Source organism: Sphingomonas sp. 22176 (assembly GCF_052045505.1).
Taxonomy (GTDB): domain Bacteria; phylum Pseudomonadota; class Alphaproteobacteria; order Sphingomonadales; family Sphingomonadaceae; genus Sphingomonas.
In genome coordinates this window covers 169,810-278,352 of the sequence record NZ_JBQEPL010000004.1, presented here as the reverse complement: position 1 = coordinate 278,352, position 108,543 = coordinate 169,810, and the positions used below count along the sequence as shown (strand labels likewise).

The window sequence follows — 108,543 nt, the reverse complement described above, 5'->3', positions numbered from 1 at the left end:
TTGGCCCAGACCTTCGCGCTGCGCTATCCGCTGGTCGACGGGCAGGGCAATTTCGGCAATATCGACGGCGATAACGCGGCGGCCTATCGCTACACCGAGGCGCGGCTGACGCAGGTCGCGATCGACCTGATGGACGGACTCGACGAGAACGCCGTCGATTTCCGCCCGACCTATAATGGCGAGGACGAGGAGCCGGAGCTGTTCCCCGGCCTGTTCCCGAACCTGCTCGCCAATGGCGCGGCGGGCATCGCGGTGGGCATGGCGACCAGCATTCCGCCGCACAATGCTGCCGAGCTGATGCAGGCCGGGGTCGCGCTGATCGACAATCCTGCGGCCAATGTGCTCGACTTCGTCAAGGGCCCCGACTTCCCGACCGGCGGCATCGCGGTCGACAGCCCCTCCGCGATCGCGGAGGCCTATACCACCGGCCGCGGCAGCTTCCGCGTGCGCGCCAAGATCGAGAAGGTGACCGAGAAGGGCGGGGGCTGGCACCTGATCGTCAGCGAGATCCCCTACGGCGTGCAGAAGGGCAAGCTGATCGAGGGCATCGCCGCCTTGGTCAACGACAAGAAGCTGCCGATCCTGGGCGACGTTCGCGACGAATCGGCGGAGGACATCCGCATCGTCCTCGAGCCGCGCAGCCGTACCGTCGATGCCGACACGCTGATGGACAGCCTCTACCGCCTGTCCGATCTCGAAGTGCGCGTGCCGCTCAACCTCAACGTGCTCGACAAGAACCGCACGCCGCGAGTGATGAGCCTGGGCGAGGCGCTCGCCGGCTGGCTGGAACACCAGTTCGTGGTCCTCCAGCGCAAATCACAGCACCGGCTGGCGAAGATCGCCGACCGGCTGGAGCTGCTGCGCGGCTACATCACCGCCTATCTCAACCTCGACCGGGTGATCGAGATCATCCGCACCGAGGACGAGCCCAAGCCGATCATGATGGCCGAGTTCGCGCTGACCGATCGCCAGGCCGAAGCCATCCTCAACATGCGCCTGCGCTCCCTGCGCAAGCTGGAGGAGATGGAACTCCGCCGCGAGCAGGAGAAGCTGGAGAAGGAACAGGCCGAGCTGGAGACGCTGCTCGGCTCGGAAGGCCGCCAGCGCACCTGGATGAAGCGCGCCCTGGGCAAGATGATCACGCGCTACGGCCTGGAGACGCCGCTGGGCGCCCGCCGCACCGCGATCATCGAGATGGCGCCGGCGCGCGAGATCCCGCTGGAGGCGATGATCGAGCGCGAGCCGATCACCGTCATCCTCTCGCAGCGTGGCTGGATCCGCGCGATGAAGGGGCATGTCGAGGATCTCGGCGGGGAGGCGCTGAAGTTCAAGGAAGGCGACGGGCCCTTCCTGGCCTTCCACGCCCAGACCACCGACAAGCTGCTGCTCGCCGCCGACAATGGCCGCTTCTACACGCTGGGTGCGGACAAGCTGCCCGGCGGTCGCGGCTTTGGCGAGCCGGTGCGGCTGCTGGTCGACCTGGAAGCGGAGCGGCACATCGTCACGCTGTTGCCCGCCAGCGCTGCGCCGAAGCTGCTGGTCGCGGCGAGCGACGGGCGCGGCTTCATCGTGAGCAGCCAGGAAGTCGTCGCCGAGACCCGCAAGGGCAAGCAGGTGGTGACGCCAAGGCCCGGCGCGCACCTCAAGCTGGTTCGCCCGGTCGGGCCCGAGGACGATTTCGTCGCGGCCATCGGCGACAATCGTAAGATGCTGGTCTTCCCGCTCTCCGAAGTGGCGGAGATGACGCGCGGGCAGGGGGTGCAGCTCCAGCGCTATCGCGACGGCGGCCTGTCCGACGTGATCACCTTCAAATTCGCCGACGGCCTGCGCTGGCGGATGGGGGGCGAGCAGGAGCGCTATCGCTCCGAACCCGACGTGATGCCGTGGCGCGCCGCACGCGGCGCAGCGGGGCGGATGCCGCCCACCGGTTTCCCGCGTGATAACAAATTTTGATTGATAAAACCTGCGGATGCGCCCGCGTCCTTCAGGCCGCTTTAACTAGTTTGCGGCTATGCCGAGGGGGATGGCGTTTCGAAGGGTCCGGGCTCTGAGTATGCGTACCGCGGAGCCTGCTCCGCGGGTCGAGGACCCGTCTTCGGCGCTGCCGGCGGGGACCGACGCACTGCTCGAACTGATGCCGATCCCGGCTGCCGTGCTGGAAATCCAGAACGGTCGCTACGTCTTTACGGCGGTCAATGGTCCCTTCCGTGTCGCAGGGCTCGGCTGCACTGCGCAGGAGTCGCCGGTGGTGCAACTGCTCGGCGCGAGGATCGGCCAGTTCCTTGCCTCCGATCTGCAGCAGGAGGAAATCGCCTGGCGCTTCGGCGGCGAGGTCGACAGCCGCCATTTCCGCGTGGTGCTCGCCCGCCGCGACCCGGCCGAGCCGCGCTGCCTGATCACGCTGATCGACCAGACCTCCGAACTCCGCACCGAGCAGAGCCTGCGCCGCGAAATGGCGACCGACAGCCTCACCGGCCTGCCGAATCGCGCCGGCTTCTCGGACGAGCTTGAAACGCGGCTCGGCGAAGCTGGGGCGACCGCGCATGCCGTGCTGGTGATCAACCTCGATCGCTTCAGCCGGGTCAACGCCTGCATGGGCGCGCTGGCGGGGGACGAGCTGCTGATCTCGGTTGCGCGCCGCATCAAGGGTGCGCTGCGCGGGCGCGACGTGCTGGCGCGGATCGGTGGCGACGAATTCGGCGTGCTGATGACGCTCGACGACGGGCCCGATGACGCCGCGCAGGTTGCCAAGCGCGTCCATGCGGCCTTCACCAATCCCTTCCGCCTTTCGAATTTCGAGATCCGGGTCGACTGCTCGATCGGTATCGCGCTCGGCTGTGATATCGATACCGATCCCGAGGATCTGGTGCGCAACGCCCAGCTGGCGGTGCGGCGCGCAAAGAAGAGCGGCCATACCGAATTCTACCACACCCGCGCCTTCGACCTGGCACGCGAGCAGTTCGCGATCGAGACCGAACTGCGCCGCGCCATCGAAAATGGCTGCATGACGCTCAACTTCCAGCCGATCTGCGACCTCGGCACCGGCCGGATCACCTCGTTCGAAGCGCTCGCCCGCTGGACCAATGACGATGGCGTGCTGATCTCGCCCAACGCCTTCATCCCCGTCGCGGAGGAGTCGGGCCTGATCGTCCCGCTCGGGCGCTGGGCGATGGAAGAGGCTGCGCGGACGCTCGCCGAATGGGACGTGCGCGCGGGCGGCAATTGCGGCGTGAAGATCGCGGTCAATCTCTCGGCGATCCAGCTGCAGCGCGACCAGATCGGCGCGATGGTCAAGAACGCGCTCGATCGCCACAAGATGCCCGGCTCGCGGTTCACGCTGGAGCTGACCGAAAGCGCGATCGTCAGCGATCCCGATCGCATCGCCCAGACCATGACCGCGCTGAAGGACCTCGGCACCACGCTGGCAATGGACGATTTCGGCACCGGCTATTCGAACCTCGCCTATCTGCAGAAGCTGCCGATCGACGTGCTCAAGATCGACCGCAGCTTCGTCACCGGCATGCTCGCCGATCGCGACAAGGTGGCGATCATCCGCGCGATCCTCAGCCTCGCCTATGCGCTGGGCATGCAGACGACCGCCGAGGGCATCGAGACGCCGGAGCTCGCCCAGACCCTAGGCGCGCTGGGCTGCACCTACGGTCAGGGCTATCATTATTCCCGGCCGGTCCCCGGCGACGCTGCCTTCGCGCTGATCGAGGCGTTCAAGGCCTGAGCCACCACGGCGTCGGCGATCGCGTCGACTCGCCCCGCATCGGGGAAGGCCTCCGCAATCCACTGATCTTCGATCGCACGCAGCGCGCGGGCGACGTCCGGGCCCTTGGCGAGGCCGCGTTCGACCAAGGCGCCGCCGGTGAGCGGCAGGCGCGGAATTTCCCACCCGGTGAGTGATGCCCAACCCTTGGCGGCTTCCGCATCGTCAGCCGCGAGCAGCAGGCGATCCTCGGCGGCCTCGCGGTCGATCCGATAGGCGAGGGCACGGGCGTCGTCGGTGCCGCCGTCGGTCAGCGCGAGCACCAGCCGCTTGCGCTGGGCATTGGAGAGCTTGAGCCGCGCACCGATCAGATCGCCCGCAGCCGGGTCGCGCGGCAGCAGCGCGGCGAGGCGACGGATCGGGTCGGGCGTAGCCCCGAGCTGGGCTTCGCGATCGGCTAGTTCGGCCAGCTTGGCGGTGGTGGTGATCTCCGGCACGACCGGTTCGAGGATTCCACGCTCCAGCATCAGCGCGGTCACGCCCACGGCGTCGCGGGCGACCAGCAGCTTGAGCAGCTCGTCGCGGATGCGTTCGCGGCTGAGCGCCATCAGGTCGCGGGCGCGGGCGGTGCAGGCGTCGAGCCCTTCGGGATCCGGCGTGTGGCCGAAGCGGGCGAGGAAGCGGAAGAAGCGCAGGATGCGCAAATGATCCTCGGCGATGCGCCGCAGCGGATCGCCGATGAAGCGTACGCGCCGGGCTTCCAGATCGGCCAGCCCGTCGAAATAGTCGAACAGCGCGCCGGTGTTGGGATCGGCATAGAGCGCGTTGATGGTGAAGTCGCGGCGTGCTGCGTCCTCACGCCAGTCGTCGGTGAAGGCCACGGTGGCGTGGCGGCCGTCGGTGGAGACGTCGCGGCGCAGCGTCGTCACCTCAACCGGGCCGCTGTCCAGCACCGCCGTGATCGTGCCGTGTTCGAGGCCGGTCGGCACCGCGCGGATACCGGCGGCGCGCAGCCGCGAGAGCACGTCATCCGGGGAGAGCGCTGTGGCCAGGTCGAGATCAGCGACGGGAATGTCCAGCAGCGCATCGCGCACCGCGCCGCCGACGAAGCGGCACAGCCCCTCGCCCGCACCCAGCACCTTGGTCAGCGCGTCGAGGCCGGGCCGGGTGCGCCAGTCGGTCTCCGGCAGCGTCAACGCGGCCATGCCATTCGCCGCGACAGGTTGACCAGCATCGCCGCGGTGGCGCCCCAGATTCGATAGTCGTTCCACATTATCTCGTAATAATGGCGCTCATGCCCTTGGTAGAGCGCGCTTTTCTTTTGATGGTTGGCGTCGTCGAGGAGGAAGTCGAGCGGCACTTCGAACACCTCGGCCACCTCGGCTTCGGACGGCACGAGCGTAAGGTCCGGCGGGACCACGCCGATCACCGGCGTTACCTGGTAGCCGGTGACGGTACGATATTGCTCGACCGTGCCGACCACCTCGACCAGCCGGCGGGGCAGGGCGATTTCCTCCTCGGCCTCGCGCAGCGCGGCGTCGACCGGATCCTTGTCCTCCGGATCGATGCGGCCGCCGGGAAAGGCGATCTGCCCGGCATGACGGCGCATATTGGCGTTACGGCGGGTGAGAAGGACGCCGGGTGCATCGCGATCGGTCACCGCAAGCAATACGGCGGCGGCGCTGGTCACCTGGGCGGGATCGAAAAAGGCGTGGTCGCCGGGGAGCAGGGTGGTCGCCTGGGCCGGCCCGCTCTCCAGCGCGCGCCGGAGCTGGTCGGCAAGCCTCATGCCTCTGGCTCGAGCGGGAAGAACACGCCCTGGCTCCACACACCTGGCGGTTTGCCGTCCTGGGTGAGCGCCAGTTGGGCGAGTTCGTAATAGACGTTGCGGCCGACCAGCGCGTCGAGCCCGCCGCGCACCGTCAGATAGGGGTGCGGGCCATCTTCGCGCGCTTCGATCCGCAGCGGATGCTCGGGCCCGGCGACGACGACATCCCCGGTGTTCAGCCGGAAGGCCAGGCGCGTCGCCTTGCCTTCGCCCTCGATCTTGAGTTCGACCGCGACGAAGGGCGCGTCCTCCACAACGATGTCGAGCTTTTCGACGGGCGTCACCAGCACGAAGCCCCCGTGGGGCTCGCGCCGGAGGATCGTGGAGAAGAGCCGCACCATCGCCGGTCGGCTGATCGGGCTGCCTTGGTGGAACCAGGTGCCGTCGCGGGCGATGCGCATCTCGCTGTCGCCGCAATGCGCCGGGTTCCAGCTTTCGACCGGCGGCAGGCGGTGCTCTTCCGCCAGGCGGGCGATCTCGGCGAGCGACAGGCTGGCGAAATCGGGGGGCGGCGTGTTGGGCATGGCTTCCCTTAGCGCGCCGCGCGGCTTTGTCGAACCCTTGCGCGCGCAGGTGCGCGCTCAGGCGACCTTGCGCAGGCGCGGCACGAGCATGCCAGAGCAGTTGGGCACCGCGGCGCCGCGCGCAAGCAGCCGGCGCGGCTCGAACGGACCGGGCAGGCGCCAACGGGCGGTGCGGTTCGCATCGAATCCGAAGAAGCGACCATAATATTCCGGATCGCCGATGAGCATCAGTGCCTCGGCGCCGGGGAGGGCACTCACATCGGCGGCATCCAGCATCTCCTGCATCAGCCTGCGGCCAATGCCGCCCTGCTGCAGATCCGGATCCACCGCTACCGGGCCGACCATGACGAGCGGCACCATCGGCCCCGAATCGCTCGCCAGCGCCACCGGCCAGCTCTGGATCGTGCCGGCGAGCTTGCCATCTTCGCTTAATGCGGCAAAACTGAAGGGGCGAATCGGCAGGGTGCCCTGCCGCACGCGATAGGCGGTACGCAGATGCCGCTCCGGCCCGAAGGCACGGTCGAGCAGCACCTCGACGGCGTGCGGATCGACCGCATCGAGCGCAACTATTTGAACCACGGCCTATCCTTCCCCGCCTCGGACCCGATGCCGAAAGGCGCGCGCCTTAGCGTCCTCGTGGCCGAGCGCAAGCGCGCAATTTTACCGATGTGCATGCAGAATCTGCACGGGAAGTGCCCGGGCTTTCGGATGCGGCACGATCTGCTATGGCGCGCGCCTGTTTCGCCCAGGAAAGGCCGCTCGATTGCCCGATTCATTGCAGCTTCAGGTCATGGACCTCGAGGTGGAGGTGCTCACCGGAGTCTATTCCGAGGAGACGCACCTGCCGCAGCCGCTGCGCATCTCCGTCATCGCCGATCTCGATCTGCCCGAGCGCTTCCTGCCGGACACGCCGCTCAGCGCCTCGAAAAGCTATATCGACCTGAAGCACGCTGCGACCGACGCGCTGCCAAAGGACGTGCACTTCACGCTGATCGAAGCAGTGGCCGACCATATCTGCGAGACGCTGTTCGTATCCGATTCGCGCGTGCGCCGCGTTGAGGTGCGGATCGTGAAGCTGGCGATCGCCGAGGCAGACGAATCGATCGGCATCACCCTGGTCCGCCACCGGCGCTGAGCGCCGGCGGCGGAGAGGGGGTTCAGGTGCAGGGCCCCAGATCACGCAGCACGACTTGGTAATCCTCGCGCGCTGCCTGCGCATTGTCGGGCGTCTCGGCGCTGACCGCTGCGTCCGGCAGGCTTTTGGGCAGTCCGCAGGCGAGCCGGAACCAGGCCAGCGTATCCGGCTTCGGCGCACCGGCATTGGGGTCGACGATATCGCCCAGCGACACGCCCCAGCGCGGCTTTTCGCCGGGACGGCGCAGGATCTGCAGCGAAATCGGCGCGCCGTTCGCGGTCTTCACGAATACCTGGGTCTCGCCTTCGCCGGGCAGCGCGCCGGGCACATGGAAGGCGTTGCCGATGCCGGTCACAGCCGGTGGCGCGTCGCTCGCCAGTACTTCACGAGTTATGCCGCGCACCCGCGCGTCAAGCTCGGGACTCCACAGATATTGACTGTCGACACCGGTCAGCTGGACCTCGCCGGGCTTGTTGCCGACGGCGCGCGCGAAGAGCAGCACGCGCTGCTTCTTCAATTTGGGTAGCTTGCCACGAGAATCGAGCGGCACGTCGGCAAGGTAGGAAATCTGGGTCGGTAGCGCGCTGCTACCGCGAATCAGTGCCAGCACGTCGGCGGTGACGTAGAGGCGGGCCCGTCCCGATGCGAGACCGGGCGCTGCATTTTCCTTGATCCGTATCATGTCGCTGATCCGCGCGTCGATCACCAGGGGTGCGTTGACAATCGCGGTAGCGACGGTGGCGTAACTGGGTAAGCCACTTTGCGCTTCTTGGCGGATTTGCGCGGTTTGCGGAGCGGGTTGCGCAAGCGCAGGAAATGCCGCAGCGCAACAAAACAGCAGGGGTAGAGCGGTTTTCATGTCGCTGCCGGTACCGGATTGTGCCGATCTTATACAGAAATAATTCTGCCATGGGCGCATTGTACGACCAATTCGTCCGACAAAGAGTTTGCGTCGTCGGAAGGCCCACGATACAGACTCGGTGCTCTCGCCATCAGGGGCGCAGTGTGACCCGAGGCGAGCGGACTTGTGCGCGGCTGCCAGCCGGCCAGGGTCGCAAGCAGGATTAGAGGGAGTGACGTTGCCGAATGGCTTACGCTGACCGGAATGTAAGTGGCAGTCGTGTGGTAGCGATCGTAATCGTCGCTATCATCGTGGCTGGCATGGGTTATGCCTTCGTCACAGGTCTGGCATACCAATATATCAAGAAGAAGGCGGAAGAGCTGAAGACCTTCGAGGTCGAAGAGCCGCCGCCCCCGCCGGAGGAGATTCCGCCGCCGCCGCCGCCGCCGGACACGCCGGTGCCGCCGCCCCCGACCCAGGTCGTGGTGCCGCCGGCCATCGTGCAGTCGGTGTCGCCTGCGCCGCCGGTCGCCACCACCAACATCATCCCGCCCCCGCCGCCGATCACGCCGCCTGCGCCTCCCGCGCCGACGGCTCCTCCGGCACCGCCGGCTCCGCCGAAGGTGGCCAAGGCGCTCCGGCCGCGTTCGTCGCCGGGTTCCTGGGTGACGAACGACGATTATCCGTCGGAGTCACAGCGCGCGGGTGAAGAAGGTGTCACGGGCTTCCGCCTCGACGTCGATGCGTCGGGTCGGGTGGTGTCGTGCACGATCACGTCGTCGAGCGGCTCGAGCCGTCTGGATACCCAGGCGTGCAACCTGCTCAAGCGCCGCGCTCGTTTCGATCCCGCCGAGGATGCGAACGGCAACAAGATTCCGGCTCCGTACGTGAACCGGTTCAGGTGGCAGATCCAGAAGTAACTCTCCGGTTTCCGGTCCGCCGGGCAAGGCGGACCGGCTTGCGCAAGAAGCTATCTTTTAGAGGAAAGACCCAAAATGCTCACGACCATTCTCGCTGCCGGTGCCGCCGCAGCCAAGGGAGACAACCCCTACGGCCTGATTCCGGCGCTGAAGGAAGGCGGCCTGATCTCGCAGTCGGTGTTCACCATCCTGGTGCTCATGCTCTTCGTGTCGCTGTACATCCTCTTCACCAAGCTGTTCGAGCAGCAGAAGATCATCAACCAGTCGAAGCGCGTCCGCGCTAGCTTCTGGAGCTCGTCGAGCCTGCGCGAAGGCGCTGCCAAGCTCGAGAAGAACTCGGCCTATCGCCAGATCGTCGACGACGGCCTGGAAGCGCAGGAGCAGTACAAGCTTCTGACCGATCCGGTCGAAGCACATGACTGGCTGCACGGCTCGCTGGCCCGTTCGGAAGGTTCGATCAACTCGGCGCTGGGCGGCGGTCTCGCCTTCCTCGCGACCGTCGGTGCGACCTCGCCGTTCATCGGTCTGTTCGGTACCGTTATCGGCATCTACCGCGCGCTCATCAAGATCGGTTCGGCCGGTCAGGCTTCGATCGACGCCGTTGCCGGCCCGGTCGGTGAAGCGCTCATCATGACCGCACTCGGCCTCGTCGTCGCCGTGCCGGCCGTGCTCGCCTTCAACTTCCTGCAGCGCCGCAACAAGGCGATCGCCGAGAACCTGAACGCGTTCTCGAACGACGTGCTCGGCTACCTGGCATCGGACGGCCGCGTGAAGCCGGCTACTGCCGCTGCACCGAAGAAGCCGGCCGTTGCCGCCGCTGCGAAGCCGGCGACCACGACCGCTGGCCAGACCGGCGGCACCCCGACCCGCCCGTAAGACCAAGGTCGCAGGGCTGCGCATGTCGCGTAGCCCTGCCGCCGGATCGCGATCCGGCGCACAAGAGGATAGGATAGCGCCCAATGGCGATTAGCACAGGCAGCGGCGGCGACGACGTACCGATGTCGGACATCAACACCACGCCCCTCGTGGACGTGATGCTGGTTCTTCTGATCATCTTCCTCATCGCCGTTCCCGTTGTGGTCCAGACGATCGACCTCGCGTTGCCGAAGGTGCAGTTCGAGCCGACCACGACCAAGCCCGAGAACGTCTCGCTCTCGGTCAAGGGTGGCCCCGACGGTTGCGAGATCTTCTGGGGTCTGACCCGGGTCAATCACACCGAGCTGCTCGACCGCGCGGTCGCCAAGCTGAAGGCTGAGATCGACCGTCAGGGTGGCCCGAACGCCGCAGGTCTTGAACTTCCCGAAGTTCATATCCGCGGTGACGTCAACACGCCCTATCGCTGCATCGGCGGCACCATCTACACGATGCAGATGGCGGGTTTCGTGAAGGTCGGCTTCATCTCGGAACCGGAGCCCGGTTCGAATACCGCCCGGCTCTGAACGGCCTCGCTTAAGGAGTTACGACAATGGCAATGAGCGCAGGCCGTGATGACGGCGAGCCGATGATGGACATGAACACGACGCCGTTGATCGACGTCATGCTCGTGCTCCTCATCATGTTCATCATCACCATTCCGGTCCAGACGCACGCGGTGAAGGTCGACCTGCCGCAGCCGAGCAACAACGCCTCGCAGCCCGTCGAGCCGGACAAGAACAAGGTCTATATCGACGCGCAGGGCCAGGTGTTCTGGAACAGCATGCCGATCAACGACGTGATGCTGCGCCAGTATCTGGACGCATCGCTGCAGCGTTCGCCGGAGCCCGAGCTGCACTTCCAGCCGGATCCGCAGGCGCGGTACGAAGTGGTCGATCGCGTTCTGGCGATCATCAAGCGGGCGAACGTCACGAAGCTCGGCTTCGTCGGCAACGAGCAGTACCGCAACGATTTCTGATCCGCGGCGCGGTCAGAGTATTTTGGGAAGGCGGCCCTTCGGGGCCGCCTTTTTTTGTGCCTGACGGAGTGGGGCCGCCCGCGGCGGGAGAGGGCCCTCGCGGGTGTGCCGCGACGTTCTTCGGTCCGCTGCACCCGCCACGAAGACGGCCTACCCTTAGGCACAAATGCGGGGTTGCAGGGATGTCGCGAACGTGTCACCTTTCAGTCATCCAAGTGTCACAAAAGTGCAACCTGGATGTAATGATGAGAGGAGGGCGTTATGTCGATCAAACTTGTCGCAGCGGCCGCGGTGTCCCTGCTGAGCCTGGCCTCGCCGGCGATCGCACAGGATAGAAACCTCGCGGCCCAGGAAATCATGACGGGTTCCTATGCCACGGCCGAGCAGAAGCTCCTCAACCAGATGCGCCTCGATCAGCGCCCTGAGTTGCAGCTGAACCTTGCGGCCATCTATTATGCCACCGGCCGGGTCGACGAAGCGCGCGCGCTGTATCAGGACGTGCTGCAGAAAGACGACGTGCTGATGACGGTGACGACCGACCGGGTCGCCGGATCGCACGCGATTGCGGAAACCGGATTGCGTTATCTGAGCCAGCGCCAGCACATCGCGTCGCGCTGATCGGGCCAGTCAGCGGGTGGCAACGTCGATCCGCGCTCGCCCTCGGGTAAAAAGGTGAAAGCGCGTCAGGCTCTGCCGGCGCGCTTTTCCTTTGATGGGCGATGGGGCGCTTAGAAGCTCGCCCAGTCGTCACCATCCGCCATGGCCTGAACCGGAACGGCGCGGGTGCCGCACGATGCCTTGGCCCCAGTCGACTGCGACGGCAGCACCGGACGGCGCAGCGGGGCCTGATGCGCACCGGTCTGGAAGGTGGCGGCATGGGCGTCGAGCCGGGCGACCTGCTCGGTGAGCTGGCGCGCAGCCGCCGAGGTTTCCTCGACCATCGCGGCATTCTGCTGGGTGGCGCGATCCATGTCGCCGATCGCGCTGCTGATCTCGCGGATCGCGGTCGACTGAGCGCGATTGTCCGCCGCGATGCCGCCGAGCAGCTGGTGGACCTCACCGACGGTGTCGACGATCGCCGCAAGGGCGTTATCCACGCGCTCGACCGCGCTGCGCGCGACCACGACTTCGGACTGGGTGACGGTGAGCTGGTCCCGCGCTCGCTTGGCCTCTTCCTCGGCGCGCATGGCGAGCGCGGAGACGAGGTCGGCAACGACCGCGAAGCCGCGGCCCGCTTCACCGGCACGTCCGGCCTCCACCGCTGCGTTCATCGCAAGCACCCGGGTCTGGAAGGCGATCTTGTCGAGGCCCTCGATGACGCTGTCGATGCCCTTGGCGCTGTCCGACACCCGCGTCATCGCCTGCACCGCCTCGTCGGCCGTGGCGCGGCCCGACCCGACCACGCCGATCGCCTGGTCGGCGCGCTCCACCGTCACGCCGGCGGCCGCGGCGGTCGCATCGATCCGCTGGTTCATCTGGGTGATCGCGGCGGCGGTCTGCTCAAGGCTGGCGGCATTGCCCTCGGTGCGGCGCGCGAGATCCTCGGACGCGCTGGCGATCTCGTTCGAGCCGGTGCGGATCGAGGCGGTGCCTTCGAGCACGGTGCCGATCAGTTCGCGGAGGCTGCCGATCGCCGAGCGGAAATGGTCGGCGAGTTTGGCATAGCCCGCCGGGAAGTCGTGGCCGATATCGGCGGTCAGGTCACCCCCGGCGATCTTGGCCAGTGCCTGGCCGAGCGCGTCCATGGCATGCTCGCGCGCCGCCTCGGCCTCGCGGTCGCGGCTTTCGGCCTGCTGGCGGGCGATCTCGGAAGCGCGGAAATGCTGGAGCGCTTCGGCCATCGCACCGATCTCGTCGGCGGCGGCATGGGCCGGGATGGCGATGTCGACCTTGCCGGCGGCGAGCGCACGCATGGCGGCGGTCATCTGCACCAGCGGCGAGAACATACGCCGTCCGAAATACCAGGCGGTGCCCGCGACCAGCAGCGAGATCAGCGCGGCCGACAGCGCCAGCGTCCAGCGCGCGCCGCCGATCGCGCCCATTACGTCGCTTTCGGGGATGCCGACGAACAGGATGCCGATCGTCTTGCCCGAGGAGTCCTTGATCGGATCATAGCCGGTGAAGAAGGGCTTGCCGAGGATGTCGGCCTTGCCGCGATAGGGCTGGCCCTTGTCGAGCACCGTCTCATAGGCGGCGTTGCGCGCGAGCGGGGTGCCCACGGCGCGGGTGCCGTCTTCCTTCAGGACGTTGGTCGCGACCCGCATGTCGCCGCGGAAGATCGTCGCGGTGCCGCCGACGAGGCGCTTCACTTCGTCGACCGGCGCGTCCCAGTTGTTGAGCTTGTGGCTACCGACATAGAGGTCGTCACCCTCGACGCGGAAGTCCGCACCATAGCCCTTGAGCACGCTCCAAGCGACGCGCATGTTCACTTCCTGGCGCTCGGCGGCGGTCCGCGCGGCCTGCTGCGTCAGCGCGTGATCCGCGACGAAGAAGGTCGCGATGGCGAGCAGGAGCATGCCGCCAACGGCGAGGACTGTCGTTTTGGACGCGAGCGAGAGGTTGTGAAAGCGCTTGAGCATGTTGATCCCGTCAAAATAGCCCGCGGTGCGTAATTCGCGCTCAATGCGGTAATCTCCGTATTCATTATAGTGCAGGGCGAAAGCCGGCGGTTTCAGCGCGACTTAAGGGCAAGTACGGAAAGTAGGGCGTAGGGGACTCGGATCTTGCATGAGGAGAGACGGAATGGCTGAAGAAGTCACCGGCGGGTGTCAGTGCGGCCGAATCCGCTACTGCGCGCGGATCGACAATGACGATGCCTATCTCTGCCATTGCCGGATGTGCCAGCGCGCGACCGGCGGCGTCTCGATCGCGTTCAAGGGGGTGGCCAAGGCGGACGTTAGCTGGGAGCGGGAGCCGGATCGCTACCGCTCCTCGCCGATCGCGGAGCGGGGCTTCTGCCGCGAATGCGGCACGCCGCTGACGTTCGAATTCCTCGACGGCGAGAATATGGACCTGACGATCGGCAGCTTCGACGCGCCGGGCCGCTTCCAGCCGCGCCACAACTATGCGGTGGAGAGCATGCACGAACAGTGGCTCGACACGACCGCGCTGCCCCGATACCGGACCGAGGACAACCCGAACGTCGTCAAACGATGGATGGACAGCATTGGCCGACTACCCGACTGAAACGCACCGCTTCGCCAGCTTCGATGGGCAGGAGATCGCCTGGACCGAGATGGGGGAGGGGCGGCCCGTGGTGCTGATCCACGGCTATTTCTCCACCGCCGAGGTCAACTGGATCAAATACGGCCATGCCGCCAAGCTCGCCGCGCGCGGCCGCCGGGTGATCATGCCCGATCTGCGCGCGCACGGGCACAGCGCCAAGCCGCATGATCCCGCTGCCTATCCGCCCGACGTGCTGATGCGCGACAATTTCGCGCTCATCGCGCATCTCGGCCTGACCGACTATGACCTGGGCGGCTATTCGCTCGGCGCGCGTACCGTGGTGCGAATGCTCGCCAATGGCGCCACGCCGGACAAGGTGGTGCTCTCGGGCATGGGGCTGGACGGGCTGGTCGCGACCAAGGGGCGGGGGGCCTATTTCCACCGGGTTCTGACCAATCTCGGCAGCTTCCAGCGCGGCAGCTCCGAATGGCTGACCGAGGCGTTCCTCAAGACCACCAAGGGCGACCCCGTCGCGCTGCTCCGCATCCTCGACACCTTCGTCGATACGCCGCGCGACGAGATCGCGGCGATCGCTCAGCCCACCGCGGTGATCTCGGGCGCGGACGATTACGACAATGGATCGGCCAAGGAAGTGGCGGACCTGTTGCCCTACGGCCTGTTCATCGAAATCCCGGGTAATCACATGAGCGCGGTCACCCGGCCGGAGCTCGGCGATGCGCTGGTGGAGTTCCTCGCTGGTTGACGGGGCAGGGGTGGCGCGGCAGGGTCCGCGCCATTCATGTTTTCCGGGGACTTAGCATCATGATCCGTACCGGCCTTTCGCTCGCGGCGCTCGCCGCGATGCTCGCCGCGCCCGCCCAGTCGCAGACCAGCACGACGCCTGCCGCGGCGCCGACCGCGTCCGAAGCCGCTGCGTTCCTGACCCGCGCACAGCAGGAAATGGCGGCGTTCACGCTGACCTCGTCGCGCGTCGCCTGGGTCAACGCGACCTACATCACCGACGATACAGATGCGCTTGCCGCCGATTACGGCGCCAAGGGCACCGAAATGGCGGTCCGCTTCGCGCTCGACGCCGCGCGCCTGCAAAAGGCACCGGGCCTCACCCCCGAACAGCAGCGCCAGCTGACCATGCTCCGCGCCGCGCTGGTGCTCCCTGCGCCGACCACGCCGGGCGCCGCCCAGCAGCTCAGCGACATCTCGACCAAGCTCGGCTCCTTCTACGCCAAGGGCAAGGGCACGCGCGGCGGCAAGCCGATCAACGGCAGCGACATCGAAGCCGCGATGGGCACCAGCCGCGATCCCAACGAGCTCAAGGAGATGTGGGTCAGCTGGAACGACGCGGTCGGCGCGCCGATGCGCCCCGATTACACCAAGCTGGTCGGCATCGCGAACCAGGGCTCGAAGGAGCTGGGCTTCGCCGACACCGGCGCGCTGTGGCGCTCGGGCTATGACATGCCGCCCGCCGAATTCGCGGCGATGACCGACAAATTGTGGGACGAGGTGAAGCCGCTCTACGTCGCGCTCCACACCTATGTCCGCCGCAAGCTCAACGAGAAGTACGGCGATGCGGTGCAGGCCAAGACCGGCCCGATCCGTGCCGATCTGCTCGGCAACATGTGGGCGCAGGAATGGGGCAACATCTACGACGTGGTCGCGCCCAAGGGCGCCGGCGACCTCGGCTATGACGTGGGCGACCTGCTCAAGGCGAAGCAGTACGACTGGAAGAAGATGGTCCAGACCGGCGAGGGCTTCTACTCGTCGCTCGGCTTCGCGGCGCTGCCCGGCACCTTCTGGGAGCGCTCGCTGTTCGTGAAGCCCGCCGATCGCGAAGTGCTGTGCCACGCCTCGGCCTGGGACATCGATGAGAAGAACGACGTCCGCATCAAGATGTGCATCAAGGTGAATTCGGACGACTTCGTCACGATACACCACGAGCTCGGCCATAACTATTACCAGCGCGCCTATCAGGCGCAGCCGGCACTCTACCGCAACGGCGCGAACGACGGCTTCCACGAGGCGATCGGCGATTTCGTCGCACTTTCGATCACGCCCGAATATCTGGTCCAGATCGGCCTGCTCGATCGCGCCCAGGTGCCGACCGCCGACAAGGATATCGGCCTGCTGCTCCGTCAGGCGATGGACAAGGTCGCGTTCCTGCCGTTCGGCCTGCTGGTCGACAAGTACCGCTGGCAGATCTTCGACGGCACCATCCCCACCAACCAGTACGAGGCGGGCTGGAACAAGCTGCGCCTCCAGTACCAGGGCATCGTGCCGCCGGTGGCGCGTGACGAAACCAAGTTCGACGCGGGCGCCAAGTATCACGTGGCGGGCAGCGTGCCCTATACGCGCTACTTCCTCGCCCGGCTGCTCCAGTTCCAGTTCTACAAGGCGGCGTGCGACCAGTCGGGCTGGAAGGGCCCGCTGCATCGCTGCTCCTTCTACGGCAACAAGGAGGTCGGCGCGCGGCTGAACAAGATGCTCGAGATGGGCGCCTCCAAGCCCTGGCCCGACGCGCTGCAGACCTTCACCGGCAGCCGCGAGATTTCCGGCAAGGCGATGGTCGAATATTTCGCGCCGCTCAAGAAGTGGCTCGACGAACAGAACAAGGGCCAGCCGCAGGGCTGGTAAACTTCTGCAAGACTTTCTCCTCTGATTTGTGCAGATACCCGCGCAAATCGGAGGAGAAGTTGATGCGTACCAAGAGCTTCGTTCTGGCACTGGCCCTCATCGCCCCTGGCGTGGCGAGCGCCCAGCGTTCCGGCCAGCCGGTCATGCTGGAAATCGTCGGCAATGGCGGGACCGATGTGAAACCGGGCAAGGTGACCCTCGAGGTCGGCTATATCGGCAAGGGCAAAACCGAGGCCGAGGCGAAGCGCGACAGCGCTGCGCTGCTTGCCAAGATCGAAGGTGTGCTGAAGGCGCAGGGGCTTTCGGCAGCGGCGATCAGCGACGCCCCGCTCGATAGCGTCATCAAGGCACAGGCCGACCAGGTGCAGAGCGAAGACGCCGACAGCGCCAGCGATGCGGCGCCGACCGTCACCGATCCCCATGCCCGTATCCTTACCTTCCGCACGACGGCGCAGGCCGAAGCGGTGCGGGACGATCTGCTCGTCAACGACTTCAAGATCGGCACGCTTCGTGCCGAGCCCGATGTGGCCGAGGTCGATGCCGCGTACAGGCAGGTGAAGGCGATGGCGCTGCGCAATGCGCGCACCGATGCCGAGATCTACGCCAAGGAAATGGGTATGCGCGTCGCCCGGGTTGTGCGGATCAGCGAAACCGGCAGCGGACCCATAACGCCGGGCCTGCAGACCAAGATCGAGCTGGCGATGAGCCAGGGGCCGCAGGCGGCGTTCCGCAACTTCAAACGGGCGGACGGCGCCACGCACGTCGAGAAGGCGCTGGTCGTCACCTTCGAGCTGCAGTGAGTGATGCTTAATTCTCCCCCGCGAGGGGGAGGTGGGCCGCGTTAGCGGCTCGGAGGGGGAGGATGCCGATACGATAGCTGTCGTGCTTTCTCCCCCTCCGTCGCCTACGGCGCCACCTCCCCCTGATGGGGGAGGATCAAGGGGTCAGTCCTCGGGATCCTTATCCGGAATCATGTTCTCGTCGGCAATCTCGGCGTTCCATTCTGCCGAGCTGTCGGTGCCGTCGGGCTGGTGCGCGGTGCCGGGCTGGTTGTCGGGCGTCTCGCGGGTCGGTTCGGGGTTCATGGCGCTCTCCTTGTCCCAAGGAAACGCGCCCGCCGCGACCCGGTTCAGTCTGGCATGCGGAACAGGAAGAAGGCGCCCGCTGCGATCAACGCGATGGCCCGGCTGGTGAGGATCACCAGCAGCAGCGGCGCACTCTTGAACTTCAGATGGCTATACTAGGCGAAGGTCATGAAGAGGTTGGAGACGAACAGCAGCCCGACCGGCAGCACGCAATCCAGCATCGGCATCCGAGATTAGCCTGAATAGGCGCCGCGCAGCAGATCCATCGATTCGTGGTGGGTAAGATCGAGATGCAGCGGCGTGACGGTGACGAACCCCGCCTCGATCGCATCGAGATCGGTATCGGGCGCCGCCTGGTGCGGCATCCGGCCCATCGCCAGCCAGTAATAGGGGAAGCCGCGGGGATCGAGCCGCTTGTCGAGCGTGACGCGGCCATAGTCGCGGAAGCCCTGCGACACGACCTTGATGCCCTGCACGGCGTCGGCTGCGATCGGCGGGAAGTTGATGTTGACCAGCGTGCGTGGTTCCATGTCGATGTCGAGCAGCGGCCGCAGCACGCGCTCGCCCCAGGCCTCGGCGGTGTCGAACGGCACCGCATCGCCCATGCCGCTGCGCGCATAGCGCTGGCTCAGCGCAATCGAGCGGATGCCCGCCAGCGCGCCTTCCATCGCCGCCGAGACGGTGCCGGAGTAGCTTACATCCTCGGCGAGGTTGCCGCCGCGGTTGACGCCGGAGAGGATTAGGTCGGGCTTCGCATCGGCCATCACTTCGCCGAGCGCGAACATCACGCAGTCGGTCGGCGTGCCCTTCACCGCATAGCGACCCTCGCCGTGGCGGCGGACGCGGAACGGCTCGGTGAGGGTCAGCGAGCGCCCCTTGCCCGATTGCTCCTCCGCCGGCGCGACGACGGTGATGTCGTCGGACAGCGTCCGCGCGATCCGCTCCAGCACGGCCAGGCCGCGGGCGTGATAGCCGTCGTCGTTGGTGAGGAGGATCCGCATCAGCCGCGCGGTTCAAGCCGGTTGAGGCCGCCCAGATAGCGCTGGAGCACGGTCGGCACCGCCACCGATCCGTCTTCCTGCTGGTAGTTCTCCAGCACCGCAACGAGCGTGCGGCCCACCGCCAGGCCCGAGCCGTTGAGCGTGTGGACGAAGCGCGTGCCCTTCTCGCCTTCGGGGCGGTAGCGCGCGTTCATCCGGCGCGCCTGGAAGTCGGCGCAGGTCGAGCAGGACGAGATCTCGCGATAGCGGTCCTGGCCCGGCAGCCACACTTCGAGGTCGTAGGTGCGCGCGGCAGTGAAGCCCATGTCGCCGCTGCACAGCTTCATCCGGCGGAAGGCGAGGCCGAGCTTGGTCAGCACGTCCTCGGCGGCGTCGGTCATCCGCTCATGCTCGGCTTCGGACTGGTCGGGGGTGGTGATCGACACCATCTCGACCTTCTCGAACTGGTGCTGGCGGATGAAGCCGCGCGTGTCGCGGCCCGCAGCACCGGCCTCGGAACGGAAGCAGGCGGTGAGGGCGGTGAGGCGGAGCGGCAGTTCCTCTTCGCTCAGAATCTTCTCTCGCACCGCGTTGGTGAGGCTCACCTCGGCGGTGGGGATCAGCCAGCGGCCGTCGGTGGTCTGGAACAGGTCCTCGGCGAACTTGGGCAGCTGGCCGGTGCCGAACAGCGCCTCGTCGCGCACCAGCAGCGGCGGCACGCATTCCTCATAGCCATAGCTGCCCGTCAGCGTGTCGAGCATGAACTGGCCGAGCGCGCGGTGCAGCCGGGCAGCGGCCCCGCGGACGAAGGTGAAGCGCGCGCCGGACATCGCCGCGCCGGTCTCGAAGTCGAGCCCGAGCGCCGGGCCGATCGCGTCATGCTCCTTCGGCGCGAATGCAAAGGCGGGAACGGTGCCGCGCTCGTGCACGAACACATTGTCGTTCTCGTCCGAACCGAACGCCACATCGGGATAGGGCAGGTTGGGGAGGGCGGCGAGCCGGCCTTCCAGTTCCTCGCCCACCGCCTTTTCCTCGGCCTCCAGCGCCGGCATCCGCTCCTTGAGCGCCGCCACTTCCGCCATCAGCGCGGCGGCGGCTTCCTCGTCCTTCTTCGCCTTGGCGGCGCCGATCGCCTTCGAGGCTTCGTTGCGGCGGGCCTGGCCGGCCTGCAGCTCGGTCACCAGCGCGCGGCGACGCTCGTCGAGCGCCAGCAGCGCCTCCGACTGCGGCTCCAGGCCGCGCTTGGCCAGACCCTGGTCGAAGGCTTCGGGATGTTCGCGGAGGAAGCGGATATCGTGCATGGCGCGAACCTATGGCCGGGGCCCGTTCCCCACGCAACCCCGCCGCCGCCCACCCGTTGGTTGCTCCTTACGTGAACAGCCAAAAGGAGAGCGCGATGCTGGTTCCTCATGATGCGATGGTGGTGGTGGCCGATGGCCGCAAGCTGCTGATGCTGCGCAACCAGGGCGACGCCGAATATCTGAACCTCGAAGTGGTGCGGAAGGAACTGCACCCGAACCCGAAGGACTCGGATCAGAAGACCGATTCGTCGGGCGCGGCCGCCTCGACACGCGGCGGCGGGCAGTTCGCGTCGTCGGGCGGGACGATGGGGGAAACCGACTTCCACCAACTGGAAGAAGATCGCTTCGCCGCCGAAGTCGCGGGCATGTTGAAGGAAGAGGCCCTGCGCAACAGCTTCGAATCGCTGATCATTGTCGCCCCGCCGAAGACGCTGGGCGAACTTCGCAAGCATTACCATGTCAGCGTCAGCGAACGGCTGAAGGGCGAATTGGCCAAGGATCTGACCGATCACCCCGTGCCGGACATCGAAAAGGCGCTCCAGTCCGCCTGAAGCCTCGTGGCGGGGGCGGCACGAGCCGCGTCCGCCACGGCCCTCTGATTTGTTACGCCGAAGGCTCGCCCTTGTTCGAATTCAAGACAAGACCCCTCGGTGGGAGGGCGTTCGTCCCGCCCAGAAACCGGAAAAGTGCAAGTCGTTCAGGCGATGCTAATTTCTACCAAGCTATAGGGAGTTCCCGCCAAAAAGCTTTCGCGGCATTGGCTTGTTAATGGCTGCTTGCGAAAGTATAGCGCCTGCGGGCAATGCAGTCTCTAGAGCGGCACGCCACCGGGGACTGGTGTGGAGAGTGGGAATGGCAACTGTTTTGGGCCGTTTTGACGAGCACGATAAAAGCGTTCCTCCGGCCGCGAATGACGGCGACGACGGGTATCGGCCGAGCGACGACGAACCCTTCATGAACCCGCGGCAGCAGGAATATTTCCGCAACAAGCTGAATGGCTGGAAGGACGCGATCTATCGCGAGGCCGCCGGCACGCTGAACCAGCTCCAGTCCGAGCCGCTGCGAGAGGCGGATCTCACCGATCGCGCGTCGAGCGAGACCGACTGGTCGATCGAACTGCGCACCCGCGACCGTCAGCGCAAGCTGATCGCCAAGATCGACGCGGCGCTGCGCCGCATCGAAGAGGGCGAATATGGCTATTGCGAAGTGACGGGCGAGCCGATCCCGCTGGGTCGCCTAGAAGCTCGTCCCACGGCGACGATGACCGTCGAGGCGCAGGAGCGGCACGAACGCAACGAGAAGATCAGCCGGGACGAGTGAAATCTACGTTGGAATCCGCTCCGGCAAAATACCGGGGCGGATTTCGGTTAATCCTTTCGTTAAGAGTTGTTGGTCTACTCCCTGCGGGTGCGAATCCGCCATTGAGAGCCAATCATGGACCAGCAGTCTTACATCCCCGCCACCACGCTTTCCGCCGATGACTTTGCGGGCAAGCGGAGCGGTGTCCGCGACAGCCTGTTGCTGACCGCGCAATTCCGCGTCGACGGCGAGGATGTCGGCACGGTGCGGGTGCGCAATCTTTCGGCGGGCGGGCTGATGGCCGAATATACGGGTCCGGTAGGCCTGCGGACGCCCGTGGAGATCGAAGTCCGCGGCGTCGGTTGGGTGAAGGGGAAGATCGCCTGGGCTGCCGAAGGTCGGGTGGGCGTCGCGTTCGACAACGAGATCGATCCGAAGCTTGCGCGCAAGCCGGTTGGCGGGGGCACCCAGACGCCTGCGTATGTGAAGCCCATTTTCACGCGCCGCTAAGCGCCGGCGGACCCCTTTCTCCGAAAAATCCCGCTCGTCACCTGCATGGCTCTAACGATCGGAATGTATGTCCCTGGCTCGCGCGGCAAGTGTCTGCCGCGCGAATCCAAGGTTTCGGTAAATAGTCCGTGAATGGGACGGCTATCGCTGCATCTCTTCCTTGACCCGCAGCTTCTCTTTCTTCAGTTGCGCTAGCAATATGTGATCGGGGAGGGGGCGCTGCGTTTCGGTGGCGATTCGCTGGTCGAGCTGCGAATGTTTGGCGTTAAGTGCCGAAAGATGCCCGGTGTGCATGAAGCAGTCCTCCTTCAATGACTCTGAGGGGAGCCAACTACATCATGTTTTGCGCCGCTTGTCGCGTGCAGAATCAACACTGATCGACAGACCGCGGAAAAGCCGCGATGGTTCGCATGCCGGGCAACGAACCGGTGAGTCGGGCGCACTGGGGGCACAGAATGGACGAAAGCGAGATCCGGCGGCGGTTGGAACCTCTGCGTGCCGAGCATCGCGACCTGGACGCCGCGATCGCCGCGTTGGCGGATACCGGCACCGGAGACCAGCTGCAGATCGCACGGCTCAAGAAGCGAAAGCTCAAGCTCCGCGACGAGATTTCGTTGCTCGAGGATCAGCTGATCCCGGATATCATTGCATGATTGTTCCATTTTGCTGCGATGCGGCAAAATTGGTGCGTTCCGCTCGGCGCGATCCTGTGGCAGCTAGACGGGCATGAAGCGCCCGGACGCCCTTGCCTTGCATCGCCGACTGGTCGACTCGCTTTATGTCGAGGCGATGGTGCTGGCGGATGAGGCGCGCGGCTATTTCGACCAGCTCGGCCGCGACGAGCGCGACGCGCTGGCGGCGCTCAGCCGGGTGGCGTTCTCCTGCGAGTCGCTCAAGGTTACGACCCGGTTGATGCACGTCATCGCCTGGCTGCTTACCCAGCGCGCTGTGGATGCGGGCGAGCTCCAGCTCGCCGATGCGCGCGCGCCCGGGCGGCGGCTGGGACCTGCGCCCGAAACCGACGCCGCGCTGCTCGAGGACATGCCGCTCCAGGCGGTGACGATCGTGCGCGCGAGCATGGACCTGTACCGCCGCGTCGCCCGGCTGGACTCGGCCTTCGACATGCCGACGGTGGCGGTGCCGAGCCCCGCGCGGCGGATGCTCGACCGGCTCGCCGGCGCCTTCTAAGCGACTAGAGCGCCAGCCGCGCCCGCGCGGCGGCATATTCCGTCCGCAGGCGCTCGATCCGTGCGCCCGCCGGCTCGATCGCGTGGACCGCGCCGATTCCCTGGCCCGAACCCCAGATATCCTTCCACGCCTTGGCGCCACCGAAGTTCATTGCGCTAGGATCGCTTTCGGGCAGATGCTCCGGATCGAGCCCGGCATTGACGATCGAGGCGCGCAGATAATTGCCGTGCACCCCGGTGAACAGATTCGAATAGACGATGTCCTCGGCGCGGCCGTCGACGATCGCCTGCTTATAGGCATGGACGGCGTTGGCCTCCTCGGTGGCGATGAAGGGCGAACCGATATAGGCCAGGTCGGCGCCCATCGCCTGGGCTGCCAGGACCGCCCCGCCGGTGGCGATCGAGCCCGAGAGCGCGACAGGCCCGTCGAACCACTCGCGCACTTCCTGGACGAGCGCGAAGGGGCTCAGCCGCCCGGCATGGCCCCCGGCGCCCGCGGCGACCAGGATCAGGCCGTCGGCGCCCTTCTCGACGGCTTTGTGCGCAAAGCGGTCATCGATCACGTCGTGGAGCGTGATGCCGCCCCAGCCATGCACTGCGTCGTTAAGCTCGGGGCGGGCGCCGAGCGAGGTGATCACCATCGGCACCTTCCACTTGGCGCAGCTCGCCACGTCCTCCTCCAGCCGCGGATTGGAGCGGTGGACGATCTGGTTGACCGCGAAGGGTGCGGCGGGTGTCTCGGGATGGTCGCGGTCCCAGGCCGCCAGTTCCTCAGTGATCTGGTGCAGCCACTCGTCGAGCTGGCTCTGCGGCCGCGCATTGAGTGCCGGGAACGAGCCGACGATCCCGGCCTTGCACTGGGCGATGACCAGTTCGGGGCAGGAGATGATGAACAGCGGCGAGCCGATGACGGGAAGCCGCAGACGATCGAAGAGAGCCGGTAACGCCATGCCCGAGTGATACCGCAGCTACGAAGCCTGTCTAGGCGGAGAGCTGCGACGCTACGGCATGGCTGCCCGGCGAAGGCGGCCGGGTGCGACCCAATGCCGGAAAGTGCGCGAATCAGTCGATTCGGGTGAGGCCCGTCGCATATTCGCGCTGCTTGGCGGCATAGAGCGCGGCACTCGCGCGCAGCATCGCGCGCTGGGCCTCGTCGAGCGGGCGCACGGCGCGGGCGGGGCTGCCCAGGATCAGATGGCCCGCGGGAAATTCCTTGCCCTCGGTGACCAGCGCGCCGGCGCCGACCAGGCATTCGGCGCCGATCACCGCCCGGTTGAGGAGGATCGCCCCCATGCCGATCAGCGTCCCGTCGCCGATCGTGCACCCGTGGAGCACTGCGTGATGGCCCACCGTGACGTCCTCGCCGATGGTCAGCGGCGCACCCGGATCCGAATGGAGCAGCGCGCCTTCCTGGATGTTGCTGCGGGTGCCGATGACGATCGGTGTGTTGTCGGCGCGGATCACCGCGCCGAACCAGATGCTGGCGCCGCTCGCCACCTGCACGTCGGCGATTAACTCGGCGCTCGGTGCGACCCAAGCATCCGCGGCGACCTGCGGCGCCTTGCCCCCAAAGGCGTACAGCGGCATGCGGCTTACAGCGCGAAGCTCTCGAAACCGGCGGGCAGCGGCATGTGCATGCCGAGTGCGAGTGCCAGCGCGACCGCGCCGAGCAGCAGCGCCAGCGTGGAGGAGAGCGAGAACAGGCCCCAGCCGACCAGAGTCACGATCGGTGCATCGGCGCGCTGTTCGCGGCGGTTGCGCTGCATCGTCAGCAGCACGAAGCCAGCGGCCATTGCGTACATGAACACGAAGAATTCAGCCATTGCATCCACCCGATCTCTGCTCGCTTTCAGGGCTAACCCGTTCAGCTTTCAGCATCAATCCAGGGGAATTGCGGATCGCCGCGATGCAGCATGCATCCGCCGCATTTTCTCGGGAACAAATCGCCCCTCAGAGCGTAACGCCGCGCTTCCAAATCGCGATCTCCCGCTCGCCATTGCGTTCCGCCGCGGTGGGCGTGCCCGAGGCGATCGCGACGATTCGCTGGAGCAGGGCGCTGCCCGCCGCCGCCATGTCCTCGGCGAGGACCTGGCCCGCATCGAAATCGATCCAGCCGGGTTTGCGCGCGGCAAGGTCGCTGTTCGAGGCGATCTTGATCGTCGGCACGGGGAAGCCGAGCGGGGTGCCGCGGCCGGTGGTGAACAGAATGACCGTCGCGCCGGCCGCGGCGAGAGCCGTGGACGACACCGCGTCATTGCCCGGGGCCTCGAGCAGAGCGAGGCCTTTGCGCTGGACGCGCTCCCCATAGCCCAGAACGTCGGTGACGATCGCGTGCCCGGCTTTCTGCACCGCGCCGAGCGACTTTTCCTCGAGCGTGGTGATGCCGCCGGCGAGATTGCCCGGGGAGGGGTTTTCCGACACCGGCTCGCCGTGGCGGGTGAAATAGGCTTTGAAGCCATTCACCAGCCCGACGATCTTGTCGAACACCGGCGCGCTTTCCGCCCGCGCCATCAGCAATTGCTCGGCCCCGAAGATTTCGGGAATTTCGGTGAGGATCGCGGTGCCGCCCGCGGCGGTGACCGCGTCGCTCATGCGGCCGACAAGGGGGTTGGCGGTTAGGCCCGAAAACCCGTCCGAGCCGCCGCATTTGACGCCCAGCACGAGCGATTCGAGCGGCGCCTCAGTCCGCACGGCGCGCTCCGCCTGATCGATGAGCTCACCGACCAGCGCGACACCTTCCTCAACCTCGTCCTCCGCTGCCTGCGCGCCGATCGTGCGCAGATTGGGCTGAGAAATACCCTCCAACATGCCGCGCATCTGATTGGATTCGCAGCCAAGCCCTACGAGCAGCACGCCGCCGGCATTGGGATGGTTGGCAAGCGCCGAAAGGATCGCCCGCGTGCCCGCCAGATCGTCACCCAGCTGCGAGCAGCCAAAGGGGTGCGCGAAGGCATGGATGCCGTCGACCCGGCCCTCGAAGCGCTTGGCAGCGCGCTCGGCGATCTTCTCGGCGGTGCGGCCGACGCAGCCCACCGTCGGCAGGATCCAGATTTCGTTGCGCGTGCCCACCCGGCCGTCAGCGCGCCGATAGCCGAGGAACGTCGGCCCCGCCTCGGCCGGGGCGGCTTCGAAGGCGGGCTGGTAGGCATAGCTGCCGCTCGCCGCCAGCGCGGTCGCGACATTGTGGGTGTGGACATGCTCGCCCACAGCGATCGCCTGCGTCGCGCGGCCGATCGGAAAGCCGAACTTGTGCACTGCTGCCCCGGCCTCGATCGGGCGCAGCGCAACCTTGTGGCCTTGGGGAATGTCGGCGGTGACGGTTATGCCCAGCGCGGTTTCGCCCGCTCGGAGCGGGCGCAGGGCGGTGGCGACGGGATCACGCGGGTCGATCTGGAACAGGGCTGCAGTCATCCACTCGGAGTATAGGGAGGGAAGGTCCGCCCGAATAGAGGCGCCGTGGCATCCTTGTTGTGGATTGCGACGACGTGCCTGCCCAATTCCGCATTCGTAGTTTCCCTGAGCGGTAAGTTCCATTCGCCTGTGTTTCGGGGCCGTTAAGCCATTGGGCTGTAAGGGGGGTATCAACGCCGTGGGGGAGTTGGATCGCGTGAAGGCACCACCGCCGCAATCGGCCCTGATCCGGGCGATGATGCGCAGTTTCCGTTGGACGATGCGGCTGAGCCGTCTGCAGGCGTGGATCGTGGTCTGCATGGCGATGATCGTCACGGTTTTCGCCGATTGGGCCAGCGGACCGGTGGTCTCGATGACGCTCGGCTATCTGTTCGTCGACATTCTTGCAGCGTGGACGCTGCGCGAGCGCGCCGGCATCCTGGTAGCGGTGGTCTCGATCGTGCTCGGATCCGCCTTGAACGGGTTCGGATCGCTGCCTTTTGCCGACCTGCAGGCGCTGTCTGCCCCGGTCCTCATCTGGAATACGGGGACGCGTGCCGCAGGCGCGATCATGATCGTGCTGATGGTGGCGACGCTGCGCCACACGCTCGACGGCGAGTTGTGGCGCGCCTCCACCGATTATCTCACCCGCTCGCTCAACGGGGGCGCGTTTCGCAGCCAGCTGGAGCGGGTGGCGCAGATCGGCCGCCGTCGCGGTTCCACGCTGCTGCTGCTCTACATGGATCTGGACGGCTTCAAGGCGGTCAATGACCGCTATGGGCATGCCGCGGGCGACGTGGTGCTGCGCCGCTTCGCCGACGAAGCGCGGGCGCGGATGCGGCCCGACGACCTGTTCGCCCGCTTGGGCGGCGACGAGTTCTGCGCCTTTTTCGCAATTGAGCGCGGGGTGCCCCCCGAGCAGGTCGCCGAAAGCCTGCATGCGCGGCTGAGTGACGCGCTGCGCTCCACCGGGCACGCGGTGACCTGCAGCATGGGTGCGGTGGTGATCGACGCGGGAGCGACGGAGGATACCGAACGGATGATCGGATTGGCGGACGAGGCGATGCTGGAAGTGAAACGCAACGGCAAGAACGCGATCCGCATCGCGTTCGATACGCCCGGTACAGTGAGGCAGGCGGCGTGACGCTCCATTTCTTCTCCGCCGCCTTCCGGCCCCAGGACGAGGGGAGTCGCCAGGGCGCGGTCGATTCCCTGCGGCCGATCCTTCCCGACGATTCCGTGCTGCACGAATTGCTGGGCGAGACCTGCAGGGTGGTGCGGACACCGATCGCGATGGTCACGGTCACCGACGGCGACGTGCAGCGCATGATCTGCGCGGTGGGGATCGAGCCGGTGGTACTGCCGCGTTCGATCGCATTCTGCTCGCATACCGTCGCCGCCCCGGACGGGTTGCTGAGCGTGCCCGACCTCCTGGCCGATCCGCGTTTCCGCGCCAATCCGCTGGTCACCGGTGGCCCAGCCGTGCGCTACTATACCGGCGCGGTGGTGCGGAGCGGGCCGTTTCCGATCGGCGCGTTGTGCGGGCTCGATCGTCGCCCGCATGGCCCTGCTTCCTTCCGGCAGCGCGCCGAGCTGCGCCGCCTCGCGGATGCCGTCGCCGAGCGGATCGGCGCCCAGCCACGGCGCTGCTGAACCCGCCGCTCGCCCGGCTGGGCGTCCGCTCTCCTTGGAATGGCGGGACATTGCCGCTAGGTCGCAGGCGTACCGTAACGGGAGAACGCCATGATCCGCACCGGCCTTATCGGCTTCGGCCTAGGCGGCACCGCCTTCCACGCACCGCTGATCGAGGCGGTCGACGGGTTCGAACTGGCGGCTGTCGGGTCCTCGCGGGCTGATGCGGTAGCAAAGGCCTATCCGGGGGTGCCGGCCGTCAGTCCGGAAGCGCTGATCGCCGATCCCGCGATCGAGCTGGTGGTCGTTTCGACGCCGAATGCCACGCATTTTCCGCTCGCCAAGGCGGCGCTGGAGGCGGGCAAGCACGTCGTGATCGACAAGCCGCTGACGCCGACGGCGGCCGAGGCCGAGGCGCTGATCGCGCTGGCCGAGGCGCAGGGCAGATTGCTGGTGCCGTTCCACAACCGCCGCTGGGACAGCGACTTCCTCGCGGTGCAGGCGCTGGTGGCGAGCGACCGGCTTGGCGAGATCCTGCTGTTCGAGGCGCATTGGGACCGCTTCCGTCCCGAATTGTCGCAGGCCTGGAAGGAAGCCGAGGGCGGCGGGCAGCTGCTCGACCTGGGGCCGCACATGCTCGACCAGGCACTGGTGCTGTTCGGCATGCCGGAGGCGGTGCAGGGTGATGTCGCCCGGCAGCGCGGCAACAGCCCGGTCGACGATTATTTCACCGTGACTCTGTTCTACGGCACGCGGCGGGTGGTGCTGGCGAGCTCGCGGATGATCGCGGCAGCGCGACCGCGCTTTGCGCTGCACGGGCGCGGCGGCAGCTTCGTGAAATACGGGCTCGATCCGCAGGAGGCAGCGATGCGGTCTGGGGGCTCGGTGTGCGATCCGAACCACGGTCTGGAGGACCCAGCACACTATGGCGTGCTGACGCTGCCCGACGGGTCTACCGAGACGATCGCGTCCGAGCGCGGCGACTATCGGGGCTTCTATGCTGGCGTGGCGGCGGCGATCCGCGAGGGCGCAGCGCCGCCGGTTGCTGCCAAGGATGCGCTTGCCGGGCTCCAGCTGATCGAACTTGCCCGCCAGAGCGCCGACGAGGGGCGGCGTATCGCTATCGGTTGAACGGCCGGCCCCGCACGCCGTTCGCAGCGCGCGGGGCCGAGCCGATCAGGGGTGCCAGCTCACCGGCAGGGTGCGCGCGGGCACAGTGACGGTCGTGGTGGCGACGATGTCTTCCGCCGACTGGCCGAGCAGCACCTTGTAGCTGCCGCCGGCGATCTTCCACTGGTGCGCCGCGCCGTCGAACACGGCGAGCAGGCGGGGATCGACGGTGACCGAGACGGTCTTGGAGGCGCCCGGCGCCAGCGCCACCTTCTGGAACGCGCCCAGCCGCTTCGGTGCTTCCCAGCCCGCACCCGAGACATAGACCTGCGCCACGTCCGCGCCGGCGCGGGTGCCGGTGTTGCGGAGCGTGAAGGTCACGGTCAGCTGGCCCTTGGGGGCGGTCGCCTTCAGGCCGGAATAGGCGAAGCGGGTGTAGGACAGGCCGTGGCCGAACGCGAATTGCGGCTTGTCGCCCTTCGCATCGTACCATTTGTAGCCGACCGCAGCGCCTTCGGCGTAGCGGGTCTCGCCGTCGTTCGGCACGCTCGGCTTGGGCAGCTGCGAGACGCTGCGCGGAAAGCTGGCGGGCAGGTGGCCCGAAGGGTTCACCTTGCCGGTCAGTACATTGGCGATCGCTTCGCCGCCCGCGGTGCCGGGATACCAGGCTTCGAGAATCGCGGCGGTCTTGTCGGCCCAGGGGGTGAGCACCGGCCCGCCGGTTTCCAGCACCACCACCGTCTTGGCATTGGCTCCAGCGACTGCTTCGATCAGCGCGTCCTGGTTATCGGTCAGCCCGAGCGAGACGTCGAACGACTCGCCGGCCCATTGCGTCGCGAATACCACCGCCACATCGGCCTGCTTGGCCGCCGCTGCGGCTGCCGCGGCGTCGGTGCCGTCGACATAGCTGATCTGTGCGCCCGGCAACTGGCGGCGCAGCGCCTCCAGCGGCGAGGACGGGTGGTACATCACCGGACCCGGCCAGACCTTCGGCTCGAGCCCCGGCACCGCATTGCCGCCCACCGGATAGACCAAAGACGAGCCGCCGCCCGCCAGCACGCCCTTGTCGGCATGGCCGCCGATCACGACGATGCGCTTGGCGCTGCCCACCAGCGGCAGCACATCGCCCTTGTTCTGGAGGAGAACGATCGCCGCCTCGGCATCGGCGCGGGTCACGTCTGCGTGCGCCTTGAGCATCGCCGGGGCGAGATCGAGCGGCGCGCTGGTAATCGGATGATCGAACAGGCCGTGCGCGAACATCGAGCGGAGGATGCGGTGCGCCATCTCGTCGAGGCGCGCCTTGCTCACCTCGCCCTTGGCGATCGCGGCCTTAAGCGGCTCGCGGAAATAGGGCTGCTCGTCGAACGGCCAACCGGATTCCTGCTCCAGGCCCGCGTTGGCGGCAGCGACCGTGGTGTGGGTGGCGCCCCAATCCGACATCACGAAGCCCTTCCAGCCCCAGTCGCGGCGCAGAACGTCGGTCAGCAGCCAAGGCTGTTCGCACGCCCACAGCCCGTCGACCTTGTTGTAGCTGCACATCACCGAGCCGGGCGTGCCCTTCTCGATCGCGAAGTTGAAGGCCAGCAGGTCGCTCATCCGCGCGGCGGTGCGATCGAGCACCGCGTTCATCTGGTTGCGGTCGGTCTCCTGGTCGTTGATCGCATAATGCTTCACGGTGGAGATGATGTGGTTCGACTGGATGCCGGCGATCTGCGCGCCGACGATCGTGCCGGCAAGCAGCGGATCTTCCCCGCCATATTCGAAGTTGCGGCCGTTGCGCGGCTCGCGCAGCAGGTTCACGCCGCCGGCGAGCATCACGTTGAAGCCCGAAGCGCGCGCCTCCGCGCCGATCATCGCGCCGCCCTTGAAGGCGAGAGCGGGGTCCCAGGTCGCGGCGGTGGCGATGCCCGACGGGAGCGAGGTGCGGCCGCGCTTGTTGACCGCGCTGCCCTGCGTGGCGACGCCCACGCCGGCGTCCGTCTGCCACTGCGCGGGAATGCCCAGACGCGGAATGCCGGGAATATAGCCGGCGGAGCCCGGGCGGGCTTCGGCCGGGGTCTTGAAGTTCTTGGGTGCGAAATCGGTGCCGAACAGGCCGAACACCAGGGTCAGCTTCTCGTCCTCGGTCATCTGCGCGAGGATCGCCTTGGCGCGCGCGTCGGGCGAGAGCTTGGCGTTGGTCCAGGGGCGCGAGGTCTGCTGCTGGGCCAGCGCGGGCGCGGTGAATGCCGTAGTGGCGGCAAGCGCGAGCAGCGGGGCTGCAAGCTTCAGGGTGCGTCGCTTCATGTCGTCCTCTCCTCCGAGATCGTTTGTCAACGTTGTCCGCTGCCTAGCATAAGAACGGCTGCCGACAAGAGCCGGCGGCCGATCCTTGGTGGCGAATGATGTCAGGCGCGGATGCGCACCGGCACCGACTTCGCCGCCGGCGTTTTCGAGGCGCCGTCGTGGTGGCGGAGTGCGATCAGCGGGTTGAGCTCGGGATAATAGCCGGCGACGCAGCCTTCGGGCAGGTTGAAGGGCAGCACCTCCAGCCCCTCGACCACGCGATCGACGCCGTCCGAATCGTCGCCGACCAGCGCCACGCGCTGGCCTTCCTTGAGCCCGGCGCGCGCCATCTCCTTGGGGCTGATCAGCAGCACGTCACGCTTGCCCTCGATGCCGCGCAGGCGGTCCGAATAGCCATAGACCGTGGTGTTGAACTGGTCGTTCGAGCGGAGCGTCATCAGCCGGTACACGCCGTCCTCGTCCGCGAAGCCCGCCGCGTTGAGGTGCTCCGGCACGGTGAACTCCGCCTTGCCGCTCTTGGTCTCCCAATCGCGCTCGCGCGCGCTGTTGCCCTTGAAGAAGCCGCCGGGCGTGAACAGCCGCTGGTTGAAGTCCTTGAACTTGTCCGGATAGGTCTTCTCGATCGCGTCGCGGACCAGCGCATAGTCGTTCGACCACGCCTCCCAAGGGACGTTGGGATTGGGATCGAGCGTTGCCTCGGCGATGCCGGCGACGATCGCCAGCTCGGGCTGCAAGTGCGGGCTGGCCGGCTTTGCCTCCCCGATCGAGCCGTGGATGCAGCTGAGGCTGTCCTCCATCGTCACCACCTGCGGGGTGCCGTCGCGCACGTCACGCTCGGAGCGGACGAGGGTGGGGAGCAGATAGGCGGTCTCGCCGCAGAACAGATGGCCGCGATTGAGCTTGGTGGCGATCTGGACGGTGAGCCCCATGCCGGTCCAGGCATCCTCCATCACTCGGTGATCGGGGATGGCGCGGAGGAAATTGCCGCCCAGGCCAAGAAAGGCGTTGATCTTGCCCGCGGCGATCGCCTCGCAGCCGGTGATGGTGGTGTAGCCTTCGTCCCGCGGCGGCTGGAAGCCATACTGTTCGGAAAGCTGATCGAGTGGCACCAGCTCGGGCTTTTCGGAGATGCCGACGGTGCGCTGACCCTGCACGTTGGAATGGCCCCGCACCGGCGATACGCCCGCGCCGAGCCGGCCGATATTCCCCCGCAGCAGCATCAGGTTCACCACGCCGGCGACATTGTCATAGCCGCCGACATGCTGGGTGAGCCCCATGCCCCAGATGCCGATCGCGCTTTCCGCCTGGATGTAGACTTCGGCGGCCTCGATCAGGTCGGCGCGGGGCAGGCCGGTTTCGGCCTCGATGGTCTCCCAGCTGGTGCTGCGGACCTTCTCGGCGAACTCCTCGAAGCCATGCGTGTGCTCGGCGATGAAGGCGCGATCGAGCACGCCGCCGCGGCGATCCTCCTCGGCCAGCACATGCTTGGCGATGCCGAGCATGGCCGAGATGTCGCTGCCGGGTTTGAGCTGATAATATTGGTGGGAGATTTTGGTCTTGCCGCCGGTGACCATCTGGATGCTTTGCGGGTCGCGGAACTCCAGCAGGCCCTTTTCGCGGATCGGGTTGAACGTCACGATCTTGGCGCCGCGCTTGCGGGCGGCGGTCAGCGTGTGGATGAATCGCGGGCTGTTGGTGCCGGTGTTCTGGCCGAAGAAGAAGATCGCGTCGCAATGCTCGAAATCCTCGAGCACGCAGGTACCGACCGGCGCCCCGATCGTCGACTTGAGCGCGACCGAGGTGGTCTCGTGGCACATGTTCGAGCTGTCGGGCAGGTTGTTGTGGCCATAGAGGCGGGCGAACAGCGCCCAGGCATAGCTCGTCTCCAGGCTCGCCTTGCCCGAGGCGTAGAAGATCGTGCTCTTGGGATCATAGCCACGCAGCTTCTTGCCGATCGCCTGATAGGCTTCTTCCCAGGTGCAGGGGAGATATTTGTCGGTGGCGCGGTTGTAGCGCATCGGGTTAGTCAGGCGGCCGGCCTGTTCGAGTTCATAATCGCTCCAGCCCTTCAGCTCGGTGAGGGTGTGCTGGGCGAAGAACTCGGGCGTCGCGCGGCGGGTGGTGAGATCCCACAGCGTTGCCTTGGCGCCGTTCTCGCAGAATTCGAACATGTGCGGCTTGGCGGGCTTGGTCCAGGCGCAGGAGGTGCACATCATGCCCCCGGGCTTGTTCTGCTTGGCGAGCGTCTTCAGCGCATCGGCGCTCGGGCGCTCGGCGCCGGCCACCAGCGCCATGCCGCGCATCGAGCCCCAACCGCCTTCGGCGCCCGAATAGTGAATCGTTCCGTCTTTCGCCCGGGCCATCGCCACGCTCCTTCAAACCTGTCTTTGCTCTATCCCCACCGGAGCCGCCCGCCTATCCTGAACCGATGGATATGTGGTTCGATCGCGTGACGCCCGACGGGTCGGAGACCCGGCTCCAACGCAGCTTGATCCCCGAAGTGCCGGTCGCGATCGAAATCAATGGGCTGGGCTATGCCGTGATGATGGCGACGCCCACCGATCTGGAGGATTTCGCCACCGGCTTCGTCGCGGCCGAGCGTCTTGGTGCGGCCGTGGAGGTGGAAAGCCACCAGGCCGAACAGGGTGTGGTGCTGCGCGTGACGCTCGCCGATCCCTCGACGGTGATCGAGCGCGTGCGGCATCGGACCACCGATTCGAGCTGCGGGCTGTGCGGGATCGACAATCTCGAAGCAGCGCTGCGCCCGCTGCCGAAGATCGAGGACGATAGCGCGGCGACGTCGGCTGCAATCTTCCGCGCGGCGGAGGCTCTGCGCGATCATCAGCCGCTCAACCGCGAGACCGGCGCTGCCCACGCTGCCGCGCTCTGCTCGGCCGAGGGCGAGATCCGGCTCGTCCGGGAGGATGTCGGCCGGCACAATGCGTTCGACAAGCTGGTCGGCGCGATGGCCCGGCAGGGGCTGGGCTGGGACGGGGGCTTTGCGCTGATCAGCGCGCGCTGCTCGTTCGAGCTGGTCGAGAAGGCGGTGCTGGCGGGTTGTCCGCTGCTCGCGGCGATCTCCGCGCCGACCGCTCTGGCCGCGGAACGCGCCCGCGAGGCCGGGTTGCGCCTCGCCGCGCTGGTACGGCCGGATGCGATGCTCCGGCTGGTGCCATGAAGCCGCTGGGTGCGATCCTGGCGGGCGGCCAGGCGCGGCGCTTCGGATCGGACAAGGCGCTGGCGGCGCTCGACGGGCGTGCATTGATCGACCATGTCGCCGGCGCGCTGGCTCCCCTTTGCGATGGCGTGATCCTGTGCGGTCGGGCAGGCGAGGGCGGTGTCCCCGATCGTCCGGCGCCGGGGCTGGGGCCCTTGGGCGGCCTCAACGCCGCGCTGCATGCCGCAGCCGAGCGCGGCGCGGCGCGGGTGCTCGTCGCGCCGTGCGACACGCCGCTGCTGCCGGCGTTGCTGCTGGAAGCGCTGGTCGCCCGAACCGGATCGAGCTTCGTCGCGCAGCTGCCGGTGCTCGGCATCTGGGACGCTGCGCTCGCGCCCTTGTGCGACGCCTATCTTGCCTCCGGCGCGCGGCCTTCGATGAAGGCCTGGGCGGCCCATGCCGGTGCCGTCGCAATCGATTGGGGGGCACCCATTCTCAACATCAACTCCTGCGACGATCTTTCGAACGTCACCGGGTTTTTTCCTTAGTTCCGCTTCTCATTCGCATGCGCTACGTCGTGCGCAATTTTCTGTCGGCGACGGCCGGCGGCAGGGGGATGGATGGAAAGCGTGTTTGCAGCCTTCTGGAGCGGCAACTACTCGCCCCACGGCTATTGCCTGTTCTGGCAGCCGCAGTTGCTGTGGACCCATATCGTCGCTGACACGCTGATAGCGCTGTCATATTTCTCTATTCCGATCGCGCTCGTGGCGCTGGTGCGCAGCCGCAAGGATCTGGCGTTCGGCTGGGTGTTCTGGTGCTTCGCGATCTTCATTCTCGCCTGCGGCATGACCCATGTGATGGGCGTGGTGACGCTGTTCAGCCCGCTCTACGGGCTTGAGGCGCTGATCAAGCTGGTGACGGCGGCCGCATCGGTGACCACCGCGATCCTGCTTTGGCCGCTGCTGCCGACGCTGACCAGGCTACCTTCGTCGGAAAAGCTGAAGGAAGCCAATGCCCGGCTCGCCGCGATGGTGGAGCAGCGTGACGCCGCACTCGCCGAGGTGAAGAGCGAAGTCGCCCAGCGCGAGAGTGTCGAGGCGGCGTTGCTTCAGGCGCAGAAGCTGGAGGCGGTGGGCCAGCTGACCGGCGGTATCGCGCATGATTTCAACAATCTGCTACAGGCGATCGCCGGCAATCTGGAACTGATTGCGCGCAAGCCCGACGATGCTGATCGCGTGATCCGCTGGACCTCGAGCGCGCTCGACGCGGTGGAGCGCGGCCGCCAGCTCACCGGGCAGTTGCTTGCTTTCTCCAGCAAACAGCGGCTCGACGTGAAGTCGGTGCGGCTGGCCGAGCTGGTCGGCGGCATGGCCGGGCTGGTCGAGCGCGCCGTAGCGCCGCTCGGGCGGGTGCGGATCGAACGGATCGATCCCGTGTGGAACGTGCAGACCGACGCGCTGCAGCTCGAACTCGCGATACTCAACCTCGCCTTCAACGCGCGCGATGCCATGCCCGAAGGCGGCGCGCTGACGATCTCGGCGGAACTGCGCAGCGGCAAGGTGGCACCCGATGTGCCCGCGGGCGACTATGTCGCGCTGCACATCGCCGATACCGGCATGGGCATGCCGCCGGAGGTGGTGGCGCGCGCGGTGGAGCCGTTCTTCTCGACCAAGGGTGTCGGCAAAGGTACCGGCATGGGCCTGTCGATGGCGTTCGGCGTGCTGCGCCAGTCGGGGGGAACGCTGCTGATCGACAGCAAGCTGGGGCAGGGCACCACCGTCACGCTGCTGTTGCCGCTCGCGACCGTCGAGCCACGCCGCGACGTGCAGGACGATTCCGCCCGCGACGAGCGGATCAGCCTGACGGGCATGAGGATCGCGCTGGTCGACGACGACGCGCATGTGCGTGCCTCGCTTGCCGAGATGCTGCGCTCGGCGGGCGCGGTGGTGGAGGAGGCGGCCGATGGCGCCGCAGGGGTGGCGCTGGTGCAGAACCGCCGCTTCGGTGCGCTCGTGGTTGATTTCGCGATGCCCGAGCTGAGCGGCAGCGAAGTCGCCACGCAGGTGGCTGCCAGTGATCCCGAGCTGCCGGTGATCCTGATCACCGGCTTCGCGGATTCGAACAAGCTCGACGCGATCGCCTCGCCCAACGTCACCATCCTGCGCAAGCCGTTCGATTCGCTCGAACTGCTGCGCAAGATCCGCGCGGTCGCCCGCGGCTGAGGCTGCTCAGGGCAGGGCGGCGCGCAGTTCCTCGATCCAGGCGGTTGCGACGCTGTCCGAGGGCGCGCGCCAGTCCCCGCGCGGGCTGAGCGCGGCGGCGCCCGAGACCTTCGGTCCGTTGGGCAGCGCCGAACGCTTGAACTGGCTGATCTGGAAGAAGCGGAACAGGAAGTTTTCCAGCCACTTGGCGATCGTCGCCAGGTCATACTGGTTGCGACCTTCGGCCGGGAAGCCGATCGGCCACAGGCCTGCCTCGGCATCCTTCCAGGCATGCCAGGCGAGGAACGCGACCTTGGACGGCTTCAGCCCGAAGCGCGCAATATGGTGCAGGAAGAAGTCGTGCAGCTCATAGGGGCCGATCCGGTCCTGCGTGCTTTGCATCTTGCCATCGGCATCGGCGGGCACGAGCTCGGGCGAGATCTCGGTATCGAGGATCGAGAGCAGCACGGTCGCCGCCTCGCCGACGAACTGGCCGCTCTCGACGCTCCAGCGGATCAGATACTGGATCAGCGTCTTGGGCACGCCGGCATTGACGCCATAATGGCTCATCTGATCGCCGACGCCATAGGTGGACCAGCCCAGCGCCAGTTCGGACAGGTCGCCGGTGCCGAGCACGAAGCCGCTGTTGCGGTTGGCGAGGCGGAACAGATAGTCGGTGCGCAGCCCTGCCTGGACGTTCTCGAAAGTTACGTCATACACGGGCTCGCCCTGCGCGAAGGGGTGGCCGATATCGGCGAGCATCTGACGCGCGGTGGGGCGAATGTCGATCTCGGCCGCGGTGACCCCGATCGCGCGCATCAGCGCCCAGGCGTTCGACTTGGTGCCTTCGCTCGTCGCGAAACCCGGCATGGTATAGCCGAGAATGTCGGTGCGCGGGCGCCCCAGCCGGTCCATCGCCTTGGCGGCGACGATCAGCGCATGGGTGGAATCGAGCCCGCCCGAAATGCCGATGATCAGCGACTTGCTCTTGGTCGAGGCGAGCCGCTGGCGCAAGCCCTCCACCTGGATGTTGAATGCCTCGTAGCAATCCTCCTCCAGCGCCGCGGGCGTGTTGGGCACGAAGGGAAAGCGGCGGGTCGGGCGGAGCAGCCCGCGGTCGGCAAAGTCGGGCTGGTGCGCGAAGGCGATGCGGCGGAAGCGGGTTTCGGGCATGCAGGCGTTGCGGGCATTGTCGTTGAACGTGCCGTCGCGCATCCGCTCCAGCCGCAGCCGCTCCAGGTCGAGATCGGCGTAGGTGATCGCATCGGCCAGTTCGAAGCGCTGCGAGGCGGCGAGCTTCTCGCCGAATTCATAGATCAGCCCCTGGCCGTCCCAGGCTAGGTCGGTGGTGCTCTCGCCGGGACCCGAGGCGGAGTAGAGATAGGCCGAGATCGTGCGCGAGCTCTGCGAGGCGCAGAGCAGCTCGCGTTCGCGGCCCTTGCCGATCACGATGTTGGAGGCGGAGAGGTTGCACAGCACCAGCGCGCCGGCCATCGCACCTTCGGTGGAAGGGGGCTGGGGTGCCCAATAATCCTCGCAGATCTCGATATGGAAGATGAAGTCGGCTAGATCTTCCGCCGCGAACAGCAGGTCGGGGCCGAACGGCACGGTCTGGCCGGCAACCGTGATCTCCAGGTCGCGCAGCCCCGAGCCCGAGGCGAACCAGCGCTTCTCGTAATATTCGCGGTAATTGGGCAGGTAAGTCTTGGGCACCACGCCCAGGATGCGGCCGCGGGCGATGGCGACCGCGCAATTGTAGAGCCGCCCGTTCCGCGCCAGCGCAGCGCCGACCAGCAATACCGGCTTCAGCGTGCGGCTTGCCTCGACGATCGCGGCGATGCCCGCCTGCGTGGAGGCGAGGATCGTGTCCTGCAGGTGCAGGTCGTCGATCGCATAGCTGGTGACGTTGAGTTCGGGGAAAACGAGGATGTCCGCGCCCGCGGCGTCACCCGCTTGCGCCAGCGCGATGGTCGCGCGGGCATTGGCGGACGGATCTGCGACGGTGCCGACGGGCGTGCAGACGCCCGCGCGGATCATGCCGTGACGGTGGAGCGCGAAGAACGGATGCGGATCGGCCATGCGTGTGTCCTATGCTGGGGACCATGGCCTGCCAACCCCGCGAGGGCGGGATGTATCCGCATACCCTACTCAAGCCCCTTCCTCGGAGGAGGGGCTAAGGGGCACTTACGCCTTGGCGGCGTAGATCATGCGGCCAGGCCCGAGGCGCTCGAACACTTTGGCCAGCTGGCGCTCGCCGACCGCGAAGCAGCCTTGGCTGCGGCCGAGCTTGCCGTGCTTCGGGACCATGTCCGGGTTCGCATACCAGGCCGAGTGGACGACGATCGCCCGCGCCAGCGCGTTGTTGTTGGTCGGGTCGAGCCCGATCAGCCGCTGCGAATCCCCATGCTTGCCGACATAATAATCGGCGGTGAGGAACGCGCCCTCGCAGGTCGCTTCCGAATTGATCTGGTTGGAGAAGCGCTGGAGCACGCCGGTATGGCCGGGATCGGAACCGATCCCGTGCGCGACCAGCAGCGGCTCCACTTCGCCGGTGCCCATGTTGACCAGGAAGAAGCGCGGCTGCGACGAAGGCAGCGAGAAGTCGGCGACGGCAATCCGATCATGGGTGTCGACGTGCATCGAGTGCCGATCGAGCGCAGCGGTTGCGCGCCTGAACAGATCGGGACGGATGCCGGCGGGGACGATCCGCGCCTGGGCGGCAACCTTTGGCGCCGGGTTCAACGAGGCGACCGGCGCCGGGTGGATGCGCGGCGGCGGTGCGGCAGCGGCCATCGTCGTGCCGATCGTGCGCGAGGCGCAGGCCGAAACCGCTGCGCCGCTCGCCATTACCAGTGCCGATTTGAGCAAAGCCCGACGGGTTTGTACCGAAGCGTTCGAATCCATGATGTTTGTTCTGCGCCCGCAAATTTCTGTCATGCCCTGGCAACCGTATAGCAGAAGCATCGTTAATGATGGTCCCGCTAATGCCCGTTTGTGGCGCGTTTCGGCGCACCTGCTACCCGGTTCACCGAGCCGTCATGTCGTTTCGGGACGGTGGATGTTTACGATTTGCCGAATCGCGCCGCATCGAACTGGCATCGTTGATCTGTTCCCAAAGCGAAAAATTCTGTGTCGCGCCGCGCGCGCGAAGCGCTAGAGGCGCGGCATGACCATGTCCTATGAACAGGCCATCGCGGCGCTGATCGAGGCCGGCAGGCGGCTCGATGCGCGCGGCTGGGCGCCGGCGACCTCGGGCAACTACTCGGCCCGGCTGGACGACGGCAGCATCGCGCTGACCGTTTCGGGCCGCCACAAGGGCCGGCTGACCACCGACGGGATCATGCGCGTGGATCTGGACGGCAATCCGCTGACCGAGGGCAAGCCCTCGGCGGAAACGGATCTGCATCTCGCCCTCTATCGGCTATTCCCGGAGGCCGGCGCCGTGTTGCACGGCCATTCGCCGCAGGCGGTGGGGCTCAGCCGCGCAACCGATGCCGGGGGCATCACGCTGGCGGGTCATGAAATGCTAAAGGCTTATCCCGGGCACACCACGCACGCGGCCGAGGTGCGGCTGCCCATCGTCGACAACAGCCAGGAGATGGCCGTGATCGAGGCGGCGATCCGCCCGGCGCTGCTGGCGCCAGGCGCCATTCCGGCGTATCTCATTCGCAGCCATGGGCTCTATGCCTGGGGCAAGGACGTGGACGAGGCCGAACGCGTGCTGGAGGCGACCGAATGGATGGTCGCTGCCGAGCTCGCCGAGGCCAGCTTCAGACGGACATGGGCACGATGAGCCGACTTCGTATCTTTTCGGACACCGATGGGGCGTCGCTCCTCGACACGCAGGATCCGATGACGATCGCTGAGGAACTGGCGATCCGCGGCGTGCGGTTCGAACGCTGGCCCTCGCGGGCGATCGCGGCGGATGCGGACCAGGACGCGGTGCTCGCCGCCTTCGCGCCCGAGGTCGATCGGCTGAAGGCCGAGCAAGGCTATCGCTCGGTCGACGTGATCCGGATGGTGCCGAACAATCCCGAAAAGGATACGCTCCGCACCAAGTTTCTGTCCGAGCATCGCCACGCCGAGGACGAAGTGCGCTTCTTCGTAGAAGGGGAGGGGCTCTTCACACTGCATATGAGCAATCGGGTCTATGCCGTTCTCTGCACGGAGGGGGATCTGATCTCGGTGCCGGCAGGCACGCCGCATTGGTTTGACATGGGGCCGAGCCCGCGCTTCACCGCGATCCGCCTGTTCATCAACCCCGATGGCTGGATCGCGCAGTTCACCGGCGACGCGATCGCCGACCGCTTCCCGCGCCACGAGCCCATCGCCGCCTGACGCGCGGCGCAGCGAGTATCTCCATGACCCAGACCAAGGCCGTCCTGCTCGACATCGAGGGGAGCACGAGCAGTATCGCCTTCGTGGCGGAGGTGCTTTTTCCCTACGCAGCCAAGCATTTGGCTACTTTTGTAGAAGCGCATTCTGAGGAAGTGGCGCCGATCCTCGCCGACGTTCCCGGTGAGGATAAGGTGGCAACCCTGCTCGGCTGGATCGCCGAGGATCGCAAGGCCACGCCGCTCAAGACGCTGCAGGGGCTGATCTGGGCGCAGGGCTATGCCGACGGCACGCTGCAGGGGCATGTCTATCCCGATACCCCGGAGGCGCTGCATCGCTGGTATACCGCCGGCATGTCGATCTACATCTACTCCTCGGGATCGACCGCCGCGCAGAAGCTGATCTTCGGCCATTCGATCGCCGGCGACCTCACGCCGATGCTTTCGGGTTATTTCGACACGACCACCGGACCGAAGCGCGAAGCTGAGAGCTATACGAAGATCGTGACTGCAACCGGCTTCGACGCAACGGAAATCCTGTTCGTATCAGACGTGCAGCCCGAGGTTGATGCCGCGCGCGCGGCGGGGTTGGGCGCGCTGCTGATCGATCGCGCCGGCGGCCCCGCCGACATTCACTCGCTCGCGGAGATTCGCCTGTGATCCTGGAAGGCACGCATACCCGATCGATCGCGCGTACCGCCGATGGGAAGGGCATTCGCATCCTCGACCAGCGCCAGCTCCCCTGGGAGATCCGCTGGGTGGAACTGCGCGGCCTCGACGCCGCGGCAGTGGCGATCCGCGAGATGTGGACGCGCGGGGCGCCGATGATCGGGGCGACGGCCGCCTATGGCCTTGCCATGGCGCTGGCGGTGGATGCCAGCGACGCAGGGCTCGACGCCGCCTATGCGACGCTGGTCGAAACGCGGCCCACCGCGATCAACCTGCGCTGGGCGCTCGATCAGGTCCGCAGGGCGGTAGAGGGGCTGCCCAAAACGGAGCGCGCCGCCGCCGCCTATGCGCGCGCCGACGCGATCTGCGATGAGGATGCCGAGCTCTGCCGCGCGATCGGCGAACATGGGCTGGACCTGCTTCGTGAACTCCACGCCAGGCACCCGGACCGCCCGCTGAACATCCTCACCCACTGCAATGCCGGGTGGCTGGCGACGGTGGACTATGGCACCGCCACGGCGCCGATCTATCTCGCCCACGACGCGGGGATCCCGGTGCATGTCTGGGTTGACGAGACCCGCCCGCGCAACCAGGGAGCGCTGCTCACCGCTTTCGAACTGCGCAATCACGGCGTGCCGCACACCGTGATCGCCGACAATGCGGGTGGCCTGCTGATGATGCAGGGGCAGGTCGACGCGGTGATCGTCGGGACAGACCGGGTGACTGCCAATGGCGATGTCTGCAACAAGATCGGCACCTATCTGAAGGCGCTCGCGGCGCACGACAATGGCGTGCCCTTCTATGTGGCGCTGCCCTACACGACCTTCGACCCGGCAACCGCCAGCGGTGCCGACATCCCGATCGAGGCGCGCTCGCCCGAGGAAGTCACCCGCCTCACCGGCCCCGACGAAGCGGGCCGGATCGCGACGATCCGGGTGACGGATTCTCCGGCACTGAACCCCGCGTTCGATATAACTCCGTCGCGGCTGGTGACCGGCTACATCACCGAACGCGGGGTGCTCGACCGGATCTGAACCCTCAGCTCAGCGTGGCGCGCCACGCCTTCACCCGCGTGAGGGCGTCGTCCAGCACCGCATCTTCCTTGACGAAGCAGAAGCGGACGACATTGGTCACCGGATCCTCGGCATAGAAGGCCGAGACCGGGATCGTCGCGACCTTGGCCTCGTCGACTAGCCGTTCGCTGAAGGTCACGTCGTCCATAGCCAGTCCGGAGGCGGTGAGGTCGACCGAGAGGAAATAGGTCGCAGCACTCGGCAGCACCGCGAACCCGGCGTCGCGCAACCCCTTGGCCAGCCGGTCGCGCCCGGCCTGGAAGCTATGGCGGGCGTCCTGTACCCAGTCGTCCTGCGTCGCCAGCCCCTCGGCCACCGCCCATTGCAGGTTGGGTGGGGTGGTGAAGGTGAGGAACTGGTGCGCCTTGGCCAGCACCCGGGCGAGGGGCGGGGCGGCGCACATCCAGCCGACCTTGAAGCCGGTCAGCGCGAAGATCTTGCCCGCGCTGCCGATCTTCACCGTCCGCTCGCGCATGCCGGGAAAGCCGATCAGCGGCAGGTGGCGCGCGCCGTCGAAAGTGACGTGCTCCCACACCTCGTCGCAGATCGCGGTGAGATCATGCGCGACGCAGAAATCGGCGAGCATCGCCAGATCCTCGGCGCCGGTCATCGTTGCGGCGGGGTTGAGCGGGTTGTTGAGCAGGATCAGCCGGGTCTTCGGCGTCACCGTGGCTTCCAGCGCCGCGCGATCGATCCGCCATTCGGGCGGGCTGAGGCGGACGAAGCGCGCCACGCCGCCGGCGCGGCGGATCAGCGGCACATAGGCGTCGTAGAGCGGCTGGAAGCAGAGCACTTCGTCGCCGGGCTCGATCAGCGCCAACAGTGCTGCGGCCAGCGCCTCGGTTGCGCCCGAGGTGACGATCACTTCCTCCGCCGCCAGGTTCAGCGCCTGGTGGCGGGCATAATGATCCGCCACCGCCTGGCGCAGTTCGGGCAGTCCTGCCATCGGCGGATATTGGTTCGATTTCTCCAGCACGGCGCGCGCGGCGGCGTCGAGCACCGCCTCTGGCCCTCGGCCGTCGGCAAAGCCCTGGCCGAGATTGATCGCGCCGTTCGCGCGGGCGCGGGCGGACATGGCTTCGAAGATGGTCGTGCCCATCGAGGAATAGATCGGGTTCATCGCAGACCGCTATGGCGGAGTGCGGTTGCGCCTTGCAAGCCGGGGCGGAACCGCCGCATGAAGAAGGCGGTTGATGACCGCGTGTGTCGAAGGAAGATGATGACCAAGAAACCGCCCGTGCCCGCCGAATCGCAGTCGCCCTATCCCAAGACCGAGGCGCCGCATGCCGGGGAAGGGGAGGCGCTCGCCGCCGCCAAGGAAATGGCGGAGGCTGCCAAGCGCCGGATGCCGAGCTCGCGCCAGATCGGCATGGGCGCCGCGATCGGCGTCGGCTCGGCCGCGATCGTCGCGGGCCTTCTGTACTGGAAGGGCGGGCGCAAGGAGCGCAAGTAACACCGCGACCTGTTGGCTGCGGCGGGGCGGGGTGGCGAGCCAGCCCGATCCCCCCGCAAGCGCAAAACGCGCCAATCAAGGCGCCGCGTGGTATTCCTGCACATCTGCGTACTATAACGTAGATCATGCCGGACCGCGTTTTCCTATCCGGGTTTTCCGAACCGGACCAGCGCCTTCCAAACGCTATTTCCGATGTTCCCTCCGAGCGTTCTACGCGATTCGACGGAGGTTGTTTCTGCGCGCGGTGACCGATCGGTAAGAGATCGTTCCTATAATGCGATAAACCACAGACCGGGGAACGGGATTGGTATGCGCGTGCAGGTTCGGTTTCTAGCCATTGGAGATGCTCGGGTCGCCCCTGCGGCCGTTTGCTGTCCGCCATTGGCGCCATGCGCCGAGCGCACATGACCACGCCCGCTTTCCCCACTTCGGCGATCGGCTCGGCCCAAGCGCAGGCCGCGATCGACAACAGCACGTTCGGGCGCGCCAGAAACTATCGGAAAGACCAGAAATGATTGCATCGATGAAGATTCCGAGGAAGCTCGCACTGTCGTTCCTGCTGATCTGCGCATCGGCAGCGATCGTCATGATCGTGTTCTTCATGAACATTTCGATGATTCGTTCGGTCACCGACCAGAACAATCTTAGCCAGCAGATCCATTCGAAGACGCTGACGCTGGAAACCGCGCTGCTGCGCCAGAACAGCCAGTTGCGCGGCTTCCTGGTTACCGCCGACCCGACGTACCTGAAGTCATATGACGAGGGCCGCGCGGAATATGACGAAACCTCGGCGGAGCTGGAAAAGCTGCTCACCGATCCGGCGCTGCTCGAAGGGCTGCGCAAGTCGCGGACCGAAACGCTGTCGTGGCGCGAAAAGTGGGGCGACCGGCTGATCCGTGAAGTGAAGGCCGGCAAGCGCGAAGAGGCGCAGGCCGAAGTCCGCGGCGCCGGCAAGGCCGTGCTGGTCTCGGCCGCGGTGCTGCCGCTGCGGGCGATCAAGGACGCGCAGGCCGAAGCGATCGAAAAGAACGGCGCGCGCCAGGAAGGCGCGATCAGCACCGCGACGACCGTGTTGATCATCGGCGCGATCGCGCTGATCGGCATCGCTATCGGTCTGGCGGTCATGCTCAGCAGCATCATCGCGCGCCCGATCAGCCAGCTTACCCGCACCATGGCGGATCTCGCCGCCGGCCGGAACCATGTCGAAGTGCCTGCCACCGCACGGGGCGACGAACTCGGCGACATGGCGCGCGCAGTGCTGGTGTTCCGCGATGCCGCGCTCGCCAAGGAAGCGTCGGATGCCGCCAGCGCGAAGGCCGAGGCGACGCAGAAGATGGTCGTCGAGACCGTCTCCTCGCACCTCGCCGAGCTGGCTCAGGGCAATCTGACCGCGCAGATCAACGTCGAATTCCCCGGCGAATACAGCGTGGTGAAGACCAACTTCAACAACGCCCTGTCGAGCCTGCGCGAGCTGATCGCATCGGTGATCGAGGCGACCACGTCGATCCGCACCGGCTCGAACGAGATCGCCCAGGCCAGCGAAGACCTCGCGCGGCGCACCGAAGCCAATGCCGCCAGCCTGGAAGAGACCGCTGCTGCCGTCACCCAGATGGACCAGCGCCTGAAGGCCACTGCTGCCTCCGCCGGCCGCACCGTGGAACGTGCCGACGGGACGATGGCGACGGTCGACAACGGCCGCAGCACCGCCGACGAAGCGGTGCAGGCAATGACCCGCGTGTCGGATAGCGCCAAGGGCATCGACAGCGTCATCGAGGGCCTCGACAAGATCGCCTTCCAGACCCGCGTTCTCGCGATGAACGCTGCGGTCGAAGCCGGCCGCGCCGGTGAGGCAGGCCGCGGCTTCGCGGTCGTCGCCGACCTCGTCTCTGCATTGGCGATGCGCGCCGAAGAGGAAGCCGGCCGCGCCCGCGACCAGCTGACCGCGACGCAGAGCGACATCGTCACCGCCGTGCAGGCGGTGCAGCGTGTCGACGGCGCGCTGGCCGACATCTCCAGCGGCGTGGGCGAAGTCCACCAGCTGCTCGGCAACATGGCCTCGGACAACCATGCGCAGTCGAGCGCGGTGACCGAGATCAGCGCCGCGTTGGGCGAGATGGACCAGTCGACCCAGCAGAACGCCGCGATGGTGGAGGAAACCTCGGCCGCCGCGCGTAACCTGGCGAGCGAAGTCAGCGTGCTTTCTGAACAGGCCAGCCGCTTCAAGGTGGGCAATGGCGCAGCCACGCAGATGGCAAGCTCGCGCGTTTCCCCGAGCCGGTTCAACGGCGGCAGCGTCAAGCCACTGCCTGCGGCCGCGGTCTCGGCGCTCGTCCGCAGCAACGGCGCGGACGACGACTGGCAGAGCTTCTGATCGTCGGAAGCACGTGATGACCCGGGCATGGCCGTTCGATCCGGTTGCGAATCGGACGGCCCCCGGCGACAAGATCCGACGCGGCTTCTGCCCGGGAAAATGGTAATGAACATGATCGCTCCCCGGACGGGTATTGTGGAGATCGCGCGCATGGCGCGGGTCGCCACCGAGCTAGGCTCGCCGTTCATCGGCGAAGTGCTGGCGGCAGGCCTGCGTCAGCTGGGCCGCGGCCCGCACAGCCAGGCGGTGATCACGCACTGGGACGGTGATCCCGCCGCAGCCGCACTCGCGATGCGCTTCAACGCGGCGCTGCACTTTCTCGCCCGCCGCGGCAATCCGCCGGCGCTGGCCGCGCTCTACCGACACGAACATGACGATTTCGACGGTGCGGTCGGCGAGGCGCTGTCGCACGAGGACAATCTGATCGCCGGCTTCCTGCGCCGTACCCCGCAGACCAACGAAGTCGGCCGGTCCGGCGCGATCGTCGCCGCGCTGATGCAGGTGCGTCACCGTTTCGGCCTGCCGTTCGAGCTGCTGGAAATCGGCTCGAGCTGTGGCCTGAACCTCAACCTGGGCCGCTATGGCTTCGATCTCGGCGGCGCACTCGCCGGCGACCGTCATTCACCCGTGCAGGTCGCCCCCGACTGGCACGGTCCCGCGCCGCAACCTGCGCCGCTGGAGGTCGTTTCGGCACGCGGTGTCGACCTCAACCCACTCAGTGCCGCCGACCCGGCGACCTGCGAGCGGCTGATGGCCTATATCTTCGCCGACCAGCCGCTGCGGCTGCACCGGCTGGAAGAGGCGCTCGGCATGGCGCGTCGCCACCCGCCCGAGATCGAGAAGGGTGACGCCTCCGAATGGCTCGCGCGCCAGCTCGCGGAGCCGCAGGCCGCGGGTGTCTGCCGCGTCGTCATGCACTCGATGGTGCTGCAATATCTGCCGCCGCGCGACCGCGCTGCGGTGGTCGCGATGATCCAAGACGCCGGGCGGTACGCCACGCCGGAGCGGCCGCTCGCCTGGGTCGGCTTCGAGTGGACCGAGACGCGCAGCGAAGTGCGGCTCTCGCTCAGCTGGTTCCCCGGCGGAGAGGAACGCCGCGTGCTCGCAACGTGCCACCCCTATGGCAACTCGGTCGACTGGCGCGGCTAGACCTGCACCAGCTGTTCGGTACGCCCGGCGCTGCCGAACACCTTCAGGTAGCGCTCGATCTCGGCAGGCTCGCCGGTCGCCTTGGCGGGATTGTCCGACAGCTTGACCGCGGGACGCCCGTTCGCCGCCACCACCTTGCATACCAGCGAGATCGGCTCGAGCCCGGCCGAGCCGTCGGGATCGCAGCCGCGGAAGTCGTTGGTGAGGTTGGTACCCCAGCCGAAGCTCATCCGCACACGCCCGTTGAAGTGGCGATAGGTCGCCTCGATCGATTCGACATCCATGCCGTCGGAGAAGATCAGCAGCTTCTCGCGCGGATCGCGACCATGTTCCTGCCACCAGCGGATGATCTGCTCGCCACCCGGGATCGGCGGAGCGCTGTCCGGGCGGAAGCCGGTCCAATCGCCCACCCAATCGGGCGCGCGGGCGAGGAACGAGGTGGTGCCGAACGCGTCGGGCAGTGCTATCAGCAGGTTGCCGCCATAATGGGCGCGCCACTTCTCGAGCACGCGGTAGGGCGCGTCGGCGAGGCTGGCATCATCGGGTGACAGCGCGGCCTCGACCATCGGCAGCTCGTGCGCATTGGTGCCGATCGCTTCCAGGTCCGCGTCCATCGCCAGCAACACGTTGGAGGTGCCGATGAAACGGTGGCCCAGGCCTTCCTTGAGCGCCTCGACGCACCAGCGCTGCCACAGGAAGCCGTGGCGCCGCCGCGTGCCGAAGTCCGACAGCACGAGATCGGGCAGCGTGCGCAGCCGCTCGACCTTGTCCCACAGCTTGGCCTTGGCGCGGGCATAGAGCACGTCGAGCGCGAACCGGTCGCGCCCGCGCATCGCCGCGCGCGAACGGAGCTCGTTGACGATGGTCAGCGCCGGGATCTCCCACATGGTCGTGTGAGTCCAGGGGCCGTGGAAATGCAGCACGAACTGGCCGTCTCGGCGCTCCAGTTCATATTCCGGCAGCTGGAACTCGGCGAGCCAGGCAATGAAGTCCGGCGCGAACATCTGGGTCTTGCCGTAGAAGCTGTTGCCCGCGAGCCAGATCAGCTCTTTCTTGGCGAAGCGCAGCGTCCGCGCATGATCGAGCTGGGCGCGCAATTCGGCCTCGTCGATCACCTCGGCCAGCCGCACCGACTTGGTGCGGTTGATCAGCGAGAAGGTGACTTGCGTCTCGGGATGGAGACGCCGGATCATCTGCAGCATCAGCAGCTTGTAGAAATCGGTGTCGAGCAGGCTGCGGACGATCGGGTCGAGCCGGAAATTATGGTTGTAGGTCCGGCTCGCAATATCGGTGAAGGTCATGAGCCGGTCTTATTCCCAGCCGCCGCCAAGGGCTAGGAAGATTGCGATCTGGTCGTCGGGCAATTTTGCCTGTGCCGTGGCATAGCTCGCTTCGGCCTGGGCAAGGTTGCTCTGCGCCTGCAGCAGCGCGAGGAAGTCGCTCCGGCCGAAACGGAACAGCCGGCCGGCCTGATCCGCCGCCGTTGCCGCGCTGTTGCGTGCTTGGCGGAGCGCTTCGGCTTGGTCGCGGTCGCGGGCATAGGTCTCCAGCGCCGTTTCGGTATCGCGCAGCGCGCTGAGCACGGTGGAGTCGAAGCGGGCAATGTCGGCATCGACCTGCGCGCCCGCCGCATCGATCCGCGCGCGGACAGCGGGGCGGTTGGGGAAGCTCCAGCTAATCAGGGGTCCCAGGCTGAACCCGAAGGATGTCGGGCCGCCGGCGCGATCGACCAGCCCGCTGAGTCCGGCCGAGCCAGCGAGGTTGATCTGCGGATAGAGATCCGCGGTGGCGACGCCGATCCGCGCGGTGTCGCCGGCGATGGTCCGCTCGGCCTGCCGGATGTCGGGGCGGCGGCGGAGCATGGCCGCACCGTCGCCAACCGGCATCGGCCGGGGCAGGGCAGGGAGCGCGGCGCAGCTTTCCACGTCGCGCGGATAGTCTGCCGCCAGGCGGCCGAGCAGCGCCGCAAGCGTGTAGAGGCCCGCGCGTCGCTGGGCGGCGAAGATCGGGAGGTTGGCTTCGCTGGTCTGCACCGCAGCCTGGGCGCGGGTCACGTCGAACGCCGTGCCGCGGCCGGCGCGTTGCAGCCGCTGGGTCGCGCCGAACGTCTGGCGCTGCAGGGTGACGATGCGCTGGGTCGTTGCCAGCCGGAAATTGGCCGCGCAGACATCGGCATAGGCGCGGGCAGTCGCAGCCGCGACGCTGATCCGCACCGCGTCGCGCGCAGCGGCGACCACATCGCGATCGGCGAGGCTGGCTTCAATGGCGCGCGCGATCTTGCCGCGCACGTCGAGCGGATAGCCGACCGAAATGCCGAGATTATAGCCAAGCGTTCCCGGCAGGGCGGCGCCGGTGCCGGAAGGGCGGGCAAGGGTCGTGCCGCCGGAAAGATCGGTGGTCAGCTGGCGCGAGGCATCGGTCTGGCGAACCACTGCTTCGGCACGGCGGAGATTGGCATCGGCGGCGCGCAGGTCGGCATTGGCGGCGAGCGCCTGCTCGACCAGCGCGTCCAGCCGGGGATCGGCGTAGAGCCGCCACCAGTGATCGGGCAGCGGTTCGTCGGCGAAGGCCTTGTCCTGCGCGGAGAGGAACTTGCCGGTCGCGGCCGGATCATTGGCAGGGCCCGCGACCGGCGGATGATAGTCGGGCCCGGCGCGGGTGCAGCCGGCGACCAGCGCGAGCGCGGCGAGCAGGGGAAGACGGCGCATGGTCACTGCGCCCTCGGGGTTGCGGATGGCGTCGGCGTGGGCGTCGGCGTAGGCGCGGGACGCATCGGCGCGGGCTGCGCAGCGGCGGCCGGCTGGATGGTCACCGTTGCGGTCCGCCCGGTAATCAACCGCACGTCGGTCGGGACCTGGGTCAGCTTCACTCGCACCGGAATACGCTGTGCCAGCCGGACCCAGGTGAAGGTGGGGTCGACGCTCGGCAGCAGGTTGCCGGCATTGCTGCGGGTTGTGTCGTTGATACCGGCCGAAATGCTTTCGACCACACCGTGGAGCAGCCGCGGCTCGCCCATCAGCTCCACCGTCACCGGGGCGCCGATGCGGATGCTGGGCAGCTTGGTTTCCTCGAAATAGCCTTCGACGCGCAGGCTGTCGGCATCGACCAGCGCCATCGCCTGCTGGCCCGCCGCGACATAGTCGCCCGGGTGGAGATCGAGATTGGTCACCGTGCCGTTGACCGACGCCTTCACCTGGGTACGCGAGACGTTGAGCTCGGCGCTCTGCACCGAGGTCAGCGCCTGGGCGAGCGCGGCTTGGGCGGTGGCGACGCGGGCGACGTTCTGCTCGTGAGTCTCGGCGGCAACGAGGTTGCCAAGGGCGAGGTCGCGCCGGGCCTCACGCTGCGCCTGGTTGAGCGTCGCGCGGGCGCTCTCGACACTGGCGCGAGCCTGGGCGAGTGCGAGCGAATAGCGCGGCTGGTCGATCACGAAGAGCAGGTCGCCCGCCTTGACTTGCTGGTTGTCGTGCACCGCCACTGCGGTCACCAGCCCGGCGATGTCCGGCGTCACCCGCACCACGTCCGCCCGCACGCGCCCGTCGCGCGTCCAGGGGCTGCGCGCATAATGCTGCCACAACCACAGCGCGACGAAGGCGGCGGCGACCACGATCAGGATCGTCGCGGCGCTGCGGCCGAGGGCGGGGAGGTAGCGTTTCATGGGCGGAATCCGATCGAGGGGGTGGCCCAGGCGAGCAGGCCGAGCAGGAGGATGAACAGGCACAGGTCGACGAGCGCGCGGTAGGCGACGAAGCGATACAGGCCCAAGGCGTTGAACAGGCGCGCGAGCACCATGGTCAGCACCATGGCGATGACGCCGAGCAGCAGAAGCGTCGGCACGAACACGCCGTCGATGGAGATTTCACCGGTCACAATTTGGCCTCCGGCATCGGGTCTGCATCGGGGAAGAGGTTGCGGCGCAGGGCCAGCAGGCCGAGCGCGGCAGTGCGGCGGACGGCAGCGTCGCTATCGTGCGCGATGGCGTGGAACGCGGTGTCGATATGGGCAAGCAAGCCGGGATCCTCGGGCTTTTCAACTTCCGGTTCGAGACGGCGATAATAGTCGCCGACGTCGCGGAGGACGTCGGTGAGCGGCGCCGAACGTTCGGGGGGTAGTTCGAGCCGCAGCGCGCGCAATTCCGCAATCGCCACACCGGTACGCAGGTCGCGCAGCGCGTCATAGAGCGGCTTGCCCGGTGATCGGCCGCTCAGCGCCAGCCGGGGTGCGAGCAGCGCGATGCGATCGAGCATGCGGTTGATCCAGCCGCGGATGTCGGGCGGCGTCATCAGGTTGCTGCGCTCGGCGATGTCGGCCCAGCCGGCGCGCAGCGTCCGCCGGATCGCCTGCTCGATACCCGCCGATTGCAGCAGCCGCGCCATCAGGATCGCGAAAGCCACGCCCATCAGCTGCGCGATCGCGCCGTTGACGAAGCTGGCAAAGGCGCTGGTGTACTTCGCCGAAATGAGCAGCGGACTGCCGAGGCCGAGCAGAGTCGGCAGTGCCAGCCCCATCCATTTGGGCGAATGCATCATCGCGCCGAGGATCAGCAGCGGCGGCGCCATCGCCGCGGCGAGCTGCACGAAACCGTCGAGCCGCGGCATGATCGCATAGCCATAGATCGCGCCGAGGATCGTCGCGACCAGCGTGCCCCAGAAGAAGGTGCGCAGCGGCAGCAGCGGATCGGGCGCGGCGGCGAACAGCGCCAGGAACACACCGGCGAGCATCACCGCGGTCGACCCATCCGACCAGCCGCTCGCGATCCAGATCGCCGAGCCGACGGCCAGAGTGAGGAAGGCGCCGAGCGCACCGCGCGCCGCGCCGATCCAGTCGATATGCAGCTCGCGGCCGCGGCGGCCTTCGAGCAGTTCGGCGACGCGCGGGCTCACCGGCCGGCGATCGAGCGTGGCGAGCTGCTCGGCGAGTTCCCGGCAGTCGCGATGCGCGGCGATCAGTGCCGCAAGGCGGGAGAGCAGGCTGAGCAGCAGCAGGTCGTGCCACGTACTGCCCGGATGCACTTCGGGTTCGAGGGCGGCGCAGCGCGCCTCCAGGATCGCGGCCTCGGCGGCGCGTTCGTCGCGGTCGCGATCGAGCGTGTCGAGCCAGTACTGGGTGTCGACGAGCAAGGCGGCGACCGGCTGCGGCAGCCCGCCATGCGCGAGCAGCTGCACCGTCCGGTCGTCCACTGCCGCACCCAGCGGCATCAGCAGCGACAGCTGGTCCTGCAACGCGCGCACGGTGCGTACCCGCGGGGTTGTCCGCGCCGTCTCATAGGGGAGGTGGATCGAGAGCTGGTGCAGTTCGGTGATGTCGGCTGCGAGCCGGCGGCGCTCGGCGTCTACTCCGGCAATCGGCTCCAGGGCGATCGAATCGCGCGACCAGCGCTCGGCGTCGTGGAGGATGGCCGAAACGCGGCTCAGCAGGAAGGCGGTGACCGAGCGGGGGAAGACTACGGCGTGCACCAGGCTGCCGCAGACGATGCCGAGCGTGATCTCCTGCACCCGCAGGCTGGCGACGGTGAAGATGGTGCCCGGTGCGTCGACGCTCGGCAGCACGATCAGCACGGCGGAATAGCCCGCCAGCACGAACATGTAGGAGCGCGGGGTCCGGTCGAGCAGCGAGACGAACACGCATAGCGCCAACCAGCTCGAAATGGCGAGCACCAGGAGCTCGGGCGTATTGATCAGCGGCGGCACCATCGCCACGGCCGCCGCAGCGCCGACGATCGTGCCGATGATCCGGAACAGCGCCTTGGAGAGCACCGCGCCCGCGAGCGGCTGCGCGACGATATAAGCGGTGAGGAACGACCAATAGGGACGGTCGAGCCCGATCGACAGCGCCAAATAGATGGCGAGCATCGCCGCCGCATAGGATTTGAGCGAGAAGACGGCGGCGTCGATGCCCCAGCGATCGGTCATGGCAGCGGCCGCCGTTCGGCGAGGCGCGCCGTCAGATGATCGAGTACCGCCAAGGTCGTCTCCAGCGCTTCGTCACTCACCCCATCGAGCAACTCGCTGCGCAACGCAGCCAGCCGCGCGTCGATCCGTGACGCAAGCGAAACGCCGGAATTTGTTAACCGAAGCTTGTTGGCGCGACGGTCGCGGGGATCGGAAACGCGCTCGACGAGGCCGGCGTCCTCCAGCGCGTGGAGCGTGCGGACCAGCGAGGCTTCGGTTACACCGACCGCGCGGGCAAGGTCCGCCTGCCGCGTATCCTCGCCGAGCCGCTGCAGATAGACGAGCGTCCATCCGGTCGAGCTCGAGATGCCGAGCGATGCCAGCGCGGCATCGCCAAGCCGCTGCCAAGCGCGGGACGCGGGGTTCATTCGCGTCGCAAGCGCGCGTTCCAAGGTGTGCCGATCGGCCATGAGGGCCATTAGTTAGGACGCTAACTAATCACGTCAAGCTCTCCGCTGATATAGGCAGGGCGTTTTTTATCCGGGGTGAGCCGCCGCCCAGTCCTCCGCGGCCTGCAGCACGCGTAGCGCATTGCCGCTCCAGATCTTCTCGATGTTGGCGTCGCCGTAGCCCGCCTTGCGCAGCCGGGCGGTGATGCGGGGGAGGGCGGTGATGTCTTCCATGCCGCGCACGCCGCCGCCGCCGTCCCAGTCCGCGCCGATGCCGACATGGTCCACACCCATCACCTCGATCGCGTGGAGCAGGCTGCGCATGAACAGCTCGAAATCGGCGGTGCCGCCGATCGGCCCCAGCGCAGCAATGTCCGCGACCAGCTTGCGCTGCTCGGCCGGAGGCAGCACCCACCAGCGCCGCTGCCGCTCGCCAATCGATTCGCCGCCGGGTACCGAAACCGAGGGCGCGAGATAGACGCTGTTGACCTGCAGCACGCCGCCCGCGGCCGCCAGCCTACGCATCCGTGCGTCGTCGAGGTTGCGGGGATGATTGAAGATCGCCTTCGGCCCCGAATGCGAGGCGAGGATCGGGGTCTTCGACAGCGCCAGCGCCTGGTCGAACACCTCGTCCGAGGCGTGGCTGACGTCGATCACCATGCCCAGCCGGTTCATTTCCGCCACCCATTGCCGTCCGAGCGGGCTGAAGCCGTGCCATTTCGGCTTGTCCGTGGCGCTGTCGGCGAACTGGTTTTTGCGGAAATGTACGGGGCCGGCGAGCCGGACGCCGAGATCGTGGAAATGGGCGAGCAGGCTCAGGTCTTCGCCCAGCGGGTAGCTGTTCTCGATGCTCTGGAAGACGACACGCTTGCCGCTGGCGGCGATGCGGCGGGCATCAGCAGGCGTGGTCGCCAGTTCGAGCTTGTCGGGGTGCGCGGCGACGACGCGCTGGATCCAGGTGGCCCGGGTGAGTGCGGCGTTGCGCGCGGCGGCGTAGCCGGCTGGGGTCAGCGGCCCCTGCGGCGTGTAGATGACGAAGAACCCGCCATCGAGCCCGCCCTGCTCCATGCGGGGAATGTCGACCTGGCTGCCGTCGAACGCGCGATCGTGCCAGCGAGCGAAGTCCCAGCCGGGATGTTCGAACAGCTCGGGTGTGTCGAGATGGGTGTCGAGTACCAGCATCTGGTCGTGCGCGAGGCGATCCACGGGCGTCACATCCTCTTCCGGCGCAAGCGCGAGCAGCAAGGGCAGGGCGAGGATCGACTTCATCGGCGAGGCTCTCGGAAGCGTAAGGGAGCGCCAGCGTCGTGCGCTGCCGCCGATCCGTCAACTCTCGCCTATTTCAGTCGCAGCGGAAGTCCGGCGGCAATGAACTGCACCTCGTCGGCCGTGGCGGCGATTGCCTGGTTGATGCGCCCGGCGGCGTCGCGGAAGCGGCGGGCAAGCGCGTTGTCCGGCACGATGCCCAGGCCGACTTCGTTGGCGACGAGGATCACCGGACCACCCGCCTGCGCTACGGCGGTGGCGAGCGCCTCCGTCTCTGCTTCGAGGTCGCGCTCGGCGAACATCAGATTCGAGGTCCACAGCGTCAAGCAGTCGACCAGCAGCACGTGGCTTGGCGCCGCGTTGGCGAGGATCGCGGCGGGCAGATCGAGCGGCACGTCCAGCGTCGACCAGCGGGGACCGCGATCCGCGACGTGCCGTGCGATGCGGTCCGCCATCTCCTCGTCGAACGCCTGCGCGGTGGCGATATAGAGCAGGTCACCTGGAAGGGACTCGGCACGCGCTTGGGCATAGCGGCTCTTGCCCGAGCGGGCGCCGCCGAGGGCAAACAGGCTGGTCATGCGGATGCTTCCTGGGCGAGCGCGATCAGCGCGGGAATGTCGACATGGGTTTCGAGCTCAGCGGCGATTGCATCGAGCGCGGTCTCGACGGAGGCGGCATAATCCATTCCGCTTGAGGCGATGCCGATCCGCGCGAGCAGCGAGCGGCGAAGCTCGGTGCTGGCGAAAAGGCCATGGAGGTAGGTGCCGAACACGCTGCCATCCGGGGCGATGGCGCCGTCGAGCCCGCTATCGAGCATTGCGAAAGGCTTGGCGGTGTCCGGACCCGTGGTGACGCCCATGTGCATCTCGTACCCGCGGATCTCGGCACCGAGCGCGGTACCCTGCGCGGGGCGCAGCGCCTTGTCGCGGGTAAGTTCGGTTTCCACGTCGAGCAGGCCGAGCCCAAGCGCGCTGCCGACGGGTCCTTCGATCCCGTGGGGATCGGCGATCGTGCGCCCGAGCATCTGGTAGCCGCCGCAGATGCCGAGGATCGCACCGCCGCGCCGGTGGTGCGCCATCAGGTCGATGTCCCAGCCTTGTTCGCGCAGCGCCGCGAGATCGGCGATCGTCGCCTTGGAGCCGGGCAGGATCACCAGTGCCGCGTCGCCCGGCAGCGGCTTGCCCGGCGGGATCATCGCCAGCGTTATGCCGGGTTCGAGCTTGAGCGGATCGAGATCGTCGAAATTGGCGATGCGGGGCAGCATCGGGCAGGCGATCACCATGCATCCGCCCTCGGCCTTCGCGCCGCCCTCGAGCACCACCGCGTCCTCGCTCGGCAGCCGCGACGCGTCGCGCAGCCACGGGATCAGGCCGTAGCCGCGCCAGCCGGAGCGTTGTTCGATCTGCGCATAGCCATCAGAGAAAAGCGCAGGATCGCCGCGGAACTTGTTGATCATAAAGCCACGGATCATCGCGGCATCCTCGGGATCGAGCACCGCGCGGGTGCCGACCACCGCCGCGATCACCCCGCCGCGATCGATGTCGCCAACCAGGATCACGGGCACGTTCGCGGCGCGGGCGAAGCCCATATTGGCGATGTCGCCGGCGCGCAGGTTGATCTCGGCGGGCGAGCCCGCGCCTTCCACCAGCACCAGGTCGCATGCGGCGGCGAGGCTGCGATAGCTGGTCAGCACCTCGCCGAGCAGCGCCTTGCGCGCCTCGCGGTAATTGCCCGCGTGGAGCGTGCCGCGCACTTTGCCGTGCACGACCAGCTGCGAGGTGCGATCGGCCTGGGGCTTGAGCAGCACCGGGTTCATGTCGGTATGCGGCGCCACCCGGCAGGCGAGTGCCTGCAGCGCCTGGGCGCGGCCGATCTCGCCGCCATCCTCGGTCACCGCGGCGTTGTTCGACATGTTCTGCGGCTTGAACGGGCGGACGCGGAGGCCGCGGTTGCTCAGCGCGCGGCACAGGCCGGCGACCAGCACCGATTTGCCGACGTCCGACCCAGTACCCTGCAGCATCAGCGCAGCCATGCGATCCCTCCGGCGACGATCCATAGCAGCCCGCAGGCGCGGATATAGAGGGCGAGCGCGCGGCGGATGTCATGCGCGGTCGCCTCGGTGCGGCCGTCTCCGATCCACGGCTTGTCGGCCACCACGCCGTCATAGGCGATCGGTCCCGCCAGCCGCAGGTCGAGCGCACCGGCCATCGCCGCTTCGGGCCAGCCGGCATTGGGCGAGGCATGCTTGCGGGCATCGCGCCACAAGGTCAGCCAGCCGCGTCCGCCTGCGATGCAGAGGATTGCGCCCGATAGCCGCGCAGGCACTAGGTTGAGCAGATCGTCGGTACGCGCTGCCGCCCAGCCGAAAGCACGCCAGCGCGGCTCGCGGTGACCAATCAGGCTGTCGGCGGTGTTGATGGCCTTGTACGCCCACAAGCCCGGCACGCCAGCGACAAGCAGCCAAAAGAGCGGCGCGACGATGCCGTCGCAGAAGCTTTCGGCAAGGCTTTCGATCGCGGCACGCGCGACACCGGGAGCATCGAGCCGCGCGGTGTCGCGCCCGACGATGTAGCCGACCGCGATGCGGGCTGCGGTTAAGTCGCCGCGGGCGAGCGCTGCAGCTACCGGCCGAACGTGGACATAGAGGCTGTGCTGGGCGAGGCCCGGAAAGGCCGCGACGACGAGTACCAGCCAGCCGAAGGAGGAATGCGCCGCCACGGATTCTATTGCGAGGCCGGCAACGATCGCGACCAGGAGGAGAAGGAATACCGTCGCGATACCGAGCAGGCGGCGGCGCCGTTCGGGGGCCTCGGGCCGGTTCCAGCGGTGCTCACAGGCAGCGATCAGCCGCGCGAAGCCGCCGACCGGGTGGCCGATCCGCGCGTAGAGCCAAGCCGGCCAGCCGACCGCCGCTTCCAGCGCCAGCGCAGTGAGCGCGACCGGCTCAGCCATGGCGGAGCGCCCGGTCGACACGGTACAGCGACGCCGCGTCGGACGGCACGCCGAAGCGCAGCCAGTGCGGCGCATAGTCGAACGGCCGAACGAGGATGTGTGCTCGGGCCAATTGCTCGAAGAGTGCCGCGGCGTTGGGGTGAGACACCAGTCGGAACAGCGGCGACTTCCCCTCCGGGCGCAAGCCATGCGCATCGAGCAGGCGGTCGAAGGCCGCCGCTCGGTCTGCAAGCGAGGTCCGCGCCGCGTCGATCCACGCCAGGTCGCGATAGGCGCGGGTGCCGATCGCCAAGGCCGAGGCGTCGATCGGCCAGTCGCCGAGCAGTGCGCGGTAGCGGGCGAGGATGGGGCGGGGCGCCAGGACGAAGCCGAGCCGCAGCCCGGCCAGCCCGAAGAATTTGCCGAACGAGCGGAAGACGATCAGCCTGCGCGTGTCGTCGACGAGCGGTGCGATGCTTGCCTCGGGGTGCGCATCGGCAAAGGCTTCGTCGACGACCAGCCAGCCACCTGCGGCGGTGCGCTCTTCCAGCATCCCCTCCAGGGGCGCTCGGTCGCGCAGCGTGCCGCAGGGGTTGTTCGGGTTGGCGAGGAGCAGCGCCGCGTCGCCGGGCACCGGCGTGTCGGCGGCGAGCGGCACGCTATCGGGGAACGCTGCACCATGCGTGCGGTAGCCCGGCACATGATGGCAGGCGCGCCCGCCCAGCAGCGGGCCCAGCAGCCGCAGCCCCATTTCGCTCCCGGGAAGCCCGCAGACATGTTCGGGCGCAACACCGAAATGGGCTGCTGCCGCAGCCTCGAGATCGGCCAGCAGCGACGGATCCGGCAAAGGGCCCAGGTCGATATCCAGATCGGCAGGCACCGGCCACGGCATCGGGTTGATCCCGGTGGAAAGATCGAGCCACGGCCCGTCGCCGTACCGCGCGCGGGCGGCCGCGAGGTTGCCGCCATGGTGGAGCAGCGGGTCGCTCATCCCAGATGCGGCGCGATCACCAGTGCCAACAGCAGGCCGGTCTCGACCAGCTCGATGCCCGCGCCATGTCCGTCGCCCGAGATGCCGCCGAGGAGGCGCTGCACCCGCCAGCCCCAAGCGGCGATCAGCACCGGTGCTGCAAGCAGGGCGGGCGCGGCGAGCGCGGCGGCGAAGGCCAGCAGCACCAGCCATACGATCAGGTCTGCCGGGCGCACGGCGCTGCGGAAGCGGCTGGCCAGCCCGTCGTGCAGCGGCGGCAGCCAGCGGGTCCACACCAGCGGGCCAAAGCGGGCGGCGGCGGGCACGAACAGGATGGTCCACCAGCCGGCGCTCGCCAGCAGTGCGTGGAGCAGCACCAGCTTGGCGACCAGTTGCAGCCCGATCGCGACCACGCCGAAGCTGCCGACATGCGGGTCGGCCAGCACCTCGCGCAACCGCTCGCGCCCCTTGTGCAGCGCGCCGCTCGCATCGGCGAGGTCCGCAAGCCCATCGAGGTGCAGCGCGCCGCTGACGCCGACCCACGCCGCCAGCCCGAACAATGCGCCCGTCCAGGGATCGAGCAAATTGCCCAGCCACAGGCCGATCAGCAGCACCAGCCCGACGACTAGCCCGGCTGCGGGGAACCAGCGCATCGAGCGGACGAAGGTAGCGCCGTCGGCCCTGATGGCAGGCAGCGGCAGGCGCGTCAGGAACTGGAGGGCGAGAACGAATTCTTTCATGTCACAAGTCCGATGATCTGGCCGACGCGCGGGGTGCCGGGCCAGACGCGCAGGCTCAGCAGCGCGGCATGGGGCAAAGCGATGTTCCAGAGTTGGGGAAAGTCGAGGGCGCACAGGGTGGCGAGCGCCGCGCGCATCGCGCCGCCATGGGTGACGACCAGGGTCGGGCGATTGATCGTGCCAAGCGCATCGCTGACGCGCGCGACGAGCGCCGACCAGGCTTCGCCGTCTGGGGGTGCATGATGGGCTGGGTCGGACTGGAACGCGGCGAGCGCCTCGGCGTCGATCGTATCGAAGGAAAGTCCTTCCCACGCGCCGAAATCGAGTTCGCGCCAGCGGGCGTCTTCGCAGGCTTCGAGGGACATCACGGCGGCAATCTGTCGGGCGGGCACCGAACTACGGGTGCGATCCGAGTGCACCACCGCTGCTACCGCCAGCCCCGCGGCACGCGACACGCACGCCTGCACCCCCGCGGCGAGCGGCTGCGCGTCGGTGCGGCCGATCAGCCGGCCCTCGGCATCGGTGATGCCGTGGCGGAGCAGGTGGAGCAAGATACCGCTCATGCGCCGTCGGCAACGCCCGCTTCGGCGAAGGTCGCCATGCTGTTATGCGCCGCCAGTGCCGAGCGCAGCACCGCCGCCGCGACCGCCGCACCGCTGCCTTCGCCCAGCCGCATGTCGAGCCGCAGCAGCGGCTCCAGCCCCAGCCGCGCGAGCAGCCGCGCATGGCCCGGCTCGGCCGAGCAATGGCCGGCGATGCAATGGTCGAGAATGGCGGGCGCCGCGGCGGCCAAAGGCGCGAGCGACGCGCAGCAGATGAAGCCGTCGAGCAGCACCGGTACGCCCGCATGGCGCGCGGCGAGTGCCGCCCCCGCGATCGCCGCCAACTCGCGCCCGCCCAGCCGCCGCAGCGTCTCGAACGGAGTGTGCGGCGCCTCGGCATGGACCTCGATCGCCCGGGCGATCACCGCACCCTTGCGGCCGACGCCGTGCGCGTCGAGCCCGGTGCCGGGACCGGTCCAGTCGGCCGGCGTGCCCCCGAAGCTGCGCAGGCACAAAGCTGCCGCCGCGGTCGAGTTGGCGATGCCCATCTCGCCCAGCAGCAGCAGATCGGTGTCGGGCGTCACCACCGCGGCACCTTGCTGGAGCGCGGACAGGCACTCGGCCTCGTCCATCGCCGGGCCGGTGGTGAAGTCGCGGGTGGGGCGGTCGAGCTCGAGCGCGACCACGTCCAGCCGCATCCCGATTGCGCCGGTCAGCGCGTTGATCGCCGCTCCGCCCGCCGCGAAATTGGCGACCATCTGCGCGGTCACTTCTGCGGGGAAGGCGCTGACGCCCTGCGCGGCGACCCCGTGGTTGCCGGCGAAGATCACCGCGCGCGCGGCGTCCATCGACGGGCGTTCGCGGCCCTGCCAGCCGGCGAGGAAGATGGCGAGGTCCTCCAACCGCCCCAGCGAGCCCGGCGGCTTGGTGAGCTGCTGCTGGCGTTCCAGCGCGGCATCTGCGACGAGCGCGTCCGCATCGGGTAGCGAGACAAGCGCGCGGTCAAAGGCGGCGACGCTCGAAAGATCGATCATGCCGCGCCTGCGCCGCTGCGGAGGGAAGAAAGGATGTGCACGTTGGTCGTCCCGTTCCAGCAATGACAATCGACCGGCCGCACGAACGTGCGCCGGCTTATTCTCGTCGCTCGAACGGAGGATTCCGCGCCGCGGCCGCACCCTGGACCAGGCGTGAGCGACCCCGTGCCGGCAGGTCTCCTGGCTTGCGGGTCACCGCGGTTCGGGCGCCTTCTCGGGATCACTCCCAATGGCCATTGCCCGCCCGCTCGCCGCATACAGTTGCAGGGGCAGCTGCGGCCTTGGGCGCCGAGGCGCCCGCACCGCATTCCCTTCTCGCCCGCAAGCGGGCACCGGCATGGGTTCGAAGGTAGAACCTTCGTGGACCCTCTAGCCGCGCAATCGGCGAGATGCCAGCGCCGCGGACGCTTATTGGTAGAGCTGGGCGGTGCGCGGCAGCAGCTGGTCGATGCGCACGATCAGGTCGAACAGCGGCTGGATCGCGTCGGCGCCTTCGCCCAGTTCCTGCACGGCGCGCAGCCGATAGGTGGCGGCGACGACCGCGCGGGTGGTGCCGGCGAGATCGGGCGCGCGGGCGATCACGGCTTCGCTGCGGTTCACGCGAACCAGCAGCCAGGCCAGCTTGTGCGCGGCGTCGATCAGCTGGATCCGCTCGGCGGTGAGGAAGGCCCAGCTTCCGGTCGCCTCGATCACGGCCGCCGAAAGGCCGTCGAGCGCGGCGAGAAGGTGGCGCGGCCCGAACGCCGAATCATCCGGTGCCGGGGACAGGTCTTGGCTCATGGTGTCGAGCTGGAGGACTGCCAGGGTGCCGCGATTCGCTCGGGTGCGACCGGGTAGGACGGAACGATGGAGGCGCGGCATCTGCATGATAATTTCCCCACGATACGGGACCTTGTATCGCTGTCGAAACGCGCCGCCCGTGACTCCCGTCACGCTGCGATGCGGCGGGGCGCCGTTGACCCTCCGGGTCGCCGTCCCTAGGTTTCTGCGCGATGTATGCAGGTGAACCCCCACTGAGCCTTCCCACGATCGTGCTGGTCGAGGACGATCCCCAGCTGCGCACGCTGACCGCCCGCGCGCTCCAGGAAAACGGTTATACGGTACGGCCCGCCTCCTCCGCGCCGGAGATGTGGCTGGCGCTGGAGCAGGGGCCGGTGGATCTGGTGCTGCTCGACGTGATGTTGCCCGGCACCAGCGGCATCGATCTGTGCCGTGCCATCCGCCAGAAGAGCTCGGTGCCGATCATCTTCATCTCGGCCAAGGGCAGCGAGACCGATCGCGTCGTCGGGCTCGAACTCGGCGCCGATGACTATCTGCCCAAGCCGTTCGGCACGCGTGAGCTGGTCGCGCGGGTGCGTGCGGTGCTCCGTCGGGGCGCGGGCGAGCGCGACACCGCAGAGCGGCCCAAGGGCGAGATCCAGTTCGACGGCTGGACGGTCAATCTGCCGCGGCGCGAGCTGCTCTCGCCGACTGGTGCGGTGGTCGACCTGACCGGTGCCGAGTTCGACTTGCTGGTCACCCTGTGCGACCATTCGGGCCGCGTGATCTCGCGCGAAAGGCTGATCGAATTGTCGCGCACGCGGCTTGGGGACAGCTCGGATCGCAGCATCGACGTGCTGGTCAGCCGGCTGCGGCGCAAGCTTTCCGATGCCGGCCACCAGGCACCGATCGTGACGGTGCGCGGCATCGGCTATACGCTCAACGTACCCGTGACGCGCAGTTGAGGGCGTTTCTCAAGCGTCCCTCCGGGCTGATCGGGCAGGTCTTCGCGATCCTGCTGCTGACCATCCTGATCGAATTCGCCGTATCGACCATGCTCTACGAGCGCGCCAGCCAGTTCGCGGTGCGGGACGACGAAGCGCGGCGGCTCGCCGAGCATCTGGTAATCGCGCGCAAGCTGCTGGCCGAGCAGCCCCCCGTGCGGCGGGAGAAGCTGGCGCTCGAATTCACCACCTCGCGCTACGAAGTGCGCTGGATGCCGCAGCTGCCCAACGGACTGCGTGAACAGCCCGATCTCGACCGACTTTACGAGCAGGTGGTGCTGTGGGAGCCGACGCTCGCCTCCGACGGCCTGCGGCTGCGGCTCACCTCGCAGGGCAGCAAGGCGCTGATCGTCGGTGCGGTGCCGATGCCCGACGGCAGCTGGATGTATTTCCGCACACGTGAGCACGTCCATGCCGCCGACCTTGGCCTGTCGCGCATATTGCTGGCGCTGGCACCGGCGCTGGCGCTGATCCTGATCAGCGGCATCCTGCTAAGGCGGATGCTGCTGCCGATGCGGCGGCTGGCGATGGCGGCCGATCGCTTCGGCACCGGCACCGTCCTCGAAGTCGAGGAGGCGGGGCCCAAGGAACTGCGCCGCGTAATCAGCGCGTTCAACCGGATGCAGGAGCGTATCCAGCGGCTGATCGCCGATCGCACCCAGGCGCTCGCCGCCGTCGGTCATGACATGCGCACGCCTCTGGCCCGGCTGCGGCTGCGCGCCGATGCGATCGCCGATCGGGACGTGCACGCGGCGGTCGAGACCGACATTACCGAGATGGAGGCGATGATTTCGTCGCTGCTCGCGTTCCTCGGCGGCGAAGGTGACAAGGAGACGCCCGCGCGCGTCGACCTTGCGGTACTGTGCGCGACGATCGCCGACGACAATGCCGATCACGGCCGCGACGTCGACTATGACGGGCCGGACCATTTCGAGCATGTCGTGCGCCCGCTGATGCTGAAGCGCGCGCTCAACAACCTCGTCGACAATGCGGTCCATTATGCCGGCCAGTGCTGCATCCGCCTGGTACCGGCCGAGGGCGCGGTGGCGATCCGCGTGGAGGACAAGGGCCCCGGCATCCCCGAGGAGGATCTCCAGCGCGTGATGCAGCCTTTCGTTCGGCTCGATGCGGCGCGGTCCCGCGACACCGTCGGCTTTGGACTCGGCCTGTCGATCGTCGCGCGCGCGGCGGAGGCAGAGGGCGGCAGCTTCCGCCTCGCCAATCGCGAAGGCGGAGGGCTTTGCGCCGAAATCCTCCTGCCGCGCGGAGGTCCAACGGCTTAGCAACGTTTTCTTACGAACGCGCCGCGATGCAGCAAATGGCGGCCAGTAGCTTGCATTCTTGAAGAGATGCCCGCGCCGCGGGTCTGTTACAGGAGCAAGCCGTGAACGAAGTGATCGGACGCGTCGTCGATTTCGAGAAGCAGGTCTTCCCGAACCAGCACGCCCTCTATTCCAAGCTCGCCACCCACGGGCAGAGCCCGAAGGCGCTGATGATCTCCTGCGCCGACTCGCGTGTCGTGCCGGAGCAGATCATCCAAGCGAACCCGGGCGACCTGTTCGTATGCCGCAACGCCGGCAACATCGTGCCGCCCTTCGCCACCCAGAATGGCGGCGTGTCCTCGACCGTGGAATATGCGGTCGCGGCGCTCGGCGTGCGCGACATCATCGTCTGCGGCCATTCGGACTGCGGCGCGATGAAGGCCCTGATGAACCCCGAAATGCTGGAAGGCATGCCGAACGTCACCGCATGGCTGCGCCACAGCCATGCCGCCAAGTGTGTCGTCGACGGCGGCTATGACAATCTGAAAGGCGCCGATGCGGTCCGCACCGCCGCGCTGGAGAATGTCGTGGTCCAGCTCGCCCATCTGCGCACGCACCCGTCGGTCGCGGCCGGTATCGCGCGCGGCGAGATCGCGCTGCACGGCTGGTTCGTCGATATCAGCGCCGGCATGGTGCTCGGGCTCGACGGCGAAGGCGGCCGCTTCGTGCCGATCCGTGAGGATCGCCCGATGCCGGTGGCGCTGCCGGCCGGCCAGCGGCTGGCGCGTGACATCGCCTATGCGGAGGCCGCTGAATGAGCACGGTCGCGGAAGCACCGAAGCCCAGGAGCTTCGTGCGCGACTTCACGGCGTCCATCGTCGTGTTCCTCGTGGCGATGCCGCTCTGCATGGGCATCGCCATCGCCTCGGGCGTCCCACCTGAAAAAGGCCTGGTCACCGGCATCATCGGTGGCCTGGTCGTCGGCTTCCTCGCCGGTTCGCCGCTCCAGGTGAGCGGACCGGCGGCGGGCCTTGCCGTTATCGTGTTCGAGCTGGTGCGCGAGCAGGGCCTGTCCGCGCTCGGGCCGATCCTGATCCTCGCCGGCGCCATCCAGGTGGTCGCGGGCGTGCTGCGCGTCGGCGGCTGGTTCCGCGCAATCTCGCCGGCCGTGGTGCACGGCATGCTGGCCGGCATCGGCATCCTGATCGTCGTCGGCCAGTATCACGTGCTGTTCGACGCCAAGCCGCTGTCGAGCGGCCTTGCCAACGTCGCGGCCATGCCGGGGCGCCTGCTCGGCCTTTCGACCGATCTCGCCGCCGCGGAAATGGCGCTGGGGCTGGGCCTGCTGACGATCGTGACGATGCTCGGCTGGGACAAGTTCAAGCCCGCCGCGGTCAAGCTCGTTCCCGGTGCGCTGGTCGGCGTGGTCGCCGCGACCCTGGTGGCGTTCAGCTTCGGCTTCGACGTGACGCGCGTCAGCGTGCCCTCGAACATCGTCTCGGCGATCGCGCTGCCGGAGAACGGCTTCTTCGCCAAGTGGATGGACCCGAGTGTGATCACCGCCGCGATCGCGCTCGCCTTCATCGCCAGCGCCGAGACGCTGCTCTCGGCCGCTGCGGTCGACCGCATGCACGACGGTGTGCGTACCAACTACAACAAGGAACTGCGCGCGCAGGGCATCGGCAACCTGCTGTGCGGCGTCGCCGGCGCGCTGCCGATGACGGGCGTGATCGTCCGCAGCTCGGCCAACGTCCAGGCCGGTGCGCAGACGCGACTGTCGGCGATCCTGCACGGCGCCTGGATTCTCGGGTTCGTCGCGCTGCTGCCCTGGCTGCTGCGCGAGATCCCGATGGCGGCGCTGGGTGCGGTGCTGGTTGTGACGGGTGCCAAGCTGGTCAACCTCAAGCATGTCCGCCACCTGCTCGCGCATTACGGCGTGCTGCCGGCGGCGATCTGGGCAGTGACCTGCGCGCTCGTCGTGACCCAGGACCTGCTGACCGGCGTGCTGGTGGGTATCGCGCTGTCGCTGCTCGAACTGGTGCCGAACCTCCGTCGCCTCGGCCTCAAGGTCGACCAGCAGGAGGAAGCGGGCGAACACCGGATCGCGCTGGCGGGTTCGGCGACCTTCATCACGCTGCCCAAGCTTTCGGACCAGCTGGAGTCGGTGCCCGGCGGCAAGTCGGTGCTGCTCGACGTGTCGCGGCTAGACGCGGTCGATCACAGCTGCGCCGAGCTGCTCAAGGACTGGCTGCAGCGCCGCCGTGCGGGCGGATCGCCGGTCGACGTGCAGGGGGCCAGCGGCAAGACCGCGGTTCTCGCCGGCTAAGAAGAGGCACACCCCGAAGAACTGGGGCGGCTTCCACTGTGGAAGCCGCCCCATTTTTTTGCTCAGATTTCCAGCTGGCTGCCGAGTTCGACCACGCGATTGGTCGGAAGCTTGAAGAACTCCATCGCGCTTTCGGCATTGCGCACCATCCAGGCGAAGAGCTTCTCGCGCCAGATCGCCATGCCGGGGCGCGAGGACGGGAGCAGCGTCTGCCGGGCGAGGAAGTAGCTGGTCTCCATGGGCCGGAACGGCGCGCCGCAATCCTGGATCGCGGCAAGCGCCAGCGGCACGTCCACCTCGTCCATGAAGCCGTAATGGAGGACGACGCGGAAGAAGCCGTCGCCCAGCGGCTCCATCGTCGTGCACTCGGCGCCGCGGACGTGCGGCACCGGCTCGATCGCGACGGTAAGCAGCACGATCCGCTCGTGCAGCACCTTGTTGTGCTTGAGGTTGTGGAGCAGGGCGGGAGGGATGCTGTCGGGCGTCGAGGTGAGGAACACCGCGGTGCCCTTCACCCGCGTGGCGGTCTGCGCTGCCGAGCGGATGAACAGCGCGATCGGCATGGCGCCTTCCTGCAGCCGCGCGAGCACCAGCCTACGCCCGCGCGACCAGGTTGTCAGGATCAGGAACGCCACCGCGGCGACGAGCAGCGGGAACCAGCCGCCATCGGGGATCTTGGTGATGTTCGAGGCGAAGTAGGCGCCGTCGATCAGCAGGAAGCTGCCCGTCACCAGGCCTGCGAGCAGCTTGTTCCACTTCCAAACCGCGAAGGTCAGCACGCCCAGCATGCAGGCGGTGATGAACATCGTGCCGGTCACCGCGATGCCGTAGGCCGAGGCGAGGTTGCTCGAACTGCGAAAGCCGAGCGCCAGCAGCACCACCATCACCAGCAGGCCCCAATTGACCAGCGGGATGTAGATCTGTCCCGCCGCCTTGGCGCTGGTGTGGAGGATGCGCAGCCGCGGCAGGAAGCCGAGCTGCACCGCCTGTTGCGAGACCGAGAAGGCGCCCGAGATCACCGCCTGGCTGGCGATCACCGTCGCCATGGTGGCGAGGATGACCAGCGGCAGGCGCGCCCAGTCCGGCGCCATCAGGAAGAAGGGGTTCTCGATCATCGCCGGGTTGCGCAGGATCAGCGCCGACTGGCCCAGATAGTTGAGCATCAGGCACGGAAAGGCGACGTAGAGCCACGACACCATGATCGCGCGGCGACCGAAATGGCCCATGTCCGCATAGAGCGCCTCGGCGCCGGTTACCGCCAGCACCACCGAGCCCAGCGCCAGAAAGGCGAGGCTGGGGTCGAGTGCGAAGAACTTGACGGCGTACCAGGGGTTGAGCGCCCACAGGATCTCGGGTGCCTGGACGATGCCGGAGATACCCAGCACCGCGATCACCGCGAAATAGACGATCATCACCGGACCAAACAGCTTGCCGACGGCGGCGGTGCCGCGCGCCTGGATCGCGAACAGCGCGACCAAGATCGCCACCGTCACCGGCAGCACCAGCGGGGTGAACCCGGCCTCGACCGTGGTGAGGCCCTCGACCGCCGACAGCACCGAGATGGCGGGGGTGATGATCGCGTCGCCATAGAAGAGCGCGGTGGCGATCACGCCGGTCATGACGATCGCGACGCGCCAGCGGGTGTCGCCCATCTTCCGGGTGATCAGCGCGAGCAGCGCCAGGCTGCCGCCTTCGCCCTTGTTGTCCGCGCGCAGGATCAGCGCGACGTACTTGATCGTGACGATCGAAGTCATCGTCCAGAAGATCAGCGACAGCACCCCGTAGATGTGCGCCGGATCCAGGGCCAGCTTGTGGTGGCCGATGAAACTTTCCTTGAGCGAATAGAGCGGCGACGTCCCGATGTCGCCGAACACCACGCCGATCGCCCCGATGGCCAACGCGGTGAACTTTTCCTGATGCGGATGCGCGGGGGCATCCCCGTCGCTCGCCAACTGCTCCACTGCAGGTCTCCGTGCCCCGACTGATTCGGGGTGCCACGCGGTACGCCTGCCGATTTTCGTACACTAGCGGAATCGAGGGGAGGCCAGGTCGGTTTCCGGCGGATTTCAGGACAGGTGTGGCACGTTTCCCCGTGCTCCAAAAGGAAAGGGCCGCACCGATCGCTCGGTACGGCCCTTTGCCTTGTTGGTAGAGTCGCTAGACTCAGCCCTGCGCTTCTTCTTCAGCAGCGGGGGCCTCGGTCGCGATCTCGCCCGGCTCGGCGTTGGGATCATAGTCCTCGGTGAAGCCGGTCTCGTCACGCTCGAACATCGCCGAGGTGACGTCGACGCCCTGCGCCTGCATCTCGGCTTCTTCCGGCGAACGTGCGACGTTGACCTTGACGGTCACCGCGACTTCCGGGTGCAGCGCGACGCGGACTTCGTACACGCCGATCGCCTTGATAGGACGGTCGAGCACGATCTGCGCCTTGTTGACCTTGTGGCCTTCGGCGGTCAGCACGTCGACCAGATCGCGAACCGCGACCGAGCCGTACAGCTGGCCGACGTTCGACGCCTGGCGGATCAGGGTCACCGAAACGCCCTCGAGCGTCTTGGATTCCTTCTCGGCCTCGACGCGACGGGTCGCGTTCTCGGCTTCGATGCGCTCACGGTTGGCTTCGAAGACCTTGCGGTTGGCTTCATTGGCGCGCAGCGCCTTCTTGCGCGGCAGGAGGAAGTTACGGGCAAAGCCGTCCTTCACCTTCACCACGTCGCCGATGTGGCCGAGCTTCTCAACGCGCTCCAGCAGAATGACGTCCATGGATCCGCTCCTTACTTAACGATGTAGGGCAGCAGGCCCAGGTGACGAGCGCGCTTGATGGCCTGGGCCAGCTCGCGCTGCTTCTTCGCGCTCACCGAAGTGATGCGCGAGGGGACGATCTTGCCGCGCTCGGAGACGAAGCCCTGCAGCAGGCGGACGTCCTTATAGTCGATCCGGGGCGCATCCTTCGCGGAGAAGGGGCAGCTCTTGCGGCGGCGGAAAAAGGGTCGTGCCATGGTCTATACGCTCCTTATTCGCCTTCGAAGTTGCCATCGCGGTCACGACGGCCGCGACGCTCGCGGTCGCCCTTGCGCATCATCACCGAGGGACCTGCCTCGTGGCCGTCAACCTTGACGGTCATGTAGCGGATCACGTCTTCGTTGATCTGCGTCTGGCGCTCCAGCTCGGCGACCACGCCGGCCGGCGCGTCGATCTCGAGCATCACGTAATGCGCCTTGCGGTTCTTGGCGATACGATAGGCGAGGCTGCGAAGACCCCAAGTCTCGGTCTTGACGACCTTGCCGTTGTTGTCTTCGATGATCTTGGTGGCGGTTTCCGCCAGCGCGTCCACTTGCGCCTGTGCCAGATCCTGGCGCGCAAGGAACACATGCTCGTACAGAGCCATTAGGTTCTCTTCCTGTTGGCCGATCGCTGACGCCGCCCCATGCGGTCGCCCCTCCGGCTGTCGTCTCGATAAAGCAAACGGAGCGGACGCATTGCTGCTCCGCTCCGATCGGTCGCCCTTACGCAAATGCGCGGGCGGTTGCAAGCGCAATCAGGCGGCGGCGACGCGCAGCTGCTGGCGGGCGCGGCGACGGCGCAGGGCACCCCCGGCCATGCCGACGCCGGCGATCATCATGCCCCAGGTCGCCGGCTCGGGCACGCCGGCCACGGCCTCGGAGCCGAAGAACACGATGTGCGACAGGTCCTTGGCATTCTTGCCGTGCGGAATGTCCATCGTGCTCCAGCTGCCGCTGCTCAGATCGGCGACCTTGTAGAGCGAGAAATAATTGCCGGCCTTCACTGCCATATAGTCGATCACATAGCCCGGCGTCGACCAGGTGCCCGACGAGGTGCTGGCGCCGGTGATCAGGCCCGAGGTGCTGTTGGAGTCGAACAGATAGTTGAGCGTGATGTTCGGGCGGGCGCTCGGCACGAAATTATTGTAGACGTTGTAGACCAGCTCGGCCTGCTTGTAGCTGTTCGGATTGAAGATGTTGTCGTTGCCGTTGATGTTGCCCAGGAACAGGCAGCCGCTCGACGAGGCGACGGAGCTGCAATTGAAGGGGACGATGATCGAAGCATTTGCGGCGCATGGCGCTGCCGCCATCAGGAAGGTCGCTCCGGCCAGAATGGTCTTCATCTTCATCTGAAATCCTCCCGCTATTGCATCAATGAACTTGGGAGGGTGGTATGGCTGACGCAGAAGTGTAACAACGATAACGATTCAGGTTAATTGTGCCAAAAGCAGCCATGTGACCCATATCGCTACAGATGCTGGGTCGGTCGCACCGAGGGCCGACTTGTCGGATGGATGGCGCGCGGCATCGGCTTTGTGACGGGTGTCGCCGAGCGGCAGGCTTGCGTCGGCCCCATGTCTCGCCGTAACGCGCTCGCCCATTCACGGCGCTTCCGCAGGAGATACAGTTATGCGCGCGTTTCTTTTCCCCGGCCAGGGCAGCCAGGCCGTCGGCATGGGCAAGGCCTTGGCCGAAGCGAGCCCCGCCGCGCGCGAAGTGTTCCAGGAAGTCGACGAGGCGCTGGGGCAGCACCTGTTCAAGCTGATGAGCGAGGGCCCCGAAAGCGACCTGACGCTCACCGCCAATGCCCAGCCGGCGATCATGGCTAACGCCATCGCGGTGCTGCGCGTGCTGGAGAAGGAAGGCGGCATCCGTTTGGCCGACAAGGCCGATTTCGTCGCGGGCCACTCGCTCGGCGAATATACCGCTCTGTGCGCCGCGGGGGCGCTGGACCTGTCCACCACGGCGAAGCTGCTGCGCAAACGCGGCGATGCGATGCAGTCGGCGGTGCCGGTGGGCGAGGGGGCAATGGCGGCGCTTCTTGGTGCCGATCTCGTCAAGGCGCAGGCGATCGCGGACGCCGCGGCCGAGGGCGAGGTCTGCACGGTCGCCAACGACAATGATCCCACCCAGGTGGTGATTTCGGGCGCCCGCGCCGCGATCGAGCGCGCGGTGGCGATCGCCAAGGAGCATGGCGCCAAGCGCGCGCTGCTGCTGCCCGTCTCGGCACCTTTCCACTGCCCGCTGATGCAGCCCGCCGCTGACGCGATGGCCGCCGCGCTTGCCGACGTTGCGATCCAGGCACCGCTGGTGCCGGTCTATGCCAATGTGACGGCAGCGCCGGTCGCGGACCCGGCGACGATCCGCACCCTGCTTATCGAACAGGTGACCGGCATGGTCCGCTGGCGCGAATCGGTGTCGGCGATGTTCGATGCCAGCGTGCATGATTTCGTCGAGCTGGGCGGCAAGGTGCTCGGCGGCATGGTCAAGCGCATCACCCCCGATGCGACGGTGACCAGCGTGGTGAGCATGGATGACATTGAAGCGCTCGTGAAGGCGCTCTGAGGAGATACGGGAAATGTTCGATCTTACGGGAATGACCGCCCTCGTCACGGGCGCTTCGGGCGGTATCGGTTCGGCGATCGCCAAGGCGCTCGCTGCACAAGGCGCGAAGCTTGCCGTGTCGGGCTCCAATGCCGAGAAGCTGGAAGCCTTTCGTGCCGGCCTGGGCGACGAGCATGTCGCTCTGACCTGCAATCTTTCGGACCGCGCCGCGGTCGATGCACTCGTGCCGCAGGCGGTGGAAGCGCTGGGCGGCAAGCTCGACATCCTCGTCAACAATGCCGGGGTCACCCGCGACAACCTCGCGATGCGGATGAAGGACGAGGAGTGGGAGCAGGTGATCCAGGTCAATCTGGAAGCCGCGTTTCGCCTGATGCGCGCCGCCGCCAAGCCGATGATGAAGGCCCGCTTCGGCCGCATGATCTCGATCACCTCGGTCGTCGGCGCCACTGGCAATCCGGGCCAAGCCAACTATGCCGCCTCCAAGGCCGGCCTGGTCGGCATGTCCAAGGCGCTGGCGCAGGAATTGGCGAGCCGCAACATCACCGTGAACTGCGTCGCGCCGGGCTTCATCCGGTCGGCGATGACGGACGTTCTGCCCGATGCGCAGAAAGAGGCGCTGCTCGGCCGTATTCCTGCCGGAAAGCTGGGCGAGGGCGAGGATATCGGCGCAGCGGTCGTCTATCTCGCCAGCAAGGAGGCGTCCTATGTCACGGGCCAGACCTTGCACGTGAACGGCGGCATGGCGATGCTTTGAACCGAACAGCCGGGGGGTGTGGAGTAGGATGAATATGCGTCTGGTTTTTGCCGCAGCACTTGTACTTGCCACCGCAGCCCCGGCGTGCGCCGCGCCGGCGGACCCTGCCTCGATCGTCTGCGTCGAACAAAAGCTCGATGCGGCGGTGAAGGCGCAATTGGCGTCGGACGTCGAGCACAACCTCGCCAATCCGGCGCAGCGACCGAGCTACGACCCGGCGGTCACCCGCGGCCTGAACGATGCCACCACCGCTTGTGCCAATGAGCGCGGTTGGAGCGGCTCCGCGGCTGCCGCATCGGGGGTCTATGCGCTCGCGGCCATCGGCCTGCCGGTGGCGAAGCAGGTCGTGCGTGCCAAGGGATTCGATCCCGCCGCACTGGAGCAGCAGTTCGCGGCGCTGCCCGAAGAAGAGCGTCGCAAGCCGCTGACTCCCAAGGCGACGCAGGATCTGATCCGCGCGGCGGTGACCGATGAAGCGCAGCAGACGCGGGCGAATGCGCAGCTGCTCGCGCAATATTTTGCGTTTCTTAACACGCTGGAATATGCTTCAGCCGACTTTTCCCGATAACGAGAGCGGGCCCTTGCGGCACCCTCTTGCAACCGCCCCGGCGGCATTCTAGGTGCGGGAAAACGGATTCAGAGCCCCATCACAAAGGAAAACAGGGACCATGGCCAACCAGGAAGAGATCACCACCCGCGTGCAGGCGCTCGTTGTCGACCATCTCGGCGTCGACGCCAAGGACGTGGTGCCGACCGCGAGCTTCACCGATGACCTCGGCGCGGACAGCCTCGACATCGTCGAGCTGGTGATGGCCTTCGAGGAAGAGTTCGGGGTCGAGATCCCGGACGACGCCGCGGAGAAGATCAGCACCGTCGGCGACGCCGTTGCCTACATCTCCGAGCATCAGCAGGGCTGACGCTCGAACCGCGCTCCCGGCCCGATGGGCAGGAATTGCGACTAGGCGGCTTCCCGTCCCGTGCCTTTGGCGATGCGGACGGGGAGCCGTTTTGTATTACGAACGAACCGAACAGAAATTGACTGGAGAACTGCCATGCGCCGCGTAGTCGTGACCGGCCTGGGCCTCGTCACCCCGCTGGGGGCCGATGTCGAAACCGCCTGGAAGAACATCCTCGCCAGCAAGTCCGGCGCGGGCACGATCACCAAGTTCGACGCGACGGATTTCCAGAGCAACTATGCCTGCGAAGTGAAGCCGGCGGATCATGAATATGGCTTCGACGCCGGCAAGCGCGTCGACCACAAGATCCAGCGCCAGGTCGATCCGTTCATCGTCTTCGGCATCGATGCCGCGGGCCAGGCGATCGAGGATGCCGGCCTGCTCAACATGCCGGAAGAGATGCGCTTCCGCGCCGGCTGCTCGATCGGCTCGGGCATTGGCGGCCTGCCGGGCATCGAGAGCGAATCGCTCGTCCTCGCCGAAAAGGGCCCGAAGCGCGTTTCGCCGCACTTCGTCCATGGCCGCCTGATCAACCTGATCTCGGGTCAGGTCTCGATCAAGTACGGCCTGATGGGTCCGAACCACGCGGTGGTCACCGCCTGCTCGACCGGCGCCCACTCGATCGGCGACGCCGCGCGGATGATCGCGATGGACGATGCCGACATCATGCTCGCCGGTGGTGCGGAAAGCACGATCTGCCCGATCGGCATCGCCGGCTTCGGCCAGGCGCGTGCGCTTTCCACCGGCTTCCGCGACGATCCCACCAAGGCCAGCCGCCCCTGGGACCAGGGGCGCGACGGCTTCGTCATGGGCGAAGGCGCGGGCGTGGTCGTGCTCGAGGAATATGAGCACGCCAAGGCGCGCGGCGCGAAGATCTACGCCGAAGTCGTCGGCTATGGCCTGTCGGGCGACGCCTATCACGTGACCGCGCCGCATCCGGAAGGCTCGGGCGCGTTCCGTTCGATGCAGATGGCGATGCGCAAGTCTGGCCTCGCGCTCGGCGACATCGATTACATCAACGCGCACGGCACCTCGACGCCGATGGGCGACGAGCTCGAACTCGGCGCGGTGCGTCGCCTGTTCGGGGATGACATCGGCGGCGCGTCGATGAGCTCGACCAAGTCGGCGATCGGCCACCTGCTGGGCGGCGCGGGCGCGGTGGAGAGCATCTTCTGCATCCTCGCGCTGCGCGACCAGATCGTGCCGCCGACGCTCAACCTCGACAATCCGAGCGACAATTGCGTGGGCATCGATCTGGTGCCGCACGTCGCCAAGGAGCGGAAGGTGAAGGCCGTGCTGAACAACTCGTTCGGCTTCGGCGGTACCAACGCCAGCCTGGTCATGAAGGCGCTCTGATCGATGGCGAAGGATGCGCGACCCCGATCCGGCAAGCGTGCGCCCGCACGCAGGAGCCGGGGTCCGCGCGTCCTTCTCGTCGCTGCGCTGCTGCTGGTCGCAGCCTTCGCCGGAGGGTGGTTCCTCTGGGCGGGGCCGGGGCCGGCAACGCAGGAACTGAGCGTCGTCGTGCCCGAAGGGGCAACGCTTTCGCGGGCGGCGCGCGAACTCGAGAAAGCCGGAGCGATCCATTCGCGCACGCTCTTCCTGACCTTCGCCAAGATGCTGGGCGGCGGCGGACCGATCCGCGCCGGCGAATATCGCATCGCACCGGGGACCAGCACGCGGCAGATCCTGGAGATGCTGCAGGACGGCAAGACCCTCCAGCGGCTGGTGACGGTGCCCGAGGGCATGCCGTCGATCCTCGTCGGTGAGGCGCTGGCCAAGGCGCCGGCACTCACCGGCACCGCCAAGACGCCCGAAGAGGGCTCGGTACTGCCCGACAGCTACGCCTATGTCCGCGGCGAACCCCGCGCGGCGGTGCTGGCGCGGATGCAGAAGGCGATGACCGCCTATCTCGCCAAGGCCTGGGCCGGGCGCGACAAGGGAGTGGTGGTAACCACCCCGCGCGAGGCGATCATCCTTGCCTCGATCGTCGAGAAGGAAACGGCCAAGCCGGCCGAGCGCACCACGGTTGCCGCAGTCTATGCCAATCGGCTGAAGGCCGGCATGCCGCTCCAGGCCGATCCCACGATCATCTACCCGATCACCAAGGGCAAGCCGCTCGGCCGCCGCATCCTCCAGTCGGAGCTGCACGCGAAGAACGGCTACAACACCTATGCGATGCGTGGCCTGCCCGAGGGGCCGATCGCCAATCCGGGCCGTGCCTCGATCGACGCGGTGCTCCACCCGGCGCAGTCCAAAGCGCTGTACTTCGTCGCCGACGGTACCGGCGGCCATGTCTTTGCCGAGACCTATGCGCAGCACCAGGCGAACGTGGCGAAGTGGTACGCCATCCGCCGTGCGCGCGGCGAAATGTAAGGAAAGCGTCGCGCGCTTGTCTCGACGGCGCGGCCATGTAACAAAGTCTCCCTGATCCAAAAAGATAGGGGGATTTGAATGCGTCGTGCTGCTTTTCTGTGCCTGTTGCTCGCCACCACCAGCCCGGCCTGGGCGCAGGAGAAGCCGGCGGCGAAGGGCCCGGACCATCGCGAGCAGATGAAGGCCGAGGCAGAGGCTGCCTGGGCCAAGCCGTCGGTGGATGAGACCACCGCGGTCAGCCACGGCGCGGTCACGGTCGGCGGCCAGCGGATCGCCTATACCGCCACCGCCGGCACGCTCACCATTCGCGACGACGACGGCAAGCCCACCGCCTCCTATTTCTACACCGCCTATGTGCGCGACGGTGCGGCGCGCGAGCAGCGGCCGGTGACCTTCTTCTACAATGGCGGGCCGGGATCGCCGACGATCTGGCTGCACATGGGCAGCTTCGCGCCGGTTCGGGTCACCACCGCCAACCCGGAATATATCCGCCCTGCGCCTTATGGCTTCGGCCCAAATCCGGATTCGCTGATCGACAAGAGCGACCTCGTCTTCATCGACGCGCTGGGCGCCGGCTGGTCGCGGCCGCTGGGGGAGAAGACCGGCAAGGATTTCTGGGGCGTCGATCAGGATGCCGACGGCTTCGCCCGCGCCATCCTGCGCTACACCAGCAAATTCGATCGCTGGCCGAGCCCGAAGTTCCTGTTCGGCGAAAGCTATGGCACGCTGCGCAACCCGGTGGTGGCGGCCAAGCTCGAGGATGCGGGGCTCAGCCTCAACGGCATCGTCCAGTTCTCGACGATCATGAACTATGGCGTCCGCCAGCCCGGCTACGACCAGAATTTCCTGACGCTGTTCCCGACCATGGCGGCGACTGCCTGGTACCATAACCGGCTGCAGAACCGCCCGGCCGACCTGCCGACCTTCCTTGGCGAGGTCCGCGCCTTCACCAGCGGGCCCTATGCCGCGGCGCTGGCCAAGGGATCGACCATCTCGGCCGAGGAGAAGGCGGCAGTGGCCAAGAAGATGGCCGACTATACCGGTATCAGCGAGGCCTTCATCCTGCGCGCCGACCTGCGCCTCACCCTGTCGCATTTCCAGACCGAGCTGCTCCGTGACCGTCGCCTCGCCGTGGGCCGTCTAGATTCGCGCTACCTGCTCAACATGACCGACGCCAATACCGACAGCCCCAGCGACGATCCCGCCTCGACCGCGGTCACCGGGGCCTTCGTCGCCACCTTCCAGGACTATGCGACGCGGGTGCTTGGCTACAAGACCGACATGCCCTACCGGATGACCGCGCGCGGGCCGGGGTTCGACTGGGACTGGAAGCATCGTGCGCCCGACGGCAGCGGCACCCATCTCGCACCCGACAGCGCCGTGGACCTGGCCTATACGATGCGGACCAATCCGTATCTCAAGGTGCTCTTCATCAACGGCTATTATGATTTCGCCACGCCGTTCTACGGGACGGAGTTCGACGTCAGCCACATGCTGCTCGACGCGCAGCTGCAGAAGAACATCCGCTTCACCTATTACGACGCCGGGCACATGGTCTACCTGAACCCGACGACCTTGCCGCAGATGCACCGTGATCTCGCCGCCTGGTACGACGAGGCGCTGCACACTGCCGGCTCCACCCAGCCGCCGGCGCGCCCCGGCGGCAAAGCTACCCAGAACTGATCGTCGGAGCGGGCGAGGGGCGGTCGGCATCGCCCGCTGCCATTAGGGCGCGCGGATGGTCGCCGCCCGGGCGGCGAAAGTTCCGAAAGTTCCGGGAAAGCGACATTAGCGCGCTCCCGGCCGCGGCGCGGGCGGGGCTGGTTCCAGCGCCGCCCGCGCTTCGCGTTCGTAGCGCTGCATCGATTCGCCATAACAGGCGGCGAACAGCAGCCGGCTGTCGAAGCGGCGGCGATGCCCGACGATCTTGCCGCGCCGCGTGATCGGCACCAGCCGCCCTCCCGGGCGATCTCCATCGCCAGATCGAGCGCCATCACCCGGCCCTGGTCGACCGCCGCATCCCAGGCGCGGGCGAAGCCGGCGGCGTCGGGGCGGGCGCGGAGCCGTCGCGCGCTCTGCGGCGTCATCCCCACCGCCCGCGCTGCCGCGGCGACGCCGCCATGGCCGGCAAGCTCGGTGATGAAGGCACGCTGGCGCTCGGCGCTCCAGCCATCGGCGCGGGGGCTGGTGGCGACGGGGGTGAACGCGAAGGGATCGTCGTCTTCGGCCTGCATGGGGCGAAGGATAGGCACGGATCGCCTGTGTAGGAAAGCGATTCGTTTCCGATTTGTTCTTTTTGCAAGCTGCATGGATTTCGCGTTTCGGCGGCGGCTGTGGCAGGGGAGGGGCATGACGCTCCAACCCCATATCCTCGTCGATGCCGATGCCTGCCCGGTGAAGGAAGAGATCTACAAGGTCGCGTGGCGGCTGGAAGTGCCGGTGACGATCGTGAGCAACGCGCACCTCCGCATTCCCCAGCATCCGCTGCTCACCCGCGTGGTGGTGAGCGACGGCTTCGATGCCGCGGACGACTGGATCGCCGAGCACACCGATGCCGGTTCGGTGGTGATCACCGCCGATATCCTGCTCGCCGATCGCTGCCTGAAGGCCGGCGCGGCGGCGGTGCTGGCGCCCAACGGCAAACCCTTCACGAGCAGCTCGATCGGCAGCGCGGTGGCGGTTCGTGCGATCATGGCCGATCTGCGCGCCGGTGGCGACCGCATCGGCGGGCCGCCGCCCTTCTCGAAGGAGGACCGCTCGCGCTTCCTCTCCGCGCTAGACGCGGCGCTGGTCCGAACGAAGCGCGCCGCCGCCGGATGATCTGCACTATTGGCGGCTAAGCCGTTGATCAATTGCGGGACAGTGGCGGAGCCGCTTGTCTTGACTCCACCGCGCTTTGGGATACTCCACCGTTAACTATCGATGCATGGGGATGCATTCAGGGGAGGTCTTGCGATGAAGAGTTGGGTTCTGTCGGGCGCAGCCTTGATGCTCGCTGCCGTTTGCGTCACGCCTGCCATGGCGGCGGACTTCTACCTCTTCAACAATTCTCCCAGCGGTACCGTCAAGCTCACGGTGAACGGGGCCGGCAGCATTAATGCCTTCCAGACCGGCTGGTTCGACAGCAACGGTACGCACTATAACGCGTGGACCAACTACTTCACCGGTAGCCTGACCAGCTCGGGCTCGACGACGGAGTATCGCTCCTTCTTCAGCTTCTTCCCGACCGGTCCAGGGACCAGTGCATCGCTGACCATCGGCAACGCGCTTGCCGGCGGCTATGGCAATGCGACGGCGCGGCCGCTCGAGCTGACGCTGTACGACGTCACCAGCTCGATTGTCGGGCTGCAGCAATATAATGGCGCCAAGGGGATCTTCGATGATCTTGGATCGGGCATCGTGCTGGGCAAGATGACCGTGAACGGCGCGGCTGCGGGCTATACGATCGACCTGAACCAAGCCGGCGTCGATGCGATCAACGCGGCCTATTACGGGGCCGGCCCCTTCACCGTCGGCGCGCGGCTGACCGCCAGCGCGGTGCCCGAGCCGGCGGCCTGGGCGCTGCTGCTCGGCGGCTTCGGGCTGATGGGTGGTGCGCTGCGCACGCGGCGGCGGCGAACGACGGTCCGCTACGCCTGAGCGGGCCGATCCTGCTCAGTGCAGCTTTGCGATCGACAGCCCGTCGAGCTTGGCGCGGTCCTTCACCGATTCCTCGCTGCGGGTCAGCGCCTTGGCGATGGCGCGCAGCGGCATGCCCTTCTTGGCGAGGGTGTGGAGCTTTTGCAGCTCGTCGGGGCGCCAGGGCTGGCGATGTCGTTCGAAGCGTTCGGCCATGGCGCGCTCTTAGTCGATCCTTGGGGTTTGGAACATGGGGCGGCGTCAGCCCAGCGCGCGCAACGCCGCTTCGACACGCACCGCGCCGGCCTCGCTTGCACTCGCAAGGTCGATCGGCCGCTCGCCCAGCGTTTCATCGACACTGTTGAGGAACGCCAGCGCAGCGTCCCGGTCCGGCAGGCACTGGAAGGCGAGCAGGGCGACGCGCGACTGGCGGGCGATCACCTCGGGCGCGAGCTTCGTCCGGGCAGAGCCACGGAAGCGGCGGCGATCGCCTTCATCGGAGGTTGCGCCGACGGCGAGCTGGGTGATCGCACCCATCAGGCGGCTTCCGCCATGTCTTGGGCGATCCGATAGGCGCGGATCCGCTCCGCATAGGCCGCGGCAAGCGCGCAGTGCGAGGCGCGCGATGCCACGCACGCAGCCGCCGAGGTGCTGCGCAGGGCGTTCTGGTATCGGGAAAGCAAATAGGCGAGGTCCATGGACATACTCGTGCGGCGCAAGCGAGAACATGATGGACCCAGTCGCCGGCGCTTACGGGCTGGAAGCCGGCGATACCGTTAAGATGGGGATTGCGCGGTCGTTTCGCAAGCGCGGCGGGCGCTAGGCGGGCGCGCGCTCGCCCTCGCGCAGCGTCAGCACCTCGACGCCGGTCGCGGTCACCGCGACGGTATGCTCGAACTGGGCCGATAGCTTGCGGTCGTTGGTCACCACCGTCCAGCCGTCGTCGAGCGTGGTCACCTTGCGGGTGCCCTGGTTGAGCATCGGCTCGATCGTGAAGGTCATGCCCTCGCGCAGCTTCATGCCGGTGCCGGGACGGCCGAAATGGAGGACAGAGGGCTCCTCGTGCATCTCGCGGCCGATGCCGTGGCCGCAATAGTCGCGCACGACGGAATAGCCGTGCTGCTTGGCGTGGCGCTCGATCGCGGCCCCGATGTCGCCCAGCGTCGCGCCGGGGCGGACCTGGGCGATGCCCTTCCACATCGCCTCCTGCGTCACCTTCACCAGACGGCGCGCGTGGGGTGAGACCTCGCCGACCATGTAGGTCTTGCTCGAATCGGCGATGAAGCCGTTCTTTTCCAGCGTGATGTCCAGGTTGATGATGTCGCCGTCCTGCACGATCGTCCCGTCATCGGGCACGCCGTGGCAGACGACATGGTTGATCGAGCAATTGAGCACGAAGCCATAGCCGTACTGCCCCTTGCTGGCGGGGCGGGCGGCGAGATCCTCGGTGATGTAGCGGTCGACCAGCGTGTCGATCTCCAGCGTCGACATGCCGGCAAGCGGCGTGCGATCGAGCATGGCGAATACCTGGGCGAGCAGCCGGCCAGCCTCACGCATCAGGTCGAGTTCCTGCGGGGTCTTGACCATCTCAGGCGGCCTCGAGCGCCGCGGCGCCGACCTGCGCCTCCGCCAGCTGGCGGCGCACGATCTCGTTGAAGGCCAGGGTGGGGTTCGCCTCGGCGAGCATGCCGATCTTCATCCAGTATTCGGCCTGGGCGTTGATCGAGCGGCACATGACCGCACTGGCGCGGCGGGCCTCCTCGTGGAGGTCGTCGGCGATTTTAACGATGCCCATGGGTGCTCCGCTATGGGTGGGGCTACGGAGCGTATATAGTTCGTATATTGGTGGAGGGCAAGGGTGCAGCTTGCCTTAGCCCCTCCTCCTTGGAGGAGGGGCTTAAGTGCTCAGTTTACCGCGGCAGCGCGGCGGCTTCGCGGGCCTTGGCTTCGACCTCTTCCAGCGACCCGCTGGTGATCCAGCTGCCGCCGACGCAGAGCACCGGATCGAACGCCAGCCATTCCGGCGCGCTCGCCAGGCTGACGCCGCCGGTCGGGCAGAACTTCGCCTGGTAGAAAGGTGCGGCGAGGGCCTTGAGCGCCTTGAGCCCGCCCGAGGTTTCGGCGGGGAAGAACTTGAAGTGGCTGAGGCCGAGATCCATGCCGCGCATGATGTCGCCGGCATTGGCGATACCCGGCAGGTACGGCACGCCGCTCTTCACGATCGCGCCGCCCAGGCGATCGGTGAGGCCGGGCGAGACGATGAACTCGGCATCCTCCTGCATTACCTGCTCGAACTGATCGGTATTCACCACCGTGCCCGCGCCGACGATCGCGCCGGGGACCTTCTTCATCTCGCGGATCGCTTCGAGCGCGGCGGGCGTGCGCATCGTCACTTCGAGCACGCGCAGGCCGCCCTTCACCAGTGCCTCGGCAAGCGGACGCGCCTTGGCGGCGTCGTCGATCACCAGCACCGGGATGACCGGCGCGGTACGCATGATGGCTTCGATCGAAGGACGAGTATCGCTCACTGTGCATGCTCCTGGGCGAAGGCGGCGGCAGCGCCGTACAGGCCCGGCTGGGGATGGGTGATCAGCTTGACGGGGATCGTCGCCATCAGGGAGCGGAAGCGCCCCTTGGCGACGAATCGCTCGCCGAACCCCGATTGCAGCAGATGGTCCTTCAGGCGCAAGCCCAGACCGCCCGCGATCACCACGGCCTTGGGACCATGCGCCAGCGCGAGGTCGCCGGCTACGGCGCCGAGGCTGAGGCAGAAACGGTCGAGTGCGGCCACCGCCAGGCTGTCCTTGCCGTCCAGCGCCAGCGTCCAGATCGCCTTGTCGTCGAGCCGGGCAACCGGCACGCCTTCGAGATCGGCCAACGTCTCGTAGATCGAGACGATCGCCGGGCCGGCGACGATGCGTTCCTTGGAGACGCGCTGATAGGTGCGGCGCAGGCGCTTCACCAGCGCATCCTCGATCGCGTCGAGCGGCGCGAAGTCGCTATGGCCGCCTTCGGTGGCGATGATGTCGTAGCCGCCGCGGTGACGGAACACCTGCGCGACGCCGAGCCCGGTGCCCGGGCCGCACACGGTGATCGAGCCCTTGTCGGGCAGCGGCGTCTCGGGCCCGCAGAGGTGGAGGAACGCTTCGTCCTCGAGCTGCGCCACGGCATGGCCGATCGCCTCGAAATCGTTGACGATCGTCCAGGTGTCGGCGCCCAGCCGATCGGGGATCAGCGGCGGGCGGATGATCCACGGATTGTTGGTGAGCTTGATCAGGTCGCCATTGATCGGCGAGGCAACCGCGATCGCGGCGGCCTTGGGCACTGGGCGGCCGAGCTTTTCGCCAAAGGCGCGCCAGGCGAGCTGCAGGCTGGGATGTTCGGCCACCTTCTGGGTGATCGGCTCGCTGAGCGAGACGACGCGGCCTTCCGCGACCTCCGCCACTGCGAAGCGCGCGTGGGTCCCCCCGATGTCGACGGCGACGACTTCCATCCGATTTTGATCCTCTCTCTGCCGCCCCTGTCAACGTTGCCAGTGGGCGGCCGTCCTTCTTCCCGTCCGCCGCGCGGATGTAAAGTCCGCGCGGTCGTACCGGATATGATTTACATGCGTTACAGTCTTACAGGCCCGCTTCGTGCAGCATCGCCGACGCGCCCTTTTCGGCTTCGTCGCAATAGTGGCGCATCATCGCGAACAATTCGCGACCGGTGCCGATCGCCGGCGGGGGCGCGGCCGCGTGCTCGCGCGCGTCCCACTCGTCGGCAGGCACCAGGGCTTCGAGCGTACCGTTCTCGGCGTCGAGGCGCAGCATGTCGCCATCGCGTACCTTGCCGATCGGGCCGCCGCCCAAGGCTTCCGGGGAGAGGTGGATCGCCGCCGGCACCTTGCCGCTGGCGCCCGACATGCGCCCGTCGGTGACCAGCGCCACCTTGAAGCCGCGGTTCTGGAGCACGCCGAGCTGCGGGGTTAGCTTGTGCAGCTCGGGCATGCCGTTGGCGCGCGGGCCCTGGAAGCGGACCACGACGATCACGTCGCGCTCCAGCTCGCCGGCCTTGAACGCTTCCAGCACGTCGAGCTGGTCCGAAAAGACGCGGGCAGGGGCCTCGATGATCCAGCGCTCGCGCTCGACCGCCGAGACCTTGATGCAGGCGCGGCCGATATTGCCCTTGAGGATGCGGAAGCCGCCCTCGGGCGAGAAGGCGGTTTCGACCGTGCGGACGATATTCTCGTCGTTGCTCTTCTCGCCATGCTCGGTCCAGACCAGCGCATCGCCGTCTATGTCGGGCTTGCGGCCATAGGCGGCCATGCCGTCCTTGGCGATGGTCAGTGCGTCTCCGTGCATCAGACCGCCGCGCAGCAACTCCTTGATGACGAAGGACGGCCCGCCGGCATCCTCGAACTGGTTCACATCGGCCGAGCCGTTCGGATAGACGCGGGTCATCAGCGGCACGACGCGCGAGAGGCGATCGAAATCCTCCCAGTCGATCGTGATGCCGGCCGCGCGCGCGAAGGCGGGGACGTGGATCAGGTGGTTGGTCGAGCCGCCGGTGGCGAGCAGCACGATCGCCGCGTTCACGATCGCCTTTTCGTCTACGACATGGCCGATCGGACGGTAATCGTCGCCGTTCCAGCCGATCTCGGTGAGGCGGTGGACGGCGTGGCGGGTCAGCTCCTGGCGCAGCTTGGTGCCCGGATTGGCGAAGGCCGAGCCCGGGACGTGGAGGCCCATCGCCTCCATCATCATCTGGTTCGAGTTCGCCGTGCCGTAGAAGGTGCAGGTGCCCTTGCCGTGATAGGCGGCGATCTCGGAATCGAGCAGTTCCTCGCGGGTCGCCTTGCCCTCGGCATAGCGCTCGCGGACCGCGGCCTTTTCCTTGTTGGCCAGGCCCGAGCGCATCGGGCCGCCGGGGATCAGCACCATCGGCAGGTGGCCGAAGCGCAGCGCGCCCATCAGCAGGCCCGGCACGATCTTGTCGCAAATGCCGAGCAGCGCCGCGCCCTCGAACACGCGGTGGCTGAGCGATACCGCCGTCGCCATCGCGATGGTGTCGCGGCTGAACAGCGACAGCTCCATGCCCTGATAGCCCTGGGTCACGCCGTCGCACATCGCGGGCACGCCGCCGGCGACCTGTGCAGTGGCGCCGGCCTCCAGCGCCCAGACCTTCATCTGTTCGGGATAGCGGTAATAGGGCGCATGGGCCGACAGCATGTCGTTGTACGACGTCACGATGCCGATGTTCATGCGGTTGCCGGCCTTCAGCGCATCGCGCTGTTCCTCGGTGCCGGCATAGGCATGCGCGAGGTTGGCGCAGCCCAGTTTGGGCCGGTCATTGCCCGATTCGCGCTCGCGGCGGATCAGCTCGAGATAGGCGGTGCGGCCCGCCTTGGACCGCTCGATCACCCGATCGGTGACGGCTGCGATTTCGGCGTGCAGATTGGCCATTTACAGGCTCCAGTGGATGTCGACAGGCAGTTCGGTTTCGGCGAGCACGCGGCCGATCGGCAGGGTCGAACCCGCGCCTTCGGAGATTGCGCGCTCCAGCACGTCCTTCTTTTCCTGGCCGGTGATCGCGATCATCAGCGCGCGCGCCGAGACGATCGCGGCGAGCGACAGGCTCACGCGAGGGACGGGCGCTTCCGGCGGCAGCGGATCGGGCATCACGCCCAGCGCGCGGCGCTCCTTGGGGCCGGTCAGTGCCTCGGCGAGATCGGGGCCGGGGAAGATCGAGGCGGTGTGGCCATCGGCGCCCATGCCGAGCAGGCAGAGGTCGAGCGGCCAGTGGAAGTCCTGCAGGCGCGCGTCCGCAGCGCGGCCCGCGGCCTTGTAGTCGTCGGCCTTTTCGCTGACGACCGGGATCACGCGGGCGCCGAGCGGCAAGAACACCTTGGCGAGGCCGGTGACGTTGGACATCGGATCGCCCATCGGCACGATGCGATCGTCGGTCGGGATGATCGTCACCCGCTTCCAGTCGAGCTTGGCCTTGCTCAGCTTGGCGTAGATCGGGCCGGGGGTGCGGCCGCCGGCGAGTGCGATGACTGCGGCGCCGCGCGCGTCGATCGCGCTTTCGATGATGAACTGGACGTCGCCGGCAAGGGCGTCGCCCATTTCGGCGGTGTCCTCATAGTCCCACCATTCGATTTCGGTCGTCATGTAAGCTCCTTCAATTTGGTGGGACCGCAGGGCAGCCGTCCGGCCGCGCGGAGTCCAATATAGGGATGGGGAGGCGCTTTCGCTCCCCTCCCGCTCATTCGTGCCAGTGCACCCCGTCGCGCTCGGTGAGCGCGATCGAGAGCGAGGGGCCCCAGCTGCCCGAGGCATAGGGCTTGGGCTTGAGATCATTCGCGTCCCAGCCGGCGCGGATCGCGTCGATCCATTCCCATTGCGCTTCCACCTCGTCGCGGCGGACGAACAGCGTGGGATCGCCTTCGATCAGGTCGAGCAGCAGGCGCTCATAGGCGATGCGGCGGGTGGTGCCGGCGAACTCGGCATCGAGGCTGAGGTTGAGCGGCACTTCGCGCAGGCGATACCCCTCGCGGTCGAGCCCGGGCTGCTTGGCCATCACCAGCAGCTGGACATATTCCTCCGGCTGCAAGCGGATGACCAGCGCGTTCGGCTGGAGCATGCCGCCGCGCTCGGCGAAGATCGAGTGCGGTACCGGCTTGAACTGGATGACGATTTCCGAGCGGCGCTCGGCGAGGCGCTTGCCGGTGCGCAGATAGAAGGGCACGCCCTGCCAGCGCCAATTGTCGACATGTGCCTTGATCGCCACGAAGGTCTCGGTGCGCGAGTCCTTGCCGAGGTCGGTGGCGTAATCGCGGACGATCTGCCCCTTCACCGCGCCGCCGCCATATTGGCCGACCACGGTGAGGTTCGGCGCCTCTGCCGGCGTGATCTTGCGCAGCGAGCGGAGCACCTTGACCTTCTCGTCACGGATCGAGGTGCCGTCGAAGCGGGCAGGGGGCTCCATCGCGATCAGCGCGACGAGCTGGAGCATGTGGTTCTGCACCATGTCGCGCAGCGCGCCGGTATCCTCGTAGAAGCCGGCGCGGCCTTCCAGGCCGACGGTCTCCGAGACGGTGATCTGCACGCTGTCGATCCCGCGGGCGTTCCACACCGGCTCGAACAGCGAGTTGCCGAAGCGCAGCGCCAGAATGTTCTGCACCGTCTCCTTGCCGAGATAGTGGTCGATGCGGAAGGTGCGCTCCTCGGGGAAGGCCTCGGCGACGATGTCGTTGATCTCGCGGCTGGAGGCGAGGTCGCGGCCGAGCGGCTTTTCCAGGCTGATGCGGACATTCTCACCGGCGAGACCTGCCGATTCGAGGCCCTTGATCGTCGGCCCGAACAGCCAGGGCGCGGTCGACAGGAAGATGGCGAGCCCGCCGGAGATGTCGCCCAGCTTCTCCTTCAGCGCGCCATAGCCTTCGGTCTGCGAGGCATCGAGCGTCTGATAATGGACGCGCTGGAGGAAGCTGGCGACAGCGCTGTCGTCCTTCCGATCGGCGGGCAGGAATTGGTCAAGCGCCTTGGCGGCAAAGGCACGATAGCCTTCGTCGTCATGCTCGGAGCGGGCGGTGCCGGTGATGGTCAGGCCATCGGGAAGCAGGCCATCGGCGTGCAGCGCGTAGAGCGAGGGGAGCAGCATACGCTGCGCCAGGTCACCGGTGGCACCGAACAGAAGCAATTTGCCGACGGGCTGCTGCATCATTTCCCTCTCGATTGGTTCGCCCCCGCGAGACACCAATGCGGCCGAAAGATCAAGCCGAAGGGGAGGAATAGGTATGCGAAGACGGCAAATTTTGAAGTTTGATTTCCCCTCCCGCGGAGGGGAGGGGAATTCGAATGGTCAGAGAACCAGCCCGGCGGTGGGTTCCAGTCCGGCCATGATGTTGAGGTTCTGCACCGCCGCGCCGGCGGCGCCCTTGCCGAGATTGTCGAGCGAGGCGATCAGCCGCGCCTGGCGGGTCTCGTCATTGCCGAACACGCGCACCGACAGGCGATCGGTGCCGGCATTTTCCTCGATCGACACCGTCGCCACATCGGCGGGCAGCACCTGCACCACCGGCGAGTCGCGATAGGCGTCGCGCAGCACGTTCTCCAGCTGCTCGACCGACGGCTTGCGGGTGAAGGCGAACAGCGGCAGCGGTACCTCGACGATCATGCCGCGATAGGTGCGCGCGACCGAGGGCAGGAAGATCGGCGGATGCTCGATCCGCGCATGCTTCTGCATCTCGGGGACATGCTTGTGCGCGAGCGACAGGCCGTAGGGGCGGAAGGCGGTTTCGGTTCGATCGGGGCCGCTACCCTCGAACTCGGCGATCATTGAGCGGCCGCCGCCCGAATAGCCCGAAACGGCGTTGATGCTCAGCGGGAAGTCGTGCGGGATCAGGCCGGCGCGGATCAGCGGGCGGACCAGCGCCAGGAAGCCGGTGGGATAGCAGCCCGGGTTGCTCACCCGTGCCGCCTCGGCGATCGCCGCCGCCTGGCCGGGCTCGAGCTCGGCGAAGCCATAGGTCCAGTCGGCCGCGGTGCGATAGGCGGTCGAGGCGTCGATCACCCGCGTCCGCTCGTTCTCGATCATCGCCACCGCTTCGCGCGCCGCATCGTCGGGCAGGCAGAGGATGACGAAATCGGCGGCGTTGAGCGCCTGTGCGCGCTTCTTCGGATCCTTGCGGTCCTGGTCGTCGAGGACCATCACCTCGATCTCCGGGCGGCCGGCAAGGCGCTCACGAATCTCGAGGCCGGTGGTGCCGGCGGCGCCGTCGATGAATACGTGCGCGATCATTCGGTCTCCCCCAAGGCCGATGCGTCGATATAGCCTACCAAGGCCGGGCCGGGGGCGACACCCCAGGCGTGGGTGCCGGCGATTTCGAGAACCTCGAACACATCGCCCTTCTGGAGCATGGTCAGCGCCGGCTCGTCGCCCTTGGACGTGGGGCGCAGCGGCGTCTCGAAATGGATCACCCGCGGCATCGGCGATGCGTAATGCGGCGCGAACACGCGGCCCGCGAGGCGGATATCGGCGATGTCGGGGCGGACGGCGTCCACCCGGGGATCGATCGCGGCCGAACGGCCGTCCAGCGCCAGACGCTTACGCGTCGGCGCGCTCTGGGACTGGCTCGCTGAGGTGGTTGCCAGCGAGGAAATGCCCGAACTCTGCAAGAAACTCTGCCCCTTCCGCGGTGCGCGCTACGAAGATGTTGCGCTTGTCGGTGTCGTCGCGCTGGCGGCGCAGATAGCCGAGCGTGCCCAGTCGATTCAAGGCACGCGTGACCACCGGCTTCGAGACGTTGAGCGCCCGCGCCAGACCGCGCACCGTATGGGGGCCGGGGTCCAGATATACAAGCATCAGCAGCGCCATCTGCCGATTGGTGAGATCGGGTTCTCCCGAGCGCACATAATCGATCAGCGTATTCTTCCACCCCCACAGGGTCTGTTCGGACATAGCGTTCACAAGCACCACTCGTTCGTTTCAGGCCCGGCACGGCATCGAACCGAAGAAACAAACGCGCATTTACCAACTAGGTTTCAGTGCGCGGGCGAAATGTTGTGCGAAAATCGCGATGAAAATGCCGATCTGCCATGGGGTTGTGCACGGGCGCTTGAGTCGGGGGCGGAACAGGCGGTTGATTGCGCCGGGCGGCTCGCCTATGTCGCGCCCTTCGCTAACGGGCACCGGATTTCATGTTCACCTTCCTCCTCGTCGTTCAGTTCATCATCGCTGCCCTGCTGGTGGGGGTGATCCTCGTTCAGAAGTCGGAGGGTGGCGGTCTCACCTCGGGCGGCAGCCCGGCCGGTCTCATGTCGGCACGCGGCGCGGCCGATTTCCTGACCCGCATGACCGCGATCCTGGCGACCGCGTTCATCCTGATGAGCATCGTGCTCGCCTTCCTGGCGGCCACCCGGCACTCCACCAAGATCGATGCGGGCCTGCAGAAGGCGCCTGCCGCGGTCGCCCCGCTCACGGTCCCGACCGCGCCGGCGCCGACCGGCAACGATACGGGCGCAACCGGCAACAGCGCGGTTCCGTTCAGCCAGTAAGCATCCGTAGTTCGCCGCGCTTGCGGCGGACACACCGTAAAAATTTGCGCAGCCGGCGGATTCTAACGCTTGCCGGTCTGCGCCCTTTGACGTTAGGCGTTTTCTCCCATGGCGCGGTACATCTTCATCACCGGCGGCGTGGTCTCCTCGCTCGGCAAGGGTCTCATGGCAGCGAGCCTCGCGGCGCTGCTTCAGGCCCGTGGCTATCGAGTCCGCATCCGCAAGTTCGATCCCTATCTCAACGTCGATCCCGGCACGATGTCGCCGCACCAGCATGGTGAGGTGTACGTCACCGATGACGGCGCGGAGACCGATCTCGACCTGGGGCATTACGAGCGCTTCACCGGCGTGACCGCGCGCCAGGCCGACAACGTCACCTCGGGCCGGATCTACAAGACGATCATCGAGCGCGAGCGCCGCGGCGACTATCTCGGCGCCACCGTCCAGGTGGTCCCGCACGTCACCGACGCGATCAAGGCCTTTGCTCAGGCCGAGACCGAGGATCTCGACTTCGTGCTGTGCGAGATCGGCGGCACGGTGGGCGACATCGAGTCGCTGCCGTTCATCGAAGCGATTCGCCAGCTCCGCAACGATCTCGGCCGCGGCCAGACCGTCAGCATCCACGTGACCCTGGTGCCGTACATCGCCGCCGCGGGCGAGCTGAAGACCAAGCCGACCCAGCACAGCGTGCGCGAACTCGCGGCGCTCGGCGTCCAGCCTGACGTGCTGGTGTGTCGCGCCGAGCGTCCGCTGCCCGCCGGCGAGCGCGCCAAGATCGCGCAGTTCTGCAACGTGCCGACCTCGGCGGTGATCCCGGCGCTCGACGCCAAGAGCATCTATGCGGTGCCGCTGCAGTATCACGGCGAAGGCCTGGACGGCGAAGTCCTCAAGGCCTTCGGTATCGAGCCGGGCCCGTCGCCCGATCTCAGCCGCTGGAGCGGCATCGTCGAGCGGCTGCAGAACACCGAGGGCGAAGTCACCATCGGCGTGGTCGGCAAATATATGGGCGTGCCCGATGCCTATAAGTCGCTCACCGAGGCGCTGGTCCATGGCGGCATCGCCAACCGGGTGAAGGTCAACATCCAGTGGCTCGACGCCGAGCTGTTCGAGCAGGACCAGAGCGAAGTCGCCGCGATGTTGGAGCCGATGCACGGCATCCTCGTCCCCGGCGGGTTCGGTGAGCGCGGCAGCGAGGGCAAGATCGCCGGCGTCCGCTTCGCCCGTGAGCGCAACGTGCCGTTCTTCGGCATCTGCCTCGGCATGCAGATGGCGTGCATCGAGGGCGTTCGCGCCCAGGGCATCGCCGACGCCTCGACCACCGAATTCGGCCCGACGGAGGAACCGGTGGTCGGCATGATCACCGAGTGGATGACCGCCGACGGCCTGCAGAAGCGCGAAGAGGGCGGCGATCTCGGCGGCACGATGCGGCTGGGCGCCTATCCGGCGAAGCTCGGCGGCAACAGCGTCGTCGCCTCGATCTATGGCAGCGATTCGATCAGCGAGCGTCATCGCCACCGCTATGAGGTGAACACCGCCTACAAGCCGGTGCTGGAAGAAGGCGGCCTGGTCTTCTCGGGCATGTCGCCCGACGGCACGCTGCCCGAGATCGTCGAGCGGCCGGACCATCCCTGGTTCGTCGGCGTGCAGTTCCACCCCGAGCTCAAGTCCAAGCCGTTCGATCCGCACCCGCTGTTCGCGGGCTTCATCGAAGCCGCCGTCAAGCACTCGCGGCTCGTCTAAGGGCGTGCTGCGACGGGCCTTCGTCGCCGGGCTGGCGCTGCTGGCGGTGTCCGCAGCGCCGGCACCGCCGCAGCCGCGGGCCGTTCCCGGCCAGGTCCGGGTGCGGCTGGTGACGAGCATGGGCGCGATCACGCTGGCGCTCGACGCCAAGCGCGCGCCCAAAACCGTCGCCAACTTCCTCGCCTATGTCGATGACGGGCGGCTGGAGGGCACCAATTTCTACCGCACCGCCCGGCGCAAGACCGAGCCGACCAAGGGCTTCATCCAGGGCGGCGTCGGCACCGATGCCCGCCGGATGCTCGACCCGCTGCCGCTGGAGCCGACCAGCAAGACGGGGCTCAAGCACCTGAACGGCACCATCTCGATGGCGCATGGGCCGAACCCCAATTCGGCCAACGGCAATTTCTCGATCATGGTCGGCGACAATCCGGGGCTCGACGCGCGGGGGGGCAACCTGGGCTTCGCGGCGTTCGGCCAGGTGGTCGGCGGCATGGACGTGGTCCAGCGCATCCTGGCACTTCCCAGCGGCGGCGGGCGCGACGTGATGAAGGGCCAGATGATCCTCAAGCCGGTGACGATCGTCCGCGCCGAACGGCTGGACGGGGTGGCGAAGCCCACCGGGCGGGTGCGGCCGTGGCTGCTGGGGTTGAAGCCTGCGGGGTGAGCAAAGGGCGGACCGGCGCTCGCGCGATCCGGTACGCGTATTCTCCCTTGATCGCGGTGCTCCATCCCCTCGCAATGATCTCCTCGCGTGTCGCGTCACGGCCGCCCGTGATGGCAACATTGAGGGAAGCGATGCGGTATTCGGGTGCCGATCCGACGATCGCCCAGCGTCCACGGTCCCTGTCTCCTAGAGACAGATAGACGGCTTCGCATTCCTCGCACAGGAGGATCATGGTCTGCTTGTCACCGCAAAGATAAAAGCCAAGCCAACCCTGGTGGTCACAGTGGTCGCAACTGCCGGCATGGATCATCAAGCCTTCCATCTGGCCCATGGTAAGTGCGCTGGTGCGCCTTCTGCAAGCAAGTACCGACGCGCAGATGATTATCTCAACGTTAAGTGTAATTTTGCACTGATGGGGATAGGCCACTGAAAGAGCAAGGCTCTCTCGACCGCACTTCTGTATTTCGGTAGGCGGCCTCGAAAAACAAGGTCCCATCCATGCTTGATGTCCGTATTCTTGGTACGCCACCGAACGACAACGCGCTGATGGCGCTCGCCGACAGCGGCCAGAGCCGGCTGCGGATGATGTTCGACTGCGGGGCCGACACGCTGCATACCGCCTCGCAGGCGGAGATCCAGTCCATCGCGCATCTGTTCCTGACCCATCTGCACATGGACCATGTCAGTGGGTTTGACGCGTTCTTCCGGATGAATTTCGCGCGGACGAACGTGGAGAACCATATCTGGGGTCCCGCAGGTACCGCGCGCATCCTGCACCACCGGTTCCAGGGCTTCTGGTGGAGCCATGCGCCCGAACTCGTCGGCACCTGGTTTGTCCACGATGTGGATGCGGGCTGCGTCCAGACCTATCGCTTCGAGGCCAACGAGGCCTTTGCCGAGATGCATGCGCAGGACGAGCGAACGCACAACGGCATCGTCCTGCAAACGCCCGAAGTGCAGGTGGAGGCTATCGACCTTGTGCATCATGGCCTATGCCTCGGCTATGTCGTGCGCGAAGCGGCGCGGCAGACGGTGGACATGGCAGCGATCGCCGCGATGGGGATGCGGCCGGGGCCCTGGCTGGCGGCGCTGAAGAAGCCCGAAACGCGCTCCGTGCAGATCGACGGCGTGGCGCATGACGCGGAGGCGTTGCGGACGAAGGTCATTCAGGCCGCTGCCGGCGACAGCTTCGCCTATCTTACGGACTTCCTCGCGGACGAGACGCAATGCGCGCGCATTGCGCCGCGACTGTCTGGCGTCCAGACCCTTTACGCAGAAGCGCAATATGCCGTTGAAGACGGCGAGCTTGCGCGCAAATACTACCATTCCACCGTGGACCAGATAGCGATGCTAGCGCGGGACGCAGGCGTCGAGCGCTACACGCTGTTGCATCTGTCTCGGCGCTATAGCCCCGCGCAGTGGATCGAGATGGCCGCCGCTGCCCGCGCGATCTTCCCAAATTCCGGGTACGTCGCCGAGTGGGGGCTGGAGTAGCGCCCACTCACAAAAGAAAAGGCGCCCGGGCCGAAGCTCGGGCGCCTCGTCGCGGCGCCTAAGGGAGGGGGACGCCGCGAGCGCGTGCGGCAGGTTACGCCGCGTTGGCCGTGCGATGGTCGATCGCGGCCGGCTCGCTGCCGGACCCCACCTGGATCTTCTTGGGCTTCATCGCCTCGGGCACCTCGCGCAGCAGCTCGATCGTCAGCAGGCCGTCGGCCAGGTTGGCACTTTCCACCCGCACAAAATCGGCGAGTTCGAAGCGGCGCTCGAAGCTGCGGTTGGCGATGCCCAGGTGCAGATAATTGCCCTGGTTGTTCTCATTCTCTCCGGCTTTCTTCCCGGCCACCAGCAGCAGGTTCTGCTGCGCGGTGATATCGATCTCGTCCGCCTTGAAGCCGGCCACCGCGATGGTGATGCGATAGCGGTCTTCGGCAAGTCGTTCGAGGTTGAAGGGGGGGTAGTTCTCCGAAGTTGCCTGACGGGCGCTGGATTCGAGCATGTCGAACAGCCGGTCGAACCCGATTGCCGAGCGACGGAAGGGAGTAAAGTCGAGCTGACGCATCTTCAGATTCTCCTGTGAGCAATTTGAACGTCGATAGTCTCGATGCCCGGCCAACTGCCGCGACACCGGTGCGAAGCCCGTTCGGCGCCTCGCTTCGCTGATCTGGTGTTGCGTTCCGCGGTTTCAAGGGGGCGCCAACGCCGGCTAGGCGGCCCTAAACATCTCCTTCCTCGCTAAACCCCATCGCCTCAGTGGAGATTGGGCGCAACGAACTAGGGGAACATGATGAGCCTGCCGCTGATACCGCTGCTGCTGCTATCCACGGCAATGCCTGCCGCGTCCGATCGCGACGCGCCAGTGCCTGCCGCCACCGCTGAACCGCAGCACCAGGACGGCGACATCGTCGTGACGGCCCGCCGGCGCGAGGAGCGGGTCCAGGAAGTGCCGGTGGCGATTTCGGTGCTCACCGGCGCGACGCTGGCAGAGGCGGGGGCGTTCAACGTGTCCCGCATCCAGCAGTCGCAGCCGGCGCTGCAATTCTATTCGAGCAACCCGCGCAACACCGCGATCAACATCCGCGGGCTCGGCGCGCCGTTCGGGCTCACCAATGACGGGATCGAGCAGGGCGTCGGCTTCTATGTCGACGGCGTCTATATCGGCCGGGTGGGCGCCTCGACCTTCGACTTCGTCGATGTCGATCGCGTCGAAGTGCTGCGCGGGCCGCAGGGTACGCTCTACGGCAAGAACACCACCGCGGGCGCGATCAACATCACCACGCGCAAGCCGAGCTTCACCCCCGAAGTGCGCTACGAGGCGAGCGTCGGCAACCACGACTTTCTCCAGCTGAAAGGCTCGGCCTCGGCGCCGATCGTCGACGACATGCTGGCAGTGCGGCTGTCGACCTCGGTGACCAAGCGCCAGGGCACGATCTACGACACCCGAAGCGACACCAATCTCCACCGGCTAGACAATTACGGGGTGCGCGGCCAGCTGCTGTGGCGCGCCGCACCCAATCTCGACCTGACGCTGTCGGGTGACTTCAACCTGCAGAACCCGCTGTGCTGCGTGCAATATTATGTGCGCACCGGCGCGACCCAGCGGCCGCTCAACCGGCAATATGCCGCGCTGGCGGCGGCGTTCGGCTATGCGCCGCCGAGCACCGATCCGTTCGACCGCAAGACCGATCTCGACGCCGACATCAACTCGCGCCAGGAGATTGGCGGCGCCTCGCTGGTCGCCAACTGGGATCTGGGCGCGGCGACGGTCACCTCGGTGAGCGCCTGGCGCTATTGGGACTGGCAGCCCGCCAACGACCGCGATTTCGTCGGCCTGCCGATTACCACCGTCTCGCAGAACCCGTCGCAGCAGAAGCAGGTGACGCAGGAGCTGCGGGTCGCCTCCAACGGCAAGAACAAGCTCGACTACACCGCGGGCGTGTTCGTCTTCCACCAGACGATCGACACCCAGGGTTCGCAGGTGCAGGGCCCGGCGGCGAGCCGCTGGCTGCTCAACCCGACCAGCGCGGCGGCGAACAACCCGGCGACACTCGACGGCCTCACGTCGAAGAACACGATCGGGTTCGACAACACCAGCTTCGCGGTGTTCGGCAAGCTCAACTGGGAAGTGGTGCCGAAGCTACGTTTCCAGCCAGGCCTGCGGCTGAACTACGACAAGAAGACTGGATCGTACCTCGCGGTAGTCACCAACGGCGCTGGTAGCACGACGCTCACCGCCGACCAGCGCGGGGTGCTGGCGCCGCAGAATTATTCGGCGCGGTTCAGCGACTGGAACGTCTCGGGCGACGCGACGCTCTCCTACGATTTCGCGCGCGATGTGCATGGCTATGCGACCTATGCGCGCAGCTTCAAGTCCGGCGGCATCAACCTGTCCGGCCTGCCGCTGGATGCCAACAACAACCCGATCCTCGCCGCCGCTTCGGTCAAGCCGGAGAAGGTCAACCATTTCGAGCTAGGCCTGAAGACCCAGTTCTTCGACCGTCGCGCGACCTTTAATCTCGCCGGCTTCTGGACCGAGGTGAAGGATTACCAGGCGACCGTCACCAACGGGCAGCTCGGCGTGATCCGCGGCTATCTCGCCAATGCCGACAAGGTGCGCGTGCGCGGCGTCGAGTTCGATTCGAACTTCCAGCCGACCGATCGCTTCAAGCTCTACGTCAACGGCGCCTATACCGACGCCAAATATGTCCGCTTCCGCGACGCACCGTGCCCGCCCGAACTGTCGGGCGGCACCACGGGTGCGACACCGAGCGCACCCGGCACCCCGGGCGGGGTGAGCCCGGCTAATTGCGACATTTCCGGCCAGGTGCTGCCCGGCATCTCGAAATGGGCGCTAGGCTTCGGCGGCGAAGTGAACGTGCCGGTGCAGGAAGGCCAGGTCTATCTTGGCTATGACGGCAGCTGGCGCTCGCGCTTCTCGTCCAACCCGTCGCCCTCCGCCTATACCTGGATTGACGGGTACTCGCTGTCGAGCTTCCGGCTCGGCTATCGCAAGGGCAAGGTGAACGCCTTCGCCTGGGTGCGGAACGCCTTCGACAAGCGCTATTTCGAGCTGCTCTCGGTGCAGTCGGGCAATACCGGGCTGGTCGTCGGCCAGCCGGGCGACCCGCGCACCTGGGGTTTCACGATCAGCGGTTCCTTCTGATCGTGACACGCACTGGCCTCCCGCCATGGCCGGGGGAGGTTGGCGGGCGGGGCAGGGCGACCTGCTCCGCCCGATAGCGTTGGGAAAGGGCGGCCCGTTTCGATACAGAAGGGTGCGCGCTGCAAGTAAGCTCGCCAGCAACACGGGCATAGTTGCGGCCAGAATGGCTCCGGAAAAGCAAACGCCCGGGCCGTTTCCGACCCGGGCGCCTGCGTGACGAATGCTCGTCAGCCCCCTTAGTAGATCCCCGCGTCAAACACTTGCGATTGCTCGCAAGTGGAGCTGGGAACCTTCCCCGAACCGTGGCCTTTTTTGCGCCTGCGCTTCGACGGTTTCTTGGTAGAAGGCCGGAGCGCCTTTGTCACCGGTCGACAGCTTGGCGTCAGCAGATTGCGGCAAGCGTGTGTCGAATCGGCAACAGAACGCTTCCCACGCCGCGCAACCGGCCCTAGAGGATCCCCATGCTACTCTCTCGCTACGAGCGAATGATCGCCCGCCGCTACCTGCTGCCCGGGCGCAGCGAAGCCTTCATCGCCGTCGTCGCCGGCTTCAGCCTGGTCGCCGTGATGCTCGGCGTCGCCGCGCTGATCGTGGTGATGAGCATCATGAACGGGTTCCGCGCCGAGCTGTTCGACAAGATCTCCGGGCTGAACGGCCATGCGGTGGTGCAGGGCTATAACGGCCAGCTGCGCGACTGGCGCCGAATCGCCGACGAGGCCAAGGCGATCCCCGGGGTCACGGCCGCGACCCCGCTGATCGAACAGCCGTTGTTCGCCAGCTATGACGGGCGTGTCGAGTTCGCGCTGGTCCGCGGGCTGCGCATTCAGGACATCCTCAACAACTCGACCTTGAAGGGCAAGGAAATCCTCGGCTCGTTCAAGAACCTCAAGCCCGGCGGCGAGCAGATCGCGATCGGCTCGCGGCTGGCGGAATCGCTGGGCGCGACGATCGGTTCGGAAATCTCGATCATCAACCCGCAAGGCTCCGCGACGCCCTTCGGCACGATGCCGCGGATCGTGAAATACCGCATCGCCGCGATCTTCGAGGTTGGCGTGTATGATTACGACAAGGCCTATATCATCATGCCGATGGAGGATGCGCAGACGCTGCTGCTGCTCGGCGACAGCGTCCAGATGATCCGCATCGACACCAACAATCCCGACAAGATCGAGCAGGTCATTCGTCCGCTCGCCGACAAGGTGGCGAATATCGGCCAGATCACCGACTGGCGGCAGATGAACCGCGAGCTGTTCGAGGCGCTGTCGGTCGATCGCATCGTGTCGTTCACGATCGTCTCGATCATCCTCGTCGTCGCGTCGTTCAACATCATCTCGTCACTGATCATGCTGGTGCGCGCCAAGACGCGCGACATCGCCGTGCTGCGGACAATGGGTGCGACGCGCGGCGGGCTGATGCGGATCTTCATGACCGTCGGCACCACCATCGGCGCGCTGGGCGTGGGGGCAGGGGGGCTGCTCGCCTGGTTCTTCATCACCTTCCGCGAGCAGGTGGTGTGGGTGATCGGCGCGGTGACCGGCCAGAAGGTATGGGACCCGCAGATGCGCTTCCTTACCGAGCTTCCCGCCAAGACCGATCCGCTGCAGACCTTCGCGATCTGCGCGACGGCGCTGCTCTTCACCTTCCTTGCCACCCTCTACCCTGCGTGGAAGGCGGCGAGCACCGATCCCGTCCAGGTACTGCGCTATGAATGAACCGGTTCTCCAGACGCGCGACCTGCGGCGCAGCTTCGAGCAGGGCGGCGTGCGGATCGACGTGCTCCGCGGGGTCGACCTTGCGGTGCAGCCCGGCGAGATCGTGGCGCTGCTCGGGCCTTCGGGCTCGGGCAAGTCGACGCTGCTCCAGGCAGTGGGGCTGCTCGAAGGCGGCTTCGAGGGATCGATCCGCATCGTCGGAGAGGAGGCAGCCAAGCTGCCCGCAGGCGGGCGCACCCAGATGCGGCGCGACAAGCTCGCCTTCATCTACCAGTTCCACCACCTGCTGCCCGATTTCGACGCGACCGAGAATGTCATCCTGCCGCAGCTGATCCATGGCGCGACGCGCGCGGCGGCCCAGGCGCGGGCGACCGAGCTGCTCAGCCAGCTCGGGCTCGGCCATCGGTTAACGCACCGCCCCAACCAGCTTTCGGGCGGCGAGCAGCAGCGCGTCGCGGTGGCGCGCGCGCTCGCCAATCGGCCACCGCTGGTGCTGGCGGACGAGCCGACCGGCAATCTCGACGAGGCGACCTCGGACCGGGTGTTCGGCGAGTTTCTCAATCTCGTCCGCAACGAAGGCTCAGCTGCGCTGGTCGCAACGCATAACGAGCGGCTGGCGAAGCGGATGGACCGTGTCGTGCGGCTTCACGAAGGGCGCCTGGAGGAAATGGCATGAGCGAGGCAATCACGCAGATCCCCGTGACGCTGCCGGACGGCACCACCAGCGACTTGTCGAAGTTCACCGGGCAGGTGCTGCTGATCGTCAACACCGCGTCCAAATGCGGGTTTACCCCGCAGTACAAGGAGCTGGAGCAGCTGTGGCGTGCCTATCGCGATCGCGGCTTTTCGGTGCTGGCCTTCCCGTGCAACCAGTTCGGCGCGCAGGAACCCGGCAATGCCGAGGAAATCGCCAGCTTCTGCTCGCTCACCTATGACGTGACCTTCCCGATCTTCGCCAAGGTCGACGTCAACGGCAGCAATGCGGCGCCTTTGTTTCAGGCGCTCAAGGCCCAGGCGCCGGGGGTGCTGGGTACCGAGGGGATCAAGTGGAACTTCACCAAGTTCCTGGTGAACCGCGCGGGCGAGGTGGTCGAGCGCTATGCCCCCACCACGGCCCCGAGCAAGATCGGTGCGGATATCGAGGCGCTGCTCTAAAGCTGCCGAAAAGCGGAAAAAAGCACGGCCGGAGCGGGAGGTGTGTGGATGCTCCGGCCGCGTGTTTCGTTTACCATATATTCATGATCGCGCAGGTGTAGATCGCTCCGTTTCGGCGGTATCGCTCGGCCGGGCGCAAAAGCTGTGGAGAAGCGCGGCTGCGGGTTGGCAATTCGGCGCGCGCGCTCCTAGGTTCGGGCATGGCGCATTCCGGTTTCGTCCCGCTTCGGGTTTTTTCCTGCTACACCATGCTCGAAGGGGCGATCGACCCCAAGGCGATCGCCAAGCACGCCAAGAACCACGGCTTCCCCGCCATCGCCGTAGCCGATCGCAACGGCCTCTACGCCGCGATGAGCTTTTCGGACGCCGCCAAGAAGGCCGGTGTCCAGCCGATCGTCGGCACGCTGCTGGCGGTGAAGCGCTCGAACCTCGCCGAGGGGCTCAACGTGCCGATCGACTGGCTGGCGCTGTACGCGCAGGACCAGACCGGCTATGAAAATCTCTGCCATCTCGTTTCGCAGGCGCATCTCGATCGCCCGATCGAGGAGGATGCGCATGTGCCCTTCGCCGCGCTCACCGGGCACACCGACGGGCTGCTCTGCCTGACCGCGGGCGCGGAGGGCGCGCTCGCCCGGCTCTATGCCGACGGGCAGGACAAGACGGCCGAGGCCTATGCGACGCAGCTCGAGGCGCTGTTCCCCGAGCGGCTCTATGTCGAGATCGCCCGGCGCAACAACGACGTGGAGACGCGCGCCGAGGCCAAGCTGGTTGACCTCGCTTATGCGCGCAACCTGCCGCTGGTCGGCACAAATCCGGCTTGCTTCGCCGAGGCCGATTTCTACGACGCGCATGACGCAATGCTGTGCATCGCCAACTCGACCTATCTTGAGACCGACGATCGCCCGCGCTCCTCGCCCGAGGTCTGGCTCAAGCCGGCCGAGACGATGAAGACCAACTTCGCCGATCTGCCCGAGGCGATCGAGAACACTCTCGTCGTCGCGCAGCGCTGCGCCTATGCCGCCCCCAAGCGCAAGCCGATCCTGCCTAGCCTCGCCGGCGACCGCGAGGGTGAGGCGACGATGCTGCGCGAGCGCAGCTGGCAGGGCTTGAAGGATCGGCTGGATTTCGCCGGCATCACCGATCCCGCCGAAGTGGAGGTATATAATCAGCGCCTCCAGTTCGAGCTCGACATCATCATCCAGATGGGGTTCCCAGGCTACTTCCTGATCGTTGCCGACTTCATCCAATGGGCGAAGTCCAACGACATTCCGGTGGGGCCGGGGCGTGGTTCGGGTGCGGGCTCGGCGGTCGCCTGGGCGCTGACCATCACCGATCTCGATCCGCTCAAGCTGGGCCTGCTGTTTGAACGCTTCCTCAACCCGGAACGCGTCTCGATGCCCGACTTCGACATCGACTTCTGCGAAACCCGGCGCGGCGAAGTGATCCGCTACGTGCAGGAGAAATACGGCCGCGATCACGTGGCGCAGATCATCACCTTCGGGACGATGAAGGCGCGCGCGGTGATCAAGGACGTCGGGCGCGTGCTGCAGATGAGCTATGGCCAGGTCGATCGCCTCGCCAAGCAGATCCCGAACCATCCGACCGATCCCTGGACGCTCGAGCGCACGCTGAACGGCGTGAGCGAATTCCTCGCCGAGTATAATGGCAACGAGGATGTGAAGCGCCTCGTTGACCTGTCGATGCGGATGGAAGGCCTGCCGCGCCACAGCTCGACCCACGCCGCGGGCGTGGTGATCGGCGACCGGCCGCTCGCGCAGCTGGTGCCGCTCTACCGCGATCCGCGCTCGGACATGCCGGTCACCCAGTTCGACATGAAGAATGTCGAAGGCGCCGGGCTGGTGAAGTTCGACTTTCTCGGCCTCAAGACGCTGTCGGTGCTCAAGAAGGCGGTGGTGCTGCTCGCCAAGCGCGGCATCGACGTCAATCTCGACCGGCTCGATTGGGACGACGAGGGCGTCTACGCCTTGCTCCAGCGCGGTGACACGGTGGGCGTGTTCCAGCTGGAATCCGAAGGCATGCGCCGCACGCTGACCGCGGTGCGGCCGACCAATTTCGGCGACATCGTTGCGCTCGTCTCCCTCTACCGCCCGGGCCCGATGGACAACATCCCGATGTTCGGCGCGCGCAAGGCCGGCCGCGAGCCGATCATCTATCCGCACGACCTGCTTGAGCCGATCCTGGGCGAGACCTACGGGATCTTCGTCTATCAGGAACAGGTGATGCAGGCCGCGCAGATCCTCGCCGGCTACACGCTGGGCGGCGCAGACATGCTGCGGCGCGCGATGGGCAAGAAGGTCAAGGCGGAGATGGATGCCCAGCGCAGCATCTTCGTCAAGGGCTGCAAGGAGGTTAACGACATCCCGGCGGCCAAGGCGAACGAGCTGTTCGACTTGATCGACAAGTTCGCCGGCTACGGCTTCAACAAGTCGCACGCCGCCGCCTACGCGCTGCTCGCCTACCAGACGGCGTGGCTCAAGGCGCATCATCCGCACGAATTCTTCGCCGCCTCGATGGCCTACGACATCCACCAGACGGACAAGCTGGCGGTATTCGCCGACGACATGCGGCGGCTGGGCATCGAGGCGACCTCGCCCGACATCAACGCCAGCGAGGCCGACTTTACCGTGCAGGCGCATGGTGAGGGTCTGGCGGTGCGCTATGCGCTCGGCGCGCTCAAGGGCGTGGGCGAGCGGGCGATGGAGCTGCTGGTCGAGGAGCGCGAGAAGAACGGCCGCTTCGCCAGCCTCGACGATTTCGCCAAGCGGGTCGATCCGCGCGTGCTCAACAAGCGCCAGCTGGAAACGCTGGCCTCGGCGGGCGCGTTCGACAGCATCGAGCCCAATCGCGCGGGCGTGCATGCTGCGGCGGAGACGATCCTCGCGGTCGCCCAGCGCGACCATGCCAGCCGGATGAGCGGGCAGGGCGGGCTGTTCGGCGATGCCGAGCCGGCGGGCGGCGGGATTACCGTGCCCAAGGATGCGGTCTGGTCGATGTCCGACAAGATCAACGCCGAGAAGGATGCCTTTGGCTATTATTTCTCGGCACATCCGCTCGACCGCTACGAGCATCTGTTCCGCGGCCAGGGCGTGCGCGACATCGCGACCCTGCCGGACATGCAGATCCCCGAGGGCGCGCGGGTCACGGCCCAGATCGCCGCGCTGATCGAAGATTGCCGCTACCGCACCTCAGCGCGCGGCAACCGCTATCTGATGGCGACGATCTCGGACCGCAGCGCGCAGATCCAGACCTCGTGCTTCGAGGAGCTGATCGCCAAGGACATGGAGGCCTGCGCCGCCGGCACCGGCTGCGCGATCCTGACGCTGGAGCTCGACAAGCGCCCGGGCGAGGATACCCCGCGTGCGGCGGTGAAGCGCGTGCAGCCCTTCGACACGCTGGCGGGCACCACCCAGCTGATCCTGGAGATCCGTATCGAGGATCCGAGCGTGCCGGCGCAGCTGGCCGCACTGGTCGGCGAGTTGCGCGGCGGTGGCAGGGGCGAGATCCTGCTCCACGCGCCGATCGAAGGCGGCGAGGCGACGGTGATGCTCGGCCGCGGCTTCCGGCTCGATACCGAGCTGGCGGCGCAGATCGAGACGATGCCCGGCGTCCAGGCGGCCTCGCTGATCCCGGCGAGCATGAAGCTGGCGGCAGCGGCCTGAGCGCGATCGCGCCCGTTTCTCAATTCCCCCTGCCAAACCCTCTATAAGACAAGAGGATCGGATCGGGCGCGCCGTCTTCGGGCGGCGCGCCTCGGGGGAACACGCGTGGCCTATCATCTCTGCCTGGTGCAGCCCGAGGGCTATGCCCATAGCGGCGCATTGCTCGAACTTGCCGAACTGGTGTTCCACGGCCTGAGCGATCTCGGCCATCCGGTCACCATCGCCCTCAACGAGATCCGCGAGCCAGGGCGCAACATTCTGGTCGGCGCGCATCTGCTCGATCACGAGGTGATCGATCGGCTGCCCGAAGGGACGATCCTGCTCAACAGCGAGCAGTTGCAGGCCGAGGGCGGCGGTTGGACCGGGGTGATGCTCCACGCCGCCCGGCGCTTCGAGATCTGGGACTACAGCCCGCGCAATGTCGCGCGGCTGGCGCAGGTGGCTGCCCACACCCGGCTGCTGCCGATCGGCTTCCATCCCGCGCTGGACCGGATCGCGCCAGCGGCGGAGCAGGACATCGATGTGCTGTTCTACGGCTCCATCAATCCGCGCCGGCGTGCGGTGCTCGACGGGCTGGCGGCGGCGGGGCTGCGGGTGGAGCATCTGTTCGGGGTCTACGGTACCGATCGCGACGCGGTGGTCGCGCGCTCAAAACTGGTTCTGAACGTCCATTATTACCCGACGCACATCTTCGAGATCATTCGCGTCTTCTACCTGATGGCCAACGGCAAGCCGGTGGTGAGCGAAGTCGCGGCCGATACCGCGGTGGACCCGGTATATCTGCCGGGCATCGCGGCATGTCCCTATGAGGGGCTGGTCGAGCGGTGCGTGGCGCTGGTGGGTGACCAGGATGCTCGGCGCTCGCTGGAAGTTGCCGCGCGGGCGGCGATCCGCAAGGTGCCGCAGGCCGAGCGCATGGCAGCGATGCTGGCGCTGCCGCTGGACGCGCTTCGCGCGGGGTGAGGGATTGCCGCCTCCACCATTCGCTGCGCGAATGGTCCCCCTCCCCCGAGCAGGGCGCCGGTGGAGGAAACACTGCCACCCATGCAGCATAGCGTCTCCTCCACCGTCAAGCGGGGGAGGGGGACCGCACCGCGCCAGCGGTGTGGTGGAGGGGCGCCCCGCATATCGACGAGCCGGTATGCCGCAACGCCCCAGCAACAGGATGTAACGCCCGACCCTCTCGACTCCAGCCGATGAAGGCGTATCCTGCGTCCAAACAGCCATGCAATGGAGAAGCATATGCTGGGCGGCATGCAGGATTTCGAGCTTCGGGTATCCACCTTGCTCGATCACGCGGCGCGAGAACACGGACCCCGCGAAATCGTAACGCGCTGGGCGGATGGCAGCGAGACACGCACGACCTGGGCGGGCATTTCGCACGATGCGCGGCGGATGGCGCAGGCGCTGGAGCGGCTCGGCATCCAGAAGGGCGACCGCGTCGCGACGCTGGCGATGAACCACAGCCGCCACCTCGTCGCCTGGTACGGCGCGACCGGCATGGGCGCCCTCATCCACACGATCAATCCGCGGCTGTTCGATGACCAGCTCGCCTTTATCGGCAACCATGCCGAGGACCGTGTGCTGCTCTACGACCGGATGTTCGCGCCCGTGGTCGAGCGGTTGAAGCCGCACTGGACGATGATCGAGCACTATATCTGCTTCGACGATCTCGGCCCCGACGGGTTCGAGGCGTGGATCGGCGCCGAGGACGGCGACTATGCCTGGGTGACCGGCGACGAGCGCGAGCCGATGATGCTCTGCTACACCAGCGGCACCACCGGCAATCCCAAGGGTGTGGTCTATACCCACCGCTCCACCGTGATCCACGCGCTTACCGAATTGCAACCGGCCGAGTTCGACCTGTCCACCCAGTCCGTGGTGATGCCGATCGTGCCGATGTTCCATGCGGTCGGCTGGGGGCTGCCCTGGGCGGCGCCGGCGGTGGGGGCGAAGATGGTGTTCTCCGCGGTCAACGATCCCAAGGTGCTTTGCGAGCTGATGAACCGCGAGAAGGTGACCCACTCGGCCGGCGTGCCGACGGTGTGGTTCGCGATGTTCCAGCATATCGACGCGACCGGGGAGGCGCCCAAGCACCTCAAGATCGTCACCATCGGCGGGTCGGCGGCACCGCGCGCGATGATCGAGCGGCTGATGAAGATGGGCATGCGGGTCAATCACGCCTGGGGCATGACTGAGACCAGCCCGATCGGAACCATGGGCGCGCCCTCGCCCGACTGGGACGAGCTCGGCTTCGAGGCGCAGGTCGATCAGGTCAGCAAGCAGGGCAAGGTGCCCTATGGCGTCGAACTGCGCACCGTCGACGACGAGGGCAGGGTGCTGCCGCGCGACGGCAAGAGTTCGGGCCGGCTGCAGGTGCGCGGGCCTTGGGTGATTGGGCAATATTATCGCGAGGAAAGGTCGGCGGTCGATGCCGACAACTGGTTCGACACCGGCGACGTCGCGGTGCTCCACCCGGACGGGGTGATGCAGATCACCGATCGGGCGAAGGACGTGATCAAGTCCGGCGGCGAGTGGATCAGCTCGGTCGAGCTGGAGAATTGCGCCGTGGGATGCGCGGGCGTCGCCGAGGCGGCGGCGATCGGGGTGCACCATCCGCGCTGGGAGGAACGGCCGATCCTGCTCGTCGTGCGCAAGCCGGAGAGCAGCGTGAGCGAGGCGGAGATCCTCGCGCACCTGGGGCAACACGTCGCCAAATGGTGGCTGCCCGACGAGATCCACTTCGTCGACAGCCTGCCGCATACGGCAACCGGCAAGCTGCTCAAGATGGAGATCCGGCAGCGCTACAAGGACTATTCGCTCAAGGCGGCGTGAGGTTGCGGCGGTGTGGTTCCGCCACGCCATCGGATGTCATCCCGGCGAAAGCCGGGATCCATTCGCCTCTCGGCAACAGCAGGAGCCGATACGTAGACCCTAGTGGATTCCGGCTTTCGCCGGAATGACGGTGCGGGGCAGAGCCTATCGGCCCCGCCCCATAGTGCTTACTTCCCCGCGACGATTGCCGCGCTTACTTCGCCTGCCTTGGCGTCGCGGAAGCGGGCGCAGGTGCGGATCGTCTCGATCGCGCGATCGAGGTTGAGCGTGCTGCCCTTGGTGGTCGGCCGCAGCTTGGCGTCGACCGCGTCGGCCTGCGCGTTCGAGCAGAGCGCACCGAACATCTGCGCCGCCCGTCCCGAGAACACGCCGCCGCCGCCGCCATTCTTCACGAACTCGTCGAAATGCGCGATCATGAAGTCGCTGGCGAGGTCGCGCGTATAGGGCGACTTGAGGAAGCCGGCGACGGTGAACAGCCGCTTGCGGGCATCGACGCGCGGATCCTGGAAGTCGTTGAGGAACCAGCGGGCGATGTCCGGATTGTTCGATGCCGTCACCCCCTGTCCCAGCGCCTCGAACAGCGCCGGCTTGCCGAGGCTCTGGGTCAGAAGCTGCTGGGCAAAGGGTACGCCACGCTCGTTGAGCGCGATCCCCGCCGCGACGCCGCGCCACGCCGGGTCGAGTGCCTTCTCGTCGCCCGCCACGAACGCATCGAACGCGGTCATCAGCTTGGTGCGGAGTGCCGCGTCATGGCCGGTGACCGCGACGAGGCCCACCAGGTCCTTGCGTAGCTCGCGCTGGTCGGCCTCTTCCTTGGCATAGGCGCCGGTCGCCGGATCGAAGCCGATCTTGTCGAGCATCGGCCCGTAGAGTTCGACGAACAGCTTGCGATAGGCGGGGAGCGCCTGGGTGGTGACCAAGCCGCGCTTCTCCAGGTCGCGCAGGTTGTGCGCGTTCTCGAAGACGATCTTGGTCGAGGCGTGCTTGGCGGTGGCGCGCGTGAGCGCGATGGTGCGCGTCACCGGGCTGCGGCCGGCATAGAAGCTGGCCCAGGCGCTGTCGTCGATCGCCAGCACCTCGGCGGCGGGCAGGCTGGGCGTGGCGGCGATCAGCGCATCCCAATCGGCCGGGTCGAGCTCGAAGCGATAATAGCCCCAGCCGCCCGCATTGGGCACCAGCGCGCCGCTGCCCTTGGCGGAGACGGTCATGCTCGGCTTGTCGAGCAGCGTGCAATTCTTGGCCTCGCCTTGGCGGAGGCACAGCGGCACGATCCACTGCTCGGCGGGCAGGTTGGCGCCGAAGAAGCCGTAGCGCGACTGGGTAGCGGTCAGCGTGCCGCCCTCGCGGTGCAGGGTGACCAAAGGCACGCCCTGCTGGTCGACGAAGCTCTTCAGCGACGCCAGCACGCGCGGATCATGCGCCGCATCGGCGAGCGAGGCGAAGAACTGGTCGGTGCTGGCATTGCCATAGGCGTGGCGCTTCATGTGCAGCCGCACACCCTCGCGGAACGCCTCGTCGCCCATATAGGCGGCGATCATCGCGACGACCTGGCCGCCCTTGCCATAGGTGATCTGGTCGAACGCCGCGTCGATGTCGCCGTCGTTCGGGATCGGCTGGTGGATTGGACGGCCGGCGGCAAGCGCGTCGAGGTCCATCGCGTCGAAGCCTTCCTGAATCGCGTTGAGCTCGATCTGCAGGCCCGGGCGCCATTCATTGCCGATGCGATAGCCCATCCAGTTGGCGAAGCTCTCGTTCAGCCAGATATCGTCCCACCATGCGGGCGTGACGAGGTCGCCGAACCACTGGTGCGCCAGCTCATGCGCGACGACCATGCCGAATTCCTGCTTGCGCTCGCTCGAGTCCTTCTCGTCGAGGAACAGGATGCCGTCGCCGTAAATGTCGGCGCCGGCATTTTCCATCGCGCCCGGCATGATCGGCGAGCCGATCTGGTCGAGCTTGGGGAAGGGGAAGGACTGGCCGAA

Annotated in this window: 110 protein-coding genes and 1 riboswitch (2 of these 111 cut by a window edge); of the genes, 55 read left to right on the top strand and 55 right to left on the bottom strand. The window is 67.0% G+C overall.

Annotated features, from left to right (window positions below; all coding sequences use genetic code 11):
* Positions 1 to 1,953: the 3' portion of a DNA topoisomerase IV subunit A gene (gene parC / locus ACTJKY_RS15915; protein ID WP_440847090.1), read on the top strand. The gene continues 288 nt to the left of window position 1, outside the view; the window shows 1,953 of its 2,241 coding nt (coding positions 289–2,241); its start codon lies beyond the left edge, outside the window; it ends in the stop codon at positions 1,951 to 1,953.
* 100 nt (positions 1,954 to 2,053) lie between these two features.
* The gene (locus ACTJKY_RS15910; protein WP_440847089.1) at positions 2,054 to 3,733 is read left to right on the top strand and encodes a putative bifunctional diguanylate cyclase/phosphodiesterase; all 1,680 of its coding nucleotides are present in this window, start codon (positions 2,054 to 2,056) and stop codon (positions 3,731 to 3,733) included.
* Here the strand turns inward: ACTJKY_RS15910 and ACTJKY_RS15905 are convergent.
* The 4 genes from ACTJKY_RS15905 to ACTJKY_RS15890 are packed head-to-tail and all read right to left on the bottom strand — an operon-like array spanning position 3,673 to position 6,643.
* Positions 3,673 to 4,917 carry a CCA tRNA nucleotidyltransferase gene (locus ACTJKY_RS15905; RefSeq protein WP_440847088.1) on the bottom strand — a complete coding sequence of 415 codons (1,245 nt, stop codon included), beginning with the start codon at positions 4,915 to 4,917 and terminating at the stop codon, positions 3,673 to 3,675. The two genes, ACTJKY_RS15910 and ACTJKY_RS15905, sit on opposite strands and share 61 nt — an antisense overlap.
* Positions 4,905 to 5,501 carry a CoA pyrophosphatase gene (locus tag ACTJKY_RS15900; protein WP_440847087.1) on the bottom strand — a complete coding sequence of 199 codons (597 nt, stop codon included), beginning with the start codon at positions 5,499 to 5,501 and terminating at the stop codon, positions 4,905 to 4,907. The genes ACTJKY_RS15905 and ACTJKY_RS15900 overlap by 13 nt, the downstream gene beginning before the upstream one ends.
* Positions 5,498 to 6,064: a DUF1285 domain-containing protein gene (locus ACTJKY_RS15895; RefSeq protein WP_440847086.1), complete on the bottom strand. Its 567-nt coding sequence runs from the start codon at positions 6,062 to 6,064 to the stop codon at positions 5,498 to 5,500. The genes ACTJKY_RS15900 and ACTJKY_RS15895 overlap by 4 nt, the downstream gene beginning before the upstream one ends.
* Before the next feature lie 57 nt (positions 6,065 to 6,121).
* A complete protein-coding gene (locus tag ACTJKY_RS15890; protein WP_440847085.1) occupies positions 6,122 to 6,643 on the bottom strand; it encodes a GNAT family N-acetyltransferase in 522 nt (173 codons plus the stop codon).
* Positions 6,644 to 6,827: 184 nt separating this feature from the next.
* On the opposite strand from ACTJKY_RS15890, the gene ACTJKY_RS15885 reads away from it, so the two are divergent.
* Positions 6,828 to 7,199, top strand: coding sequence for a dihydroneopterin aldolase (locus tag ACTJKY_RS15885; RefSeq protein WP_093295416.1), 372 nt, complete (start codon positions 6,828 to 6,830; stop codon positions 7,197 to 7,199).
* A gap of 22 nt (positions 7,200 to 7,221) precedes the next feature.
* On the opposite strand, the gene ACTJKY_RS15880 is transcribed toward ACTJKY_RS15885, so the two are convergent.
* Positions 7,222 to 8,118 (bottom strand): hypothetical protein, encoded by an 897-nt coding sequence (locus ACTJKY_RS15880; protein WP_440847084.1) that lies wholly within the window; start codon positions 8,116 to 8,118, stop codon positions 7,222 to 7,224.
* A gap of 167 nt (positions 8,119 to 8,285) precedes the next feature.
* Between ACTJKY_RS15880 and ACTJKY_RS15875 the strand changes: the two genes are divergently transcribed.
* The 5 genes from ACTJKY_RS15875 to ACTJKY_RS15855 all read left to right on the top strand — a co-directional run bounded on the left by ACTJKY_RS15875 (position 8,286) and on the right by ACTJKY_RS15855 (position 11,469).
* Positions 8,286 to 8,960: an energy transducer TonB gene (locus ACTJKY_RS15875; RefSeq protein ID WP_141985219.1), complete on the top strand. Its 675-nt coding sequence runs from the start codon at positions 8,286 to 8,288 to the stop codon at positions 8,958 to 8,960.
* A 75-nt stretch (positions 8,961 to 9,035) separates the two neighbouring features.
* Complete coding sequence (locus tag ACTJKY_RS15870) at positions 9,036 to 9,836, top strand: MotA/TolQ/ExbB proton channel family protein (RefSeq protein WP_440847083.1); 801 nt, start codon at positions 9,036 to 9,038, stop codon at positions 9,834 to 9,836.
* A gap of 83 nt (positions 9,837 to 9,919) precedes the next feature.
* Complete coding sequence (locus ACTJKY_RS15865) at positions 9,920 to 10,399, top strand: ExbD/TolR family protein (RefSeq protein ID WP_440847082.1); 480 nt, start codon at positions 9,920 to 9,922, stop codon at positions 10,397 to 10,399.
* Between the two features lie 26 nt (positions 10,400 to 10,425).
* Positions 10,426 to 10,851, top strand: coding sequence for an ExbD/TolR family protein (locus ACTJKY_RS15860; RefSeq protein ID WP_141985222.1), 426 nt, complete (start codon positions 10,426 to 10,428; stop codon positions 10,849 to 10,851).
* 261 nt (positions 10,852 to 11,112) lie between these two features.
* Complete coding sequence (locus tag ACTJKY_RS15855) at positions 11,113 to 11,469, top strand: hypothetical protein (protein ID WP_440847081.1); 357 nt, start codon at positions 11,113 to 11,115, stop codon at positions 11,467 to 11,469.
* 110 nt (positions 11,470 to 11,579) lie between these two features.
* Here ACTJKY_RS15855 and ACTJKY_RS15850 read toward each other — a convergent pair whose 3' ends face one another.
* Positions 11,580 to 13,430 carry a cache domain-containing protein gene (locus tag ACTJKY_RS15850; RefSeq protein ID WP_440847080.1) on the bottom strand — a complete coding sequence of 617 codons (1,851 nt, stop codon included), beginning with the start codon at positions 13,428 to 13,430 and terminating at the stop codon, positions 11,580 to 11,582.
* Positions 13,431 to 13,593: 163 nt separating this feature from the next.
* On the opposite strand from ACTJKY_RS15850, the gene ACTJKY_RS15845 reads away from it, so the two are divergent.
* From ACTJKY_RS15845 to ACTJKY_RS15830, 4 genes are all read left to right on the top strand, one after another.
* Complete coding sequence (locus ACTJKY_RS15845) at positions 13,594 to 14,037, top strand: GFA family protein (RefSeq protein WP_440847079.1); 444 nt, start codon at positions 13,594 to 13,596, stop codon at positions 14,035 to 14,037.
* Complete coding sequence (locus ACTJKY_RS15840) at positions 14,018 to 14,779, top strand: alpha/beta fold hydrolase (protein WP_440847078.1); 762 nt, start codon at positions 14,018 to 14,020, stop codon at positions 14,777 to 14,779. Before ACTJKY_RS15845 ends, ACTJKY_RS15840 begins: the two co-directional genes overlap by 20 nt.
* Before the next feature lie 59 nt (positions 14,780 to 14,838).
* On the top strand, positions 14,839 to 16,665 hold the full coding sequence (locus ACTJKY_RS15835) for a M2 family metallopeptidase (protein ID WP_440847077.1): 1,827 nt from the start codon (positions 14,839 to 14,841) through the stop codon (positions 16,663 to 16,665).
* Between the two features lie 62 nt (positions 16,666 to 16,727).
* Positions 16,728 to 17,465 carry an SIMPL domain-containing protein gene (locus tag ACTJKY_RS15830; RefSeq protein WP_440847076.1) on the top strand — a complete coding sequence of 246 codons (738 nt, stop codon included), beginning with the start codon at positions 16,728 to 16,730 and terminating at the stop codon, positions 17,463 to 17,465.
* A 144-nt stretch (positions 17,466 to 17,609) separates the two neighbouring features.
* On the opposite strand, the gene ACTJKY_RS15825 is transcribed toward ACTJKY_RS15830, so the two are convergent.
* The 3 genes from ACTJKY_RS15825 to serS all read right to left on the bottom strand — a co-directional run bounded on the left by ACTJKY_RS15825 (position 17,610) and on the right by serS (position 20,031).
* Positions 17,610 to 17,750 carry a hypothetical protein gene (locus tag ACTJKY_RS15825; protein WP_440847075.1) on the bottom strand — a complete coding sequence of 47 codons (141 nt, stop codon included), beginning with the start codon at positions 17,748 to 17,750 and terminating at the stop codon, positions 17,610 to 17,612.
* 233 nt (positions 17,751 to 17,983) lie between these two features.
* A complete protein-coding gene (gene surE, locus ACTJKY_RS15820; protein ID WP_440847074.1) occupies positions 17,984 to 18,751 on the bottom strand; it encodes a 5'/3'-nucleotidase SurE in 768 nt (255 codons plus the stop codon).
* The gene (gene serS / locus ACTJKY_RS15815) at positions 18,751 to 20,031 is read right to left on the bottom strand and encodes a serine--tRNA ligase (protein ID WP_440847073.1); all 1,281 of its coding nucleotides are present in this window, start codon (positions 20,029 to 20,031) and stop codon (positions 18,751 to 18,753) included. Before serS ends, surE begins: the two co-directional genes overlap by 1 nt.
* Before the next feature lie 95 nt (positions 20,032 to 20,126).
* On the opposite strand from serS, the gene ACTJKY_RS15810 reads away from it, so the two are divergent.
* From ACTJKY_RS15810 to ACTJKY_RS15800, 3 genes are all read left to right on the top strand, one after another.
* Positions 20,127 to 20,582: a host attachment family protein gene (locus ACTJKY_RS15810; protein ID WP_440847115.1), complete on the top strand. Its 456-nt coding sequence runs from the start codon at positions 20,127 to 20,129 to the stop codon at positions 20,580 to 20,582.
* 301 nt (positions 20,583 to 20,883) lie between these two features.
* Positions 20,884 to 21,351: an RNA polymerase-binding protein DksA gene (gene dksA, locus ACTJKY_RS15805; RefSeq protein WP_125974254.1), complete on the top strand. Its 468-nt coding sequence runs from the start codon at positions 20,884 to 20,886 to the stop codon at positions 21,349 to 21,351.
* Positions 21,352 to 21,465: 114 nt separating this feature from the next.
* Entirely contained in the window at positions 21,466 to 21,840 is a 375-nt protein-coding gene (locus tag ACTJKY_RS15800; protein ID WP_440847072.1) for a PilZ domain-containing protein, read from the top strand.
* Positions 21,841 to 21,981: 141 nt separating this feature from the next.
* On the opposite strand, the gene ACTJKY_RS15795 is transcribed toward ACTJKY_RS15800, so the two are convergent.
* Positions 21,982 to 22,134: a YdcH family protein gene (locus ACTJKY_RS15795; RefSeq protein WP_093295841.1), complete on the bottom strand. Its 153-nt coding sequence runs from the start codon at positions 22,132 to 22,134 to the stop codon at positions 21,982 to 21,984.
* 161 nt (positions 22,135 to 22,295) lie between these two features.
* Here ACTJKY_RS15795 and ACTJKY_RS15790 point away from each other — a divergent pair, with 161 nt between their 5' ends.
* Positions 22,296 to 22,493 (top strand): DUF465 domain-containing protein, encoded by a 198-nt coding sequence (locus tag ACTJKY_RS15790; RefSeq protein WP_141985234.1) that lies wholly within the window; start codon positions 22,296 to 22,298, stop codon positions 22,491 to 22,493.
* A gap of 73 nt (positions 22,494 to 22,566) precedes the next feature.
* Complete coding sequence (locus tag ACTJKY_RS15785) at positions 22,567 to 23,028, top strand: DUF1465 family protein (protein ID WP_440847071.1); 462 nt, start codon at positions 22,567 to 22,569, stop codon at positions 23,026 to 23,028.
* A 4-nt stretch (positions 23,029 to 23,032) separates the two neighbouring features.
* Here ACTJKY_RS15785 and ACTJKY_RS15780 read toward each other — a convergent pair whose 3' ends face one another.
* The 4 genes from ACTJKY_RS15780 to ACTJKY_RS15765 all read right to left on the bottom strand — a co-directional run bounded on the left by ACTJKY_RS15780 (position 23,033) and on the right by ACTJKY_RS15765 (position 26,438).
* The gene (locus tag ACTJKY_RS15780) at positions 23,033 to 23,977 is read right to left on the bottom strand and encodes an NAD(P)H-dependent flavin oxidoreductase (RefSeq protein WP_440847070.1); all 945 of its coding nucleotides are present in this window, start codon (positions 23,975 to 23,977) and stop codon (positions 23,033 to 23,035) included.
* A gap of 112 nt (positions 23,978 to 24,089) precedes the next feature.
* Positions 24,090 to 24,614 (bottom strand): gamma carbonic anhydrase family protein, encoded by a 525-nt coding sequence (locus ACTJKY_RS15775; protein ID WP_440847069.1) that lies wholly within the window; start codon positions 24,612 to 24,614, stop codon positions 24,090 to 24,092.
* A gap of 5 nt (positions 24,615 to 24,619) precedes the next feature.
* Complete coding sequence (locus tag ACTJKY_RS15770; protein ID WP_093295391.1) at positions 24,620 to 24,850, bottom strand: hypothetical protein; 231 nt, start codon at positions 24,848 to 24,850, stop codon at positions 24,620 to 24,622.
* 127 nt (positions 24,851 to 24,977) lie between these two features.
* Complete coding sequence (locus ACTJKY_RS15765; RefSeq protein ID WP_440847068.1) at positions 24,978 to 26,438, bottom strand: UxaA family hydrolase; 1,461 nt, start codon at positions 26,436 to 26,438, stop codon at positions 24,978 to 24,980.
* A 196-nt stretch (positions 26,439 to 26,634) separates the two neighbouring features.
* On the opposite strand from ACTJKY_RS15765, the gene ACTJKY_RS15760 reads away from it, so the two are divergent.
* From ACTJKY_RS15760 to ACTJKY_RS15750, 3 genes are all read left to right on the top strand, one after another.
* Positions 26,635 to 27,561, top strand: a complete 927-nt coding sequence (locus ACTJKY_RS15760) for a GGDEF domain-containing protein (protein WP_440847067.1) — start codon at positions 26,635 to 26,637, stop codon at positions 27,559 to 27,561.
* On the top strand, positions 27,558 to 28,070 hold the full coding sequence (locus ACTJKY_RS15755) for a GAF domain-containing protein (protein ID WP_440847066.1): 513 nt from the start codon (positions 27,558 to 27,560) through the stop codon (positions 28,068 to 28,070). Before ACTJKY_RS15760 ends, ACTJKY_RS15755 begins: the two co-directional genes overlap by 4 nt.
* 90 nt (positions 28,071 to 28,160) lie before the next feature.
* The gene (locus ACTJKY_RS15750) at positions 28,161 to 29,180 is read left to right on the top strand and encodes an oxidoreductase (RefSeq protein WP_440847065.1); all 1,020 of its coding nucleotides are present in this window, start codon (positions 28,161 to 28,163) and stop codon (positions 29,178 to 29,180) included.
* Between the two features lie 45 nt (positions 29,181 to 29,225).
* Here the strand turns inward: ACTJKY_RS15750 and ACTJKY_RS15745 are convergent, their stop codons facing one another.
* Positions 29,226 to 31,445: a beta-glucosidase family protein gene (locus ACTJKY_RS15745; RefSeq protein WP_440847064.1), complete on the bottom strand. Its 2,220-nt coding sequence runs from the start codon at positions 31,443 to 31,445 to the stop codon at positions 29,226 to 29,228.
* Between the two features lie 101 nt (positions 31,446 to 31,546).
* Complete coding sequence (locus tag ACTJKY_RS15740) at positions 31,547 to 33,808, bottom strand: FdhF/YdeP family oxidoreductase (RefSeq protein ID WP_440847063.1); 2,262 nt, start codon at positions 33,806 to 33,808, stop codon at positions 31,547 to 31,549.
* A gap of 65 nt (positions 33,809 to 33,873) precedes the next feature.
* Here ACTJKY_RS15740 and fdhD point away from each other — a divergent pair, with 65 nt between their 5' ends.
* The 3 genes from fdhD (at position 33,874) to ACTJKY_RS15725 (ending at position 36,824) form a co-directional block, all read left to right on the top strand.
* Entirely contained in the window at positions 33,874 to 34,623 is a 750-nt protein-coding gene (gene fdhD, locus ACTJKY_RS15735) for a formate dehydrogenase accessory sulfurtransferase FdhD (protein ID WP_440847062.1), read from the top strand.
* On the top strand, positions 34,620 to 35,150 hold the full coding sequence (gene mobA, locus ACTJKY_RS15730; RefSeq protein WP_440847061.1) for a molybdenum cofactor guanylyltransferase: 531 nt from the start codon (positions 34,620 to 34,622) through the stop codon (positions 35,148 to 35,150). The genes fdhD and mobA overlap by 4 nt, the downstream gene beginning before the upstream one ends.
* A 72-nt stretch (positions 35,151 to 35,222) precedes the next feature.
* A complete protein-coding gene (locus ACTJKY_RS15725) occupies positions 35,223 to 36,824 on the top strand; it encodes a response regulator (RefSeq protein ID WP_440847060.1) in 1,602 nt (533 codons plus the stop codon).
* Between the two features lie 6 nt (positions 36,825 to 36,830).
* On the opposite strand, the gene ACTJKY_RS15720 is transcribed toward ACTJKY_RS15725, so the two are convergent.
* Positions 36,831 to 38,882 (bottom strand): NAD(+) synthase, encoded by a 2,052-nt coding sequence (locus ACTJKY_RS15720; RefSeq protein ID WP_440847059.1) that lies wholly within the window; start codon positions 38,880 to 38,882, stop codon positions 36,831 to 36,833.
* Between the two features lie 105 nt (positions 38,883 to 38,987).
* Complete coding sequence (locus tag ACTJKY_RS15715) at positions 38,988 to 39,650, bottom strand: murein L,D-transpeptidase catalytic domain-containing protein (RefSeq protein WP_440847058.1); 663 nt, start codon at positions 39,648 to 39,650, stop codon at positions 38,988 to 38,990.
* 319 nt (positions 39,651 to 39,969) lie between these two features.
* On the opposite strand from ACTJKY_RS15715, the gene ACTJKY_RS15710 reads away from it, so the two are divergent.
* The 4 genes from ACTJKY_RS15710 to mtnA are packed head-to-tail and all read left to right on the top strand — an operon-like array spanning position 39,970 to position 42,840.
* Entirely contained in the window at positions 39,970 to 40,596 is a 627-nt protein-coding gene (locus ACTJKY_RS15710; RefSeq protein ID WP_440847057.1) for a methylthioribulose 1-phosphate dehydratase, read from the top strand.
* Positions 40,593 to 41,141 (top strand): 1,2-dihydroxy-3-keto-5-methylthiopentene dioxygenase, encoded by a 549-nt coding sequence (locus ACTJKY_RS15705; protein ID WP_440847056.1) that lies wholly within the window; start codon positions 40,593 to 40,595, stop codon positions 41,139 to 41,141. The genes ACTJKY_RS15710 and ACTJKY_RS15705 overlap by 4 nt, the downstream gene beginning before the upstream one ends.
* A 23-nt stretch (positions 41,142 to 41,164) precedes the next feature.
* Positions 41,165 to 41,797, top strand: a complete 633-nt coding sequence (mtnC, locus tag ACTJKY_RS15700; RefSeq protein ID WP_440847055.1) for an acireductone synthase — start codon at positions 41,165 to 41,167, stop codon at positions 41,795 to 41,797.
* Complete coding sequence (mtnA, locus tag ACTJKY_RS15695) at positions 41,794 to 42,840, top strand: S-methyl-5-thioribose-1-phosphate isomerase (RefSeq protein ID WP_440847054.1); 1,047 nt, start codon at positions 41,794 to 41,796, stop codon at positions 42,838 to 42,840. The genes mtnC and mtnA overlap by 4 nt, the downstream gene beginning before the upstream one ends.
* Positions 42,841 to 42,844: 4 nt before the next feature.
* Here the strand turns inward: mtnA and ACTJKY_RS15690 are convergent, their stop codons facing one another.
* Positions 42,845 to 43,999 (bottom strand): aminotransferase, encoded by a 1,155-nt coding sequence (locus ACTJKY_RS15690; RefSeq protein ID WP_440847053.1) that lies wholly within the window; start codon positions 43,997 to 43,999, stop codon positions 42,845 to 42,847.
* 99 nt (positions 44,000 to 44,098) lie between these two features.
* Between ACTJKY_RS15690 and ACTJKY_RS15685 the strand changes: the two genes are divergently transcribed.
* From ACTJKY_RS15685 to ACTJKY_RS15675, 3 genes are all read left to right on the top strand, one after another.
* Positions 44,099 to 44,332 carry a hypothetical protein gene (locus ACTJKY_RS15685; RefSeq protein WP_440847052.1) on the top strand — a complete coding sequence of 78 codons (234 nt, stop codon included), beginning with the start codon at positions 44,099 to 44,101 and terminating at the stop codon, positions 44,330 to 44,332.
* A gap of 511 nt (positions 44,333 to 44,843) precedes the next feature.
* Positions 44,844 to 46,703, top strand: a complete 1,860-nt coding sequence (locus ACTJKY_RS15680; RefSeq protein WP_440847051.1) for a HAMP domain-containing methyl-accepting chemotaxis protein — start codon at positions 44,844 to 44,846, stop codon at positions 46,701 to 46,703.
* Positions 46,704 to 46,808: 105 nt separating this feature from the next.
* Entirely contained in the window at positions 46,809 to 47,852 is a 1,044-nt protein-coding gene (locus tag ACTJKY_RS15675) for a DUF2332 domain-containing protein (RefSeq protein ID WP_440847050.1), read from the top strand.
* On the opposite strand, the gene pncB is transcribed toward ACTJKY_RS15675, so the two are convergent.
* The 15 genes from pncB to ACTJKY_RS15600 form a co-directional block, all read right to left on the bottom strand.
* The gene (pncB, locus tag ACTJKY_RS15670; protein WP_440847049.1) at positions 47,849 to 49,153 is read right to left on the bottom strand and encodes a nicotinate phosphoribosyltransferase; all 1,305 of its coding nucleotides are present in this window, start codon (positions 49,151 to 49,153) and stop codon (positions 47,849 to 47,851) included. The two genes, ACTJKY_RS15675 and pncB, sit on opposite strands and share 4 nt — an antisense overlap.
* Positions 49,154 to 49,162: 9 nt before the next feature.
* Positions 49,163 to 50,560 carry an efflux transporter outer membrane subunit gene (locus tag ACTJKY_RS15665; protein WP_440847048.1) on the bottom strand — a complete coding sequence of 466 codons (1,398 nt, stop codon included), beginning with the start codon at positions 50,558 to 50,560 and terminating at the stop codon, positions 49,163 to 49,165.
* A gap of 2 nt (positions 50,561 to 50,562) precedes the next feature.
* On the bottom strand, positions 50,563 to 51,510 hold the full coding sequence (locus tag ACTJKY_RS15660; RefSeq protein ID WP_440847047.1) for an efflux RND transporter periplasmic adaptor subunit: 948 nt from the start codon (positions 51,508 to 51,510) through the stop codon (positions 50,563 to 50,565).
* Positions 51,507 to 51,722 carry a DUF1656 domain-containing protein gene (locus ACTJKY_RS15655; RefSeq protein ID WP_440847046.1) on the bottom strand — a complete coding sequence of 72 codons (216 nt, stop codon included), beginning with the start codon at positions 51,720 to 51,722 and terminating at the stop codon, positions 51,507 to 51,509. Before ACTJKY_RS15655 ends, ACTJKY_RS15660 begins: the two co-directional genes overlap by 4 nt.
* Complete coding sequence (locus tag ACTJKY_RS15650; RefSeq protein ID WP_440847045.1) at positions 51,719 to 53,764, bottom strand: FUSC family protein; 2,046 nt, start codon at positions 53,762 to 53,764, stop codon at positions 51,719 to 51,721. Before ACTJKY_RS15650 ends, ACTJKY_RS15655 begins: the two co-directional genes overlap by 4 nt.
* Positions 53,761 to 54,171, bottom strand: a complete 411-nt coding sequence (locus ACTJKY_RS15645; RefSeq protein WP_440847044.1) for a MarR family winged helix-turn-helix transcriptional regulator — start codon at positions 54,169 to 54,171, stop codon at positions 53,761 to 53,763. The genes ACTJKY_RS15650 and ACTJKY_RS15645 overlap by 4 nt, the downstream gene beginning before the upstream one ends.
* 108 nt (positions 54,172 to 54,279) lie before the next feature.
* Positions 54,280 to 55,461, bottom strand: coding sequence for a dipeptidase (locus tag ACTJKY_RS15640; RefSeq protein ID WP_440847043.1), 1,182 nt, complete (start codon positions 55,459 to 55,461; stop codon positions 54,280 to 54,282).
* A 68-nt stretch (positions 55,462 to 55,529) separates the two neighbouring features.
* Positions 55,530 to 56,036, bottom strand: coding sequence for a bifunctional adenosylcobinamide kinase/adenosylcobinamide-phosphate guanylyltransferase (gene cobU / locus ACTJKY_RS15635; protein WP_440847042.1), 507 nt, complete (start codon positions 56,034 to 56,036; stop codon positions 55,530 to 55,532).
* The gene (locus ACTJKY_RS15630; protein ID WP_440847041.1) at positions 56,033 to 57,490 is read right to left on the bottom strand and encodes a cobyric acid synthase; all 1,458 of its coding nucleotides are present in this window, start codon (positions 57,488 to 57,490) and stop codon (positions 56,033 to 56,035) included. Before ACTJKY_RS15630 ends, cobU begins: the two co-directional genes overlap by 4 nt.
* Positions 57,478 to 58,410: an adenosylcobinamide-phosphate synthase CbiB gene (gene cbiB / locus ACTJKY_RS15625; protein WP_440847040.1), complete on the bottom strand. Its 933-nt coding sequence runs from the start codon at positions 58,408 to 58,410 to the stop codon at positions 57,478 to 57,480. The genes ACTJKY_RS15630 and cbiB overlap by 13 nt, the downstream gene beginning before the upstream one ends.
* Positions 58,403 to 59,380: an aminotransferase class I/II-fold pyridoxal phosphate-dependent enzyme gene (locus ACTJKY_RS15620; protein ID WP_440847039.1), complete on the bottom strand. Its 978-nt coding sequence runs from the start codon at positions 59,378 to 59,380 to the stop codon at positions 58,403 to 58,405. The genes cbiB and ACTJKY_RS15620 overlap by 8 nt, the downstream gene beginning before the upstream one ends.
* Positions 59,377 to 60,099 carry an adenosylcobinamide-GDP ribazoletransferase gene (locus ACTJKY_RS15615; protein WP_440847038.1) on the bottom strand — a complete coding sequence of 241 codons (723 nt, stop codon included), beginning with the start codon at positions 60,097 to 60,099 and terminating at the stop codon, positions 59,377 to 59,379. Before ACTJKY_RS15615 ends, ACTJKY_RS15620 begins: the two co-directional genes overlap by 4 nt.
* Positions 60,096 to 60,662 carry a histidine phosphatase family protein gene (locus ACTJKY_RS15610; protein WP_440847037.1) on the bottom strand — a complete coding sequence of 189 codons (567 nt, stop codon included), beginning with the start codon at positions 60,660 to 60,662 and terminating at the stop codon, positions 60,096 to 60,098. Before ACTJKY_RS15610 ends, ACTJKY_RS15615 begins: the two co-directional genes overlap by 4 nt.
* Entirely contained in the window at positions 60,659 to 61,675 is a 1,017-nt protein-coding gene (cobT, locus tag ACTJKY_RS15605) for a nicotinate-nucleotide--dimethylbenzimidazole phosphoribosyltransferase (protein WP_440847036.1), read from the bottom strand. The genes ACTJKY_RS15610 and cobT overlap by 4 nt, the downstream gene beginning before the upstream one ends.
* A 153-nt stretch (positions 61,676 to 61,828) precedes the next feature.
* Positions 61,829 to 62,027: riboswitch (cobalamin riboswitch) on the bottom strand.
* A gap of 56 nt (positions 62,028 to 62,083) precedes the next feature.
* Complete coding sequence (locus tag ACTJKY_RS15600) at positions 62,084 to 62,455, bottom strand: hypothetical protein (RefSeq protein ID WP_440847035.1); 372 nt, start codon at positions 62,453 to 62,455, stop codon at positions 62,084 to 62,086.
* A 233-nt stretch (positions 62,456 to 62,688) separates the two neighbouring features.
* Between ACTJKY_RS15600 and ACTJKY_RS15595 the strand changes: the two genes are divergently transcribed.
* The 4 genes from ACTJKY_RS15595 to ACTJKY_RS15580 all read left to right on the top strand — a co-directional run bounded on the left by ACTJKY_RS15595 (position 62,689) and on the right by ACTJKY_RS15580 (position 67,026).
* On the top strand, positions 62,689 to 63,399 hold the full coding sequence (locus ACTJKY_RS15595; RefSeq protein ID WP_121079427.1) for a response regulator transcription factor: 711 nt from the start codon (positions 62,689 to 62,691) through the stop codon (positions 63,397 to 63,399).
* Complete coding sequence (locus ACTJKY_RS15590) at positions 63,396 to 64,721, top strand: ATP-binding protein (RefSeq protein ID WP_440847034.1); 1,326 nt, start codon at positions 63,396 to 63,398, stop codon at positions 64,719 to 64,721. The genes ACTJKY_RS15595 and ACTJKY_RS15590 overlap by 4 nt, the downstream gene beginning before the upstream one ends.
* Before the next feature lie 101 nt (positions 64,722 to 64,822).
* On the top strand, positions 64,823 to 65,518 hold the full coding sequence (locus ACTJKY_RS15585) for a carbonic anhydrase (RefSeq protein WP_440847033.1): 696 nt from the start codon (positions 64,823 to 64,825) through the stop codon (positions 65,516 to 65,518).
* A complete protein-coding gene (locus ACTJKY_RS15580; RefSeq protein WP_440847032.1) occupies positions 65,515 to 67,026 on the top strand; it encodes a SulP family inorganic anion transporter in 1,512 nt (503 codons plus the stop codon). The genes ACTJKY_RS15585 and ACTJKY_RS15580 overlap by 4 nt, the downstream gene beginning before the upstream one ends.
* Before the next feature lie 62 nt (positions 67,027 to 67,088).
* On the opposite strand, the gene ACTJKY_RS15575 is transcribed toward ACTJKY_RS15580, so the two are convergent.
* The 5 genes from ACTJKY_RS15575 to ACTJKY_RS15555 form a co-directional block, all read right to left on the bottom strand.
* Positions 67,089 to 68,987 (bottom strand): potassium transporter Kup, encoded by a 1,899-nt coding sequence (locus ACTJKY_RS15575; RefSeq protein WP_440847031.1) that lies wholly within the window; start codon positions 68,985 to 68,987, stop codon positions 67,089 to 67,091.
* A 202-nt stretch (positions 68,988 to 69,189) separates the two neighbouring features.
* A complete protein-coding gene (rplI, locus tag ACTJKY_RS15570) occupies positions 69,190 to 69,786 on the bottom strand; it encodes a 50S ribosomal protein L9 (RefSeq protein ID WP_440847030.1) in 597 nt (198 codons plus the stop codon).
* 11 nt (positions 69,787 to 69,797) lie between these two features.
* Complete coding sequence (gene rpsR / locus ACTJKY_RS15565; RefSeq protein ID WP_010543816.1) at positions 69,798 to 70,022, bottom strand: 30S ribosomal protein S18; 225 nt, start codon at positions 70,020 to 70,022, stop codon at positions 69,798 to 69,800.
* Positions 70,023 to 70,036: 14 nt separating this feature from the next.
* Positions 70,037 to 70,411: a 30S ribosomal protein S6 gene (rpsF, locus tag ACTJKY_RS15560; RefSeq protein WP_066716733.1), complete on the bottom strand. Its 375-nt coding sequence runs from the start codon at positions 70,409 to 70,411 to the stop codon at positions 70,037 to 70,039.
* A 150-nt stretch (positions 70,412 to 70,561) separates the two neighbouring features.
* Positions 70,562 to 71,155, bottom strand: a complete 594-nt coding sequence (locus ACTJKY_RS15555; protein ID WP_440847029.1) for a PEPxxWA-CTERM sorting domain-containing protein — start codon at positions 71,153 to 71,155, stop codon at positions 70,562 to 70,564.
* A gap of 280 nt (positions 71,156 to 71,435) precedes the next feature.
* Between ACTJKY_RS15555 and fabD the strand changes: the two genes are divergently transcribed.
* The 7 genes from fabD to ACTJKY_RS15520 all read left to right on the top strand — a co-directional run bounded on the left by fabD (position 71,436) and on the right by ACTJKY_RS15520 (position 78,140).
* Positions 71,436 to 72,371, top strand: a complete 936-nt coding sequence (fabD, locus tag ACTJKY_RS15550; protein WP_440847028.1) for an ACP S-malonyltransferase — start codon at positions 71,436 to 71,438, stop codon at positions 72,369 to 72,371.
* 13 nt (positions 72,372 to 72,384) lie between these two features.
* A complete protein-coding gene (fabG, locus tag ACTJKY_RS15545) occupies positions 72,385 to 73,125 on the top strand; it encodes a 3-oxoacyl-[acyl-carrier-protein] reductase (protein WP_440847027.1) in 741 nt (246 codons plus the stop codon).
* A gap of 34 nt (positions 73,126 to 73,159) precedes the next feature.
* A complete protein-coding gene (locus ACTJKY_RS15540) occupies positions 73,160 to 73,693 on the top strand; it encodes a hypothetical protein (protein WP_440847026.1) in 534 nt (177 codons plus the stop codon).
* A 100-nt stretch (positions 73,694 to 73,793) separates the two neighbouring features.
* Positions 73,794 to 74,042: an acyl carrier protein gene (locus tag ACTJKY_RS15535; protein WP_010543822.1), complete on the top strand. Its 249-nt coding sequence runs from the start codon at positions 73,794 to 73,796 to the stop codon at positions 74,040 to 74,042.
* Positions 74,043 to 74,177: 135 nt separating this feature from the next.
* A complete protein-coding gene (gene fabF / locus ACTJKY_RS15530; protein ID WP_440847025.1) occupies positions 74,178 to 75,437 on the top strand; it encodes a beta-ketoacyl-ACP synthase II in 1,260 nt (419 codons plus the stop codon).
* 3 nt (positions 75,438 to 75,440) lie between these two features.
* Complete coding sequence (gene mltG / locus ACTJKY_RS15525) at positions 75,441 to 76,457, top strand: endolytic transglycosylase MltG (RefSeq protein WP_440847024.1); 1,017 nt, start codon at positions 75,441 to 75,443, stop codon at positions 76,455 to 76,457.
* Between the two features lie 78 nt (positions 76,458 to 76,535).
* Positions 76,536 to 78,140 carry a S10 family peptidase gene (locus ACTJKY_RS15520; protein WP_440847023.1) on the top strand — a complete coding sequence of 535 codons (1,605 nt, stop codon included), beginning with the start codon at positions 76,536 to 76,538 and terminating at the stop codon, positions 78,138 to 78,140.
* A gap of 105 nt (positions 78,141 to 78,245) precedes the next feature.
* Here ACTJKY_RS15520 and ACTJKY_RS15515 read toward each other — a convergent pair whose 3' ends face one another.
* Positions 78,246 to 78,407, bottom strand: a complete 162-nt coding sequence (locus ACTJKY_RS15515) for a hypothetical protein (RefSeq protein WP_440847022.1) — start codon at positions 78,405 to 78,407, stop codon at positions 78,246 to 78,248.
* Between the two features lie 170 nt (positions 78,408 to 78,577).
* On the opposite strand from ACTJKY_RS15515, the gene ACTJKY_RS15510 reads away from it, so the two are divergent.
* The 3 genes from ACTJKY_RS15510 (at position 78,578) to ACTJKY_RS15500 (ending at position 80,096) form a co-directional block, all read left to right on the top strand.
* Positions 78,578 to 78,724 (top strand): hypothetical protein, encoded by a 147-nt coding sequence (locus tag ACTJKY_RS15510; protein WP_440847021.1) that lies wholly within the window; start codon positions 78,578 to 78,580, stop codon positions 78,722 to 78,724.
* A gap of 82 nt (positions 78,725 to 78,806) precedes the next feature.
* Positions 78,807 to 79,277, top strand: a complete 471-nt coding sequence (locus ACTJKY_RS15505) for a YaiI/YqxD family protein (RefSeq protein WP_440847020.1) — start codon at positions 78,807 to 78,809, stop codon at positions 79,275 to 79,277.
* A gap of 135 nt (positions 79,278 to 79,412) precedes the next feature.
* Positions 79,413 to 80,096 (top strand): PEPxxWA-CTERM sorting domain-containing protein, encoded by a 684-nt coding sequence (locus ACTJKY_RS15500; protein ID WP_440847019.1) that lies wholly within the window; start codon positions 79,413 to 79,415, stop codon positions 80,094 to 80,096.
* Between the two features lie 15 nt (positions 80,097 to 80,111).
* Here ACTJKY_RS15500 and ACTJKY_RS15495 read toward each other — a convergent pair whose 3' ends face one another.
* The 13 genes from ACTJKY_RS15495 to ACTJKY_RS15435 all read right to left on the bottom strand — a co-directional run bounded on the left by ACTJKY_RS15495 (position 80,112) and on the right by ACTJKY_RS15435 (position 89,519).
* Positions 80,112 to 80,291: a hypothetical protein gene (locus ACTJKY_RS15495; RefSeq protein WP_440847018.1), complete on the bottom strand. Its 180-nt coding sequence runs from the start codon at positions 80,289 to 80,291 to the stop codon at positions 80,112 to 80,114.
* A 45-nt stretch (positions 80,292 to 80,336) separates the two neighbouring features.
* Positions 80,337 to 80,612 (bottom strand): hypothetical protein, encoded by a 276-nt coding sequence (locus ACTJKY_RS15490; RefSeq protein ID WP_440847017.1) that lies wholly within the window; start codon positions 80,610 to 80,612, stop codon positions 80,337 to 80,339.
* On the bottom strand, positions 80,612 to 80,779 hold the full coding sequence (locus ACTJKY_RS15485) for a hypothetical protein (protein WP_440847016.1): 168 nt from the start codon (positions 80,777 to 80,779) through the stop codon (positions 80,612 to 80,614). The genes ACTJKY_RS15490 and ACTJKY_RS15485 overlap by 1 nt, the downstream gene beginning before the upstream one ends.
* Before the next feature lie 115 nt (positions 80,780 to 80,894).
* Complete coding sequence (map, locus tag ACTJKY_RS15480; RefSeq protein ID WP_440847015.1) at positions 80,895 to 81,662, bottom strand: type I methionyl aminopeptidase; 768 nt, start codon at positions 81,660 to 81,662, stop codon at positions 80,895 to 80,897.
* A gap of 1 nt (position 81,663) precedes the next feature.
* Positions 81,664 to 81,870: a ParD-like family protein gene (locus ACTJKY_RS15475; RefSeq protein WP_440847014.1), complete on the bottom strand. Its 207-nt coding sequence runs from the start codon at positions 81,868 to 81,870 to the stop codon at positions 81,664 to 81,666.
* Between the two features lie 115 nt (positions 81,871 to 81,985).
* The gene (eda, locus tag ACTJKY_RS15470; RefSeq protein ID WP_440847114.1) at positions 81,986 to 82,570 is read right to left on the bottom strand and encodes a bifunctional 4-hydroxy-2-oxoglutarate aldolase/2-dehydro-3-deoxy-phosphogluconate aldolase; all 585 of its coding nucleotides are present in this window, start codon (positions 82,568 to 82,570) and stop codon (positions 81,986 to 81,988) included.
* 29 nt (positions 82,571 to 82,599) lie between these two features.
* Positions 82,600 to 83,568, bottom strand: a complete 969-nt coding sequence (gene glk, locus ACTJKY_RS15465) for a glucokinase (RefSeq protein ID WP_440847013.1) — start codon at positions 83,566 to 83,568, stop codon at positions 82,600 to 82,602.
* Positions 83,569 to 83,695: 127 nt separating this feature from the next.
* A complete protein-coding gene (edd, locus tag ACTJKY_RS15460) occupies positions 83,696 to 85,519 on the bottom strand; it encodes a phosphogluconate dehydratase (RefSeq protein WP_440847012.1) in 1,824 nt (607 codons plus the stop codon).
* Complete coding sequence (gene pgl / locus ACTJKY_RS15455; protein ID WP_440847011.1) at positions 85,520 to 86,227, bottom strand: 6-phosphogluconolactonase; 708 nt, start codon at positions 86,225 to 86,227, stop codon at positions 85,520 to 85,522.
* Between the two features lie 94 nt (positions 86,228 to 86,321).
* A complete protein-coding gene (zwf, locus tag ACTJKY_RS15450; RefSeq protein ID WP_440847010.1) occupies positions 86,322 to 87,782 on the bottom strand; it encodes a glucose-6-phosphate dehydrogenase in 1,461 nt (486 codons plus the stop codon).
* Between the two features lie 138 nt (positions 87,783 to 87,920).
* The gene (gene argC / locus ACTJKY_RS15445; RefSeq protein WP_440847009.1) at positions 87,921 to 88,859 is read right to left on the bottom strand and encodes an N-acetyl-gamma-glutamyl-phosphate reductase; all 939 of its coding nucleotides are present in this window, start codon (positions 88,857 to 88,859) and stop codon (positions 87,921 to 87,923) included.
* Positions 88,856 to 89,236 (bottom strand): SH3 domain-containing protein, encoded by a 381-nt coding sequence (locus ACTJKY_RS15440; protein WP_440847008.1) that lies wholly within the window; start codon positions 89,234 to 89,236, stop codon positions 88,856 to 88,858. The genes argC and ACTJKY_RS15440 overlap by 4 nt, the downstream gene beginning before the upstream one ends.
* Positions 89,166 to 89,519 (bottom strand): MarR family transcriptional regulator, encoded by a 354-nt coding sequence (locus tag ACTJKY_RS15435; RefSeq protein ID WP_084582629.1) that lies wholly within the window; start codon positions 89,517 to 89,519, stop codon positions 89,166 to 89,168. Before ACTJKY_RS15435 ends, ACTJKY_RS15440 begins: the two co-directional genes overlap by 71 nt.
* 239 nt (positions 89,520 to 89,758) lie before the next feature.
* Here ACTJKY_RS15435 and secG point away from each other — a divergent pair, with 239 nt between their 5' ends.
* The 4 genes from secG (at position 89,759) to ACTJKY_RS15415 (ending at position 94,013) form a co-directional block, all read left to right on the top strand.
* Positions 89,759 to 90,115: a preprotein translocase subunit SecG gene (gene secG, locus ACTJKY_RS15430; protein WP_333571842.1), complete on the top strand. Its 357-nt coding sequence runs from the start codon at positions 89,759 to 89,761 to the stop codon at positions 90,113 to 90,115.
* A gap of 108 nt (positions 90,116 to 90,223) precedes the next feature.
* Complete coding sequence (locus tag ACTJKY_RS15425) at positions 90,224 to 91,855, top strand: CTP synthase (RefSeq protein ID WP_440847007.1); 1,632 nt, start codon at positions 90,224 to 90,226, stop codon at positions 91,853 to 91,855.
* A gap of 4 nt (positions 91,856 to 91,859) precedes the next feature.
* Complete coding sequence (locus tag ACTJKY_RS15420) at positions 91,860 to 92,519, top strand: peptidylprolyl isomerase (protein ID WP_440847006.1); 660 nt, start codon at positions 91,860 to 91,862, stop codon at positions 92,517 to 92,519.
* Positions 92,520 to 93,065: 546 nt separating this feature from the next.
* Positions 93,066 to 94,013, top strand: coding sequence for an MBL fold metallo-hydrolase (locus ACTJKY_RS15415; protein ID WP_440847005.1), 948 nt, complete (start codon positions 93,066 to 93,068; stop codon positions 94,011 to 94,013).
* 94 nt (positions 94,014 to 94,107) lie between these two features.
* Here the strand turns inward: ACTJKY_RS15415 and ACTJKY_RS15410 are convergent, their stop codons facing one another.
* Positions 94,108 to 94,578 (bottom strand): Hsp20 family protein, encoded by a 471-nt coding sequence (locus tag ACTJKY_RS15410; protein ID WP_440847004.1) that lies wholly within the window; start codon positions 94,576 to 94,578, stop codon positions 94,108 to 94,110.
* A 225-nt stretch (positions 94,579 to 94,803) separates the two neighbouring features.
* On the opposite strand from ACTJKY_RS15410, the gene ACTJKY_RS15405 reads away from it, so the two are divergent.
* The 7 genes from ACTJKY_RS15405 (at position 94,804) to ACTJKY_RS15375 (ending at position 106,561) form a co-directional block, all read left to right on the top strand.
* A complete protein-coding gene (locus ACTJKY_RS15405; RefSeq protein WP_440847003.1) occupies positions 94,804 to 97,179 on the top strand; it encodes a TonB-dependent receptor in 2,376 nt (791 codons plus the stop codon).
* 461 nt (positions 97,180 to 97,640) lie between these two features.
* Entirely contained in the window at positions 97,641 to 98,891 is a 1,251-nt protein-coding gene (locus ACTJKY_RS15400; RefSeq protein WP_440847002.1) for a lipoprotein-releasing ABC transporter permease subunit, read from the top strand.
* A complete protein-coding gene (locus ACTJKY_RS15395; protein ID WP_440847001.1) occupies positions 98,884 to 99,567 on the top strand; it encodes an ABC transporter ATP-binding protein in 684 nt (227 codons plus the stop codon). Before ACTJKY_RS15400 ends, ACTJKY_RS15395 begins: the two co-directional genes overlap by 8 nt.
* Positions 99,564 to 100,046: a glutathione peroxidase gene (locus ACTJKY_RS15390; RefSeq protein WP_440847000.1), complete on the top strand. Its 483-nt coding sequence runs from the start codon at positions 99,564 to 99,566 to the stop codon at positions 100,044 to 100,046. Before ACTJKY_RS15395 ends, ACTJKY_RS15390 begins: the two co-directional genes overlap by 4 nt.
* A gap of 200 nt (positions 100,047 to 100,246) precedes the next feature.
* The gene (dnaE, locus tag ACTJKY_RS15385) at positions 100,247 to 103,726 is read left to right on the top strand and encodes a DNA polymerase III subunit alpha (protein ID WP_440846999.1); all 3,480 of its coding nucleotides are present in this window, start codon (positions 100,247 to 100,249) and stop codon (positions 103,724 to 103,726) included.
* A 105-nt stretch (positions 103,727 to 103,831) separates the two neighbouring features.
* Positions 103,832 to 104,689, top strand: coding sequence for a hypothetical protein (locus ACTJKY_RS15380; protein WP_440846998.1), 858 nt, complete (start codon positions 103,832 to 103,834; stop codon positions 104,687 to 104,689).
* Between the two features lie 279 nt (positions 104,690 to 104,968).
* Entirely contained in the window at positions 104,969 to 106,561 is a 1,593-nt protein-coding gene (locus ACTJKY_RS15375; RefSeq protein ID WP_440847113.1) for a long-chain fatty acid--CoA ligase, read from the top strand.
* 167 nt (positions 106,562 to 106,728) lie between these two features.
* Here ACTJKY_RS15375 and ACTJKY_RS15370 read toward each other — a convergent pair whose 3' ends face one another.
* A protein-coding gene (locus ACTJKY_RS15370; RefSeq protein WP_440846997.1) for a M1 family metallopeptidase crosses the window boundary here: on the bottom strand, positions 106,729 to 108,543 show its 3' portion. 798 nt of this gene lie beyond the right edge of the window; the window shows 1,815 of its 2,613 coding nt (coding positions 799–2,613); its start codon lies beyond the right edge, outside the window; its stop codon occupies positions 106,729 to 106,731.

What these genes read in the sequence shown, in the direction of transcription:
- ACTJKY_RS15860 (WP_141985222.1), top strand. Translation starts at nt 10,426, where the DNA reads ATGGCAATGAGCGCAGGCCGTGATGACGGCGAGCCGATGATGGACATG.
- zwf (WP_440847010.1), bottom strand. Translation starts at nt 87,782, where the DNA reads ATGATGCAGCAGCCCGTCGGCAAATTGCTTCTGTTCGGTGCCACCGGT.
- ACTJKY_RS15880 (WP_440847084.1), bottom strand. Translation starts at nt 8,118, where the DNA reads ATGCGCCCATGGCAGAATTATTTCTGTATAAGATCGGCACAATCCGGT.
- fabD (WP_440847028.1), top strand. Translation starts at nt 71,436, where the DNA reads ATGCGCGCGTTTCTTTTCCCCGGCCAGGGCAGCCAGGCCGTCGGCATG.
- ACTJKY_RS15410 (WP_440847004.1), bottom strand. Translation starts at nt 94,578, where the DNA reads ATGCGTCAGCTCGACTTTACTCCCTTCCGTCGCTCGGCAATCGGGTTC.
- pgl (WP_440847011.1), bottom strand. Translation starts at nt 86,227, where the DNA reads ATGACGACCGAAATCGAATGGTGGGACTATGAGGACACCGCCGAAATG.
- ACTJKY_RS15630 (WP_440847041.1), bottom strand. Translation starts at nt 57,490, where the DNA reads ATGGCTGCGCTGATGCTGCAGGGTACTGGGTCGGACGTCGGCAAATCG.
- ACTJKY_RS15680 (WP_440847051.1), top strand. Translation starts at nt 44,844, where the DNA reads ATGATTGCATCGATGAAGATTCCGAGGAAGCTCGCACTGTCGTTCCTG.
- ACTJKY_RS15475 (WP_440847014.1), bottom strand. Translation starts at nt 81,870, where the DNA reads ATGGGCATCGTTAAAATCGCCGACGACCTCCACGAGGAGGCCCGCCGC.
- ACTJKY_RS15910 (WP_440847089.1), top strand. Translation starts at nt 2,054, where the DNA reads ATGCGTACCGCGGAGCCTGCTCCGCGGGTCGAGGACCCGTCTTCGGCG.
- cbiB (WP_440847040.1), bottom strand. Translation starts at nt 58,410, where the DNA reads ATGGCTGAGCCGGTCGCGCTCACTGCGCTGGCGCTGGAAGCGGCGGTC.
- ACTJKY_RS15865 (WP_440847082.1), top strand. Translation starts at nt 9,920, where the DNA reads ATGGCGATTAGCACAGGCAGCGGCGGCGACGACGTACCGATGTCGGAC.
- ACTJKY_RS15610 (WP_440847037.1), bottom strand. Translation starts at nt 60,662, where the DNA reads ATGAGCGGTATCTTGCTCCACCTGCTCCGCCACGGCATCACCGATGCC.
- dksA (WP_125974254.1), top strand. Translation starts at nt 20,884, where the DNA reads ATGGCAACTGTTTTGGGCCGTTTTGACGAGCACGATAAAAGCGTTCCT.
- ACTJKY_RS15580 (WP_440847032.1), top strand. Translation starts at nt 65,515, where the DNA reads ATGAGCACGGTCGCGGAAGCACCGAAGCCCAGGAGCTTCGTGCGCGAC.
- cobU (WP_440847042.1), bottom strand. Translation starts at nt 56,036, where the DNA reads ATGACCAGCCTGTTTGCCCTCGGCGGCGCCCGCTCGGGCAAGAGCCGC.
- ACTJKY_RS15415 (WP_440847005.1), top strand. Translation starts at nt 93,066, where the DNA reads ATGGCGCTCGCCGACAGCGGCCAGAGCCGGCTGCGGATGATGTTCGAC.
- map (WP_440847015.1), bottom strand. Translation starts at nt 81,662, where the DNA reads ATGGTCAAGACCCCGCAGGAACTCGACCTGATGCGTGAGGCTGGCCGG.
- mtnC (WP_440847055.1), top strand. Translation starts at nt 41,165, where the DNA reads ATGACCCAGACCAAGGCCGTCCTGCTCGACATCGAGGGGAGCACGAGC.
- ACTJKY_RS15745 (WP_440847064.1), bottom strand. Translation starts at nt 31,445, where the DNA reads ATGAAGCGACGCACCCTGAAGCTTGCAGCCCCGCTGCTCGCGCTTGCC.
- ACTJKY_RS15850 (WP_440847080.1), bottom strand. Translation starts at nt 13,430, where the DNA reads ATGCTCAAGCGCTTTCACAACCTCTCGCTCGCGTCCAAAACGACAGTC.
- ACTJKY_RS15710 (WP_440847057.1), top strand. Translation starts at nt 39,970, where the DNA reads ATGACCATGTCCTATGAACAGGCCATCGCGGCGCTGATCGAGGCCGGC.
- ACTJKY_RS15775 (WP_440847069.1), bottom strand. Translation starts at nt 24,614, where the DNA reads ATGCCGCTGTACGCCTTTGGGGGCAAGGCGCCGCAGGTCGCCGCGGAT.
- mltG (WP_440847024.1), top strand. Translation starts at nt 75,441, where the DNA reads ATGGCGAAGGATGCGCGACCCCGATCCGGCAAGCGTGCGCCCGCACGC.
- ACTJKY_RS15660 (WP_440847047.1), bottom strand. Translation starts at nt 51,510, where the DNA reads ATGAAACGCTACCTCCCCGCCCTCGGCCGCAGCGCCGCGACGATCCTG.
- ACTJKY_RS15720 (WP_440847059.1), bottom strand. Translation starts at nt 38,882, where the DNA reads ATGGCCGATCCGCATCCGTTCTTCGCGCTCCACCGTCACGGCATGATC.
- ACTJKY_RS15705 (WP_440847056.1), top strand. Translation starts at nt 40,593, where the DNA reads ATGAGCCGACTTCGTATCTTTTCGGACACCGATGGGGCGTCGCTCCTC.
- ACTJKY_RS15740 (WP_440847063.1), bottom strand. Translation starts at nt 33,808, where the DNA reads ATGGCCCGGGCGAAAGACGGAACGATTCACTATTCGGGCGCCGAAGGC.
- ACTJKY_RS15810 (WP_440847115.1), top strand. Translation starts at nt 20,127, where the DNA reads ATGCTGGTTCCTCATGATGCGATGGTGGTGGTGGCCGATGGCCGCAAG.
- mobA (WP_440847061.1), top strand. Translation starts at nt 34,620, where the DNA reads ATGAAGCCGCTGGGTGCGATCCTGGCGGGCGGCCAGGCGCGGCGCTTC.
- serS (WP_440847073.1), bottom strand. Translation starts at nt 20,031, where the DNA reads ATGCACGATATCCGCTTCCTCCGCGAACATCCCGAAGCCTTCGACCAG.
- ACTJKY_RS15750 (WP_440847065.1), top strand. Translation starts at nt 28,161, where the DNA reads ATGATCCGCACCGGCCTTATCGGCTTCGGCCTAGGCGGCACCGCCTTC.
- ACTJKY_RS15895 (WP_440847086.1), bottom strand. Translation starts at nt 6,064, where the DNA reads ATGCCCAACACGCCGCCCCCCGATTTCGCCAGCCTGTCGCTCGCCGAG.
- rpsR (WP_010543816.1), bottom strand. Translation starts at nt 70,022, where the DNA reads ATGGCACGACCCTTTTTCCGCCGCCGCAAGAGCTGCCCCTTCTCCGCG.
- ACTJKY_RS15870 (WP_440847083.1), top strand. Translation starts at nt 9,036, where the DNA reads ATGCTCACGACCATTCTCGCTGCCGGTGCCGCCGCAGCCAAGGGAGAC.
- ACTJKY_RS15835 (WP_440847077.1), top strand. Translation starts at nt 14,839, where the DNA reads ATGATCCGTACCGGCCTTTCGCTCGCGGCGCTCGCCGCGATGCTCGCC.
- ACTJKY_RS15905 (WP_440847088.1), bottom strand. Translation starts at nt 4,917, where the DNA reads ATGGCCGCGTTGACGCTGCCGGAGACCGACTGGCGCACCCGGCCCGGC.
- cobT (WP_440847036.1), bottom strand. Translation starts at nt 61,675, where the DNA reads ATGATCGATCTTTCGAGCGTCGCCGCCTTTGACCGCGCGCTTGTCTCG.
- ACTJKY_RS15600 (WP_440847035.1), bottom strand. Translation starts at nt 62,455, where the DNA reads ATGAGCCAAGACCTGTCCCCGGCACCGGATGATTCGGCGTTCGGGCCG.
- ACTJKY_RS15540 (WP_440847026.1), top strand. Translation starts at nt 73,160, where the DNA reads ATGCGTCTGGTTTTTGCCGCAGCACTTGTACTTGCCACCGCAGCCCCG.
- ACTJKY_RS15435 (WP_084582629.1), bottom strand. Translation starts at nt 89,519, where the DNA reads ATGTCCGAACAGACCCTGTGGGGGTGGAAGAATACGCTGATCGATTAT.
- ACTJKY_RS15845 (WP_440847079.1), top strand. Translation starts at nt 13,594, where the DNA reads ATGGCTGAAGAAGTCACCGGCGGGTGTCAGTGCGGCCGAATCCGCTAC.
- ACTJKY_RS15650 (WP_440847045.1), bottom strand. Translation starts at nt 53,764, where the DNA reads ATGACCGATCGCTGGGGCATCGACGCCGCCGTCTTCTCGCTCAAATCC.
- argC (WP_440847009.1), bottom strand. Translation starts at nt 88,859, where the DNA reads ATGATCGCGCACGTATTCATCGACGGCGCCGCCGGCACCACCGGCCTC.
- ACTJKY_RS15765 (WP_440847068.1), bottom strand. Translation starts at nt 26,438, where the DNA reads ATGACTGCAGCCCTGTTCCAGATCGACCCGCGTGATCCCGTCGCCACC.
- ACTJKY_RS15770 (WP_093295391.1), bottom strand. Translation starts at nt 24,850, where the DNA reads ATGGCTGAATTCTTCGTGTTCATGTACGCAATGGCCGCTGGCTTCGTG.
- ACTJKY_RS15665 (WP_440847048.1), bottom strand. Translation starts at nt 50,560, where the DNA reads ATGCGCCGTCTTCCCCTGCTCGCCGCGCTCGCGCTGGTCGCCGGCTGC.
- ACTJKY_RS15900 (WP_440847087.1), bottom strand. Translation starts at nt 5,501, where the DNA reads ATGAGGCTTGCCGACCAGCTCCGGCGCGCGCTGGAGAGCGGGCCGGCC.
- ACTJKY_RS15825 (WP_440847075.1), bottom strand. Translation starts at nt 17,750, where the DNA reads ATGAACCCCGAACCGACCCGCGAGACGCCCGACAACCAGCCCGGCACC.
- ACTJKY_RS15500 (WP_440847019.1), top strand. Translation starts at nt 79,413, where the DNA reads ATGAAGAGTTGGGTTCTGTCGGGCGCAGCCTTGATGCTCGCTGCCGTT.
- glk (WP_440847013.1), bottom strand. Translation starts at nt 83,568, where the DNA reads ATGGAAGTCGTCGCCGTCGACATCGGGGGGACCCACGCGCGCTTCGCA.
- ACTJKY_RS15425 (WP_440847007.1), top strand. Translation starts at nt 90,224, where the DNA reads ATGGCGCGGTACATCTTCATCACCGGCGGCGTGGTCTCCTCGCTCGGC.
- fabF (WP_440847025.1), top strand. Translation starts at nt 74,178, where the DNA reads ATGCGCCGCGTAGTCGTGACCGGCCTGGGCCTCGTCACCCCGCTGGGG.
- ACTJKY_RS15495 (WP_440847018.1), bottom strand. Translation starts at nt 80,291, where the DNA reads ATGGCCGAACGCTTCGAACGACATCGCCAGCCCTGGCGCCCCGACGAG.
- ACTJKY_RS15875 (WP_141985219.1), top strand. Translation starts at nt 8,286, where the DNA reads ATGGCTTACGCTGACCGGAATGTAAGTGGCAGTCGTGTGGTAGCGATC.
- fdhD (WP_440847062.1), top strand. Translation starts at nt 33,874, where the DNA reads ATGGATATGTGGTTCGATCGCGTGACGCCCGACGGGTCGGAGACCCGG.
- ACTJKY_RS15790 (WP_141985234.1), top strand. Translation starts at nt 22,296, where the DNA reads ATGGACGAAAGCGAGATCCGGCGGCGGTTGGAACCTCTGCGTGCCGAG.
- ACTJKY_RS15485 (WP_440847016.1), bottom strand. Translation starts at nt 80,779, where the DNA reads ATGTCCATGGACCTCGCCTATTTGCTTTCCCGATACCAGAACGCCCTG.
- ACTJKY_RS15690 (WP_440847053.1), bottom strand. Translation starts at nt 43,999, where the DNA reads ATGAACCCGATCTATTCCTCGATGGGCACGACCATCTTCGAAGCCATG.
- ACTJKY_RS15535 (WP_010543822.1), top strand. Translation starts at nt 73,794, where the DNA reads ATGGCCAACCAGGAAGAGATCACCACCCGCGTGCAGGCGCTCGTTGTC.
- ACTJKY_RS15675 (WP_440847050.1), top strand. Translation starts at nt 46,809, where the DNA reads ATGAACATGATCGCTCCCCGGACGGGTATTGTGGAGATCGCGCGCATG.
- ACTJKY_RS15795 (WP_093295841.1), bottom strand. Translation starts at nt 22,134, where the DNA reads ATGCACACCGGGCATCTTTCGGCACTTAACGCCAAACATTCGCAGCTC.
- ACTJKY_RS15520 (WP_440847023.1), top strand. Translation starts at nt 76,536, where the DNA reads ATGCGTCGTGCTGCTTTTCTGTGCCTGTTGCTCGCCACCACCAGCCCG.
- ACTJKY_RS15400 (WP_440847002.1), top strand. Translation starts at nt 97,641, where the DNA reads ATGCTACTCTCTCGCTACGAGCGAATGATCGCCCGCCGCTACCTGCTG.
- ACTJKY_RS15375 (WP_440847113.1), top strand. Translation starts at nt 104,969, where the DNA reads ATGCTGGGCGGCATGCAGGATTTCGAGCTTCGGGTATCCACCTTGCTC.
- eda (WP_440847114.1), bottom strand. Translation starts at nt 82,570, where the DNA reads ATGCGTACCGCGCCGGTCATCCCGGTGCTGGTGATCGACGACGCCGCC.
- ACTJKY_RS15725 (WP_440847060.1), top strand. Translation starts at nt 35,223, where the DNA reads ATGGAAAGCGTGTTTGCAGCCTTCTGGAGCGGCAACTACTCGCCCCAC.
- ACTJKY_RS15645 (WP_440847044.1), bottom strand. Translation starts at nt 54,171, where the DNA reads ATGAACCCCGCGTCCCGCGCTTGGCAGCGGCTTGGCGATGCCGCGCTG.
- ACTJKY_RS15405 (WP_440847003.1), top strand. Translation starts at nt 94,804, where the DNA reads ATGAGCCTGCCGCTGATACCGCTGCTGCTGCTATCCACGGCAATGCCT.
- ACTJKY_RS15510 (WP_440847021.1), top strand. Translation starts at nt 78,578, where the DNA reads ATGGCCGGCAAGCTCGGTGATGAAGGCACGCTGGCGCTCGGCGCTCCA.
- ACTJKY_RS15685 (WP_440847052.1), top strand. Translation starts at nt 44,099, where the DNA reads ATGACCAAGAAACCGCCCGTGCCCGCCGAATCGCAGTCGCCCTATCCC.
- edd (WP_440847012.1), bottom strand. Translation starts at nt 85,519, where the DNA reads ATGGCCAATCTGCACGCCGAAATCGCAGCCGTCACCGATCGGGTGATC.
- ACTJKY_RS15715 (WP_440847058.1), bottom strand. Translation starts at nt 39,650, where the DNA reads ATGGCGAGCGGCGCAGCGGTTTCGGCCTGCGCCTCGCGCACGATCGGC.
- ACTJKY_RS15395 (WP_440847001.1), top strand. Translation starts at nt 98,884, where the DNA reads ATGAATGAACCGGTTCTCCAGACGCGCGACCTGCGGCGCAGCTTCGAG.
- ACTJKY_RS15830 (WP_440847076.1), top strand. Translation starts at nt 16,728, where the DNA reads ATGCGTACCAAGAGCTTCGTTCTGGCACTGGCCCTCATCGCCCCTGGC.
- ACTJKY_RS15555 (WP_440847029.1), bottom strand. Translation starts at nt 71,155, where the DNA reads ATGAAGATGAAGACCATTCTGGCCGGAGCGACCTTCCTGATGGCGGCA.
- surE (WP_440847074.1), bottom strand. Translation starts at nt 18,751, where the DNA reads ATGCGGATCCTCCTCACCAACGACGACGGCTATCACGCCCGCGGCCTG.
- ACTJKY_RS15490 (WP_440847017.1), bottom strand. Translation starts at nt 80,612, where the DNA reads ATGGGTGCGATCACCCAGCTCGCCGTCGGCGCAACCTCCGATGAAGGC.
- rpsF (WP_066716733.1), bottom strand. Translation starts at nt 70,411, where the DNA reads ATGGCTCTGTACGAGCATGTGTTCCTTGCGCGCCAGGATCTGGCACAG.
- secG (WP_333571842.1), top strand. Translation starts at nt 89,759, where the DNA reads ATGTTCACCTTCCTCCTCGTCGTTCAGTTCATCATCGCTGCCCTGCTG.
- ACTJKY_RS15800 (WP_440847072.1), top strand. Translation starts at nt 21,466, where the DNA reads ATGGACCAGCAGTCTTACATCCCCGCCACCACGCTTTCCGCCGATGAC.
- ACTJKY_RS15780 (WP_440847070.1), bottom strand. Translation starts at nt 23,977, where the DNA reads ATGGCGTTACCGGCTCTCTTCGATCGTCTGCGGCTTCCCGTCATCGGC.
- ACTJKY_RS15785 (WP_440847071.1), top strand. Translation starts at nt 22,567, where the DNA reads ATGAAGCGCCCGGACGCCCTTGCCTTGCATCGCCGACTGGTCGACTCG.
- ACTJKY_RS15855 (WP_440847081.1), top strand. Translation starts at nt 11,113, where the DNA reads ATGTCGATCAAACTTGTCGCAGCGGCCGCGGTGTCCCTGCTGAGCCTG.
- pncB (WP_440847049.1), bottom strand. Translation starts at nt 49,153, where the DNA reads ATGACCTTCACCGATATTGCGAGCCGGACCTACAACCATAATTTCCGG.
- fabG (WP_440847027.1), top strand. Translation starts at nt 72,385, where the DNA reads ATGTTCGATCTTACGGGAATGACCGCCCTCGTCACGGGCGCTTCGGGC.
- ACTJKY_RS15615 (WP_440847038.1), bottom strand. Translation starts at nt 60,099, where the DNA reads ATGAAAGAATTCGTTCTCGCCCTCCAGTTCCTGACGCGCCTGCCGCTG.
- dnaE (WP_440846999.1), top strand. Translation starts at nt 100,247, where the DNA reads ATGGCGCATTCCGGTTTCGTCCCGCTTCGGGTTTTTTCCTGCTACACC.
- ACTJKY_RS15620 (WP_440847039.1), bottom strand. Translation starts at nt 59,380, where the DNA reads ATGAGCGACCCGCTGCTCCACCATGGCGGCAACCTCGCGGCCGCCCGC.
- ACTJKY_RS15640 (WP_440847043.1), bottom strand. Translation starts at nt 55,461, where the DNA reads ATGAAGTCGATCCTCGCCCTGCCCTTGCTGCTCGCGCTTGCGCCGGAA.
- ACTJKY_RS15505 (WP_440847020.1), top strand. Translation starts at nt 78,807, where the DNA reads ATGACGCTCCAACCCCATATCCTCGTCGATGCCGATGCCTGCCCGGTG.
- ACTJKY_RS15390 (WP_440847000.1), top strand. Translation starts at nt 99,564, where the DNA reads ATGAGCGAGGCAATCACGCAGATCCCCGTGACGCTGCCGGACGGCACC.
- rplI (WP_440847030.1), bottom strand. Translation starts at nt 69,786, where the DNA reads ATGGACGTCATTCTGCTGGAGCGCGTTGAGAAGCTCGGCCACATCGGC.